The 115,343-nt window shown below is 43.7% G+C and carries 88 protein-coding genes, 3 tRNA genes and 1 pseudogene (2 of these 92 cut by a window edge); 58 read left to right on the top strand and 34 right to left on the bottom strand.

Annotated elements, in window-relative coordinates:
• Both CLV59_RS09245 and guaA read right to left on the bottom strand, forming a co-directional pair.
• Window positions 1-250, bottom strand: partial view of an ABC transporter substrate-binding protein gene (locus CLV59_RS09245; RefSeq protein WP_111591753.1) — the 5' end (the start) only. The gene continues 1,064 nt to the left of window position 1, outside the view; 250 of the gene's 1,314 nt are visible here — the first part of the coding sequence; it begins with the start codon at window positions 248-250; its stop codon lies beyond the left edge, outside the window.
• A gap of 98 nt (window positions 251-348) precedes the next feature.
• The gene (gene guaA / locus CLV59_RS09250) at window positions 349-1,887 is read right to left on the bottom strand and encodes a glutamine-hydrolyzing GMP synthase (protein ID WP_111591754.1); all 1,539 of its coding nucleotides are present in this window, start codon (window positions 1,885-1,887) and stop codon (window positions 349-351) included.
• A 94-nt stretch (window positions 1,888-1,981) separates the two neighbouring features.
• Between guaA and CLV59_RS09255 the strand changes: the two genes are divergently transcribed.
• The 11 genes from CLV59_RS09255 to CLV59_RS09305 all read left to right on the top strand — a co-directional run bounded on the left by CLV59_RS09255 (window position 1,982) and on the right by CLV59_RS09305 (window position 12,195).
• Window positions 1,982-2,713 carry a head GIN domain-containing protein gene (locus CLV59_RS09255; RefSeq protein ID WP_111591755.1) on the top strand — a complete coding sequence of 244 codons (732 nt, stop codon included), beginning with the start codon at window positions 1,982-1,984 and terminating at the stop codon, window positions 2,711-2,713.
• Window positions 2,714-2,995: 282 nt separating this feature from the next.
• Entirely contained in the window at window positions 2,996-3,916 is a 921-nt protein-coding gene (locus CLV59_RS09260; protein WP_111591756.1) for a hypothetical protein, read from the top strand.
• A gap of 189 nt (window positions 3,917-4,105) precedes the next feature.
• On the top strand, window positions 4,106-5,242 hold the full coding sequence (locus CLV59_RS09265; RefSeq protein WP_111591757.1) for a beta-ketoacyl-ACP synthase III: 1,137 nt from the start codon (window positions 4,106-4,108) through the stop codon (window positions 5,240-5,242).
• Between the two features lie 24 nt (window positions 5,243-5,266).
• Window positions 5,267-5,665, top strand: a complete 399-nt coding sequence (locus CLV59_RS09270) for a hypothetical protein (protein WP_111591758.1) — start codon at window positions 5,267-5,269, stop codon at window positions 5,663-5,665.
• Between the two features lie 72 nt (window positions 5,666-5,737).
• On the top strand, window positions 5,738-6,739 hold the full coding sequence (locus tag CLV59_RS09275) for a BtrH N-terminal domain-containing protein (protein ID WP_111591759.1): 1,002 nt from the start codon (window positions 5,738-5,740) through the stop codon (window positions 6,737-6,739).
• Between the two features lie 9 nt (window positions 6,740-6,748).
• Window positions 6,749-7,495 carry an ABC transporter ATP-binding protein gene (locus CLV59_RS09280; RefSeq protein WP_170137689.1) on the top strand — a complete coding sequence of 249 codons (747 nt, stop codon included), beginning with the start codon at window positions 6,749-6,751 and terminating at the stop codon, window positions 7,493-7,495.
• Window positions 7,496-7,510: 15 nt separating this feature from the next.
• The gene (locus CLV59_RS09285; RefSeq protein WP_111591760.1) at window positions 7,511-8,806 is read left to right on the top strand and encodes an ABC transporter permease; all 1,296 of its coding nucleotides are present in this window, start codon (window positions 7,511-7,513) and stop codon (window positions 8,804-8,806) included.
• Between the two features lie 92 nt (window positions 8,807-8,898).
• Window positions 8,899-9,159, top strand: a complete 261-nt coding sequence (locus CLV59_RS09290) for a phosphopantetheine-binding protein (protein ID WP_111591761.1) — start codon at window positions 8,899-8,901, stop codon at window positions 9,157-9,159.
• Window positions 9,160-9,172: 13 nt separating this feature from the next.
• Window positions 9,173-10,387, top strand: coding sequence for a beta-ketoacyl-[acyl-carrier-protein] synthase family protein (locus CLV59_RS09295; protein WP_111591762.1), 1,215 nt, complete (start codon window positions 9,173-9,175; stop codon window positions 10,385-10,387).
• Complete coding sequence (locus CLV59_RS09300) at window positions 10,377-11,417, top strand: beta-ketoacyl synthase chain length factor (RefSeq protein ID WP_170137690.1); 1,041 nt, start codon at window positions 10,377-10,379, stop codon at window positions 11,415-11,417. The genes CLV59_RS09295 and CLV59_RS09300 overlap by 11 nt, the downstream gene beginning before the upstream one ends.
• A gap of 220 nt (window positions 11,418-11,637) precedes the next feature.
• On the top strand, window positions 11,638-12,195 hold the full coding sequence (locus CLV59_RS09305; RefSeq protein ID WP_111591764.1) for an OmpH family outer membrane protein: 558 nt from the start codon (window positions 11,638-11,640) through the stop codon (window positions 12,193-12,195).
• A 128-nt stretch (window positions 12,196-12,323) separates the two neighbouring features.
• Here the strand turns inward: CLV59_RS09305 and CLV59_RS09310 are convergent, their stop codons facing one another.
• Both CLV59_RS09310 and rpsT read right to left on the bottom strand, forming a co-directional pair.
• A complete protein-coding gene (locus CLV59_RS09310) occupies window positions 12,324-14,072 on the bottom strand; it encodes a M14 family metallopeptidase (RefSeq protein WP_111591765.1) in 1,749 nt (582 codons plus the stop codon).
• A gap of 91 nt (window positions 14,073-14,163) precedes the next feature.
• Window positions 14,164-14,418: a 30S ribosomal protein S20 gene (gene rpsT, locus CLV59_RS09315; protein WP_111591766.1), complete on the bottom strand. Its 255-nt coding sequence runs from the start codon at window positions 14,416-14,418 to the stop codon at window positions 14,164-14,166.
• A 275-nt stretch (window positions 14,419-14,693) separates the two neighbouring features.
• Here rpsT and CLV59_RS09320 point away from each other — a divergent pair, with 275 nt between their 5' ends.
• The 3 genes from CLV59_RS09320 (at window position 14,694) to CLV59_RS09335 (ending at window position 20,795) form a co-directional block, all read left to right on the top strand.
• Window positions 14,694-17,453 carry a 2-oxoglutarate dehydrogenase E1 component gene (locus CLV59_RS09320; RefSeq protein WP_111591767.1) on the top strand — a complete coding sequence of 920 codons (2,760 nt, stop codon included), beginning with the start codon at window positions 14,694-14,696 and terminating at the stop codon, window positions 17,451-17,453.
• A gap of 103 nt (window positions 17,454-17,556) precedes the next feature.
• Entirely contained in the window at window positions 17,557-19,116 is a 1,560-nt protein-coding gene (gene odhB, locus CLV59_RS09325; protein ID WP_111591768.1) for a 2-oxoglutarate dehydrogenase complex dihydrolipoyllysine-residue succinyltransferase, read from the top strand.
• Between the two features lie 509 nt (window positions 19,117-19,625).
• On the top strand, window positions 19,626-20,795 hold the full coding sequence (locus CLV59_RS09335; RefSeq protein ID WP_111591770.1) for an RsmB/NOP family class I SAM-dependent RNA methyltransferase: 1,170 nt from the start codon (window positions 19,626-19,628) through the stop codon (window positions 20,793-20,795).
• 115 nt (window positions 20,796-20,910) lie between these two features.
• Here CLV59_RS09335 and mnmA read toward each other — a convergent pair whose 3' ends face one another.
• A complete protein-coding gene (gene mnmA / locus CLV59_RS09340) occupies window positions 20,911-22,023 on the bottom strand; it encodes a tRNA 2-thiouridine(34) synthase MnmA (protein WP_111591771.1) in 1,113 nt (370 codons plus the stop codon).
• A gap of 194 nt (window positions 22,024-22,217) precedes the next feature.
• Between mnmA and CLV59_RS09345 the strand changes: the two genes are divergently transcribed.
• The 5 genes from CLV59_RS09345 to CLV59_RS09365 are packed head-to-tail and all read left to right on the top strand — an operon-like array spanning window position 22,218 to window position 28,165.
• On the top strand, window positions 22,218-23,717 hold the full coding sequence (locus CLV59_RS09345) for a tagaturonate reductase (protein WP_111591772.1): 1,500 nt from the start codon (window positions 22,218-22,220) through the stop codon (window positions 23,715-23,717).
• Between the two features lie 13 nt (window positions 23,718-23,730).
• Complete coding sequence (gene uxaC / locus CLV59_RS09350) at window positions 23,731-25,125, top strand: glucuronate isomerase (protein ID WP_111591773.1); 1,395 nt, start codon at window positions 23,731-23,733, stop codon at window positions 25,123-25,125.
• Window positions 25,125-26,123: a sugar kinase gene (locus CLV59_RS09355; protein WP_111591774.1), complete on the top strand. Its 999-nt coding sequence runs from the start codon at window positions 25,125-25,127 to the stop codon at window positions 26,121-26,123. Before uxaC ends, CLV59_RS09355 begins: the two co-directional genes overlap by 1 nt.
• Before the next feature lie 4 nt (window positions 26,124-26,127).
• Window positions 26,128-26,790 carry a beta/alpha barrel domain-containing protein gene (locus tag CLV59_RS09360; protein ID WP_111591775.1) on the top strand — a complete coding sequence of 221 codons (663 nt, stop codon included), beginning with the start codon at window positions 26,128-26,130 and terminating at the stop codon, window positions 26,788-26,790.
• A 34-nt stretch (window positions 26,791-26,824) separates the two neighbouring features.
• A complete protein-coding gene (locus CLV59_RS09365; RefSeq protein WP_111591776.1) occupies window positions 26,825-28,165 on the top strand; it encodes an MFS transporter in 1,341 nt (446 codons plus the stop codon).
• Window positions 28,166-28,255: 90 nt separating this feature from the next.
• On the opposite strand, the gene CLV59_RS09370 is transcribed toward CLV59_RS09365, so the two are convergent.
• The 4 genes from CLV59_RS09370 to CLV59_RS09385 form a co-directional block, all read right to left on the bottom strand.
• Complete coding sequence (locus CLV59_RS09370; protein WP_111591777.1) at window positions 28,256-29,920, bottom strand: hypothetical protein; 1,665 nt, start codon at window positions 29,918-29,920, stop codon at window positions 28,256-28,258.
• An 11-nt stretch (window positions 29,921-29,931) separates the two neighbouring features.
• The gene (locus CLV59_RS09375; protein WP_111591778.1) at window positions 29,932-30,762 is read right to left on the bottom strand and encodes a DUF4397 domain-containing protein; all 831 of its coding nucleotides are present in this window, start codon (window positions 30,760-30,762) and stop codon (window positions 29,932-29,934) included.
• A gap of 11 nt (window positions 30,763-30,773) precedes the next feature.
• The gene (locus CLV59_RS09380) at window positions 30,774-34,160 is read right to left on the bottom strand and encodes a TonB-dependent receptor (RefSeq protein WP_111591779.1); all 3,387 of its coding nucleotides are present in this window, start codon (window positions 34,158-34,160) and stop codon (window positions 30,774-30,776) included.
• 62 nt (window positions 34,161-34,222) lie between these two features.
• Complete coding sequence (locus tag CLV59_RS09385; RefSeq protein ID WP_111591780.1) at window positions 34,223-35,185, bottom strand: FecR family protein; 963 nt, start codon at window positions 35,183-35,185, stop codon at window positions 34,223-34,225.
• A 123-nt stretch (window positions 35,186-35,308) separates the two neighbouring features.
• Between CLV59_RS09385 and CLV59_RS09390 the strand changes: the two genes are divergently transcribed.
• Both CLV59_RS09390 and CLV59_RS09395 read left to right on the top strand, forming a co-directional pair.
• Complete coding sequence (locus CLV59_RS09390) at window positions 35,309-35,866, top strand: RNA polymerase sigma factor (protein ID WP_111591781.1); 558 nt, start codon at window positions 35,309-35,311, stop codon at window positions 35,864-35,866.
• Between the two features lie 132 nt (window positions 35,867-35,998).
• The gene (locus tag CLV59_RS09395; protein WP_111591782.1) at window positions 35,999-36,598 is read left to right on the top strand and encodes a GNAT family N-acetyltransferase; all 600 of its coding nucleotides are present in this window, start codon (window positions 35,999-36,001) and stop codon (window positions 36,596-36,598) included.
• A 33-nt stretch (window positions 36,599-36,631) separates the two neighbouring features.
• Here the strand turns inward: CLV59_RS09395 and CLV59_RS09400 are convergent, their stop codons facing one another.
• A complete protein-coding gene (locus CLV59_RS09400) occupies window positions 36,632-38,278 on the bottom strand; it encodes a UxaA family hydrolase (protein ID WP_111591783.1) in 1,647 nt (548 codons plus the stop codon).
• Window positions 38,279-38,577: 299 nt separating this feature from the next.
• On the opposite strand from CLV59_RS09400, the gene CLV59_RS09405 reads away from it, so the two are divergent.
• From CLV59_RS09405 to CLV59_RS09450, 10 genes are all read left to right on the top strand, one after another.
• Window positions 38,578-40,536, top strand: coding sequence for a heparinase II/III domain-containing protein (locus CLV59_RS09405; RefSeq protein WP_170137691.1), 1,959 nt, complete (start codon window positions 38,578-38,580; stop codon window positions 40,534-40,536).
• Between the two features lie 177 nt (window positions 40,537-40,713).
• Window positions 40,714-41,985 (top strand): DUF2264 domain-containing protein, encoded by a 1,272-nt coding sequence (locus tag CLV59_RS09410; RefSeq protein ID WP_245950843.1) that lies wholly within the window; start codon window positions 40,714-40,716, stop codon window positions 41,983-41,985.
• Between the two features lie 28 nt (window positions 41,986-42,013).
• Window positions 42,014-42,856 (top strand): 5-dehydro-4-deoxy-D-glucuronate isomerase, encoded by an 843-nt coding sequence (gene kduI, locus CLV59_RS09415; protein ID WP_111591786.1) that lies wholly within the window; start codon window positions 42,014-42,016, stop codon window positions 42,854-42,856.
• Window positions 42,857-42,877: 21 nt separating this feature from the next.
• Window positions 42,878-45,085 carry a glycoside hydrolase family 88 protein gene (locus CLV59_RS09420; protein ID WP_111591787.1) on the top strand — a complete coding sequence of 736 codons (2,208 nt, stop codon included), beginning with the start codon at window positions 42,878-42,880 and terminating at the stop codon, window positions 45,083-45,085.
• Entirely contained in the window at window positions 45,085-45,840 is a 756-nt protein-coding gene (gene kduD, locus CLV59_RS09425; protein ID WP_111591788.1) for a 2-dehydro-3-deoxy-D-gluconate 5-dehydrogenase KduD, read from the top strand. The genes CLV59_RS09420 and kduD overlap by 1 nt, the downstream gene beginning before the upstream one ends.
• 40 nt (window positions 45,841-45,880) lie before the next feature.
• Window positions 45,881-46,942 carry a LacI family DNA-binding transcriptional regulator gene (locus tag CLV59_RS09430; protein ID WP_111591789.1) on the top strand — a complete coding sequence of 354 codons (1,062 nt, stop codon included), beginning with the start codon at window positions 45,881-45,883 and terminating at the stop codon, window positions 46,940-46,942.
• Window positions 46,943-46,963: 21 nt separating this feature from the next.
• Complete coding sequence (locus CLV59_RS09435) at window positions 46,964-48,157, top strand: glycoside hydrolase family 88 protein (RefSeq protein WP_111591790.1); 1,194 nt, start codon at window positions 46,964-46,966, stop codon at window positions 48,155-48,157.
• A 64-nt stretch (window positions 48,158-48,221) separates the two neighbouring features.
• Window positions 48,222-49,481 (top strand): DUF2264 domain-containing protein, encoded by a 1,260-nt coding sequence (locus tag CLV59_RS09440; protein WP_111591791.1) that lies wholly within the window; start codon window positions 48,222-48,224, stop codon window positions 49,479-49,481.
• Between the two features lie 549 nt (window positions 49,482-50,030).
• A complete protein-coding gene (locus CLV59_RS09445) occupies window positions 50,031-53,147 on the top strand; it encodes a SusC/RagA family TonB-linked outer membrane protein (protein ID WP_111591792.1) in 3,117 nt (1,038 codons plus the stop codon).
• Window positions 53,148-53,158: 11 nt separating this feature from the next.
• Window positions 53,159-54,619 (top strand): RagB/SusD family nutrient uptake outer membrane protein, encoded by a 1,461-nt coding sequence (locus CLV59_RS09450; protein WP_170137692.1) that lies wholly within the window; start codon window positions 53,159-53,161, stop codon window positions 54,617-54,619.
• Window positions 54,620-54,791: 172 nt separating this feature from the next.
• Here CLV59_RS09450 and CLV59_RS09455 read toward each other — a convergent pair whose 3' ends face one another.
• Window positions 54,792-55,625: a methylated-DNA--[protein]-cysteine S-methyltransferase gene (locus tag CLV59_RS09455; RefSeq protein WP_111591794.1), complete on the bottom strand. Its 834-nt coding sequence runs from the start codon at window positions 55,623-55,625 to the stop codon at window positions 54,792-54,794.
• A 148-nt stretch (window positions 55,626-55,773) separates the two neighbouring features.
• Here CLV59_RS09455 and CLV59_RS09460 point away from each other — a divergent pair, with 148 nt between their 5' ends.
• Both CLV59_RS09460 and CLV59_RS09465 read left to right on the top strand, forming a co-directional pair.
• Entirely contained in the window at window positions 55,774-56,217 is a 444-nt protein-coding gene (locus CLV59_RS09460; RefSeq protein ID WP_111592326.1) for a c-type cytochrome, read from the top strand.
• Window positions 56,218-56,509: 292 nt separating this feature from the next.
• A complete protein-coding gene (locus tag CLV59_RS09465; RefSeq protein WP_111591795.1) occupies window positions 56,510-57,766 on the top strand; it encodes a DEAD/DEAH box helicase in 1,257 nt (418 codons plus the stop codon).
• A gap of 144 nt (window positions 57,767-57,910) precedes the next feature.
• On the opposite strand, the gene CLV59_RS09470 is transcribed toward CLV59_RS09465, so the two are convergent.
• Window positions 57,911-58,924 carry a LacI family DNA-binding transcriptional regulator gene (locus CLV59_RS09470; protein WP_111591796.1) on the bottom strand — a complete coding sequence of 338 codons (1,014 nt, stop codon included), beginning with the start codon at window positions 58,922-58,924 and terminating at the stop codon, window positions 57,911-57,913.
• 178 nt (window positions 58,925-59,102) lie between these two features.
• Between CLV59_RS09470 and CLV59_RS09475 the strand changes: the two genes are divergently transcribed.
• The 4 genes from CLV59_RS09475 to CLV59_RS09490 all read left to right on the top strand — a co-directional run bounded on the left by CLV59_RS09475 (window position 59,103) and on the right by CLV59_RS09490 (window position 66,223).
• On the top strand, window positions 59,103-62,153 hold the full coding sequence (locus CLV59_RS09475) for a SusC/RagA family TonB-linked outer membrane protein (RefSeq protein ID WP_111591797.1): 3,051 nt from the start codon (window positions 59,103-59,105) through the stop codon (window positions 62,151-62,153).
• Window positions 62,154-62,181: 28 nt separating this feature from the next.
• On the top strand, window positions 62,182-63,633 hold the full coding sequence (locus CLV59_RS09480; protein WP_170137693.1) for a RagB/SusD family nutrient uptake outer membrane protein: 1,452 nt from the start codon (window positions 62,182-62,184) through the stop codon (window positions 63,631-63,633).
• A 202-nt stretch (window positions 63,634-63,835) separates the two neighbouring features.
• Window positions 63,836-64,855, top strand: a complete 1,020-nt coding sequence (locus CLV59_RS09485) for a DNA topoisomerase subunit B (protein WP_170137694.1) — start codon at window positions 63,836-63,838, stop codon at window positions 64,853-64,855.
• Between the two features lie 84 nt (window positions 64,856-64,939).
• Complete coding sequence (locus CLV59_RS09490) at window positions 64,940-66,223, top strand: HAD-IB family phosphatase (protein ID WP_111591800.1); 1,284 nt, start codon at window positions 64,940-64,942, stop codon at window positions 66,221-66,223.
• Window positions 66,224-66,277: 54 nt separating this feature from the next.
• Here CLV59_RS09490 and CLV59_RS09495 read toward each other — a convergent pair whose 3' ends face one another.
• From CLV59_RS09495 to CLV59_RS09510, 4 genes are all read right to left on the bottom strand, one after another.
• A complete protein-coding gene (locus CLV59_RS09495) occupies window positions 66,278-67,081 on the bottom strand; it encodes a methyltransferase, TIGR04325 family (RefSeq protein ID WP_111591801.1) in 804 nt (267 codons plus the stop codon).
• Window positions 67,082-67,093: 12 nt separating this feature from the next.
• The gene (locus CLV59_RS09500; RefSeq protein ID WP_170137695.1) at window positions 67,094-67,888 is read right to left on the bottom strand and encodes a methyltransferase, TIGR04325 family; all 795 of its coding nucleotides are present in this window, start codon (window positions 67,886-67,888) and stop codon (window positions 67,094-67,096) included.
• Window positions 67,889-68,128: 240 nt separating this feature from the next.
• Window positions 68,129-68,210, bottom strand: a tRNA-Tyr gene (locus tag CLV59_RS09505).
• 56 nt (window positions 68,211-68,266) lie between these two features.
• A tRNA-Asp gene (locus CLV59_RS09510) sits at window positions 68,267-68,340 on the bottom strand.
• A gap of 148 nt (window positions 68,341-68,488) precedes the next feature.
• Here CLV59_RS09510 and CLV59_RS09515 point away from each other — a divergent pair.
• The 3 genes from CLV59_RS09515 to CLV59_RS09525 all read left to right on the top strand — a co-directional run bounded on the left by CLV59_RS09515 (window position 68,489) and on the right by CLV59_RS09525 (window position 72,469).
• Window positions 68,489-69,319, top strand: coding sequence for a rhomboid family intramembrane serine protease (locus CLV59_RS09515; protein ID WP_111591803.1), 831 nt, complete (start codon window positions 68,489-68,491; stop codon window positions 69,317-69,319).
• Between the two features lie 48 nt (window positions 69,320-69,367).
• Window positions 69,368-70,984 (top strand): rhomboid family intramembrane serine protease, encoded by a 1,617-nt coding sequence (locus CLV59_RS09520; protein WP_111591804.1) that lies wholly within the window; start codon window positions 69,368-69,370, stop codon window positions 70,982-70,984.
• Window positions 70,985-71,047: 63 nt separating this feature from the next.
• Complete coding sequence (locus tag CLV59_RS09525; protein WP_111591805.1) at window positions 71,048-72,469, top strand: S41 family peptidase; 1,422 nt, start codon at window positions 71,048-71,050, stop codon at window positions 72,467-72,469.
• A gap of 59 nt (window positions 72,470-72,528) precedes the next feature.
• Here the strand turns inward: CLV59_RS09525 and nfi are convergent, their stop codons facing one another.
• On the bottom strand, window positions 72,529-73,203 hold the full coding sequence (gene nfi, locus CLV59_RS09530; protein WP_111591806.1) for a deoxyribonuclease V: 675 nt from the start codon (window positions 73,201-73,203) through the stop codon (window positions 72,529-72,531).
• Between the two features lie 60 nt (window positions 73,204-73,263).
• Here nfi and CLV59_RS09535 point away from each other — a divergent pair, with 60 nt between their 5' ends.
• Window positions 73,264-73,806: a P-loop NTPase family protein gene (locus tag CLV59_RS09535; RefSeq protein ID WP_111591807.1), complete on the top strand. Its 543-nt coding sequence runs from the start codon at window positions 73,264-73,266 to the stop codon at window positions 73,804-73,806.
• Window positions 73,807-73,822: 16 nt separating this feature from the next.
• Here CLV59_RS09535 and CLV59_RS09540 read toward each other — a convergent pair whose 3' ends face one another.
• Window positions 73,823-75,001 (bottom strand): aminotransferase class V-fold PLP-dependent enzyme, encoded by a 1,179-nt coding sequence (locus CLV59_RS09540; RefSeq protein ID WP_111591808.1) that lies wholly within the window; start codon window positions 74,999-75,001, stop codon window positions 73,823-73,825.
• A gap of 176 nt (window positions 75,002-75,177) precedes the next feature.
• Here CLV59_RS09540 and CLV59_RS09545 point away from each other — a divergent pair, with 176 nt between their 5' ends.
• Entirely contained in the window at window positions 75,178-75,579 is a 402-nt protein-coding gene (locus CLV59_RS09545) for a 5-fold beta-flower protein (protein ID WP_111591809.1), read from the top strand.
• On the opposite strand, the gene mgtA is transcribed toward CLV59_RS09545, so the two are convergent.
• The 3 genes from mgtA to CLV59_RS09560 form a co-directional block, all read right to left on the bottom strand.
• A complete protein-coding gene (mgtA, locus tag CLV59_RS09550) occupies window positions 75,576-78,092 on the bottom strand; it encodes a magnesium-translocating P-type ATPase (protein ID WP_111591810.1) in 2,517 nt (838 codons plus the stop codon). The two genes, CLV59_RS09545 and mgtA, sit on opposite strands and share 4 nt — an antisense overlap.
• Before the next feature lie 303 nt (window positions 78,093-78,395).
• The gene (gene gap, locus CLV59_RS09555; protein WP_245950844.1) at window positions 78,396-79,400 is read right to left on the bottom strand and encodes a type I glyceraldehyde-3-phosphate dehydrogenase; all 1,005 of its coding nucleotides are present in this window, start codon (window positions 79,398-79,400) and stop codon (window positions 78,396-78,398) included.
• 103 nt (window positions 79,401-79,503) lie between these two features.
• Complete coding sequence (locus tag CLV59_RS09560) at window positions 79,504-80,517, bottom strand: hypothetical protein (protein ID WP_111591812.1); 1,014 nt, start codon at window positions 80,515-80,517, stop codon at window positions 79,504-79,506.
• A 761-nt stretch (window positions 80,518-81,278) separates the two neighbouring features.
• On the opposite strand from CLV59_RS09560, the gene CLV59_RS09565 reads away from it, so the two are divergent.
• From CLV59_RS09565 to CLV59_RS28865, 6 genes are all read left to right on the top strand, one after another.
• Window positions 81,279-82,931 carry a tetratricopeptide repeat-containing sensor histidine kinase gene (locus tag CLV59_RS09565; protein ID WP_245950845.1) on the top strand — a complete coding sequence of 551 codons (1,653 nt, stop codon included), beginning with the start codon at window positions 81,279-81,281 and terminating at the stop codon, window positions 82,929-82,931.
• Entirely contained in the window at window positions 82,928-83,593 is a 666-nt protein-coding gene (locus CLV59_RS09570) for a DNA-binding response regulator (RefSeq protein ID WP_111591814.1), read from the top strand. The genes CLV59_RS09565 and CLV59_RS09570 overlap by 4 nt, the downstream gene beginning before the upstream one ends.
• Window positions 83,594-83,821: 228 nt before the next feature.
• Entirely contained in the window at window positions 83,822-84,031 is a 210-nt protein-coding gene (locus CLV59_RS09575) for a hypothetical protein (protein ID WP_111591815.1), read from the top strand.
• A gap of 359 nt (window positions 84,032-84,390) precedes the next feature.
• On the top strand, window positions 84,391-86,400 hold the full coding sequence (locus tag CLV59_RS09585) for a phospholipase D-like domain-containing protein (RefSeq protein ID WP_111591817.1): 2,010 nt from the start codon (window positions 84,391-84,393) through the stop codon (window positions 86,398-86,400).
• A 127-nt stretch (window positions 86,401-86,527) separates the two neighbouring features.
• Window positions 86,528-87,382, top strand: coding sequence for a hypothetical protein (locus CLV59_RS09590; protein ID WP_146616152.1), 855 nt, complete (start codon window positions 86,528-86,530; stop codon window positions 87,380-87,382).
• Window positions 87,383-87,416: 34 nt separating this feature from the next.
• Complete coding sequence (locus CLV59_RS28865) at window positions 87,417-88,796, top strand: DUF4236 domain-containing protein (protein WP_170137696.1); 1,380 nt, start codon at window positions 87,417-87,419, stop codon at window positions 88,794-88,796.
• A 105-nt stretch (window positions 88,797-88,901) separates the two neighbouring features.
• Here CLV59_RS28865 and CLV59_RS09600 read toward each other — a convergent pair whose 3' ends face one another.
• Window positions 88,902-90,197 (bottom strand): EndoS/ChiA family endoglycosidase, encoded by a 1,296-nt coding sequence (locus CLV59_RS09600; RefSeq protein ID WP_211323784.1) that lies wholly within the window; start codon window positions 90,195-90,197, stop codon window positions 88,902-88,904.
• Window positions 90,198-90,770: 573 nt separating this feature from the next.
• Here CLV59_RS09600 and CLV59_RS09605 point away from each other — a divergent pair.
• The gene (locus tag CLV59_RS09605) at window positions 90,771-91,220 is read left to right on the top strand and encodes a hypothetical protein (RefSeq protein ID WP_146616153.1); all 450 of its coding nucleotides are present in this window, start codon (window positions 90,771-90,773) and stop codon (window positions 91,218-91,220) included.
• A 120-nt stretch (window positions 91,221-91,340) separates the two neighbouring features.
• Here the strand turns inward: CLV59_RS09605 and CLV59_RS09610 are convergent, their stop codons facing one another.
• Window positions 91,341-93,026 carry a S41 family peptidase gene (locus CLV59_RS09610; protein WP_111591820.1) on the bottom strand — a complete coding sequence of 562 codons (1,686 nt, stop codon included), beginning with the start codon at window positions 93,024-93,026 and terminating at the stop codon, window positions 91,341-91,343.
• 156 nt (window positions 93,027-93,182) lie between these two features.
• On the opposite strand from CLV59_RS09610, the gene CLV59_RS09615 reads away from it, so the two are divergent.
• From CLV59_RS09615 to CLV59_RS09625, 3 genes are all read left to right on the top strand, one after another.
• A complete protein-coding gene (locus CLV59_RS09615; protein WP_111591821.1) occupies window positions 93,183-94,256 on the top strand; it encodes a sensor histidine kinase in 1,074 nt (357 codons plus the stop codon).
• Window positions 94,253-94,942 carry a LytR/AlgR family response regulator transcription factor gene (locus CLV59_RS09620; RefSeq protein ID WP_111591822.1) on the top strand — a complete coding sequence of 230 codons (690 nt, stop codon included), beginning with the start codon at window positions 94,253-94,255 and terminating at the stop codon, window positions 94,940-94,942. The genes CLV59_RS09615 and CLV59_RS09620 overlap by 4 nt, the downstream gene beginning before the upstream one ends.
• Window positions 94,943-95,225: 283 nt before the next feature.
• Complete coding sequence (locus tag CLV59_RS09625) at window positions 95,226-96,257, top strand: alpha/beta hydrolase (RefSeq protein ID WP_111591823.1); 1,032 nt, start codon at window positions 95,226-95,228, stop codon at window positions 96,255-96,257.
• A 339-nt stretch (window positions 96,258-96,596) separates the two neighbouring features.
• On the opposite strand, the gene CLV59_RS09630 is transcribed toward CLV59_RS09625, so the two are convergent.
• From CLV59_RS09630 to CLV59_RS09650, 5 genes are all read right to left on the bottom strand, one after another.
• Window positions 96,597-97,709 carry a tetratricopeptide repeat protein gene (locus CLV59_RS09630; RefSeq protein WP_111591824.1) on the bottom strand — a complete coding sequence of 371 codons (1,113 nt, stop codon included), beginning with the start codon at window positions 97,707-97,709 and terminating at the stop codon, window positions 96,597-96,599.
• Entirely contained in the window at window positions 97,699-102,015 is a 4,317-nt protein-coding gene (locus CLV59_RS09635) for a hypothetical protein (protein WP_146616154.1), read from the bottom strand. Before CLV59_RS09635 ends, CLV59_RS09630 begins: the two co-directional genes overlap by 11 nt.
• Window positions 102,016-102,033: 18 nt before the next feature.
• On the bottom strand, window positions 102,034-102,702 hold the full coding sequence (locus CLV59_RS09640; protein WP_111591826.1) for a YiiX/YebB-like N1pC/P60 family cysteine hydrolase: 669 nt from the start codon (window positions 102,700-102,702) through the stop codon (window positions 102,034-102,036).
• Between the two features lie 124 nt (window positions 102,703-102,826).
• A complete protein-coding gene (locus tag CLV59_RS09645; RefSeq protein WP_111591827.1) occupies window positions 102,827-103,597 on the bottom strand; it encodes a response regulator transcription factor in 771 nt (256 codons plus the stop codon).
• A 280-nt stretch (window positions 103,598-103,877) separates the two neighbouring features.
• Window positions 103,878-104,495, bottom strand: coding sequence for a M48 family metallopeptidase (locus CLV59_RS09650; protein ID WP_211323785.1), 618 nt, complete (start codon window positions 104,493-104,495; stop codon window positions 103,878-103,880).
• A gap of 256 nt (window positions 104,496-104,751) precedes the next feature.
• On the opposite strand from CLV59_RS09650, the gene CLV59_RS09660 reads away from it, so the two are divergent.
• Window positions 104,752-105,381 (top strand): HEPN domain-containing protein, encoded by a 630-nt coding sequence (locus CLV59_RS09660; protein ID WP_111591830.1) that lies wholly within the window; start codon window positions 104,752-104,754, stop codon window positions 105,379-105,381.
• Between the two features lie 782 nt (window positions 105,382-106,163).
• Window positions 106,164-106,988, top strand: a pseudogene (locus tag CLV59_RS29430) (recombinase family protein); the annotation flags it as partial.
• A 748-nt stretch (window positions 106,989-107,736) separates the two neighbouring features.
• Here CLV59_RS29430 and CLV59_RS09675 read toward each other — a convergent pair.
• The 5 genes from CLV59_RS09675 to CLV59_RS09695 all read right to left on the bottom strand — a co-directional run bounded on the left by CLV59_RS09675 (window position 107,737) and on the right by CLV59_RS09695 (window position 111,731).
• Window positions 107,737-107,810, bottom strand: a tRNA-Asp gene (locus CLV59_RS09675).
• 340 nt (window positions 107,811-108,150) lie between these two features.
• Entirely contained in the window at window positions 108,151-109,068 is a 918-nt protein-coding gene (locus tag CLV59_RS09680; RefSeq protein WP_111591832.1) for a bestrophin family protein, read from the bottom strand.
• Window positions 109,069-109,085: 17 nt separating this feature from the next.
• The gene (locus CLV59_RS09685) at window positions 109,086-109,571 is read right to left on the bottom strand and encodes a hypothetical protein (protein WP_111591833.1); all 486 of its coding nucleotides are present in this window, start codon (window positions 109,569-109,571) and stop codon (window positions 109,086-109,088) included.
• Window positions 109,572-109,678: 107 nt separating this feature from the next.
• Window positions 109,679-111,037, bottom strand: a complete 1,359-nt coding sequence (locus CLV59_RS09690) for a sensor histidine kinase (protein WP_111591834.1) — start codon at window positions 111,035-111,037, stop codon at window positions 109,679-109,681.
• The gene (locus CLV59_RS09695; protein WP_111591835.1) at window positions 111,021-111,731 is read right to left on the bottom strand and encodes a response regulator transcription factor; all 711 of its coding nucleotides are present in this window, start codon (window positions 111,729-111,731) and stop codon (window positions 111,021-111,023) included. The genes CLV59_RS09690 and CLV59_RS09695 overlap by 17 nt, the downstream gene beginning before the upstream one ends.
• A gap of 120 nt (window positions 111,732-111,851) precedes the next feature.
• On the opposite strand from CLV59_RS09695, the gene CLV59_RS09700 reads away from it, so the two are divergent.
• Window positions 111,852-113,006 (top strand): multiheme c-type cytochrome, encoded by a 1,155-nt coding sequence (locus tag CLV59_RS09700; protein WP_170137697.1) that lies wholly within the window; start codon window positions 111,852-111,854, stop codon window positions 113,004-113,006.
• On the opposite strand, the gene CLV59_RS09705 is transcribed toward CLV59_RS09700, so the two are convergent.
• Window positions 112,990-113,196: a KTSC domain-containing protein gene (locus CLV59_RS09705; protein ID WP_111591837.1), complete on the bottom strand. Its 207-nt coding sequence runs from the start codon at window positions 113,194-113,196 to the stop codon at window positions 112,990-112,992. The genes CLV59_RS09700 and CLV59_RS09705 overlap by 17 nt on opposite strands.
• A gap of 128 nt (window positions 113,197-113,324) precedes the next feature.
• Here CLV59_RS09705 and CLV59_RS29190 point away from each other — a divergent pair, with 128 nt between their 5' ends.
• From CLV59_RS29190 to CLV59_RS09720, 3 genes are all read left to right on the top strand, one after another.
• Complete coding sequence (locus CLV59_RS29190) at window positions 113,325-113,894, top strand: DUF1801 domain-containing protein (protein ID WP_111591838.1); 570 nt, start codon at window positions 113,325-113,327, stop codon at window positions 113,892-113,894.
• A gap of 165 nt (window positions 113,895-114,059) precedes the next feature.
• Window positions 114,060-114,890, top strand: a complete 831-nt coding sequence (locus CLV59_RS09715; protein ID WP_111591839.1) for a hypothetical protein — start codon at window positions 114,060-114,062, stop codon at window positions 114,888-114,890.
• Window positions 114,891-115,144: 254 nt separating this feature from the next.
• Window positions 115,145-115,343: the start of a nuclear transport factor 2 family protein gene (locus CLV59_RS09720; RefSeq protein ID WP_111591840.1), read on the top strand. It continues 311 nt past the right edge of the window; 199 of the gene's 510 nt are visible here — the first part of the coding sequence; its start codon is at window positions 115,145-115,147; its stop codon lies off the right edge, out of view.

Raw genomic sequence — 115,343 nt, forward strand, 5'->3', positions numbered from 1 at the left:
GGTATAATGGAGCGAAGATGGCCACATTATAGGACGCTCTTTTCACGTCTTTGGCGAAAGCGGGAACATTAAAGGGGATTTTTTTGTCGGCTTTGGGTTCCGGCTTTTTCTCGGGGGCTGGTTTGTTGGTGGTGGCTGTAGGAGGGGGAGCCGGTCTGGAAACGGTTTTGCGGGAAGAGGAGCAGGCACTGAAAGCTAATGCTACAGCGGCTCCGGCCAGCAGGTGTTTTATAGAAAAAGATAGGTTCATAACAATTGGCAGTTTGTGTGCTTGATATAAATTTAACAACCGATCGGCAGCTACTGCATAAGTTGTGCCGATCGGTTATTTGAAAGTCCAAAATCCTCTTATTCCCACTCGATGGTAGCAGGAGGTTTGGAGCTGATATCGTAAACAACACGGTTAATACCTTTTACCCTGTTGATGATGTCGTTAGACATTTTTGCCAGGAATTCGTATGGCAGATGGGCCCAATCGGCGGTCATACCGTCTACGGAGGTCACAGCACGGAGTGCTACAGTGAATTCGTAGGTACGTTCGTCGCCCATAACGCCAACGCTTTGAACAGGGAGGAGGATAGTGCCTGCCTGCCAAACTTTGTCGTACAGTCCTGCTTCGCGGAGACCTTCCACATAGATAGCGTCTGCTTCCTGGAGCATTTGTACTTTTTCAGGAGTGATGGCGCCGAGGATACGGATAGCGAGACCTGGGCCTGGGAACGGATGGCGTCCGAGGAAGATATCGCTGATGCCGATTTCGCGACCTACACGGCGTACTTCGTCTTTAAAGAGGAAGCGCAGTGGTTCTACCAGTTGCATGTTCATTTTTTCTGGCAGGCCGCCCACGTTGTGGTGGGATTTGATGGTAACGGAAGGACCATTTACAGAAACGGATTCGATTACATCTGGGTAGATGGTACCTTGTCCGAGGAAGGATATATCTTTCAGTTCAGCAGCTTCATGTTGGAATACTTCGATGAAGAGGCGACCGATGATTTTACGTTTCTTTTCTGGATCGGAAACGCCGTCCAGTTGGGCGTAGAAGAGATCTTTAGCGTTGATACCTTTTACGTTGAGGCCCATGTGTTTGTAAGATTCGAGGACGGTTTCGAATTCATCCTTACGGAGGAGGCCGTTATCCACGAATATGCAGAAAAGGTTTTTGCCGATGGCTTTGTGGATCAGTTCTGCAGCTACAGTACTGTCTACTCCACCGCTGAGAGCCATTACCACTCGTTTATCGCCCACTTGTTCCTTGATTTTGGCGATCGTTTCCTGAACGAATTGCGCCGGAGTCCAGTCCTGTGTGCAACCACAGATATGGAGGAGGAAGTTGCGGATGATTTGTTTGCCTTCCAGGGAGTGGGTTACTTCCGGATGGAATTGCAGACCGAAGATAGGGTTTGCGGCAACGGAAGTGCTTTTGAAGGCGGCTACCGGGATGTTTTCGGTGGTAGCGATGATGTCGAAGGATTCAGGAATGCGTTTGATGGTATCGGAGTGGCTCATCCAAACCTGGCTTTTTCCTGAGATATCGTACAATAACTTTTCCTCTTTGTCATTGTGTTCCATAAAGGCGCGGCCGTATTCGCGGATATTACTTTTAGCCACTTCTCCGCCGAAGTTTTTAGCCATCAGCTGTGCGCCGTAGCAGACACCCAGTACAGGTACTTTGGCAGCCATAGCTGCGATATCTACAGAAGGAGCATTTGGATCATTCACGGAAAACGGACTTCCGGATAAAATAATTCCTTTGATGGATTCGTCCCAGGCAATTGGCTGGAGACAAGGCTTAATTTCGCAATAAACATTCAGTTCGCGGATGCTGCGAGCGATGAGCTGCGTATACTGAGAACCGAAATCGAGGATAAGTATCTTTTCTGTCATGGTGGTGCAAAGATAAAGTCATTCCCCGAAATTCGGCTTTTGAAATTCCAAATTCCGAATTCTGGTTGTATATTTCGGAATAATCTACCTATTTATGAGAATGAACTTATGCCGTTTTACCTGGCTGCTATTACCCCTGACTGCCATTGCTCTTTTCCCATCCTGCAACATTGTAACCGTTAATGGTAACGGAAATGTAATTAAGGAAGAACGTCCGATTACTCCTTTTACCAGTTTGGCCGTAAAAGCTGGGATGAAGGTGCATTTGCAGCAGGGCGAAGCTAAAACAGCTGTGATAGAAGCAGAAAGCAATATTGTTCCACTGATTTTACTGGAGCGGGAAGGCGATAAATTGACGATTAGGCTCAAAGACGATGTTAATGCGAGAACACATAAGGCGTATGACGTGTATCTCTCTACAACCGAATTAAATAAAGTAGTAGTTGCTGGCGCCGGAGATATTGAATTGGAGGGTACATTCAGCAGCAAAGATGAGATGACGGTTAAAATTGCTGGTGCAGGCAGTATTACCGGTAAAGTGGATGCTCCTAAAGTTTCTTCCAGCATTGCTGGCGCAGGAGATATCAAACTCACTGGTCAAACCAGGGATCTGCATGTATCTATTGCCGGTGCAGGTAATTTCATCTCCCCGGACCTATTGTCTGAAAATGCCAGCGTTTCTATTGCAGGTAGTGGCGATGCACGCGTACATGCCAGCGTAAGTCTGAAAGCAAAAATTGCTGGAGCGGGTAGTATTATTTACAAGGGATCTCCGCAGGTTAGCTCATCCATCGCGGGTTCTGGCACTATTCAGAAAGCTGAGTAAAATATTTTTTACAAAATTTTAACATATTTTGTATCATAAAACGACTGATTGTTAGTTATTTAGATGATTCAAAGTCCTTAAGTCCAGGTACTGCACCAAATTAATAGTAAGCCGATTGTGGCAGTACCTGGCCTGGGGCACAAGATAAAAAGCTCCAACTAAGTCCCCATTTCCTCCCCATATGTTCAGCAATGCTTATATCAAATTATCTTTAAATCATATAAATGATAATATCTTTTTTGTAAGTTTACAGCTTGAAATTGTTGAACCTCCTGTTCTTTTATGAATGTAAAACCGAAGGTCCTGGTAGTATATTATACGCAAACCGGACAACTGAAAAGGATTGTAGATCATGTGTTGGCGCCGCTGGACGGCAAAGTGGATGTAACCTATGAGCAACTGGTTCCTGTGGAGCCTTTTGTTTTTCCATGGAAGAAGCAGACATTTTATGACACGATGCCGGAAACAGTATTGGGCAGGCCGCGTGGTATTCAGCCGCTGAAAGTGGATGTGAATGCGCATTTCGACCTGGTGATACTGGCTTACCAGCCTTGGTTTTTATCGCCTTCCCAGCCAACGGCGGCCTTCCTGCAAAGTGAGCAGGGCGCACAGTTGCTGAAAGGGAAGAATGTGATCACCCTGTTGGGAAGCCGCAATATGTGGCTGAACGCACAGGAGAAAGTAAAAGGATATCTTGATAAGGCTGGTGCAAAGTTGGTTGGAAATATTGTACTTGTTGATAAATCCCCTAATCTGGTTTCATTAATCACTGTTTTACGCTGGGCATTTAAAGGTAAAAAAGAGGCTACCCGCTATTTACCACAAGCTGGCGTACAGGAGAATGAAATCGTTACCAGCAATAGGTTTGCGGCTCCGATAGAGAAGGCGCTTTCCAATAATAGCTGGAATACCCTTCATCCGGAATTGTTGGCATTGGATTCTGTAGAACTGCTGCCTAACCTGATCCTGCTGGAAGACAGAGGCATCAAGGCGTTCCGTTACTGGGCCAAATTTATCAGCGCCAAAGGCGGACCAGGCGCAGAGGCGCGCCAGCCGCGTGTTACGATGTACAGGTCATTGTTGTTGGTAGGTATTTTTGTACTGACACCCATTACACTTATATCTTCTCTCATCAAATTAAATCTCAAGAAAAACGAGCTCCAACGCGAGGTTGAGTACTATAAAGGTATTTCCCTGCGCTAGGTGAAAGAGGAATTTTCTATGCCAGCCCGAAATTCCCAGGGCCGTTTTTGTCTGGTGGCGTAATAATTGTAATTCAGATTAGAATTCTATATTTACGTCCGTATAGTATTTTATACAAATCAAAACATGTTTTTCACCGTGGCGCTGCTAAGGTTTAGCATGTAACCTTAATAGTCGAATTATTTTCAAATGAAGGAAGTATATATAACCAGGCTCTCTAAATTTTTACCGAACAAGCCTGTCGAAAATGATGAAATGGAAAGCATTCTTGGGATGGTGGATGGAAAAGCCTCCCGTATGCGTCTGAAGATTTTGGGAAATAACAAAATCAAAACCCGTTATTATTCGCTGGACAACGAAGGTAAATCCACTCATACCAATGCGGAAATGACTGCTGAAGCGGTAAAAGCGCTGTTTGATGAGAAAAATCCCATCAACAACCTCCAATTATTGGCCTGTGGTACAACTTCTCCTGACCAGATGCTGCCTAACCACGCAGCGATGGTGCACGGTTTGCTGAAATGCCAGCCTGTTGAACTTATTGCTGCTACCGGCGCTTGCGCTGCTGGTATGCAAGCCTTCAAATATGCCTGGATGTCTATCCGTTGCGGAAATACTTCCAATGCGGTAAGCACCGGTTCTGAGAAATTCTCTGCATGGATGCTGGCGGAAAAATTCCAGCCGGAAGCAGATGCACAGAAAGCCCTCGAACAAAATGGTTTTATCGCCTTTGAAAAAGACTTCCTCCGCTGGATGCTCTCCGATGGCGCCAGTGCGGCCCTCTTCTCTGATAAACCAAATGAAGAAGGACTGTCTCTCCGCGTAGACTGGGTGGAAATTGCTTCCTATGCCCATGAACTGGAAACATGTATGTATTCCGGCGCAATCAAAACGGATGATGGCGAAACCAAAGGCTGGATTGAAATGACTCCCGACGAATGGGCGTTCCATAGCGTATTCTCCTTCAAACAGGATACCCGCCTGCTCGGAAAAAATATTGTTCCTTCCGGAGCACAAATGTGGAAACAACTCGTAGAGCGTTATAATATTAACCTCGATGAGATCGACTGGTTCCTGCCTCACCTCTCTTCTGAATTCTTCCGCCTTAAAATCGAGGAGGAAATTAGCCGTATCGGCGTTCCTATTCCGCTGGATAAATGGTTTACCAACCTGGCGAATGTAGGTAACGTAGGTACTGCATCTCCTTACCTGATGCTGGAAGAACTGATGAATACCGGTCAACTGAAAAAAGGTCAGAAGATTGTGATGATGGTTCCGGAAAGTGCACGTTTCTCTTATGCTTACGCTCAGATCACTGTTGTGTAAGTATTCACCTTTAAAACTGCTGCCATGAAAAAAGAGGAAGTACCACAGGATAGCGACAACCTCCATGAGGGTACATTCAAACAGATTATGTATGCGGTGGATAACTCAGGAAGTTATGTGCAGGTGCAAAGTGCAGGCTGGGAGCCTGAAAACATCGCACTGGGACAGGCCTGGGAAGAAGTGAATCAACGAATAGAAGCTGCCAGGCAACGGGTGCTGACCGGAGAAATCAGTCCGGTAGCCTATTACATGGAAAAGAATATCATGGATTTGCCCCTGCTGGCAAACTATGTAGGCAAATTCCAGTGGCAGGTAAAGCGACATATGAAACCCGCTGTATTCCGGCGACTCAGCCAGAAAATGTTGCAGCGCTATGCCGATGCTTTCAAGATTAGTATCTCAGATCTGCAGCAGATCAAATAAATAAATCGCCAGTTTCAGACGGAGTTTCGATTACCGGAACTCCGTCTGATTCTTTGGGATATATAAAATGTTATGAACGATATTCAATTCCATCACTCACAAACAGCACACTGTGAAAGCGGTGTCATCTCCAATCTGCTGGGGCATCATGGCCTGAAAATCAGTGAACCAATGGCTTTCGGTATTGGAGCAGGCCTTTTCTTCGGCCACCTGCCGTTTGTGAAGGTGAATGGCGTGCCTGGAACAACCTACAGAATATGGCCTGGCGCTATATTCCAGCGTGTATGCGACCGGCTCGGTGTGAAAATGAAAGCGCAGAAGTTTAGCAGCCCCGAGAAAGGAATGGCCACTCTGGATGAAACTATTGCTGCCGGAACCCCGGTAGGATTGCAATCCAGCGTTTATTATCTGCCTTATTTTCCTCCTTCTTACCGCTTCCATTTCAATGCGCATAACCTGGTTGTGTATGGAAAGAAAGACAATAATTATCTGGTCAGTGATCCGGTAATGGATACGGTGACGGAGATTGATCCGGAAAGCCTCATTCAGGCCCGCTTTGCGAAAGGGTTCCCTGCGCCTAAAGGAAAAATGTATTATCCTGTTAGCGTACCTACCCAGGTATCTTTCGAAAAACCGGTGATCGAAGGTATCAAGCAAACCTGCCACTATATGTTGAAGGTACCAATACCCATGTTTGGCGTAGATGGTATCCGATTCCTGGCAAAGAGAGTAAAGAAATATCCGGAAAAACTGGACGACCGCCGTGCTGCCCTTTACCTGGGCAATATCATCCGTATGCAGGAAGAAATTGGTACTGGTGGCGCCGGATTCCGTTTTGTATATGCAGCCTTCCTGCAGGAAGCTGCCCCCATTCTCAAAAAACCGGAACTGGAAAAACTGGCGGGAGAACTCACGCAGATCGGTGATCTGTGGCGCAACTTCGCCTTTTCAGCAGGCCGCGTCTGCAAAAGTCGCAGTGCAGATAATACTTCCTATAGCGACCTGAGCGAAATGCTCTTCAGAACTGCTGCCGCCGAGGAAGCCTTTTTCCGTAAACTCAGTAAGGCAATTTAAATTTCAGATATGGCCGGCATTGTCGTAAAAGATTTGTATAAAACGTACAAAGGTGCAGAGGAACCAACGCTCAAAGGCCTTTCCTTCTCATTTAGAGAGGGAAGCATTGCGGGCTTACTGGGACCTAACGGAGCTGGAAAAACCACCACCATTTCAATTATTTGCGGCCTGGTGCGTGCAAACGATGGCCAGGTATTGATCAATGATATGCCCCAGGATGCAGCGCATCGGGAACGTATCAAAAAGTTGATTGGCGTAGTGCCGCAAAGAATTGCACTTTATCCGCAACTGAGCGCAGTAGAAAACCTGACCTATTTCGGGAACCTCTATGGTTTCAAAGGAAAGGCACTGCTACAGCGGATTATGGAGTTACTGGAAGTATTCGGACTGGAGAAAAGCGCTCATAAAGAAATTTACAAATACTCCGGTGGTATGAAGCGCAGAGCTAATATCATCGCAGCTATATTACATAATCCATCCCTCCTTGTATTGGATGAACCCACCGCAGGTGTGGACGTACAATCAAGAGGAATGATTCTGCAATTCCTGCGTGACTACAACCGTCAGGGCAACAGTATCCTGTATACGTCGCACCTGCTGGAAGAAGCACAATCATTATGCGAGGAGGTGGTAATTATGGATGAAGGACAGATGATTGTGCAAGGCAATCCGAAAGAGCTGATACAATCGCAGCCAACCTGTGATAACCTCGAAGATGTATTCCTGCACTATACCGGTCATGCCTTACGCGATTAACACTATTTTAGATTCATGCTACGGTTACTGGCTACTATAAGAAAAGAATGGCAATTACTGGTTCGCGATAAAACAGGACTCACCCTGCTTTTCGTGATGCCTGTAGTGTTGATTACTGTGATGGCCTTGATCCAGGATGCGCCGTTTAAAGATTATCAGGAAGTAAAATTTGATATCCTGACGGTAGACAACGATCATGGCCGCCTCGGACGTTCCATCAGGGAAGGACTTGAGGTAGGAGGACAATTCCGCATCATTGATTCCCTTGACGGCCAACCGCTGACCACAGAGAAGGCCCGACAGTTGGTCAATGACGGTACTTACAAAATCAGTATCATCATTCCGTCCGGCGCTACTGGCTCTATTGTCAGCAATGCCAACAGAATTGTGAATGATATTTCCCATCGGATGGGCATGACCCTTGCCCTGCCGGTGAAAAAAGGAAGCGATTCCCTGAATGTTGTTGTATATTTTGATCCTGCTGCGAAGAAAGCCTTCAAAGGTGCAATCCATCAGGCAATTGATAATTTCCTGACACAGGTGGAAACAGATATGTTATTGGGTCGGATTCGTCAGGAATTAAGAAGTAAAGACACTACTGTCACAGCAGCGTCGGATACGCTCCCGATAAAGCTACAGGCAGTAGGATTAAAAGAAGAATCTACCGGTACCGGCCAGCAGATAGACGTGATTTCCAACTCTGTACAGCATAACGTACCTGCATGGAGCATTTTCGCGATGTTTTTCATTGTGATACCTATTGCAGGAAATATGATCAGAGAAAGGGAAGATGGTAGTCTGCTGAGAATGAAGCTGATACCTGGTTCTTACCTGGAAATCCTGGCGGGGAAAATGTTGTTTTTTGTAGGCATTTGTGTCGTACAATTCTACTGCATGATGCTCGTAGGCATTTACATTATGCCATTGCTGGATTTACCAAGGCTGGTAATGGGCCGGGATGCAGGAGCCACCTTGCTGGTAGCTTCGGCCATAGGCCTGGCAGCCACTTCTTATGGCATTCTTATTGGCACATTGTTTAAGACGCCTAACCAGGCCTTGAATTTTGGCGCTATTTCCATTGTGATACTCTCTGCCATTGGCGGAATCTGGATTCCCCTGGAAATCATGCCCATGAAAATGCAGGTAGTGGGGCGTTTGTCGCCGCTTAGCTGGGGCCTGGATGCCATCAACGACATATATCTCCGGAACGGCAATATTGCCTATGTGTGGAAGAATGTCTTGCGCTTAATGCTGACAGGATTGACTATGCTGGCAATTGCGGGATATGTGGAAAAAAGAAGAATGAACTAGTAAATATTTTCAAAACAGTCCTAAAACTGTATTTTTACCACTTAACATGGGCTTCTGCTGTTAGCAACGACAGTTGATAAACCTACAACATTATGGAAGAATTAAAAAAGAAACTGAAAGAACAGATTATCGAAGCATTAAACCTGCAAGACACTAAACCAGAAGATATTGACGACAATGCGCCGTTATTTGGGGAAGGTCTGGGTCTGGACAGCATTGACTCTCTGGAGCTGATGGTATTGCTGGAAAGACAATATGGCATCAAAGTGGAAGATCCACGTGAAGGTCGTAAAATCCTTCAGTCTGTTCAGTCAATGGCCGAATTCATTCAGTCCAAACAACAACCCGCTTAAGTAATTCAGCTACATGGCGGAAAGAGTGTTTATAACTGGGATGGGAATGGTCACCGCCATAGGTGATAACGTAGCCGAAAATCTGCAGCATCTGCGTCAACAGAAGAGTGGACTGGGATTTACCGACTATATTGATACTATTTACAAACAGGTATTGCCGGTAGGTGAAATAAAGTTATCCAACAAGGCTTTATTTGACAAGACCGGCATTCCTGTACAGCATGGTTTCACCCGCACCACATTACTGGGACTGGCAGCAATGCAGGAAGCCCTGCAACAGGCAGGAATCAGTGATGTATCCGCTACCCCTACCGGGTTCATTAACGCCAGTACCGTGGGTGGGATGTGCGATACGGAGAAAGTCTATTTCGACCTGATCAATCCAGATAAAGAAGGCGATTTTATACAGAGTATCAATACCCTGGACTGTGCCGACTGTACCCAGCGTATTGCTGATACAATTGGATTCCACGATCATATTGCCACTATCAGTACGGCCTGTTCTTCCTCTGCGAACGCCTTGATGTTTGGCGCGCGTATGATTAAGCATGGTATGTATCAGCGGATGGTCTGCGGAGGAACAGAAGCGCTGACACGATTTACCCTCAATGGCTTCAATTCGTTGAAGAATGTGGATAAGCAGTTTTGCCGGCCTTTCGACAATCAGCGTACCGGATTGAATCTGGGAGAAGGAGCCGCTTACCTCGTATTGGAAAGTGAATCTTTTGCCCGTGCCAACAACAGTACTATCCTGGCAGAACTGAGTGGATACTGCAATGCTAACGAAGCATTTCATCCTACCTCTCCTTCACCGGAAGGGGATGGCGCTTATGCCGCTATGAAAAATGCGCTGGCAATGAGTGGTCGCTCGCTGGAAGAGGTACAGTATGTAAATGTGCATGGCACAGCCACCCTTAATAATGATGTTTCAGAAGGGCGCGCATTGGAGCGATTGTTTGGTACAAAAGTGCCTCCGTTTAGTTCCACCAAACCTTTCACGGGGCATACACTGGCTGCGGCAGGCGCAATAGAAGCCATCTATTCTGTGCTGGCTATACAAAACGGGATCATCTTTCCTAATCTCAATTTCTCAGAGAAAATGGAAGAACTCAGCATTATTCCTGTGATGGAATTGAAGGAAGGAGTCCTGATTAAAAATGTTATTTCAAATTCTTTTGGCTTCGGAGGTAACAATGCCTCCCTGGTACTCAGCAAGTATGAAGGTTAAGTGTTATATTCAGGGAATGGCGGCTATCTCTCCCCAATCTACTTTTGAGGGAGATATTATCAATATGCCATTGGTGCGTACAGAAAGCAACCGTCTGGCTTGCATAGAGCCTGATTACAAGCCGTATATACCTGCAAACAGTCTCCGTAGAATGTCCCGCATTCTGAAAATGGGGCTGACCGCAGCGCTGAAATGCCTGGCTGTTAGCGGCGTTTCCACACCGGGGCCTATTGTCACTGGTACTGGAAAAGGTAGCTTACAGGATACAGAAAAATTCATTAAGGAAATAGAGCAGTATAAAGAAACTGCTTTGAATCCTACTCCATTTATTCAGTCGACTTACAATTCCGTTAACGGACTGATTGCGCTGCAACAGCAGGGCACCGACTATAACAACACTTTTGTTCACAGAGGATTTTCTTTTGAAAATGCATTGATCGACAGCCTGATGCTGTTGCAGGAAGGCTATTCTCATACGCTTACGGGCGCATTTGAAGAAATTACTCCAGAGCATTTTTATATTAAGAGCCGCATTGGACATTGGAGAGCAGATCCTGTTGCCAACATCGATTTGTTAAACACGAATCTTCCAGGAACTATTGCAGGAGAAGGCAGTACTTTTTTTGTTTTAGGGGCCAAGGCGGATGCTAATTCCATTGCTGCTTTGAGCGCATGTAAGCTGTTGTATAAACCATCTGCAGCGCAATTAACTGCTACGCTGCAGGAACTGGGATCAGACGCTGATCTGATTATCAGTGGCGCTAATGGCGACAGCAATCATGCTCATTATTATCAGTTGCTCCAAGATGTGCTCCCACAGCCATCTATTCCTTTCAAACATCTCTCCGGAGAATACGATACAGCAGGCGCCTTTGCACTCTGGCTGGCGGCCTCATTGCTGAAGGCAGGTAGTATTCCTGCGGAATTATTTCCAATGGTACCGCAGTTCCCTACAGATTTTAAGAAGATTGTGATTTATAATCATTTTTATGGGGAGCAGCATACAGTGATGGTGGTGGAGAAGGTGTAAATCAACCTCTTTTTTGAGCATCCGCTACATTCACCGCTGAAATATCAATCAGGTTAACTCAACGAATAAACTATTAGGGGCTTTGCCCCTTTTTTCATGTCATATCAATTTATCTCACCGCACATTAGTAATTTTTTAACTATACGTTGATTAAACAATTGATGTCGATGGAAGTCTATCATAACTATAATTTATTTATCATATTAAATTACTCTTTATTATGAAGAATCTCTCCATCCTCCTGTCAACTTTGGCTTTAGGCCTGCTATCTTTTGAGGCTAATGCACAAAATCATCGCGCTAATCATGACCGTGCTGATATTCGCCACGATCGTGCAGATATCCACCATGATAACAACGCAATAAATAACACCAAAAAAGATATCAGCAATGATCGCAAAGATGTAAAACACGATAATAATGATATCAATCATGACAGAAAAGATATTAGCCACGATAAGAAAGATCTGCACAAAGATTACAGCGATGCATATAAAGATAAACAAGACATCGCCCGTGATAAGAAGTCAGGCGATAAAGCTGATCTGGCAAAAGATAGAGCTGATTTGAAAAAAGATTACAAGGATATCGGTCACGATAAAAATGATACCCGCCACGACAGGAAAGATCTTTCCAGTGATATACAAGACAGAAACAAGGATGCAAAAGACGTTCAGCAGGATAAACGCAAGTTGAACCGTGAAAGAAAAGACAGAAATAAAGATGAAAAAGATCTGCAGCACGATAAAAAAGATCTTCAACATGATGCTGGCAATTAATAATTCTATCGAGTAAAATTACTTAACATTAAAAAGTAGGCGCAGTTTCTGCGCCTACTTTTTAATGTCTCATGCATGTGGTAACAGCTCTGGGGTACGGTGGTGAGAGGAAAATAGAGCGGGGATTCTTACTTCACTCTATACACTGGATACCTCATATATTCCGGTTCTGCGTAGGGCGATTGCTGATATACCCAACGTAACTGTGCCGGGCCATTATTAGCAAATGCAGTATCGGTAGCTTTTTTCTTCGAGAGTTCCGCTTGTACTTCCGGGTGCTGTTTCAACCATTCATACCCCGTGTCTTCAAAAACATACGGACTATATCCTTCTTTTTGTCCGAGTACGGCGTCAAAGAAATTCCATGCGAAATAGGAATCGCCGGCAGTAGGTTCCAGTACTTCCATGAGGAATCTGTTGGCCACCTGATTGAGCGGAATATAATAATCTCCTTTGCGGAAATGGATAGAATCCATGCTGGTGGTTACTTTCACATCCGTGTGGAGGTAGTGTTTTTCGAATGGTTTGTTGTAAGATTTATAGTCAGCGATATGATAGGCCTCTACGAGGATGGTCGTATCTTTTTGCAGTCGTTGCATGATCACCTTATTATTTTTTAGTAGGTCGATGACCGCCCACCAGCCCTGAGGGATCAGGTAGGCCGTAGGTTTATTCACAAAATTCACGGCATTCGCGTGATTGTAAAATTTCACCTGACGTTCAAATGGTTTGGATCGATCATAGTAGAGGCGTGGCAAACCGGAGATATCGCTGGGTTTATGACCGGAGGCGAAGCCTTTGAAGGTAATAGTGCTGTATTGGGTCATATCAAACTGCCAGTCGAGCGGAAACTGTTGCTGAGTGAGCACTGCTTTTTTGGTGGCAGCGCGCAGATCGCGGATGGAGGAGCTGTTGTCTGCAGTAAATTTAATAAAGCATTCCATCAGGGCGTAGGTAGCTGCTACTCTTTGTGGATAAGGTTTCAGCATATGTGTTTCGGGAACGAAGCCGAACGTATGGAAGAGGGTAGAGAAGCCGGAGGAGTAGCGGGGAGAATCGTTGAACTCTACCCAGCCGCTGTCGGGTGTTTCGCCGAAGTGATTGACATATGGAACGAGGTCGTAACCTTTTTCCTTCATGAGGCGGTAGAGGCCGGGGGTGAAGGAGTTATTAAGGAATTCTCCCATAGGACCGCCGAGTTTATCGTGTTGGGTAGGGAGAAGTGTCATGATATGTTGGTAATCGGCGCCGTTGCTCACGTGGTTATCCACAAAAACATCCGGATCGGTGAGATGGTAGATTTGTTGGAAGCTGCGGGCGTTTTTGGAGTCAGATTTAATAAAATCGCGGTTTAAGTCGAGATTTTGGGCATTTCCGCGGCTACCGAACGCATCCGGACCGTTTTGATCTACTCTGTAAAAAGCGGAACGGTTGAGTGCGCCACCAATATTATAGACAGGGATTACGGCGAGGACGACATTTTTTGGAAGGGATTTTTTGCCTTGGGCGATATCTCGGAGGAGCATCATGGAGGCGTCTATGCCATCGGGTTCGCCGGGGTGGATACCGTTGTTGATGAGGATGATTCTTTTATCTTTTTTCCGGAGAGACGCGAAGTCGAAGTCACGGTCGGGGCTCAGTATGATGAGGTGGAGGGGGAATCCGGCGTCTGTGGGTCCCATTTCCATCATTTTCACCTGAGGGTATTGTTTAGAGAGTTGTTGATAGAAGGAAATTACTTCCTGGTAGGTGGCTGTTTGTTGGCCATTTGTTTTTTCGTAACGGGTGAGCAGTTGTTGGGCGGAAGAGGATAGAAAAATCAGGGTGAAAATGCCTGAAATACTGAGTTTCTTGCCCAAAAGTTGGAAAAGGGACATGAGTATATATTTTTCTTTAATATAATTGTAATAAAAAAACAAAAAGCCCTTCCCTTGAGAGGAAGAGCTATAAATATTGTTACTGAAGCAATTAAGCCAAAGAAGATACCTTCTTAGCCAGCTTGCTTTTCAGATTTGCAGCTTTGTTTTTGTGGATAACGTTACGTTTAGCCAGCTTGTCGATCATAGAAGCTACATCTGATAATTCTTTCTCCGCAGCCGCTTTCTCAGTAATCGCTTTCAAGTCACGGATGGCATTACGGGTAGTTTTACCGTAGTAACGGTTACGTTCATTACGCTTTTTGCTTTGACGTACGTCTTTTTTCGTTGCTTTATGGTTTGCCATTTTTCAAATTTCAAGTTTCGGACGGCAAAGGTAATACTTTTTTAAAAACAATACAAATAAAAATTAGCCATCCTTAAAGTGTGCAAATATAAATCATTGACACGTATAAAGTACATACTAAATCATCTTATTATTTTATAATTTTTTACGTACTCGGTAATGAAAAACGAGCGATATTTGCAATCCCATACATTATATAATGTGGGATTTCTACCTATATAATGTTGGATCAACAGAAAAGTATTTGAACTGAAGATCAGCAAAACTCGTTGTAAATGAAGGACTTCTCATTCGTCACCAACTCACATCCTGCTTACATTGAATCTTTATATCAGGATTTCCGCAAAGACCCTAATTCCGTAGACCCAGAATGGGTAAAATTTTTTGAAGGGTTTGATTTTGCAGTATCCAACGCCAATGGTAAAGCGGGTACCGCAGCGCCAGCGGCAGTAACAGGAGGCGGAACGCCGGTGACCAACGACCAGCTGGCTAAAGAATTTGGCGTATATCGTCTGATTCAGGCATATCGCAAAAAAGCCCACCTGATCGCTAAGACCAATCCAATCCGTGAGAGAAAAGACAGAAAAGCAGGGCTCGAAATCACCAATTTCGACCTCAGTGACGCGGATTTGAAATCAGAATTTTATGCAGGCACCTTCCTCGGCCTGGGAAAAACCACATTAGAAAACATTCTCGCCTTCCTGAATAAAATATATGCAGGATCGGTAGGTATTCAGTATACCTATATCAATGACCGCGAGAAAGCAAAATGGCTGGAGAAAGAGTATGAAACGGCCATGAACAATCCATTGCCATTGGAGCAACGTCGTCGCATTCTGCAGAAGTTGAACCAGGGTGTAATTTTCGAAAAATTCCTGCATACCAAATACATTGGTCAGAAACGTTTCGGTTTGGAAGGTGGCGAATCCACTATTCCTGCACTGGATGCGATGATCACTACGGCTGTAGAATATGGCGTTCAGGAATCCGTTATCGGTATGGCTCACCGTGGCCGTCTGAACGTACTGGCGAATATTCTCGGCAAAACTTATGAGCAGATCTTCAACGAATTTGAAGGTCTGGCTATTCCTGATATGACCATGGGTAGCGGTGATGTGAAATATCACCTCGGCTTCCGTTCCCAGGTAGCTACTGCCAATGGCAAACAGGTAAATCTCCAGCTCATGCCTAACCCTTCCCACCTGGAAGTGGTAGACCCAATCGTTATCGGGTTTTCGCGCAGCAAGGCAGATGTTATCTACAACAGCGATTACGATAAAATCCTGCCTATCCTCATCCATGGCGATGCCGCGGTTGCTGGTCAGGGTATCGTATATGAAGTAGCTCAGATGAGCAAACTGAAAGGCTACTACACAGGTGGTACCATTCACTTTGTAATCAACAACCAGATCGGCTTTACCACTGATTTCGATGATGCCCGTTCTTCTGATTACTGTACCAGCGTTGCCTCTATTGTACAGGCGCCTGTGTTCCACGTAAACGGAGACGATGCTGAAGCAGTAGTAAAAGTATCTCAGCTGGCTGCCCGCTACCGTCAGGAATTTAATGAAGATGTATACATCGACATGGTGTGCTACCGTAAACACGGTCACAACGAAGGTGATGAGCCTAAGTTCACACAACCTAGTCTGTATGCGTTGATCGACAAACATCAGAACCCTCGTGAAGTATATACCCAGTTCCTGCTGAACAATGGAGAAGCCGATGCGCAGACCCTTGCAAAGGAAATGGAAAAAGTATTCTGGGATGAATTACAGGCTCGCCTGGATGAAGTAAAACAACATCCACTGCCTTATGTAAATCAAAAACCAGAAGAATGGTGGCTGGCTTTACGTAAAGCTACACTGCAGGATTTTGAACAATCTCCTGTTACTGCTATCAACGAAGATGATTTCAAACGTCTGTTCGACGGACTGATGAAATGGCCTGCCGACTTTGTGCCACTGCGTAAAGTGAGCAAACTGTTGCAGGATAAAATCAAACTGTATCAGGAAGAAGGTAAAGTAGACTGGGCAACCGGCGAACTGCTGGCTTATGGTAGCCTGTTAATTGAAGGAAGAGATGTAAGAATGAGTGGAGAAGACGTGAAACGCGGTACCTTCTCACACCGTCATGCGGTATTGTTCGATGAGAACACCAACGCCACTTACAATCGTCTGGGTGAACTGGCGCCTGATCAGGGTAAATTCAGAATTTATAACTCTCTCTTAAGTGAATATGGTGTACTGGGCTTTGAATACGGATATGCAATGGCTACTCCGAATAGCCTGGTAATCTGGGAAGCACAGTATGGCGACTTCGTAAACGGTGCGCAGACGGTGATTGACCAGTACATCAGCAGTGCAGAACAGAAATGGACTACACAGAATGGTTTGGTAATGTTGCTGCCTCACGGTTATGAAGGTGGTGGACCAGATCACTCCAATGCCCGTCCTGAGCGTTTCCTGCAACAATGTGCAGAAGAGAACATGGTGGTGACCAACATTACTACTGCGGCTAACTTCTTCCATGCGCTGCGTCGTCAGTTGACCTGGCAGTTCCGCAAACCGCTGATCAACTTCTCTCCAAAAGCAAATCTTCGTCATACCGGCGCTTATTCTACTATGGAAGAATTCACCAATGGTTCCTTCAAAGAAGTGCTGGACGATCCATTCATCCAGGATACTTCACTGGTGAAGAAAGTGTTGCTGTGTACCGGTAAAATGTATTTTGATCTGAGCGACAAACAAGCGAAAGATGATCGCAAAGATGTGGCTATCGTTCGTTTGGAACAGCTATATCCGCTGCCGGTTAAACAACTGGAAGCTATTGCTGCCAAATATAAAGGAGCTACTTTCTTCTGGGTACAGGAAGAGCCGCTGAACATGGGCGCTGCTTCTTACCTCCAGATGAATCTGAAACAGATCAATTACGGTGTTATCAGCCGTAACCCAAGTGCATCCACTGCTACCGGTTATGCCAAAGTGCATGCTCGCGAACAGCAGCAGATCATTGACACAGCTTTTAACATCTAATAAAAAAATTAAAGTAATAAACAGATACCTGGTATTAACTGTTAGCCTGTTTGACAACTACTGCAAGACAGTAAATATCAGGTTCACCATCAACTGATAAAATATGGTTATCGAAATCAAAGTCCCTACGGTAGGCGAATCTATTAGCGAGGTAACAATTGCGAAATGGTTGAAAAAAGATGGAGATTATGTGCAACAGGACGAAGTACTGTGTGAAATGGAGTCTGAAAAGGCGACCTTCGAACTGAATGCTGAAAAAGCTGGTATTCTCAAAATAGCTCCTAATGCAACTGAAGGAGCTACCCTGAAAATCGGTGATGTAGCCTGCACTATCGACACTGCAGCTGCAGCGCCAGCGGCATCCGCAGCTCCTGCGGCGGCTCCGGCAGCACCAGCAGCAACTCCTGCACCAGTACCAGCAGCTCCGGCCGTAAACAAAGGGGTAATTGAAATGAAGGTTCCTACAGTAGGTGAATCTATCAGCGAAGTAACCCTGGTTAAATGGACTAAAAAAGATGGTGATTATGTAGAGCGTGATGAAGTGGTTTGTGAACTTGAATCCGAGAAAGCTACATTTGAACTGAACGCTGAAGAAGCAGGTTCCCTGATTCTCGTTGCTAAAGAAGGCGATACCCTGAAAATCGGGGACGTTGCCTGCAAAATAGACACCAGCGCTGCAAGACCTGCAGGAAAAGCTGCACCAGCTGCTGCTCCGGCCGCTCCTGCTGCTGCCCCTCAGGCACAAGTACAACAAGCGCCTGTTACCAGCATTCCTAACGATATCAAAGCTACTCCAGTAGCAGCAGCCGTTATTGCTGACAAACATGTAGATCCCGCCACTATCAAAGGCACCGGCGCTCACGGTAAAATCGTGAAAGACGATGTATATGCTGCCCTGCAAAATCCAGGCGTAGCGATCGGTCAGGAAATGTTTACGCGCGGCGAACGTCGTGAGAAAATGAGTAACCTGCGTAAAACTGTTTCCCGTCGCCTGGTGGAAGCTAAGAACACTACCGCTATGCTCACTACCTTCAACGAGGTAGACATGACTGCTATCATGGAGCTGCGCGCTAAATACAAAGATGTATTCAAGAAACAACACGAAGTAAACCTGGGCTTCATGTCCTTCTTTACTAAAGCAAGTTGCTTCGCATTACAGGAATTCCCTTCTGTAAATGCTTACATTGATGGCGAAGAACTGGTTTACCACGATTACTGCGATATCTCTATTGCAGTATCTGCACCTAAAGGTCTGGTGGTTCCGGTTATCCGTAATGCAGAAAGTCTGGATATGGCAGGTATCGAGAAAGAAGTACTGAACCTGGCTACCAAAGCGCGTGAGAACAAACTGACTTTACCTGAAATGACAGGTGGTACCTTCACTATCACCAATGGTGGTGTGTTCGGTTCTCTGATGAGTACACCGATCATCAACATTCCTCAGTCTGCGATTCTGGGTATGCACAAAATCCAGGAGCGTCCGATGGCGGTGAATGGTCAGGTTGTCATCCGTCCAATGATGTACATTGCGCTGAGCTATGATCACCGTATCATCGATGGTCGTGAGTCTGTAAGCTTCCTCGTAAGAGTAAAAGAAATGCTGGAAAATCCTGAGCAACTGTTGTTCGGTAAAGATCCATTGAAAGCATTGCTGAAATTATAATTTCTTTAGTGAGATATGGAGCCCTGGCGAAAGCCGGGGCTTTTTTGTTTTGGGCGCCTTTGGCGCTGTTTTTTTGCTCGCAGAGCAGCAAGGCAGCAAAGCAGCAAAGGCTAGTGTTATGATGTTATTTCTCGCGAAGTGCGCAAAGGGGTAGGGGAAAGATAGCTCGCAGAGCAGCAAAGCAGCAAAAGCTAGTGTTATGATGTTATTTCTCGCGAAGTGCGCAAAGGGGTAGGGGAAAGATAGCTCGCAGAGCAGCAAAGCAGCAAAGACTAGTGTTATAATGTTATTTCTCGCGAAGTACGCAAAAGGGGGCGGTGGAAAGATAGCTCGCAGAGCAGCAGACTTAACCAACAACAAAAAATAATCCTTTTCCCCTTTGCGAGAAACAACAAACTACTATCTCCGCAATAATCTATTGCTGCTTTGCTGCCTTGCTGCTCTGCGAGCAAAAATATCCACGCCGAAGGCGCACTCCATTCCTTCCCTGAAAAGCGCTACCTTCGCGCATGACCCGTTGGGAAAGTTATCTCGTATCGGCAGCCAAGGTAATTAACAGCTATAAAGGCGATCTTCCGCTGCATCATTTTCTGAAACAATTTTTTAAGCAGCATCCTCAGATGGGAAGCCGCGACAGGCGCTGGATTTCACAGCTCGTATACCATTATTTCCGCTTGGGATGGTGGCATACGGATATGGATATTTCGGAGCGGCTACTGCTGGGTACCTTCCTTTGTGAACAGCAATCCAATGATTTGTTGGAGCAATTGCGGCCGGAATGGAATCAGCAAATTGCTGCTGCTCCTGAAGAAAAGCTGGCCATCAGTGGGGCTGGCAGTCTCGCCGCTGAACAGCTATTTCCTTTTACAGATGAGCTTTCACAAGGAATTAATGCAGATGCTTTTGCATGGAGCTATCTTCGGCAACCTCATTTCTTTTTGCGTGTGCGCAATAACAAGCAGGAACAGATCGTGTCTGCCTTACAAAAAAATGGTATACCGTATGAACTCCTGGAAAACCGCACTACGCTTGCCTTACCGAATGGTACTAAGATAGAAGATATTCTTAAGGATAAAAGTTGGTATGAAATACAGGATGCCAGCAGTCAACAAACCGGTCACTTGTTTAAGCCTGCAAAAGGACAGAGCTGGTGGGATTGCTGTGCCGCGAGCGGCGGAAAGTCTATTCTGCTGCGGGATCAGCAGCCTGGTGTGCAATTGCTGGTAAGTGATGTAAGAAGATCTATCCTGGAAAATTTACAGCAGCGCTTTGCTGCCGCTGGGGTTAAAAATTATGATGCAAGGGTGGCAGACCTTACCAATCCTGCATTTCCAGGGACTATGGGACGCGTGAAATTCGATGGTATCATCCTGGATGCGCCTTGCAGCGGATCTGGTACCTGGGGACGTACGCCGGAAAATCTTCGCTTCTTTAAGAAAGAAGAAATCAACAAATTCCAGGATTTGCAAAAACGTATAGCCACTAACGTTATACCATTTGTGAAGCCAGGCGGCGTATTGATTTATATTACTTGTTCGGTGTTTAGGAAAGAAAATGAGGAAGTGGCAGACTTCATATCTTCCAATAGTCATTTAGTACAAGAGGAAGGCGGCGTTATTCCTGGTTATGGGAATGGTGCGGATACTATGTATGCTGTGAGATTCCGGAATAAAGAATAATGATAGCTGAATTACAGCAATTAAAAAGGGATTGACGTCTGTGACATCAATCCCTTTTTTTATTTTTCGTTTTCTTGCCCGTTGGGCCGGAAAACAGGAGTGTTTTAAATTAGGCTTACAGATTATCTAATGTAGCAGCGCGGTGAATGATACCGCCGGCTATTACATCATCGCCATCGTAGAATACGGCTGACTGGCCGGGAGCGATACCTTTTACGTTTTCGTAGAAGTTCACTTTGATGAGGCCATTGTCGTTCTGGAGGCTACTGAGCGCGCCTTTATCCTTATAACGGATTTTGGTGATCGCTTCCATACCATCTGTAATGGTTTCGTATTTACCCATATTCAGGCCACCTACGATCATGGTATTCTTTTGCAGTTCATCCTCATTGCCAAGTACGACCGTATTGGTTTCCGGAATGATTTCCGTTACAAACACCGGACGTCCGAGGGCAATATCCAGCCCTTTACGTTGTCCGATAGTATAGAAAGGATAACCTTTATGTTTCCCAACGATGGTGCCGTCAGCAAGTACAAAATTACCGCCGTTCACTCTTTCTTCGAGGCCTTCCACTTTACGTTTCAGGAATCCGCGATAGTCGTTGTCCGGAACGAAGCAGATTTCATAGCTTTCTGCCTTCTTCGCCAGTTCAGGATAGCCAAAATCGAAGGCCATCTGTCTGATTTCCGTTTTACGATATTTACCTAAAGGCAGTATAGTACGTGCCAATACGTCTTGCTGGATACCCCACAGCACGTAGCTTTGATCCTTCAGTTCGTCTATACCTTTGCTGACCACCTGTCTGCCATTATCATGCTGACGAATTTGGGCATAGTGACCGGTAGCAATAAATTCGCAGTCCATTGCGTCTGCGCGTTTCATCAGTGCGCGCCATTTGATATGGGTATTGCAGAGTACGCAAGGATTAGGAGTGCGTCCTGCAATATATTCATCTACGAAATTATTGATTACGAAGTCGCCGAATTCGTCCCGGATATCCAGAATAAAATGTGGAAATCCGTGATGCACCGCGGCTGCGCGGGCATCATTGAAGGAATCGAGGTTACAGCAGCCGGTTTCCTTCTTGCTGGCCCCAGCTGAAGCGTAGTCCCAGGTTTTCATGGTGATACCCACCACTTCATACCCCTGTTCATGTAGCATCAGTGCTGTAACTGTACTGTCAATACCGCCACTCATGGCAACCAGCACTTTTCCAAGCTTGCTCATTTACAAATAATTTAAGGCTGCAAAATTACTTAAAATCCCGCCAACCCGCATACATATATTATCGATTATAGCAATACCACAATTGATTTTGACTATTTGATGATATCATTTTCCCAATTTGAGGTTTTATTTAGGTTGTTGCTACAAATTATTAATTTAGCACGCTATATTTAATGTCCAAAGCTAAGATGTAAATGTTACCAACACTTAATAAGGAGCTCGTTTTAAAAAGAGCAGATTCCGGCGTTCATGAAGCACAGTTCAATTTTCCCGAAAGGATATTGCAATTCGGCACAGGCGTGCTTTTGCGCGGCCTGGTAGACTATCTGGTGGATAAAGCCAATAAGAAAGACATTTTCCAGGGTCGTATTGTGGTGGTGAAATCCACCGACGGAGATACCTCCGATTTTGACCAACAAGATAGCCTCTATACCACGCATATCAAAGGAATTTCTCAAGGGGAATTAGTGGATAGTGTACTCATCAACTCTTCTATTTCCCGTGTTTTGCAATCGAATGCAGAGTGGAGTAAGATATTAGAGGTAACGCATCAGCCTGAATTACAAGTAATTATATCAAATACTACAGAAGTAGGGATTCAATATGTAGCCGAGAAAGTATTGGAAGGGGCCCCATCCAGTTTCCCTGGAAAACTGCTGGCGATATTGTGGGAGAGATATCAATACTTTAAAGGTAGCAGCAACACTGGATTCGTGATTGTGCCTACAGAGCTGGTAGTGGATAATGGTAAATTGCTGCAGGAAATAGTGCTGCAACTGGCTGCCTTCAACGAAATGCCGGCCGCCTTCATCAACTGGATCAGCAGCGATAACCGCTTCTGTAGTTCGTTGGTGGACAGAATCGTGCCCGGAAAGCCCCGTAATCTGGCTGAGCAGGAAGGGAAAGCAGGTTATGCGGACAAGCTGTGGATTGAAGTAGAACCTTTCCTGTTATGGGCTATTGAAGGGGATGAGCATATCAAATCCGTATTGTCTTTTTATACTGCCGATGAACGAATGCTGATTGCCCCGAGCATCACGCCGTTCAGAGAGCAGAAACTGCGCATACTCAATGGCAGCCATACAGCTGCTGTGCCATTGGCTTATCTGAGCGGACTAAATACGGTGTATGAGTGTATGGAAGATGGGTATATGAAGCATTTCTTCCAGCAGGTGATCTTGCAGGAGATACTGCCTACCATCCAGGATATTTGTCCACAAGCCACCACCTTTGCCCAGGATGTACTGGACAGGTTTGCCAATCCATTTATTGCGCATAAACTGATCAGTATTACTTTCCAGGAAAGTTCCAAAATGAATGCGCGCAATGTACGTACCCTGCTGCGTTATTATGAGCAGCAGCAGGCATTACCGGCGCATATGTGTCTTGGTTTTGCGGCCATGTTATTGTTCCTGAAACCGGTGAAAGAGGAGAATGGAAAATACTACGGTGCGAGAGATGGGGAAGAATACCTGATAACAGATGATAATGCTGCTATTTTTGCCGCTTATTGGCAGCAGCAGAGCAATACCCAGGATATGGTAGCACAGATTGCCCGTGATCAGCGTTTGTGGGAAGTGAACCTGGATGAGATTCCTGGATTTACTGCTACTATCAGTGAACATTTAGATCAATTACAAGAACAGGGAGTGAAGCAATTTATCCGCCGGGAGCTGGCTTCTTCCGGACTATAAACCCATTAGGCATATGAAAGAATTTTTGTCGGAGGACTTTTTACTACAAACAGCAACAGCGAAGCGTTTATATTTTGATTATGCGCAATCCATGCCGGTGATAGATTATCATAATCACCTGCCGCCGGATGAAATTGCACAGAATAAAGTATTTGAGAATCTGACGGCTATCTGGCTGCGTGGCGATCACTACAAGTGGCGCGCCATGCGGGCGAATGGCGTAGCGGAGAAGTATATCACCGGAGACGCTGACGACTATACGAAGTTCCGTCATTGGGCAGCTACCGCGCCGTATACGATGCGCAATCCGCTGTATCACTGGTCGCATATGGAGTTGAAGAATCCGTTTGGAATTACGGAGTTGCTGAGTGAGTCCACCGCCGAAAGTATCTATCAACGTTGTAATGAGCAGTTGCCTCAGTTCAGCACGCAGTCGCTGCTGACGCATTACCAGGTTAAAACCCTTTGTACTACGGATGATCCGGTGGATTCGCTGGAGCATCATGCTGCTATTGCAGCCAATCCGTTTGGGACGGTAGTATTGCCTACTTTCCGGCCGGACAGGGCGATGGCAGTGGATAATCCGGCGATGTTCAATGCATTTGTGGATAAGCTCTCTGAAGTACTGAATACGGATATTAACAGCTATGATAAGCTGATGGTGGGTTTGCAACAGCGTCATGATTATTTCCATGAGAAAGGCGGACGGTTGAGCGATCATGGGCAGAGTGCATTTTATTTTAAAACAGCCACTGCTGCCGAGTTGGAAGGTATTTTCGAGAAAGCGCGGAAGGGACAGACCGCCAGCGAGTTGGAGAATGAGCAGTTCCGCACGGCGGTGTTGTTACAGATATGTGAGTGGAATCATGAGAAAGGTTGGGCCCAGCAGTTCCATGTTGGCGCAATACGGAATAATAATAGTCGCCTACTGGCTTCTTATGGCGCGGATGCGGGTGTAGACTCTATTGGCGACTGGAAGAATGCTATTGCGATGAGTGCATTCCTGAATGAACTTGATAAGAAAAATAAACTGGCAAAGACTGTTCTGTACAACCTGAACGGCGCCGATAATGATGTATTTGCAACGATGGCGGGCAATTTCCAGGATGGAAGCGTACCGGGGAAAATCCAGTATGGTTCCGGTTGGTGGTTCCTGGATCAGAAAGACGGAATGGAGAAACAAATGAACTGTTTAAGCAATATGGGCTTGCTTTCCCGCTTTGTGGGGATGCTGACAGATTCCCGTAGTTTCTTATCTTATTCGCGTCATGAATATTTCCGTCGTATTTTGTGTAATCTCCTGGGTAAGGATGTGGAGAATGGTGAGTTGCCTAACGATATTGCTTGGTTAGGTAAAATGGTGCAGGATATTAGTTACAATAATGCAAAAGCATATTTCGGATTCTAATGAAAGCAGTAAAAGTAATTACGTTCGGGGAAATCCTGCTGAGGCTTTCTCCGCAGCTGTCGCAGCACACGGCAGCCATCTACGTAGGCGGCGCCGAGGCCAATGTAGCCGCCGCTCTGGCACAATGGGGTACGCCCGTTTCCTATCTCAGTAAGGTACCGGATAACGGCCTTTCCCGGGATGTGTTGGCACAGTTGACAGCCCTGGGTATCGAAACGGACCGGATGCTGTGGGGAGGGGATCGTATCGGCCTATATTATCTGGCGCAAGGGAGTGACCTGAAACATGCAGAGGTAGTGTATGACCGCAAATATTCTTCTTTCTCCGCCATTGAGCCCGGATCGGTAGACTGGGACAGTTTGCTGGGAGATGCAGAATGGTTCCACTGGAGCGCTATTACGCCAGCTTTAAATCCTGAAGCGGCAGCCATCTGCCTGGAAGTATTGAAGGCAGCTACGCGTAAGGGCCTGACCATCTCCACAGATCTTAATTTCCGCAGCAAGCTATGGCAATATGGTAAAAAGCCATATGAAGTAATGCCGGAACTGGTGGAATACTGCGATGTGATTATGGGAAATATCTGGGCGGCACATACCATGTTGGATACATCCCTGAATTCCGCGGAATTGGAGCTGGATAAAAGAGAGATCTACCTGGAGCAGGCTACACATGTTGCACAGCAGATTACAGATCGTTATAAGCGCTGTAAACGCGTAGCATTTACATTCCGTTTTTCCAATGGTCCTACTCATGCCCATTACTATGCGTTTTATTACAACCAGGGAAAAGTGAGTGTGAGTAAAACATATGACACTGATCAGGTAGTGGACAGAGTGGGTAGTGGCGATTGTTTTATGGCGGGGCTGATTCATGCACAACTGGCAGGAAGGGATGATCAGGGTATTATCTCCTATGCAGCAGCTGCAGCGTATTCCAAATTCTTTGTAAAGGGCGATTTTAATACTACTTCGGTAGATGACATTTATAAATTGATGTAGAACTATGGCACCGAAATCAGAAATTATTTTTGCTGCATTCCAGCAAAGCGGCATTATCCCGGTATTTTATCATGAGGATGTAAACGTTTGCCTGGAAGTGTTACAGGCTTGTTATGACGGAGGACTTCGCGTGTTCGAGTTTACGAGTCGGGGAGCCGCTGCCAGAGCGAATTTTACCGCTATGCTGGAGCGCAAGAAAGCAACTATGCCGGAAATGTATCTGGGTATTGGTACCATTAAGAATGCAGACGACGCTGCTTTCTTTGCAGATGCGGGCGCCGATTTTATTGTATGTCCGATAGTAGATCCAGCAACTGCTGAAATATGCCATCAGCGCCAGATTACCTGGATTCCGGGCTGCATGACGCCAACAGAAATTGCGTTGGCGGAGAAAAATGGTGCGGGACTGGTGAAGTTATTCCCTGGGAATGTACTGGGACCGGGTTTTGCCGCTGCAATCAAGCCGCTGTTTCCGGGACTGAAATTTATGCCAACAGGGGGCGTGGAACCTACTGCAGCCAGCATGAAGAGCTGGTTTGATACAGGCGTAATATGTGTGGGTATGGGCTCCAATTTGGTATCAAAGTCGGTGGTAGAAAACCGCGATTGGGCCGCGTTGAAAGAAAAAGTTATGCAAACGTTTGCAATTCTGAAAGGCTTGCAGTAAATTCAGCCACTTTATAAATTCCAAATTCAGCCAAATGAATTCCACAACTTTAGGTAAGTATCGCTGGCGTATATGTGCGCTGTTGTTTTTTGCGACCACGATCAATTATGTAGACAGGCAGGTTATTGGATTACTGAAAGATACGCTGGCCGTAGAGTTTAACTGGTCCGAGCAGGATTATGGTTATGTAGTAACGGCGTTTGCGGCAGCATATTCCCTTGGTTTGCTGGCATTTGGCCGATTGATAGACCGTATTGGTAGTAAGCTGGGATATGCCGTTTCTGTGGCTGTCTGGAGTATTTCTGCAATGGCACATGCTGCCGCTCGTTCCACCTTTGGTTTTGGCGCTGCCCGTTCTGTACTGGGCGTAAGTGAAGCGGGTAACTTCCCTGCCGCTATTAAATCTGTAGCGGAGTGGTTCCCTAAAAAAGAAAGAGCCTTTGCGACCGGTATTTTCAACTCCGGTGCAAATATTGCCGCTATTGTCGGTCCTCCTACTGTGTACTGGATCTTATCTAATTATCACTGGCAGACAGCCTTCCTGTGGACAGGAGCTATTGGTTTCATCTGGTTGTTCTTCTGGTGGATATGGTATGAAATTCCTTCCCGTCAAAAGCGTTTAAGTAAAGCGGAATATGATTATATCCATTCTGATAATGAGGAAGTAATTCCTGCGGATGATAAGAAATCCTCTGTGAAATGGGGTCAACTTTTTACTATCCGTCAAACCTGGGCATTTATATTTGGTAAGCTGCTGACAGACCCGGTTTGGTGGTTTTTCCTGTTCTGGTTGCCTACTTATTTATCAACCACTTACGGTATTGATATGAAAGCCTCTAAAGGCTGGCCATTGATTGTGATTTACTCTATTTCCAGTATCGGAAGTATTGGCGGTGGCTGGTTATCCTCTTACCTGATCAAAAAAGGCTGGCCTGTGTTCAAAGCACGTAAGGTATCAATGCTGTTTTTTGCATTTTGCGTATTGCCGGTGGTAATCGTTCCCCATGTGAGTAACCTCGCGATGGGACTTGGTTTGATTGGATTGGCAACTGCTGCTCACCAGGCATGGTCTGCAAATATTTTTACTACAGTTTCTGATATGTTCCCTAAGAAGGCAGTAAGTTCTGTGGTAGGTATTGGCGGTATGGCCGGTTCTGTGGGCGGTACATTGGCGCCGCTGCTGGTGGGCGCTGTCCTGGATCATTACAAATTATTAGGTAAAATATCTACTGGATATGGTATCATCCTTACCTTCTGTGGCATCGCTTATCTGCTGGCCTGGTTGCTGATGCACTTCTTCGCGCCTAAAATGGAGCCGGTAGTGCTGGATGAGCCGACGCCTGTAGGGAATTTACCTCAGGAACAATTGAATTAAATCCACAAATAAAGTTTCAATCGTTTAAGAAGAGTACCAATGTAAAGAGTCAGGGGATGCGGCCCTGACTCTTTTTTTATGTGTATAAGGTTATTGCTTTTTAGGATATAACTTGTAGAACTTAACTCCGTTCGTATATGCATCACCGTTATAATTGAAATAATATACCGCCCCGCTTTTATCCTGGCCAATGAACCTGGTATCTGTGAAATCCACCCATTTAGCACGGCCTGTAGTCTGATTCTGTTCCGGATGGGTTGTGTTTATTCCGTTTTCAGTTCCCGCATAGCAGTAGTAGTTTTTATTGAACAGATCATAGCTATACAGCGAATGTTGTCCGGCTGTTAACAAAGTTCCATCTGTTAATATCATACAACGATTGAGGTCCGTATCAAATCCATCTACCCAGAATCCGCCACTGTACGTCATTTTATACTTTGGATTGTTTTCATAAGATCGTATTGTAAACTGTGAAGTCAGGTAAGGTGGATAAGAAAAACCTTTGCTGTCATCGGCTAAATTATATTGTACAATGTTGTACTGTATCCAGTTGGTAGTCCAAAATGAGAAGAGATTATTCCCCATTGGATCGTGGATATACTGTCCGGTGGTAACAGTGAATCCGCTACCTTTTACCTGACTGTACAAGGTGGAGTACATCAATCCGCGACAATTGCCATCTGGCGTCATAGCTGAAATTTCATTGACACATTCGAACGGATAGTCGCCCACTGCGCCAGAGGCAATACCATTGTGCCAGAAGCTATGATTGTCCGTTAGATTATCTTCTGCATAAGCATTGGTGTAATACAGACTGCCATTCACATCTGTATTGAGCACCATAGCTACTATTTTTAAGGAAGACACGTTGCCCTGGAAGCTGAATGATTTTTCCGCAACAGTAGCTTTGACTTTTTTTACCAGCGTACGATTGAGGGTAGTCAACTGCTTGCTGGCGAGATTCATTTTAACCAGGCGAAAGATGTAATTATCTGATGTATCGGTGCTGTTCTCTTTTGTTTCTGCGGAGAGGTACAGATAATCGCCCTCAAAGGTAACGGCGGAGCCAATGAACTGCTGGAAAGTAAAGCTGTTGCCTTTATCATCTTTGGCATTCGCTCCAACCTGATATAATGAGGTGAATTGTCCATTGCTCAGTGATTGTATGCCAAGGCTATTCTGAAAGTAGATATTCCCATTCTTATCATTTGAAACGGAGTACAGCAGGGAATAGCCTTTCGCGGAATATGCAGACATATCGGTGGGCTTCCAGGCAGCGATTTCATCTACCCAAAGCGTAGTGTCCGTGCGCATGTTTCCGGAATTAATCAATTTGATATTGATAGGAGGACCATATGCAGTCACGCCATTGGCAGTTACACATACCTTCCTGTTAGGGCCAACTCCCATCTCTTTGGTGACTACAAAGCGGATGGCATCGATGGGGTCCTGAGGACTGTAGAAGGTGGCATTCATGGTTAGCCGGGCAGTATCCTGGATGGTTACTGGGATACCACCAACTGTGATGGATGTTCCACTAACTGTTGGAAAGAGCTTTCCGATTAACATAACCGTGTCTCCCACTACTACATCTTTTGGATAAGTCCAGTCTATCGGCGCAATACGTGATCCTGTAAACTGTGAGTAATGATCTGCAAACCATGGTTGCATTTTCACCATCACGGCATGTTCGTCTACCTTTTTGCAGCTACTCCAAAGGAGGATGGCTGCGATGAAAAGAAAAATATTTTTCATGATGATTGTTGTTAGAAGTTGTTTGTAGTAAGAATGGAAAGATTGGGTGCGATGCTGACGGTCCGCCCTGTTATTGGATCTACATAGGAGCCAGGATTGTTGTTGGAGTATCCATAAATTACCAACGTATAGGCATGACCGGGAGTAACTGTTATAGAACCGGTAGCGATATAGTTGGAGGTATTGCCTGCATTATACAACTTGATGTTATAAGTGGCAGGCCCTGTTACGGGCAGCGACAGGAAACCCGTGTTATCCTTGTATTTAGTGGATGCGGGGAAAGACACGGGTACTTGTTTGTTCAGCGTCATATATACGGGGCCGGTGAAAGGGCTCAGATTAATGATTCGAACTCCTACTTTCGTTGTGTCTATCAAATATTTATCGGTGGCTACAATATGCGAAAAATATCCGCAGCTGTCGCCATAATAAACGATGGCGGGCGCATCGGGTTTGATGTCTACCTGTAAACTGTCCAATATCCTGCGTTTTCCATAACCGGAGGTATCTGTCAGCAGCAGCTGATGTTTTCCTTGATTCAGGTCTGTAAACTTCGTCCAGATGGAATTCAATCTTGGGTATACAGGCAGTGAGGAATTATCTACCCGGTAGAGATATGGAAATTGGGAATATTCGATGGTTGGGGCAGCAGTGTAAGTGGTGTCCCGGCTATCCACCAATACAATAGCGCCGGAAGGAGAGCCAGACACAGCATTGATCAGGGCACTGGAAGTAAAAACATAACTTATCTTTCCTATTACGGGTAAATCCGGAGGAGTGACATCCTTATTACAGGCTGCTGCGAGGCAAATCATCGACAATAAGGCTATATATTTTTTCATAAATGAGTTTGTTAGAATGAATAGGTGAATTGAAGCAGGAAATACCTTCCAGGCTTGTATTTCGTGTAAATATTATCGCCTTTATAAAAGACTTTATTATCTGCTCTTGTAACTGGTTCTTCTTTGTTATAACGATGATCGAAATTCTGATCTTCCACTAAGCGATAGCTCTGATCCAGCAGGTTTTGAATACTGAATTTCACCTGTAATGATTTGATGATACGTTGGGTGAGGGAGAAGTCGAGCAGATGCGTCCCTAACTGCAGCAGGTCTGGTCTGGTATGCCGGTCTGTCAATGTGGAATCATTGATTGTTCTGACACTTTTGGCATATATAGACGGACCGTTGAAGTTATATACAAAGCTTGCTTTGGTACCGGTTGCCACGTTTTCGTAGAAGAGGCCTGCATTCACGATGTAAGGCGCCTGTCCTTGCAAGGGGCCGCCATCTGTGTGTGCTGTATCGCTGGAGTAGTCGTTGTGTACTTTACGTCGTTCTGTGGTACTATGAATATAAGTACCATTGAGGACTACAGATAGTTGTCTGAATACGTTACCTGGGATGAATGACAGGCTCTTTTTAATTTCCGCTTCAGCCCCCATTACCTGTGCACTTACAGCGTTGTCGTAGAAAATGGAGGAATAATTCCAGCCATCTTTATATTCAGTATTGGTCACATCTTCGCGCATTTTTTCGATGGGATGTTGCAGATGTTTATAGAACACGCCAATATTCAATACTTCGTTTTTATTATGCGGATATAGCTCTGCGCGCAGATCTATGTTGTCAATAACGGCAGTGACTATACGCGGATTACCTTTGATTTCTTCGTTGCGCTGGAAGTCGAAATCTCCGTATGGAGTGAGTTCTCGGAAGTCGGGGCGATTCACTGTACGACCGTATCCGGCGCGGACTACGAACTGTTGGTTCGGGCGATAATTAAGATTGACGGAAGGGAGGAGGATTGTTTTTTTATGATCTACATCTACGGATTCGATGGCGCCTTCTCCGTATCCCATATTTCTGGCGCCGGCCAGTTTTTGGCGGTCGTATTCCAGGCGCAGACCGGCATTGACAGTGAACTTTTCTTTGGCTGTTTTCCAGTCGCCCATTGCATAGAATGCATTGTATTGTTCACTGGCAACATAGGCATCTGTTGGAGAGGTAAGATCATATACTGCCAGGCCTGTTCCATCATCGGGAAAATACTTGTTACTCCATACATGAGAAAGGTCTTTGGGTTGGTATTGCAGTAAGTTGGGATCATTGTAGTTATAACCGCTGTTCCATTTCAGATAGTCGTTCGTGGATTGCATAACGTACAGTTCTTCGGGTTGTAATCCAGCCCTGTTTACGCGGAAGAATCGTCTGCCCACTTGTCTTACTTTGAAGAGCATATATGCCCCTGTTTTGAGAGACAGGTTTTTGTTTACCGTAACGGAATAGTCGGCTGATCCATTATACACCTGCTCCAGGTTGCGGATATATAGTCTCGCCATCATACCCTGTTTGGTTGTAGCGAAATCAAAGTTGGAGCCGCCGGGCATCCAGGTGCCGCTATCTGCTCTGGCAGGCAGACTACTCACGAAATGTATGATGCGTTGATCGGGTACATTTTGGAGGTCGTGGGTAAAGCCCAGGTTCCAGTTGATGGTATGTTGTTTGTCTTTTCCCAGTTGGTGTGCGCCGTTCAGATTTCCTGAATAGAGCATACGTTGTTGGAAAGACAGCACCATATCTTCTTTATAGGTGTTATACTGGGATCTGTATTCAGATGGAGCTGCATTACCTGCTGAAGTGTAGACGCTGGTGAAACGTTTGCCATCATTTACGAAGAAGTTCATAAATGCGATCTGGTGGCGATCATTGAAACGCAATGTCAGGTTTTCCAGGAGGTTTATTTTACCTGTTTCTGTTGATTGCGGACCGTGACCGATTTTATTACCGTATCCGTCTGATTGTCCTATATCATCTGAGAGTGCGAGTGCGTAGGTATTACCTGTTTGGCGGTATACGTCGTATGCTACGGTTTCTTTGGTATAGGTAAGAGAGGTCAGGTCGAAGAGGCGCCATGAGCCGAGCTTCCAGCTATTGTAGTAATTGCCGAATACCTGCATATCCGGGAGGGCATAACGTTTACCGGTGGAGAGGACCGGGGACATATTATTTACCCAGTCGTGTGGCGCCATGTTATTATTTCTGCGGTTGCTTTCGAATATTCCGGGAGAGAAAGCGGGTAATTTGCGGGTACCGTCGTCGAAGCCGAGGAAGTCTGTTTTTCCGCCGTTATAACTTTCTATATTGCTGAAAGCTGCGCCATCGCGGGCTGCAAATTGGATGCCTGCGTCAAAGTGACGTACAGGCATTGCATTTTTGGTAGACACTTTTATGGCTGCGCCTGCGTAGTCACCCACTAAATCGGCTACTGGCGATTTATACACCAGGATTTTATCGATTACGCTACTGGGTAGCAGGTCGTAGGCGAAGGCTTTGGAGTAGAGCTCCGTAGAGGGGGCTACGTTACTATTCAGATAGGTGAGGTTGTAACGTTCATTCATTCCTCGAACAACGATGAAACGGTCGTCTACTACTGTGATACCGGAGATGCGTTTTACTACTTCGGCGGCGTTGCGGTCGGCGGTTTTGGAGATCAGTTCATTGGAGATACCAGAAACCACGCCGGTTGCGTTTTTGATTTCTTCCAGCAGTTGTTGTTCTGTGCTGTGGGTAACGGCTCTCACTTTGCGTGGGCCGCTGGCTATCTGCACTTCTTTCAGGTTGCTGCCTGTCTGCATTTTTACATCGCGGGCGCTGTTTTGTCCGTTGCTCACCTGTACATTAGCAATTACCGCTTGTTGATAGCCGATGAAAGTTACGACCAGCGAGTAGTTTCCGGTAGGAATATTATTCAGCTGATAGAATCCTTTGTTATCCGTTACAGCGCCGAAGGTGGTTCCTTCCAGTCGTATAGTGGCTCCTGGCAGAGGAGTGGATGTTTCAAAATCCACTATCCTTCCGCGAATGCCGCCATAGGTGATGCTTTTAGCGGGATTTGCCAGTTTTACAGCAATCGTTTGTCCGGTGACCTGGTATTTAATACCATAGCTGGTATTGAGTTCTTCCAGGATGGTTTTCAGGGGAACGGCATTCCACTGTATATTTTTGAGGGGAACGGCGGCAAGGGAAGCGCGATCATAAGAGAAGCTGCATTCGCTTTGTTTGTCTAATTCAGCGATGACGGCCGCCAAATTGGTGTTGGTGGCATGGATGGTAATTGGTTTGTTGAGTGCTGGCGATTGTGCCATTATCTGGCTGGAAATCAACAGCAATAGGAACCATCCCAGCTGCCGCCATTTTATTGGCAGCAGGAATGCAAAGGTTTGTCTAACTTTGTCCATAAGTAAACTTTAAAAACAATTGTTTTTGATGTCCCGCTGGCCGGCGGGACATTTTTTATTGATTAATGAATAAACACGGTATCGTTGGCGATCTGCCATTTAAAGCCATATACAAAGGCCATATTGGTCAGCATATCTTCTAAGTTGGTATTGCTGAAGGCGCCCGTGAAACGGGCTTTCCCGGAGAAATTAGCGTTTATAATTACTTTCTTATGATAACGGTATTCCAGTCGGCTGAATACGGCGTCCAGTGGCACATCATCCAATACAAAAGCACCTTTTTTCCAGTCTGATTCCCTTTCTTTCAGGAAGTTGCGGACGGTTACCTGGTGGAAGGCGGGGCGGGAAATGAGTTTAAAGCCAGGTTTGAGGACCACTGCGCTATCCGGGCGAATACGAATAGCGATACTGCCGGCGGTGAGTGCGATGGTAGTGGTTCTTTCTGCGGGATAGGCTTCAACGTTGAAGTGGGTGCCCAGTACCTGGGCTTCCAGTCCTCCTGCAAATACTCTGAATGGCGTTGTATGCGGCGCTACTTCGAAATAGCCTTCTCCGGAAATGGAGATATTGCGGCTCTGGGTGTTGTAGTTGGCTGGGATAGTGAGGGCTGCGCCTGGAGAGAGCCATACGAGGCTGCTGTCGGGCAGCGTTACTTTTCGTGCATGCATGGACGTATTTGCCAGCTGCGTAGGTGGCGTAGTTGGCGGAGCAGCTGGTTTATGTTTTTGCAGGAAGTATAAGCTGGCCAGCAACAGGATTGATGCGGCAGCCACTAATCTGCGAACGAGTCGCAGTACCCGGAAAGGTTTGGTGGCGGTTAAAGGGATGCCTGCATTTTTCAGTTGCATATCCAGTATGGTAGCAGTTGCTGCGGGCATGGGGATTGGCGTCTCCTCCCAACCGGCAGCCAACAAATTTTCCAACTCATGATCGGACAGCGATTGCAGCCACTGGTGTGTGGATGAGCGTTCTTCTTCCTTGATATCTTGATCAATATAATTTCTCAGTTTATCCGTTCCTTCCATACTGACAGGTTATGTACTATTGTCTTCACGCAGGAACGAATTTTTACCTCAATGGTAAAAAGTGCAATTAACAATTTGGTAATATGGTAGGTGCCGAAAGGGCGGCCTATCTTTGCAATACTTATGCAGGATTCCGCCTCCTATAAAAGAGAACAGTTGTTCAACAGTTTGTACTATGCCTCCCGGGACAAGCTGTATCAATACCTGCGTCGTTATACCCACGATAACCATTTGTTGCAGGATCTTCTCCAGCAGAGTTATATGAAAGTCTGGGATCGTATAGATAACGTCTATGATGTAGAAGCCGCATTGCCTTTGTTGAAAGTAATAGCCCGTAATTTACTGGTGGATCTTATCCGCAAACGATTGAAGGAAGATGAAGCGTGGATGGAAAAAATGCAGACAGAAGCCGGACAGTTATTAATGCAGCCGGAAACGGGTAGCAGGGAGCTGATGCAGGCATTGGACATTGCTATTGACCAGTTACCTGATAATTGCAGAAAGGTGTATTTATTGCATCGGGATGAAGGGTTGTCTTACCGGGACATATCTCTACGTTTATCCATTTCCGTTAGTATGGTGGAGAAGCATATGAGTAAGGCGATACGTTTGCTGAAACAGGAGTTGCTGGTGAATGGAGATCTGGTATTATTGCTGGTGGCGGTTAACAGGTTGTTGTGATTTCGCACGGAGTCGCCTTCGGCGCTGTTTTTTCTCGCAAAGCAGCATAAGCAGGAAAGCAGCAAAGGCTTGTGTTTTGTTGTGTATTAGGGTGTAACTAAGATGTAACTTTTCCGTATTTTTAAAATAAAAATGGAACAGGGCTGGATTGAGCATCCAACAATATTACGGGGCAGGGAGATTGACCTGCTGCCTTTGGAAGCGACACATTTTGAAGAACTGTACCAGGCGGCATCTGATAAGCGGCTATGGGAGCTTATTCCTACCAATTGTGCAGATTCTGAAATATTCAGGAAGACCTATGCTGCAGCATTGGCGCACCGGGAGAATGGTACGCAATATCCTTTTATAATTTACCATAAGGCTACGGGGAGGATCATTGGATCTACCAGATACTTTGAGATTTTTCCGGCGGATAAAAAGCTGGAAATCGGCTGGAGCTGGGTCATTACGGAATACTGGGGAACAGGGGTGAATCTTGAATGTAAGTTGTTATTACTCACTCATTGTTTCGAAGTGCTGAAAGCGAGGCGGGTGCAACTAAAGACAGATCAGCATAACTGGAGGTCCAGGAAAGCAATTGAAAAGATAGGAGGCTATTTTGAAGGGATATTAAGAAAAGACAAGATCAAGGCAGATGGTACCTCCCGGAGTGCAGCTTACTACAGCATTCTGGATGAGGAATGGGAAGCTGCCAGAGAAAAGATATTGATGCAGATTAATAAAAAATAAAAAGCCTGGTCATATGACCAGGCTTTCCTTATTCTATAAACTTACGCCGCGTTTCCAAGGGATGAAATCATCCTGGTGCAGCTGTTCTGCTTTCGTATATACTTCACCGCTAGCGGATTGGATCACGTATTCCAGGATCTGTTCGCCCATTTCTGCGATAGAGTGTTGACCGCTGATGATAGAACCGGTATCGATATCGATGATATCCGGCATGCGGGTAGCCAGTTTGGTATTGGTTGCGAGTTTCACTACAGGGGCGATAGGGTTGCCGGTAGGGGTACCCAGACCTGTTGTAAAGAGTACGATATTAGCCCCGGAGCCTACTTCTGCAGAAGTGGATTCCACGTCGTTGCCTGGAGTACAGAGCAGGTTGAGACCTGGTTTGGTGACATACTCTGTATAATCCAGTACATCTGTTACCGGAGAGGTACCGCCTTTTTTAGCAGCGCCGGCAGATTTAATCGCATCTGTGATGAGGCCATCCTTGATATTTCCGGGGGATGGATTCATGTAGAAGCCAGAGCCTACAGACTGTGCCTGGTTTTCATACGCGCGCATGATGCGGATGAATTTCTCTGAAGTATTTTCAGTAGTACAACGGTTGATCAGTTCTTGTTCCACGCCGCAGAGTTCAGGGAACTCGGAGAGAATGGAAGTGCCGCCGAGGGCTACCAGGAGGTCGGAGGTATGTCCTACCGCAGGATTGGCAGAGATACCGGAGAAACCGTCGGAGCCGCCGCATTCCAGGCCAATCACCAGTTTGGAGAGGGGTGCAGGCTGACGGGTTACTTTATTTGCTTCTACGAGTGCCAGGAAAGTATCTTTGATGGCAGCAGAGAGCATGGCAAATTCGGATGCGCTTTTTTGCTGTTCGTATACCAGTACTGGTTTGTTGAAGTTTGGATTTAATTTTTTCAGTGATTCCTGGAGAATGCTTACCTGTGCATGTTGACAGCCCAGGCTCAGGATAGTGGCGCCTGCCACGTTTGGATGGTGGATGTAACCGGCCAGAAGAGCGCAAAGCGCATCGGAGTCCTGACGGGTGCCGCCACAACCGCCTTCGTGAGTAAGGAATTTAATCCCATTGATATTAGGGAAAACTGTGTTGTGTTTATCGGTTTCTCCTGCTTTGTCGGCCTCATAATTTTTAATGGCTTCGATATCGCCTTTTTTATAGAGAGACACGAGGTCTGTTACCTGCTCGTTGTACACTTCGGCAGGAGCGAAGCCCAGCCCTTTTTCGAAGGCAGTTTTGATCACGCTTACGTTTCTGTTTTCACAGAATACCAGTGGTATTACCAGCCAGTAGTTGCGGGTACCCACTTGTCCGTCTGCACGATGATAACCCATAAAGGTGCGGTCTTTCCATTTGGAAATATCCGGCGCCTGCCATTGCTCGCTGCCATCTTTCTCATGGAAAGCGTTTGCATCATGAATAACGTTTTCAGTGGTCATCAGTCCGCCCTGTTTGATGGTAGTAACCGCTTTGGCTACGAGTACGCCATACATGGTTATCGGATCTCCGCTCTGCACATCGTTGATGAGAAATTTATGTTTAGCAGGTGTAGACTGCAAAAGTTCTATGTTGTGGCCGTTGAATGTGATCTTCGTTCCAGCTTGGAGGTCTTGTAATGCAACCAGCACGTTATCTGCTGGATGTATCTGTAAGTAACTGTTCATAAAGGCTAAAGTAATAAATAGTGCTACCGGCTTGTAATACTATAATGTTAATCCCTGATAAAATTTTGACTTCTTATGAAATCGGCCGAAAGCATTTACAGCAGCAAGTTACAAATGAATCAGGAAATGATAAATTCCAATTATGAGGGTTTAAATACCATTTGAAAAAATTTTATGCAAACGTTTGAATTAATTATTACATTTAGATACTTTTTTTAGCGCCACGTTTTGAGAGGTGAACAATGAACCAGGCATACGCCATTGCGTAGATGCCAGCTACAACCGTAAATAACAGCCCTATGAGGTTTAAGAACAGTATATTCCACGTAATGCTGGTGGCAGGAGTATGCGTTGCCGCATCGGTAAACGCACAACAGTCGACGCCCCACAATTACCTTGAAAATGCCTGGAAACAGGCGGGAGGCACGGCCGCCTTCAGTCAGACAGAGCGTTGGAGGACAGCGCTGAAACAGCAGATCGCTGCTCAGATGGAAGCTTTGTCGCCAGCAGTGAAGCAGGGCTTGATTGCCGATGCAGAGAAAGCCATGAAATTTACCTGGCCGGCATTGACGGCCGACTTATACCTTCAATATCGTGATAACGGTAACAGGAGCAACTTTGAGGCCGTACAGGGAGAGCGGAGAAGAGTGCTGGCAGCCCTTATTGCAGGGGAAATGGCGGAAAAGAAAGGTCGCTTTATTCCACAGATTGGCAATGGTCTGTGGCTCATACTTGAAGAGAGCACCTGGGTATTGCCAGCCCATGTAGGCGTACAGAAAATGGGTACTAATCTGCCCGATCCGGCAGAGGAAATAATAGATTTAGTAGCTGGGGAGACCGCCATCACACTGGGTTGGACACAGTTTCTCCTGAGAGAGGAACTGGACAAATTCTCTGTCATGATTAACAGAAGAATTGATGCCGAACTCGATCGCCGGATTTATACCCCTTATTTACAGCGGAACGACTACTGGTGGATGGGCTTTAAAGGCGGACAGGTGAACAACTGGAATATATGGGTAAATACCAATATCATGAAGACGGCATTACTCAACCTGGACGATGCCGCCAAACGCGGCGCTATCCTTGAAAAGAGTATCCGTAGCTCCGATAACTTCGTCAATGCTTATGGCAACGATGGCGGTTGTGATGAAGGCCCTTCCTATTGGGGACATGCCGGCGGTAAACTGATAGAACTGCTGGATAATCTCAACAGCGCATCCAATCAGCAACTTAATTTCAGCAAGAATGAATTAATGCATGCCATTGGCGCATACATTTATAAGATGCATGTAGACAGCAATCGTTTTGTGAATTTCGCCGATGCTTCTGCCCGCAGCGTGCCGCCCCCACATGATGTATACCTCTATGGTAAAATGTTCCAGGATACCCTCCTGACCCGCTTCGGCGCTTATTTATACCGACTGGAACATCCGGATATGCAGATCCAGAGAAGTACTAGCATCGCTAATTTCGTATTTGAGTTGTTGTTAAACGGCGAGATGCGTAATACTGTAGCTGCCGCGCCTTATACGGATGTTAACTGGTTGCCCGACTTACAGGTACTATCGCTGCGTGCCCGTAAAGGAACGCCTAAAGGCATGTTCTTCGCTGCGCAGGGCGGACATAATGCTGAAAGCCATAATCATAATGACGTAGGCAATTTTGTGCTGTACTTGGATGGAGAGCCCGCCATTATTGATGTGGGAGTAGGTACTTATACCAAACAAACATTTAGTAAAGACAGATATAAGCTGTGGTATATGCAATCACAGTGGCATAACTGTCCTACTATTAATGGCGTGATGCAACAAGATGGAAGAACTTTCCGAGCCAGCAATGTACAGTTTACGCGCGGCAAAGATGGTAGCTCGCTGGCCATGGATATTGCCACCGCTTATCCCGCCACCGCTGGTGTGAGTAGCTGGAAACGTTATTTCAGTTTTTCCCCTCAGCAACAGCAGTTAAAGATTTCAGAGGATTATGAGCTGAAAGAGTGGAAAGAACCTTTCCGTATACATTTCATGACAGCAACAAATGTAGATGCCGCTGTACCTGGGAAGGTAGTATTGAAAGGGAAAACGGGCAATCTGGTCCTGACTTACGATCCCGCTTTATTCACGGTGCAAACAGAGGCGCAGGCAATAGATGATGTTCGTTTATCATCTGTATGGGGAAACAGTGTAACCCGTATCAGCCTTGTTCCGAAGCAGCAAAAACTAAAAGGAAGTCATTCTTTTACCTTCAGAAAGGAATAACGATTTAGCAGCTAGGGCAGCGATGCCGCGATATATTTTTTAATCATTTTAAATTCAATGCAGGCAAGCATTTACAGTGAACAGTAAAAAATAGGGCTTGGATTATTGCAAACGTTTGCATTAAATTAGAGTCTTGGTAGGCCGGCATTTGGTAGTAACCACTTAAAACAAACAGTTTTGGAAAGAAGAGATTTTATCAGAATGGCCCCGCTTGCCGGCATTGCAGGAATGGTAGCGCCGGGAGCAGCAGTAGCCGCTGCCGCGCAAACAGGAGATCATACGAATGTACAAGCGGCTGTTGCGCAAACAGATCGTGAATACCATGTGCAATTATTGCAGCGTATTGCTAATCCGGTGGTGGAGAATATGGCGAAGGGCACGCTGAAAAAGAACATGCCGAAAGAGAAAGGTCCTGGTTACGGACTGGCATTGGAGAAAGTGACCTACCTGGAAGCCTTTGGCAGATGCATATCTGGCCTGGCACCATGGCTGGCATTACCAGATGATGCAACGGCAGAAGGAAAACAACGTAAGAAAGTAAGAGAACAGGTATTACAGGGCATCGTGAATGCAGTGAATCCCGCGTCTCCCGACTATCTAAACTTCCGAACGGAAGGTCAGCCACTGGTAGATGCTGCCTACTTATGTCAAACGTTTATGCGTGCGCCGGAAGCGCTCTGGAAGCCGCTAGACAACACTACAAAGAAAAACATCGTGACGGAGCTGAAAGAGCTGCGTCGTATAAGACCTGCATATAATAACTGGCTCTTGTTTGCCGGTATGGTGGAAGCTTTTCTGCTCTCTATTCATGAAGAATATGAGCCGCTGAGAACCATGGTGGCCACTCAGAAAATGAAAGAGTGGTATGCCGGCGATGGCTTCTACAGCGATGGCCCGCAGTTCTCATTGGACTACTATAACGGCTATGTTATACATCCTATGCTCACAGATATGCTGCGCGTATTGGCGGATAACAACCAAGGGTCTAAAGCGGATTATGAGCAAGCCATGAAACGCATGCAACGTTTTTCTGAATTGCAGGAACGTATGATTGCGCCTGATGGCACTTATCCTGCAGTGGGCAGGTCTATGACCTATCGCACCGCCGCTTTCCAGCCACTGGTACAATTGGCGTTGATGCATCAGCTGCCGGAAGGCATCGTGCCTGCACAGGTACGTTGTGCCATGACAGCGGTAATGAAACGCATTTTTGAAATGGAGGGCACCTTCGATAAACAGGGATGGTTGCAGTTAGGTATCTGCGGACATCAGCCTGAAGTGGCAGATGTATATACTTCTACCGGCAGTCTCTACATCTGTACCAACGGATTTCTGGCACTCGGTCTGCCTGCGGAAGATCCTTTCTGGAGCGAAGCTCCGGCGGAATGGACAGCGCAGAAAGTATGGTCAGGAAAACCAATTAAAAAAGATTACCACGTTACGTATTAATCCAATAACTATTATTCGATAAAGCATTATGAGCAGTAAATATGAATCCCGTTATGCAAGCAGTCCTGCTGAAGTAAAGCAGATGAACACCGCACAACTGAGAGAGGCATTCCTGATTGAAAGCGTTTTTGCAGCAGACCAGATCAACTGGGTACATACGCATTATGATCGTTACCTGACTGGCGGCGCTATGCCTGTGAAAGCGGCGATCACACTGGATACCATTGACCTTCTGAAAGCGACTTATTTCCTGGAACGCAGAGAACTGGGTATGATCAATGTGGGTGGCGATGGATTTGTGGAAGCTGACGGCGTGAAATATGACATCGCATTCAAAGAAGCATTATATATTGGTAAAGGCACGCAGCAAGTATCTTTCCGCAGTAAAGATGCTGCTAATCCTGCGAAATTTTATCTCAACTCAACACCTGCTCACCATACCTATCCTACAAAGAAAGTCTCTAAAAACGAGGCAGAAGTTGTAACGCTGGGCGCACTGGAAACTTCCAATCACCGTACTATCAATAAACTGTTAGTAAACAGTGTACTGGAAACCTGCCAACTGCAAATGGGTATGACAGAACTGAAACCAGGCAGCGTTTGGAATACGATGCCTGCACATACACACGACAGAAGAATGGAAGTCTATTTCTATTTCGAAGTGCCTGAAGCGCAGAGTGTATGCCACTTTATGGGACAGCCGCAGGAAACCAGACATATCTGGATGCAGAACGAACAAGCGGTTATTTCTCCACCATGGTCTGTTCACTCAGGCGCAGGTACCAGCAACTATACCTTCATCTGGGGTATGGCCGGCGAAAACCTGGACTATGGCGATATGGATCACTGCAAGATCAATGAGCTACGTTAGTAACTGATAATATCTGTAATCATGATGAAAAATATACTGAAGGCAAGTCTCGCAGGACTTGCCCTGTTCCACGCATCCGGCGTTATGGCTTTACCGGTGGGCGACTCTTCCCTGTCGGCCCCGGCAGTTATTTCCCAGATGGAAAAAGTAGGTACCTGGCAATGGAAAAATCTTGATTCCAAAGGCTGGGCTAATAGTCAGACAGACTGGACAAACGGCGCCATGTATGCCGGTATGTTCAAACTGTCGCAGGTATCTGAAAATCCTTACTATATCCAGCGTTTGCTGAATGTAGGCGCTGATAATAACTGGAATACTGGTCCACGTAGATTTTTTGCAGATGATTATTGTATCGGCCAGACTTATTCCCAACTGTTTAATGTTTACAAGAATCCCGTGATGATTGAGCGCTGGCGCAAGCTGGCCGACAGTATTGTGGCTGCGCCTCATACTGAATCGCTCGCCTGGGAAAAAGGTATTCATTTCCGTGAATGGGCATGGTGTGATGCCCTGTTTATGGGCCCTCCAGCCCTGGCTTATCTTTCCACTGTTACCGGCGATGCCCGTTACCTGGAAACTGCCGATAAACTCTGGTGGAAAACCACTGACTTCCTTTACAGCAAACAAGACAGCCTTTATTATCGTGATGCCCGCTACTTCAGCCAGAAAGAACAAAATGGCACAAGAGTATTCTGGAGTCGTGGTAATGGTTGGGTAATGGGAGGACTGGTACGTATGCTCGACAACATGCCAGCCAACTATGCCAACAGAGCTAAGTTTGTGGCACTGTATAAAGAAATGGCTTACAGAGTAGCCGCATTGCAAACCAATGATGGCACCTGGCATGCGAGCCTGCTCGATCCGGAGAACTATCCTTCCAAAGAAACCAGCGGTACCGGTTTTTACGTGTATGCGTTGATGTGGGGTGTCAACAATGGCATTCTGCCTGCAAAACAATTCATGCCGGTGATTCGTAAAGGTTGGGAAGCGTTGGTGAGCTGTGTACATCCTGATGGTAAATTAGGTTTTGTACAGGTGATTGCTGCTGCCCCGGGAAAAACCACTGCCGATGATACGGATGTATATGGCGTGGGCGCATTCCTGCTGGCAGGTTCTGAGTTGATCAAATATGATGTTCGCTTGCAGAACCCTAAGACGATTGAACTGACCAATACCATTGGCGTAGATCGTCAGGGCGAAATAGTGGAGATGGATATGGCCACCTTTGCAAAAGCAGGGGCTACAAAGAAAGAGTTCAGAATTGTGAATGCGGTGAATGGTAGGGAGATACCATACCAGCTGATTTATAACGGTGAAAAAACGCCACAGTCGATACTCCTGCAAATCAACGCGGCGCCTGGCGCTACTGTGACCGCAGTAGTGAAAGACGGTGCGCCGGCTCCTGTGAAAGCAAGAGCTTATGGTCGTTATGTACCTGAGCGTAAAGATGATTATGCATGGGAAAATGATCGCATGGCATATCGTATGTATGGTGCAGCATTGGAGCAAACGCCTAAAGAGATGGCTTTTGGCATCGATGTATGGGCAAAGAGAACAGAAGAGCTGGTTATCAATGAATGGTATAAAACAGATAATTATCATCATGATAATGGCCAGGGACTGGATTTCTACAGTGTAGGTCTGACCCTCGGCGCCGGCGATAATGCGCCTTATGCAAAAGACAGCATCTACTATCCTAAAAATTATCGTAAGTATAAAACGCTGGATAATGGTCCGTTGCGTACTTCCTTCGCGCTTTCCTATGAAACATGGAATGCAGGCGGCGTACCGGTTACTGTGACTAAGACTATTAGTCTGGATGCGGGTTCTCAGCTGAACCGCATGTCTTACCAATATAATTTCAAAGGCGGTACACTGCCAGTAGTGACTGGGATTGTGAAACGTAAAGAACCGGGTACTATTTTACTGAATGAGAAAACGGGTGTAATGGGCTATTGGGAGCCGCAGCACGGAGAAGATGGCACAATAGGACTGGGTTGCGTATTTCCGGGCGCGAAGGCTGGTATGAAAACAGATGCAGTACATCTGTTGACGCCAGGAGAGGCCACTGCTACTGCCCCGTATGTGTATTATGCAGGAGCATCCTGGAGTAAGGGCGGAAGAATTGCCTCTTCAGAGGAGTGGTTCAGGTACCTTGAAAACTTTGCGGCGCGGGTACAAAATAAAATTGCAGTAACTATTCAGTCTTACCCTTCAAATCAGAAATAATGTTTGAACTAAACGGAAAAGTGGCCCTGGTAACGGGTTGTAAAAGAGGTATAGGAAAAGCGATGGCAGTGGCTTTGGCGCAGGCCGGCGCTGATATCATCGGGGTGTCGGCTTCTTTGGAGCTGAGCGGCAGCGAAGTAGAGCAGGAAGTAACCGCATTGGGAAGGAAATTCAGTGCCTATCAGTGTGATTTTGCAGACAGAGAAGCCCTGTATACCTTTATCCGTCAGGTACAGAAGGATCATCCGGTTATTGATATCCTGGTGAATAATGCCGGTACCATTATGCGTAAGCCGGCGGCAGAGCATCCGGACGAATACTGGGATAATGTGATCAATACAAATCTGAACGCGCAATTCATTATTACCCGTGAAATAGGTAAGGGTATGATTGCCAGAGGCAGCGGAAAAGTTATCTTTACAGCCTCCTTACTGACATTCCAGGGCGGTATCAACGTACCTGGTTATGCAGCTAGCAAAGGAGCCGTAGGTTCGCTGGTGAAAGCATTCGCCAATGAATGGGCTTCCAAGGGAGTAAATGTTAATGCCATTGCCCCAGGGTATATTGCCACAGACAATACCGCCGCCCTTCGTGCAGATCAGCAGCGCAGCACTTCTATCCTGGAACGTATCCCGGCAGGCCGCTGGGGAGAACCCGAGGATTTCGCAGGCCCTGTTGTATTCCTTGCATCCAAAGCAGCAGATTATGTACACGGTACTATCCTGACTGTAGACGGAGGCTGGATGGGAAGATAAATAGCGAATAAATCATTGCAGGAAAAAGCATATAAATTCCATGAGTAAACGTACAGAAAAGACGATTGTCGATATCGCGGAAGAACTGCAGCTGTCAGTATCCACAGTATCCAGGGCCCTGAACGATCACCCTAATATCAGCGCACGAACGAAAGAACGTGTGAAGAAGACGGCACGAAAGTTAGGCTACAGACCTAATGCACTTGCGGCAGGTTTGCGTAATAATAAGAGCAAAACGATAGGCCTGATTGTCCCGAGAATCTCTATGTTTTTTCCTGCAACGATCAGCACTATCATTCAGAATAAATTACAGGAGTTCGGCTATAACCTGATCATTTGTCAATCCAATGATTCTTATGAACAGGAAGTAGCTTTGGTAAATACTTTATACTCCGCCAGGGTAGATGGTTTGGTGGTTTCCACCACTTTGTATACTACCGATTTTTCGCACTTTGATGTATTCCGGGACAACAATATTCCATTGGTGTTTTTTGACCGTGTGCCGAAGGATTATAACGTAAAGGTGATTAAGGGAGATGACTACCGTGGCGGATATATCGGTACCACTCATTTAATAGAGAAAGGTTGCAAAGATATTGTCCATATTTCCGGACCGCTCACTTGCTGTCTTTACAGTGATCGCGTGGCGGGTTATAAAAGCGCTTTGCAGGAATTCAAATTACCGTTTAAGAAATCGCGCGTATTCTACCAGGAGCTGACCAAAGAAAATGCCTGGCAGACCTGTGAGAAGATATTCAGCCAGAAGCCATACCCAGATGGGATTTTTGCCTCTAATGATACTACCGCTATCACTATTTCGGAATACTGCCGCAGTATTCATCTGCGTGTTCCCGAAGATGTGAAGATTGTCGGTTATTCTAATGATCCACGTACAGAGATCGTATCGCCGGCAGTGTCTTCCGTAGACCAGTATCCTGGTATGATGGGAGAACGGGTGGTGGCGGTACTGATGGAAATGATTAATGGCCGTCAGACAGCTGTTCCGCGTTATTCACAGGAAATCATTCCCATCCAGCTGATAGAAAGACAATCCAGTGCCGGTAAAGTGAAAGCAGGCAAAAAGAAATTATCGTTGTCATAACTCAGACGCATATACGAAATCATGAAAAGAAAACTGATTATTCCATTACTGCTGTCTGCCCTTTCTTTGCAAACGTTTGCACAAGTGGGCAAGGCCAACAAAGCGTTGCTGAAGCAAGCTGATGAAACATTACAGTTCGCAGCCCGTCAGTATAAACTGATGGCAGCACATGTACCTGATTCTGTACTACCTAGAACTACCAACACCAAGAACGGTTCCTTGCAAACTTCCAGCAGCACCTGGTGGACCTCCGGATTTTATCCTGGCACCAACTGGTACCTGTTTGAGTACACCAAAGATCCGGCCTTCAAAGCGGAAGCCCTGAAGCGCATGGCATTGGTAGAAAAAGAGAAAAATAATAAAGGCACGCACGACCTGGGCTTTATGATGTATTGCCCATTCGGAAATGCTTACCGTATTACCAAAGATCCTGCTTATAAAGCGGTATTGCTCACCAGTGCCGCATCTTTATCTACCCGTTTCAACCCGACTGTAGGTTGCATCAAATCATGGGACCATGGTACCTGGAAATTCCCGGTGATCATCGACAACATGATGAACCTGGAATTACTGACCTGGGCTACCAAAGCAAGTGGCGATAAAAAGTTTGCCCAGATCGCCAAAACGCATGCTAATACCACTATTAAGCATCATTTCCGCCCGGATTACAGCTCTTACCATGTAATTGATTATGATCCGGCTACAGGCGCTGTATTGCAGAAAAAGACCCATCAGGGTTATGCAGACAGCTCTGCATGGTCCCGCGGACAGGCATGGGGACTGTATGGCTATACAATGATGTATCGCGAAACCAAGGACAAAAACTACCTGGAACAAGCGCGTCACATTGCAGAGTATATCCTGCATAATCCGAACATGCCGGAAGACCTGGTTCCTTACTGGGACTACAATGCTCCGAATATTCCAAATGCATTGCGTGATGTTTCGGCTGCTGCCGTAGCTGCTTCCGCATTGCTGGAACTGAGCAAGTACACCGACAAAGCCACCGGCAACCGTTACTGGGCTGCAGCAGAAAAAATGCTGACCAGTCTCTGTAGCCCTGCTTACCTGGCGAAAGAAGGTGAAAACAATGACTTCATCCTGATGCATAGCGTAGGGTCGCTCCCACACAACTCCGAGGTGGATGTACCACTGACCTATGCGGATTACTATTTTGTTGAGGCGCTGTTGCGCTACAAACAATGGGCTAAATAATATCTTAAAGGTAACGGGGTGATGGTTTTCCATCACCCCCTTTTTTTTGCTTAAAATTTAGAACATGAACAGAAGAATATTCCTTAAATCCGTTCCCTTGGCAGGTTTGGCAGGAGCGGCAGGTACAGATAAAGGCATCCTTAAAGAGATCGCCGGCAGTACCGCCAAACCCGTGTCTGACAGAGATTATCATACCGCTTTACTTTATCGTATATCCCATCCCGTTATACAGCATTTGAGCGAGGGCAAACTGAAAGCCGCTATGCCGAGAGAAGTAGCGCCTAAATATGGAAAGCCAGTGGATAAGGTAACCTATCTGGAAGCCTTCGGACGTACATTGTCTGGCACAGCGCCATGGCTGGAATTGGGTGAAGACAGCAGTACAGAGGGGCGTTTACGGGGGAAACTGGGAGATGCGGCCCGTCAGGCGTTGCAGATGGCATGTGATCCGGGCTCTCCGGATTATATGAACTTCACAGGTAAGTTTGATCCGCAGCCTTTAGTAGATGGCGCTTTTCTGGCATTGGGGTTAATGCGTGCACCACAGCAATTATGGGGAAAACTGAAACCTGCTGTTCAGCAACAGTTGGTCACCGCTTTGAAGCAATTAAGAAGTATCAAGGCTTTTAATAATAACTGGGTCTTGTTTTCTGCTACCATTGAAGCCGCCTTGTTACAATTTGATGCAGGCTGGGAGCGTAAGCCGGTGGATGTAGCCGTGGAGAAGATCATGGAATGGTATAAGGGAGACAGTATGTATGGAGATGGCCAGTCCTTTCACTACGATTATTACAATGCGTTTGTGATTCATCCAATGTTGGTACAGGTCCTCAAAGTGCTGGCGGATAAAGGGGAGGGCAGTAAAGAGCAATATGAGCTGGCATTGAAGCGTATGCAACGTTATGGAATTATCCAGGAGCGTCAGATATCTCCGGAAGGAGCATTCCCTGTAGTAGGTCGTTCTATGGCTTACCGCAGCGGCGCGTTTCAGCCATTATCTATGTTGGCCTTAGAAAATCATTTACCTGCGGAGCTAACGCCGGCGCAAGTACGTTGCGCTCTAACGGCGATGCATAAACGTATATTCAGTCGCCCCGAAAATTTTGATAAAGACAACTGGCTGCGTATTGGATTCTGTGGGCATCAGCCGGGCATTGCAGATGGGTATATATCCACTGGTAGCTTATACTTGTGTACCAATAGCTTCCTGCATCTGGGGCTTGCGCCGGATCATACCCTCTGGACTTCGCCGGCGGCCGACTGGACGGCAAAACTGGCATACGGCGGCAACGATGTAGCCAGGGATCATGCCATCGATTTCTAATTCCGGTTACCGCTACTGCTGTAAAAACTCCGTTCAGCATGGAATATTTCCGCCTACCCAATTAATTTTTAGCTAGGTGTTAATGTGTAATGTGTTGGAAATGCTACCGTTAGAATAATGTGGGACGGAGTTTTGAAAATATCACGGAAACGGCTGTTTGAAAATGAAATATTTTATTATTTTTATCTAAGTCTACAATTTGTAGAATAATTTTTAAAATTGCTTATTGAGATATTGGGAAAGACGCCACAAATTAGAGTTTTCCAATAGTTACGTAAAAACCAAAATCTGATTTTAAACCGTTATTTATTGAAACCGGACTAATAGTATTTGCTTGAGAAAATTGATGGAGGTATCCCTTCCTAACCTGTATTATGCACGGGCTTTGATAGTAAATGATGTCTACAACCAAATATTGTTCACCAATAAATTATGTAACCGTCAGTTAAACGCGTAACCACAACGACATTTGTAAGAGCTATCAGGAGGAAAAATACCAGGCTAGGTATTCATTAACGCCGTTATTTATTCAACCAAAATCAGAACTTCATGAGGAAATTATTACTCGTGGTTGCTGGTATATTATTACTAGCATCTTCCCTCTTGGCTCAAAACCCACGTACTGTAGCAGGGCGTGTCACTGATGAAACAGGAGCCTTACTTCAAGGCGTAACAGTGAGTTATCCCGGAGGTAAAACAGGCACCGTTACCAATGCCAAAGGGGAGTTTACCCTAACACTGCCAACTGGCATCAAACAATTACGTATCTCTATGGTGGGATATGAAACCAAATTGGTACCTATTACAGGTGAAAATCTTCAGGTTACGTTGGGACTGGATAGCAAGTCTATCTCTGAAGTGGTAGTGGTGGGTTATGGTACGCAGCGTAAAACGGAGGTGACAGGAAGCATCAGTTCTGTCAAAGGTAGCGCCATCGCAGAGATGCCTATTCAAAGCTTTGAAGCCGGTCTGGGTGGCCGGGCCACCGGAGTACAGATTTCTGTACCCAATGGAGTGGTGAATAACCCGCCTGTATTTCGTATCAGAGGAGTAAACTCTCTTTCTCTGAGTGCTTACCCGTTGATTATCATTGATGGTATTCCCACTTTTACCGGCGATCAGGGTGCTACCAATGCACCGTTAAACCCGCTCGCAAGCGTTAATCCGGCGGATATCGCCTCCATTGAAATTGCCAAAGATGCCGCTGCAACTGCTATCTACGGTAGCCGGGCTGCCAGTGGCGTGGTATTCATTACCACCAAAAAAGGTAAACTGGGAAAAGCCAAATTCAATTACGATGGCTGGGTAGGCTGGACAAGTCCCACCCGTTTGCCTAAACTGCTGAATGCGAAGCAATACATTGAAATTAAGAATGAAGGCCTCCTGAACAAAGACCCCGCAGCCACTAATCTGTATGTGCCAAATACAGATGCAAACGGTAACATGATTGACCAGAACTGGTACGATATTGTTTATCGCAGTAGCGGTTTTTCACAGAGCCATAGTTTTAATGCTTCCGGCGCTACAGAAAACACCAATTATTATTTATCTGGCGGTTATACCAAGCAGGAAGGTATTCTGCGGCGCAATGATTTTGGCCGTAAGAATATGCTCTTTAATGTGGACCAGAAAATTGGAAAAATATTATCGGTGGGAACCAAACTATCTTATAGTAATGAAGAGAGTCTGATCTCCGGTTCTTCCGGTTCACTGGAAGGAGAAGCCTTTAACTCCGGCGGTCTGGCGCGTTTGGCTTTTCTGACTTCGCCGATTACTCCTGCATATAAAAATGACGGTACTTACAATGTACAGGCCAACGGTAATATTGGCGGTATTAAAAATACCAACTCAGTAGGTATCTACAATCCAAAAGTATTGTTGGATCTGGATCATTCCAATACGGAATCCAATCATATACAGGGATCTGTATATGCACAACTGAAACCTTTTGAGTGGATGACTTTGAAAACTGTTTACGGTATAGATTATATGTTGATGGACAACAATATCTATCGTAATAATATCAGTGGAGATGGCGTGTCGCCAAAAGGAGATGCATTCAGTATTTACACACAGTTGAAAAGATGGGTATGGACCAACACTGCTCAATTTGACAGATCTTTCGGCAGTAACAGCTTCAACCTGTTACTGGGGCTGGAGCAGCAACGTGATACCCGTCAGCGTTATGGGCTGGAAAGACAATTTCAGTCAGATAACTATTTCAATACTACCCAGGGTGGTTGGTTGATAGATTTATCTTCTGGTTTGTTGCGCAGAGAAAACTATTTAATGTCAGCATTTAGCCGGCTAAATTATAACTATAAAGAAAAATATTTCCTGAGTGGAAACCTGCGTCAGGACCAATATTCCGCGCTGGCGCCGGGACATAAGAAAGGTGTCTTCTACGGATTCTCCGCCGGATGGGAAGTCTCTAAAGAGCATTTCTTTACCGAAGGAGCGCTGGGTAATATATTCAGCAATTTCAAACTGAGAGGCAGTTATGGTAAAGTTGGTAATATGTCCGGATTGGGAGACTACGACTTTATGTTCCTCTATCACCCATTGTTGTATGGAGGTAACAATGCCATGTATTTCAACCAGAGTGGTAACAGAGATCTGGGTTGGGAACAAAGTAAGAAAACAGATGTTGGTGTCAGCTTTGGCATCCTGAAGAACAGGATCAACTTCGAATTCGCTTATTATTACAATAACATTGACGGACTGATTCTTTATCTGACGCATGCCCCTTCTGCCGGGATACCTTCCACCATTCCTGCAAACGTAGGTTCTATGTTCAACAAAGGGCTGGAAGCATCCGTGAACGCCACTGTACTGGACAAGGGCGCATTTAGCTGGAATTCCAGTTTTAATTTCACGTATAACAAAAACCAGATTACTTCCCTGGTAGATGGCATCACTGAAATCCCGATGATTACCAGTTCTCTGGAACAAACCTCCATTAATAAAGTAGGTTATCCTGTTGGTATGATTTACTGTGTACCGGCAGGTGGCGTAGATCCGGCAACCGGCAGACGAATACTATATAATCCTGCCGGAGAAGCGGAAATTTATAATCCTCTTAATGGCGCCTATACTTACCTCGATGGTAAACCTGCACAGTCGCTCGGCGCTAAAACTGCCCAGCCTTATGCGAATACTAATCCGCGGTTTTTGGGTGGTTTCGAAAATACCTTCCGTTACAAAGGATTTGAACTGAATATTATGCTGACTTACCAGGCAGGCTTCTCTGTATACTATGGTTCCAATGCTGGTTTGAGAGATCAGCGCTACTGGAATAACAGTACGGACGTATTGAGAAGATGGCAAAAGCCTGGCGATATAACGGATATACCAAGACTGGTTAATGGAGACAACGTGTCTAACGGTTCCGCCTATGCGATTTCCACCAATGTATTCAAAGGTGATTTTGTGAAGTTGCGTACTATCGGACTGAGTTATAACCTGCCTGCTGAAGTTACCCGTTTGGCGCATATCAGCGGAGCAAGAGTATATGCACAGGGACAGAATCTGGCTATCTGGACTAAATATCCAGGGCCGGACCCGGAAGTATCTTCCAATGGTAATAATCCATCTGCTCAGGGTGTTGATCGTAATACGCTGGCTAATGGTCGTACTGTAACTGTGGGTGTAAATATTAACTTCTAAACCGAATGAAGATGAAAAAAGACATCGTATATATATTACTGTTAGCGATGGGGATTACTGCCGGTTGTCAGAAGAGCCTGTTGAATCCGCTGCCAGCTTCAGATATGCCAGACTATATCGTTTTTGATAATGCTGACCGTATTGCCAGTCAGTTGAATGGTATGTATACCGTTATGAAGAACGGGAAATTTTTAGGCGGAAAATACCAGATTGCCAATGAAGTGAGAGGGGAGGATTATAACAATGAATTATCCAATAACGTAACTTTACAAGCTACATGGAAACGCATTGTAGGTAATGAGGTACAGGAAGTAAAAGAAATCTGGAGCCAGGGGTATTTGACGATCAATAACGCTAACTTGTTCATTGATGGAATGAATGCCAAAGGAACCAAAGTAGTGGGAGATTCTCTGTCCAAAATCTATATAGGAGAAGCGAAGTTTATCAGAGCCTTGTCTTACTTCTGTTTGCAGCAACTATATGCGCGTCCTTACTGGGATGGCAATGGCAGCAAACCTGGTATGATTCTCTATACCCAGGGGCATACCGAGAAAGGGAATTATTCCAAGGCAAGAAGTACTTCTACAGAAACATATGCGCAAATAATCCAGGATTTGAATGATGCAGAAGGAGTATTGCCTAAACTAGCGCCAGGATCACAAGCCGCCACAACGCATGCCAACTGGTATTCTGTCATTGCTTTGAAAGTAAGAGTGTACCTGTTTATGGGGCAATATGCCAATGTACTGACAGAGGCCGCGAAAATTGTGAGTGCTGCAGAACCGTTTGTATCTCCTGGCGGTCATGGATTGGTGGCAGATATCAATAAGCTGTATGCATCACCCTATACTACTGTGGAATCTATATTTTCACTACCGTTTACTGGCACTTCCGGCGATTATCCGGGAACGCAAACGCAGCTTGGATTCTATTTCTCGCCAAAGGCTTTACCATTACAGGGTAACGGAGAATACTCTCTCTTATCTACTGGTATTATTGCTGATTCGAGTTGGAAATCGGCCACTGATGCGAGGAGAAAATTGCTGACCAAGGTAGGAGCCAAATACTATATGACCAAGTTTGCAGCGCCACCGCCATTCACTGATTGGGCGCCCATATTACGGTATGCAGAAGTGTTGCTGAACCTGGCAGAGGCAAAAGTAAGAGTATCTAATAGCGTAGATGCAGGGGCGCTGGCGTTACTGAATGCAGTACGTCATCGTAGTGATCCCAGTGTAACCTTTGCTGCGGGGGACTTTGCTTCTCCTCAGGCATTAATAGATCAGATTCTTAAAGAAAAACATATTGAATTACTCGGAGAAGGATTCAGGAGTATGGAAGTAACGAGGACTGGCGCAACATTCGCTGCCAGGGCCACTTATATTGCAGTGCCGCCAACTGCTTCCAACTACATCTGGCCTATATCATCCGATGAGCTGGTGTATAATAAGCTTTGTGCTGATAACCAGTAGCAACTTTGTTTCCTCTTTGTAGCGGCGTGGCATTTTCCAATGCTGGTCTTATCATAAGCAATAATGGAGTCCCTCTCTTCCCAAGGGAGGGACATTCATTTCAGCCATCGCTTAGAGGTATGGTGGCTAACAGCAGGCTTCGTGTCTTCCAAAACAATTCATTATCCTCGTTTTACTCCTTTGGATGTGTGTTTGCAGCTTCCCATCCCAGCATAGCGGATTTGCGGACATCGCCCCAATGATACTGACCTGTTTCGCCAGTGGCTTTGATCACGCGATGACAGGGGATCAGGAACGCCACAGGATTACTGCCTACTGCAGAACCCACTGCCCTGGCTGCTTTAGGATGATGTATGTTTTCTGCCAGCTGAGAATAAGTAGTAATATTTCCCATAGGTACTTTCAGTAATGCTTCCCAAACTTTGATCTGAAAAGGAGTGGCTTTCAGATGTAATTTTATTTCGGATAGTCGTGACCAATCGTGCGTAAAAATGAACAGCGCATTCTGTTGCATCCTGTCTGTCATCTGGCGGAAAGTGGCGGCCGGAAAGAGATGATGTAATTCCAGTAGCGCCGAAGCTTCATCATCCGCAAATGCCATGTAGCAGATACCTTTTGGGGTACTGGCTACTATGATGTTGCCGAAAGGAGATTCAGCGAAGCTATAGTTGATATGTAATGCTTTGCCGCCATTTTTGAATTCGCCTGGCGTCATACTTTCGATATTCACAAAGAGGTCATGCAGGCGGCTGGGACCGGAAAGTCCCGCTTCTATGGCTGCATCCTCAATGGTAGTATGCGGTTGGCGCAGCATGGATTTCGCGTAGTCCAGTGTCAGATATTGGAGAAATTTTTTGGGAGACACGCCTGCCCATTCTGCAAATACCCTTTGAAAGTGGAAGGGGCTTAAGTGTGCTGCCGCCGCTATTTTTTCCAGGTCGGGTTGTTCTTTGAAATGGTCTTTTATGTATTGTATGGCCGTGGCCACTTTTTCGTAATTATCCATTGTTGTTGTTTTATACAAAATTACCGCCAGTAAAGGGGTGGGAAAACCCGGAACTTGCGCATTTCATCCATATAAAATTTACGGATATGAGTTTTTTTTGTAGATTTCCGAAGATAAAGGAAGCAAATCACTTACTAAATCCATGGGAATGAAAATCAAAAAGAGCGTAGCCGTTATTGCTGCCGCACTAATTACCGCAGGTTCGCTGTGCTCTCTCTCGCTGCCACAGGAGCCAGAGAAGCCCCAGAATCTGAAAGTACTCCCAAAAAATATTGGGCACGAAGAGCTGATTGTTGTTATGCGTAACTTCAATACTGCACTGGGAGTAAAATGTAATTTCTGTCATGCTCCTTCCAAGGATGACGCCAAACATCTCGACTTCGCCAGCGACGCCAACCCGCACAAGGACGTAGCCAGAGATATGATGCGCATGGCCAACCGTATTAACAAGAAATTCTTCAAAGGTACAGAACCAATGACTGTTACCTGCTACACCTGTCACCATGGTAACGCGGAACCGGCAAGCAAACCTGCTGATTCAGCAGCAAAACAGGTGTCTGCACCACCTGCACCGCCCGCGAACAACAATTAAAGGTATTCCTGCAGGCCTGGCAATGAAGGCCTGCAGTTTTTAACATTCCAGATATGGGAAAAGATGTATCTTTGCTGCCGTCTTCTGAGAATAAAGCATTATATCCGAAAAACTTGCTCTCCTCATTGGTCATATTTACAGGTAAATCCCCTGTAACTCATTCATAACAGACCAGATAAACTTTCAATTATTTTATAATAAGCGCATCCGGTCACCCCGAAGCATATACGACACCAGCCAAAATAAACCCGCATGGCAGAGGTGTAACGATACCGGGCTTAAAATATTAAACATGCAATTTGAGCAATTAGGGCTTATCGCACCTATTTTAAAAGCAGTGAAAGCCGAAGGCTACACAACCCCTACGCCGATTCAAGAGCAGTCAATTCCCATCGTTTTAAAGGGTAAAGATTTACTCGGTTGTGCCCAGACAGGCACCGGAAAAACCGCCGCTTTTGCTATCCCGATTCTTCAGCAATTATACAAAGAAGAGACCGCTGCACAAGGATACAAACATATCCGTGCGCTCATCCTGACGCCAACCCGCGAGCTGGCTTCTCAAATTGGCGATAGCTTCAAAGCATATGGCCGTCATACAGGACTGAAACATGATGTGATCTTTGGCGGTGTGCCGCAACATAAACAAGTCATCTCCCTGCGCAATGGAACAGATGTTCTCATTGCTACGCCAGGTCGGTTACTGGACCTGATGAACCAGGGATATGTTTATCTCAGTCACCTCGAAGTATTTGTACTGGATGAAGCTGATCGTATGTTGGATATGGGCTTCATCAACGACATTAAAAAAATCATTCAGGAATTGCCTTCCGAGCGTCAGACGCTTTTCTTCTCTGCTACTATGCCTCCGAAGATCGCGCAGCTGGCCAATTCCCTGTTATATAAACCAGAAAAGGTAACTGTTACGCCTGTTTCTTCTACCGCAGAAAGAGTGGAGCAAGGCGTATATTATATCCGTAAGAAAGATAAACAGGCCTTGCTGGAAATGATCCTGAAAAATAAACAGATTGATCGTACCATCGTGTTTACTCAAACCAAACATGGGGCAGACAGAATCGCCAAGAACCTGAAGAAGCGCGGTATCAGTGCTGATGCATTGCATGGTGATAAGTCGCAGTCATCTCGTGAGATTGCGTTGACCAGTTTCAAAAACGGTCGTCTGCGCGTGCTGGTGGCTACAGATATTGCTGCCAGAGGTATTGATGTGGATGCGTTGGAACATGTGATCAACTATGATCTGCCGAATGTGCCTGAAACCTATGTACACCGTATTGGTCGAACCGGTAGGGCAGGAGCTTCTGGTATAGCGCTCTCTTTCTGTGATAATGAAGAAAGAGCTTATCTGAAAAGTATTAGTCGCCTCACCAAACAGGAGATCACTGTTTTAAAACATCCGTTTGAAGAAGCGGCGTTGATAGAAGCCAGGAATGCGAATCCCGACAGTCCCCGTCCGGAGCCGCGTCGTCCTAAGCCAAGAAATATGCATAAAAAGCGCAATCAGAAAGATAAGCGCGATAAGATAGATTTTTAAGTTGACGCTCGCAAAGCGCACAATAAAGTAAAGGGCGCAAAGCAGTAAAGGATGAAGTTTTATGTAGCGGCTATTAAGTGTATAGCTCACACCTTCCCACCTTTGCTTCTTTGCGCTTTTTGCTGCTCAGCGTTGCGAGAATATTTATACCGCTATCTGTGTAGAATTGCGGATAATCATATTTGATTTTATCACTGTATTTTGTTCCCACTGTCTTCCCTTCCTTTTTTCCAGCATATGGAAAAGTACAGTAGCGGCGCTTTTCCCCATATCGAATGCCGGCTGTATAATAGTGGTCAGTGAAGGATTCAGCAGGCTGGCTGTTTCCAGGTTGGAAAAGCTGAGAATCTTCACATCTTTTGGAATGGATAATCCTACTGCAGCACAGGCATGATAACTGGTAATGGCTAGTTTTTCCACGGAGGCGAAGATGCCGTCTGGCTGTTCTTCCCGTAATACCTGACAGATTCGTTCGAAGTTCTGATTGGTGTCTGTACTACATGGAATCATCATAGAATGCGCCATACCTGGTTTATCCTGGAGGGCCTGGTTAAACCCGTGCATACGTTTGCAGTCGATTGACAGATTTGGAGAGATGGAGAGATACGCAATTTTCCTGCATCCCACGTCCATGAGGTGGCGGGTAGCATGGCGGGCGCTTTCGAAATCGTCTGTGGTGACGGTGGGCGCGTTGAGGGTATCAGAGATCCTGTCGAAGAATACAATGGGTAATCCCTGTTCCATGATGGGTTGCAGGTGCATTGTACTGCTGGTGGTTCCAGCCAGCGACATGAGGATACCATCCACTCTTCCTCCCAGCAGATGCTGAATCACTTCAGCCTCTTTCTGCTGGTTCTCATGTGTGAAATAGATCAGTACATGATAGTTCTTTTCCTGTGCAATGGCTTCAATACCATTGATGACATGTGAAAAAAAGTTATTTGATATCTCCGGAATAATTACGGCGATAGTTTTACTGCGCTGTTTACGCAGACTGCTGGCATAATGATTTGGTTGATAGTTTAATTGCTTTGCTAATGCCGTGACTTTTTGTTTTGTTTCCGGGCTGATTTCGTAACTGTCCATCAATGCCCTGGAAACGGTGGAAATAGCCAGGTTCAACTCTCTTGCCAGCATTTTAATGGTGACTGTACTCATATTTCTTGACCAGTTTTTCGCTTCGTGGAGTGATACTAAATTACCAAATTTTGGCATTTTATGCAAACGTTTCCGTAGAATTTTCTAAAACCAACCCTAATCTCTTCTACATTTACGAGAACTGGTACAAGAAAGGAAACAATCCAAATCAAAATCGCACAACTAATTCTATTCAGATATGGCCGCCCGTAAATTCCTACTGATCGTTATGATGCTGTTTGGCGTGCTCTCCACGCAGGCCCAGACACGAAAGCTGACAGGTAAAGTGACAGGATCAGATCATTCTCCCTTACCTGGTGTTACCATTCAGGTAATTGGAAGTAAAATCGCCACCGTAACCTCTGCCGACGGTATTTTCACCTTAAACATCCCTACAGGAACAAAACCTGTACTCCGGGTTTCGTACATCGGTTATGAACCATTGGACTATTCGCCGGAAGGAGATAACGTAACAATTACGCTTAAAGAAGCCGTGAAATCCCTCAGCGATGTGGTAGTGGTAGGTTATGGTACTACTAAACGTAAAGACCTCACCGGTTCCGTTAGTTCCATACCTATTGCCAATACAGAAAAATCGCCTGTATTCGGAACCAGTCAGCTCTTGCAAGGACAGGTATCCGGCGTTCAGGTAACGCAAACCAACGCGCAACCCGGTTCCAGCTTCACAGTGCGTATCCGCGGTACAAACTCCATCACTGCCAGCAGCGATCCCCTCTATGTAATAGATGGTTATGCCGGCGCTGATATCACTACTATCAATCCAAGTGATATCCTATCCATGGACGTACTCAAAGATGCCTCTGCTACCGCTATTTATGGTAGCCGCGGTGCTAACGGCGTTGTAATCATCACTACCAAACAAGGCTCCGCCGGACGTAACACCGTTTCCGTTGAAGCTTACCATGGCTGGCAACAGATCTCCAGGAAACTGAAAATGATGGATGCCAAACAGTTTGGACAATACCTCAATACCGTTCTGGCCTATCAAGGTAAACCAGCTGCCTATACCCAGCAAGGTATAGATACATTGGGGAAAGGAACCGACTGGCAAGATGAAATCTTCCGTGTAGCGCCTATCACCAATGCAAACGTTTCCTTCTCCGGCGGAAATGATGGAACCAAATATTTCCTCGGCGCCAGCTATTTCGACCAGGATGGTATCATTATCAATTCAGGTTATAAAAGAGGAACAGTAAGATTTAATCTCACCCGCGATATCAGCAAGAAATTAAGGATTGGATTCAACTCTTCTACTTCCTATACCCAACAGCGTCTGGCCAACGTCAACACCAGTGGCGGCGCAGGCGGTGGTACCCTCCTCGATGCATTGCGTATCAGTCCTATCGGACCAGTAAAAGATGCGAATGGTAATTACACCTTTATTGGCGCTAACTCAGAATATCTCTCCCAGATCGGTAACCCGGTGGCAGCCGCTATGCTGAACACGGATAAACAACGCGACCTGAGAGTATTTGCCAACATCTACGGAGAATATGAAATTGTTCCTGGCCTGAAACTCAGATCCAGCTTGGGCGCCGACTATAAAGATACCAGAGAGAAAATCTTCCGTCCTACTACTACCTATCTGGGCTCTCAGACAAACGGCTTTGCTTCCATCGAAGCACGCAGCAATTACAACTGGCTGACAGAACACACGCTGACTTACGATAAAGCCATCAATAAAAACAATGCCATTACCGCAGTAGGTGGTTACACTTACCAGACATGGCTGGAGGATGGATCTATCAATACCATCAATAACCTTACTTCCAATAAGTATGGAACAGACAACATGAACGTGGGTACGCCAGTGCCTACACAGGTGCTCCCTGTACCGCGTGTAATGGAGTCTTTCCTCGCAAGGGTGAACTATCGCTTTATGGATAAATACCTCTTCACTTTCAGTTGGAGAGCAGATGGTTCCTCTGTATTCGGACCTAACAAAAAATGGGGCTATTTCCCATCCGGCGCTTTTGCATGGAGAGTATCTGATGAAAAATGGATGAAGAATATTTCCCAGATCAGCGACCTGAAAGCCCGTTTGAGCTATGGCGCTGTAGGTAATCAAAACATTCCTCCATATTTATCCCTTACCCAGTACACCACTAATACCTATGTGCTGAACGGAGGACGCGTAGTGGGAGTAGCTGCAAACAACATCGCGAATGCGGACCTGGGCTGGGAAACTACCAAAGCATTTGATTTTGGGATTGACCTGGGCCTCTGGAAGAACCGTGTCTCCATAACAGCTGATTACTACAATAAACAAACTACTGATCTCCTCTTTGGTACTACTATTCCATCCACCTCCGGATTTACCACTGTAATGGCTAATATCGGAGCAGTGCAGAACACCGGTTTTGAATTTGCTATCAATACTGTCAATGTGCAGACTGCAAAAGTACAATGGAATACCAGTTTCAATATTTCTGCCAACAGAAATAAGATTAAGAGTCTGGGTAGCATCAATTACCAACCTAGTGGAAACGTTAGTTCCAGCGTATTTCCTGGTGGACAAAACTCTGGTATCCTGAAAGTGGGCGAGCCTATCGGTTCATTCTATGGTTATCAGTTTGGCGGCATCTGGCAATCTGTTGAACAGATCAAAGCCAGCGGCACCAAGCAAAACGTAAAACCAGGTGATCCTATCTACATTGATCAGAATGGCGATAGCGCACTGACAGCGGATAAAGACAGAGTAATCATTGGTCATGCGTTACCGAAATTCACTTATGGTTTCATCAGTAACCTGTCTTACGGTCGTTGGGGATTGAATGTATTCCTGCAAGGCGTACAAGGACAAGATATCCTGAATGTGAGTAAAATTGAAATGGAGAACGGTGCTGTGTTCAGCAACAAGTTTGCTTATGTAGCCACAGACAGCTGGCATGGAGCTGGTACCAGCAATACTTTGCCGGCTATCGGTAGCGGTTTGAGAAGAGCGTCCAACATTACCAGCGATATTGTGGAAAACGGAAGTTTCCTTCGCATTAAAACAGTGACGTTGTCGTACAACCTGCCGCTGGACAAGATCACCCGCAATGTGTTCAAAACAGCGAACGTTTATGCGACCGTTCAGAACCTGTATACTTTCACCCATTATTCCGGTTACGATCCAGAGGTAAATACTTACTCTAATTCAAATGGTAACTATACCTCTCTCAATATCGACTATAACCCTTATCCGAATATCAGGACATACCTGGTAGGTGTTAAGTTTGGATTTTAATTTTCGTAATCAGTGAAAAACGATCATGATGAAAAAAAATATCTCTATTATATTTTTAGCTGCCGCAATGGGTTTAGGGGCATGTAAGAAATCACTGGATGAAACGCCAAGAGGGTTCCTTACACCAGACAATGCTTTCCAGGATGCATCCGATGCACAAACAGCTGTAAACGGTATGCTCAGTCAGTTGCAGCCACAGGCCTATTATCAGCGTACTATTTATATTATAACTGAATGTTCCACAGATGGACTGATGCCCATCACCGGACAAACGCCGGAACGTACCGAAATGTATAATCTGACTTATACTGCCGGTAATGCGGAAATCAAAAACTGGTGGCAAAACAGTTATAAGCTGATTAGTCGTGCAAACGATATCATCGCCAACGTTCCTAAAATTTCCATGGACGATACGCAGAAGAAAAATCTGCTCGGTAATGCTTATTTCCTGAGAGGGATGGCTTACTTCGACCTCGTGAGAAGTTTTGGAGATGTGCCGTTATTGTTAACAACCGTAACGGGTATTAATGATCCTAATATCAGACCTACCCGTACTGCCGCTGCTACTGTATATAAGCAAGTGATTGCTGACCTCCAGTATGCGGAATCCAACTGTTTCCCTGAGAACAAAATTACGTTGAAGGGAATGGTGTCTTCCGGCGCTGCATCTGCTATGTTGGCAAGAGTTTATCTCCAGCGTAACAGCACTGCCTGGAAAGAATCAACTGATAATCAGAATGCGCTCGATGAATGTAATAAAGTGATCGGTTCCGGTCTCTATAAATTACTGCCGAACTACCAGGATATATTCGATTGCGACAAGAAAAATGGTCCTGAGCACATTTTCTCCGTGCAGTTTGGTTCCAATGGTACCGGTACTACACAGAATATTATTGTGCGTATGTTCTCTCCGGCAGGATTGGGCGGCTCCGGTTCCTTCCTGGCAAGTCCGCTGTTCTATACACAGGGGTACTATGGCACAGAGGATGTGCGTAGAACCTGGAATCTGTCTAATTCCGATGGGACAGCTACGCCAGTTGCGCCATATGTTGCTAAATACCGTGATCCGCAATGGGTGAAAGGTAGTAACAACGCCCGTAACAACTGGATCGTACTGCGATATGCCGATGTGTTGCTGATGCAGTCCGAAGCGATGAACAACCTGGACCCGAGCAATGTGGCTAAATTCAACGGCTTGAATCAGGTACGTCAGCGTGCTGGTTTAACAGCGGCGTCTTACCAACTGAATCTAAGCAATACGCCTACGCCGGATGCCTTTGTGGATACTCTGGTGAAAGACAGAGCCCGTGAATTGTTTGTAGAAGGTCATCGCCGCTGGGATCTGATCCGTTTGGGCAGATACAAGCAAGTTGAACAACAACTGGGTAATACCTTACAAGATTACCAGCAGTTATTCCCGCTTCCACAGTCAGAACTGGATGCGAACCCTAATCTGAAACAGAATCCGCTTTACCCATAATTTTAAGTTTTAACTTAAATCGAAGGCCGCACACTTGTGCGGCCTTTTTTTTGCTTAATTTGAGCAACAATTCGGAGGGGAATCATGATAAGATTGTGCATTTGCCTTGCTACTCGTAAATGATATGTAGTTTATTATTACTATTTTTTGATATTGACCCTTTTTTTATAAGATGGATACCCGAGCCAACAAATTGAGTGAATTGATACGTACACGCCCTGCGATGTTCATAGGAAATCTGAAATTCACTGGTTTTGCGAACATGCTGGAGTTTTTGCTGGAAGAGATGTTAACGGAGATAAACTTAGAGACGACCATAGAGATTGAATTCCTGAAATCGAACACCATTCGCCTGAATGCTCGTCAGGTGGATACTTCCGGACTCGTGAACTGTATCTTTCACTTGGATCATCCAGATATGCAACAGACACATTCGCTGCCTGTCGCGATTCTTATTTCCTTATCTGTAGCCACTGAGATGGAAGTCCATCATCAGGACGAAGTATATACGCTTGATAGTAAACAGGGGGATTACATTCTGAACGTGACTCCAGGTAAAGGACATGCAGGTACGCTTCTGGTGGAGTTTTCGCCAGATCCGGTTATTTTCCGTGATTTTGAGGCGGATTATGAGCAGACGAATACATTATTACAGAAGATTGCCTGTTTATATCCGGGGGTGAAAATCATATCATCTGACTTCCGGGGAGACCACTGCCGGAATGTATTTCATTATCCCCAGGGGATCACCCGATTGCTGGATCATGCGATTGCCACGCATCCGCATGCCAGTCCGTTTTTCAGATTAGATCTGAAAGCGGTTATCCGCGACTACGCTTACCAGGTAAGCTTCTGTTATCAGCCGCTATGGCTGACTACCTCCTATGTTCGTTCCTTTGCCAATCACTATGAGCTGTTTTTGGGCGGCTCGCTGATAGAAGGCGTGCAGGAAGGTATTATCATGGGCATCCGTGATGCGGCAGCCAAAGCAAAGACCAAGATTAAAATCAGTAAAAGAAAGCTCCTGGAAAGCATGGTGGTAATAGCGGCAGTGCGTGGAAAGGAATTTGAGCTCACAGGTCCGGGTAAATGGAAGCTGGATGCTCCAGCCCTGAAAATGGATATTAAACGCTATGTGTTTGCGGAAGTAGCCCGCTATCTTTCTCTCCATACAGAGGACAGAAACCGGGTGATCCTGAATTTCGCCTATGAATTTGAGTAGCCGTTTCTCCTTGAAAATAAACATTCTCTGAAAAAGAAAATATCGATTATTACTTTTGTGCGTTGATGTTAAAATCCGCATTCAGTGAATAAAAAGTATTACATAATCGATTTCGACAGTACTTTCACACAAGTGGAGGCCCTGGACGAACTCGCCCGTATCTCCTTACAGCATCACCCGGAAAGGGAACAGATATATAAGAAAATTGAAGATCTGACCAACTTGGCTATGGAAGGCAAACTCTCTTTCAGAGAAAGTTTGGCCGGCAGAGTAAAATTGCTGGAAGCGAACCGTGACCACTTGAAGCAGTTGGTAAAGCATTTGAAGAAGCTCGTGTCTCCCTCCTTTGCCCGCAACAAAAAATTTTTCCAGCAACATGCGGAAGAGATATTGATTGTTTCTGGCGGATTTAAGGAGTTTATAACTCCCGTGGTAACGCCGTTTCATATCAGCAAGGAAAATATATACGCCAATACTTTTGTGTTTGATAAAGCAGGGAAAATCGTCGGCTACGATGAGGCGAACCCGTTATCTTACGAAGGCGGGAAAGTGAAGCTGCTGAAGGAATTACAGTTACAAGGTGAAATTCACGGCATCGGCGACGGCTATTCGGATTTCCAGTTGAAGGAATTCGGCATGATCAAAAAGTTCTATGCCTTCACGGAAAATATTTCCAGGAAGTCGGTAGTAGAAAAAGCGGACCACGTTACGCCAAGTCTGGATGAATTTCTTTACCTCAATAATCTTCCGGCTGCTATTTCCTATCCTAAGAACCGTATTCAGTGCGTTGTTACAGAGTCGGTACCAGAAACGATTGTGAAGCAGCTGAAGAAAGAAGGGTATGCATTAAAGCAGGTGAACAAACTGGATACCGGCAATATTGCTAAAGCAAGTATTCTAGTAACAGGAGGGAAGGAGAAGATAACAGAAACGCTATTGGCCGCTGCTAAAAAACTCAAGCTGATCGCTTATCTGGGTAATGCGTCCAAACATGTGCCAGTAGAACTTTGCACTGCGCACGGTGTCATTATATTCGATGATATACAAAAGCCGTCGGCGGTACTTAAACGAATTACAGGATTTATCAATAACGGCGATAGTTTCAAGAGTCTGAACTTCCCTAATATACAACTGCCGGAGGTGAGCGATGTACATCGTTGCATTCATATTCACCGCAATGTTCCGGGCGTACTGGCGAATATCAACCAGGTATTTGCGGATCACAAGATAAACATTGTTTCACAGTACCTGATGACAAATACACAAATCGGATATGTGATGGCAGATATTCATGCAGACTACGACAAGCAGCTGCTGAAGGCGCTGAAAGGCATTGATGAAACCATTAGTTTCAGGGTATTGTACTAAAATAATACACTAAAAAGAAGAAGGTTGTCTCCCAAAAGACAACCTTCTTCTTTTTTATGCATTTATCTGGCAGACATAACTGATACCGGCCACATTTAATTTGTTGACCTTTTTGATACCTGTATGTTCCGGAAAAGTATAGATGGTTTGGTAGTTATGGGAGGAGAGTGTTTGCTCAAATAATTCTCTTCTGAGGCTGGTATGGGGATAACGCACGATCTTCTCAATGAAGGTGTCTGGTAGTTTTCCGCCGCTGCCATGCCAACTGAGAGGAGAAGACTGAATGCTGATGATGTTAAAATCTTCTTCGGAGAGGCTCTGGCGATTAAACACCATGAATGCTGCTTTTATTTTACAGAGATCCGCGATGGTTTGTTGTGGATCAGGGGTGTATTGAACAGCGCCTGAAGTGAACACAATATCTACATGACCTGCAATCTCCATGGCTTTGTCCAGGGAAGAAACAAAGAATAGCTCCTTCGTTTGGTTGGCCTGCATTGCTTCTGCCATGGCGGGTGTTTCGACTACGATCCATTTCATGTTAATAAATGGGGAAACTAATAGTCGGGTAGTATGATAGTAATCGCCATCGCCGCCGCCAAAATCAATGACAGTAACGGGAGTTGCTTGTTGTTGCAGGTATATTTTATTCACTAGTTCCAGTGCCGCAATAACGCCTGGATTGATAGGTTTATGTGTTGATACGGGGCTGTTGGCCTTACTGGCAACGAGATGAACGATTTCTTTATTTTCATAAAGTTTGTCGCTGCAATTGGCAGAGGCTTCCGCGTAGGATGGATATATTTTTTCTTTCAGGAATTTCTTCCTGAATTTATAGGATAATACGGCGAAGTTCATGAAATCGGGTGGTTATGATCTTTTGTATATATAGCTGGTTCCCTGTACGTTATAGCTGTTTACTCTTTTTACGCCGGTCGCTTCGTCGAAGGTGTATAATAACTGATAGTTGGTATTTTTCAGTTGGTCTTCAAACTTGGTGCGTTGAATACTGGTGTAAGGGTACTTGATAATTTTCTCTTTGAAATTATCTGGCAACTTGGTGCTACCATGCCAGCTGAGTAGAGATGTTTGAATGCTGATGATATCAAAATCTTCCAGGGAAAGGCTTTGGCGGTGAAATACCATATAATTGCTATTGGTATTGCAGAGCATTTCGATGGTCTTATATGGTTCTGGCATTACTTGTAATGTACCGGAAGTAAAGAGGATATCCAGGTTGTTCTGGAAGAGTGCCATTGCTTTATCAATGGTATCTGTAAAGAACAGTTCCTGTGTTTGATAAGGTTGCAGCATTTTTGCCATAGCAGGCGTTTCAACTACAACCCACTTCAATAATATTTTCTTATCGATAATTCTCCGGGTATTATAATAGTAGTCGCCATTGCCTCCGCCGAAATCTAGTACTGTAATGGGTTTGGCAGGGTGTTGGATGAGTTGTCGGGAGATGACATCTGCTAGTGCCAGGCAGCCGGGATTCAGTGGTTTGGCAGAGGGTTTTGTAAAGGAATTATCCTTTGCTTTATCTGCCAGTAATTGTACGATGGCGTTATCTTCATACAGCGATCGTTTACATTTTTCTGCCGCTTCTGCGTAGGTGTTGTATGTTTTTTCTTTCAGTATGCGATTATTAAATCTCTTTCGCAAGTGAAAGGAAATAGTGGTAATATTCATAAAAGGGCCAGGCTGTTAGGATTTAGAATAAGCATGATTGTTGGGCTGTCAAATCTATTTTACATTCTCAGGTGAACAATACACAATAAGTTGGACGGAAAGTTATTCCATTTTTTAGTTACGGATAAAAAATAGTTGGAGAAAGTTTTCTTGATTGCAGGCAAGGGTTAAAAATAAAAAAGCTTCTTATCATTGGATAAGAAGCTTACGATGTGGGCAGGATAGGATTCGAACCTATGAAGTCGTAGACAGCGGATTTACAGTCCGCCCCATTTGGCCGCTCTGGAACCTGCCCAAGAAATTAAGAATAAAAAAGGAAAAGACTTGATGTCCTTTCCTTTTTGAAGTTTGCGGACTGGACGGGACTCGAACCCGCGACCTCCGCCGTGACAGGGCGGCATTCTAACCAACTGAACTACCAATCCTCAATACTGATGGCCGTTTCCGGCCTTTTGACTTCCCCGTTTGGGGTTGCAAATATAGCAACATTATTTTCAATTCACCAAAAATATTTTGAGAAAATAAAAATATTCGCATTTTTACGTCATCATCCGAGTTAAAATTTCGATACCTATGATTACTGGAATCGCTGTGATAATACTGATTCTCATCACTGTCATCCTTACCTGGATGGGCTTTCGCAATAATGCATTTTTGAATAAACAAATTTTTGAAATAGAGCAGGTACGGAAGAACAAAAGATATAGCAACATTATTTCTTCCGGATTTGTACATGTTAATTGGTGGCAATTACTGTTAAACATGTATTCTCTGTATTTTTTCGGGACGCATCTATCGGAGCGTATAGGCGAACCGTTGGTGTTACTCGTGTATTTTGTTAGTCTTGCCGGTGGAAACCTGATTACACTTTACCTCCATCGTAAACATGATGATTATAGTAGTCTTGGCGCCAATGGTGCAGTGGCAGGCGTGATGTTTACGGCGCTTGCATTGAGTCCAGAAATGGAGGTGGATATGTTGGGCGTATTGCAAATTCCTGGCTGGATATATGCGGTGGTTTACATATTGTTGTCGTTATATGCCATACGTTCCAAAAAATATAATATTGGTCATGAAACGCATCTTGCAGGCGCGTTGTGTGGACTAGCCCTGGCATTGGCACTCTTTCATAACGACATTAATTACCTGATGTTGGCTGCCATGCTATTGCCATGTATCTGTTTTATCTACATTGTGGTTACAAGGCCTTATCTGCTGTATATCTCCAATAATTTCTTTCAAAAGCATTACAGGTATGTGGATATCGATGATCAATATCGGATGGACCGTGCTACCAGAGCGAAGAAGGTGGATGCTATACTGGAGAAAATACAAGCCAGAGGAATAGAAAGCTTATCGGCCGAAGAGCGGCGTATATTGGAGGATCATTCCTCCAGGCTCTAGCCTCAGGAGAAAAGCTTACTTTGCAAGAACCAGAAAATTAATACTGTTATGAACCAGATGAAGGAAAAGTTTCGAATTTTCGTATGGCCTTACCTGATAGTAGCCCTGGGATATTTGTTGTTGTATACGGCAATGCATTGGCTCCTGTTTATAAAGCTGGACTTATTCGAATTGGACGAGGAGCTGTTGAAATTCTGGTTGCCTATTGCGCTGGCATGGTTGCCGGTGTTATTCTGGTTGCGGCCTTCCTTGCGTAAGCTGGCGTCTAATAATCCGGAGCGATCAGAATTTATTTTGCAGATCGTGCTCTGGCTGGGATTGGCTTTGCCAGTGATCTTTGCCCAACATTACATTATCGGCGCTACCGGACGCTTGTCTGCCTTAAATACGCCTACGGAGATTTCTAATCAGTCTGGCAGCAGATATTATACGCTTCAGCGTTACTACATTGATAAAAATTATGCGGGCGTCGTGAATGATGCCGCAATAACCGGGCGTTATAATGAGCAATATAACATGTCGTTATACGTGGTATTGCCCATGCTGGATAAACCCGGGGATACGGCTGCTAGTGCCTGTAATACCTGGTACGCCTTGTATTTTTCAAAAACGGTGAGTAATGATTTGAGTGCCACCGCCAAAGAAGCGGCTTATCGTCAGTTCCTGGATGAAAGTCAACGTAAATTTGATACGTTGTCGCTGAATAATTTTACTTACCTGGAAAAGGTGCCATATGGAGACAGCCGTTCGGCTTACCTGCAGGCGGTTCAGGATAACAAACATTTTTCTTCTTCCAGGCCGGTGATATTACAACCCAGGTTTATCACATTTGCGGCGCATGTTACTTCCCCTTTGTGGACCATCCTCGTCTTTATTGCCTGCTTCCTTATTTGGGTGGCGATTGTAGTATATGCACGATTAAAAAGTCCGGCAGCAACTTCTTTTCATTTTCCTGCTGGCGGGCCACATTATTCAGATACAGCCGAAGATCCTCAGCATCCGGTACCGCCTCCGGTACAAAGAAATTCCCTGTTAAAGCCGCATACAGGCTATAAGGTGACACCAGTACTGATGTATATCAATGTGGGTATTTACCTACTCATGGTCATGAAAGGAATGGGCGTAATGCAATTCCGTGCAGCGGATCTGCTGGAATGGGGCGCTAATTACAGGCCCTACACTGTTCATGGCGAGTGGTGGCGGTTACTCACCAGTACTTTCCTCCATGGAGGCTTGATACATCTGGCTTCCAATATGTTTGGACTGGTGATTGCAGGGGCCTTCCTGGAACCGATGATTGGTAGTCGGCGATTGCTGATCTCCTACCTGGTAGCGGGTATTGTGGCCAGTGGGGCAAGTACGCTATGGCATCCCGATACGGTGAGTGTTGGAGCTTCCGGTGCCATCTTTGGCCTGTTTGGCATCTGTATTCCTTTCTTAGCGAAGGCGTATCATAATGAGTATGCGAGGCGACAATTATTCAATATTCTTTTCCTGGTGGGGTATAACCTGGTATGGGGATTAAGCGGCGGGGTGGACAATGCGGCCCATATTGGAGGGCTGGTAGCCGGACTGATAACAGGCCTGGTCATTCACCCTGCTGTCAAGAAAGAATACCTTGCCGCCCATAAAGAAGAAATTCCTGAAGAAGAAACGCTGGATTAATTACAAAAAATCGCCATATTTGAGGTGTGAAAAACCTTATTATCCTATAAAAAGCATACCTCTATGAAAATAAAATCGTCCCTTATTTTGCTGTTGTTGGCAGCTTCAGGGGCTTTTGCCCAGGCGCCGAACTGTGATTGTGCAGCGGAGTTCAGGTTTATGAAGCAGAAGGTGGAAGCCAATTATGCCGGTTTCAATGATAAAATCAGGATAAAGACCAGGAAATCCTATGACAGCCTGTCTAATCACCTGTTAAAACTGGCTCCATCCGCGACAAAGCCTACCTATTGCCTGTTTTTATTAAAGCAGTATACCGACTTTTTCAATGATGGCCATTTGCGTATAGAAAGGCTTCCTAATGAGAATGATCGTCCGTTTGAGGCATTGGTGAGAGAAGCCCGTAAAGAGCCGGAATTAGTGCCATTGAGTCAAAAGAAAATGACCTTTCTGAAAATCTCTGAGTCGCCGGAAGGGATCTATTGGAGTCCGGATAATAAAATGCGTATAGCCGTTACCGAGAATGTGAATGCATTCCGGAATTATGTAGGACAGGTATTGGTATCTAATTCCACAAGCTGGCGCAAAGGGGATATCCTGATGGAATTAAAATATGATTCTGCTCATCAGACATTAAGTGGTTTTCAATACACTGAAATCGGATTGATAGAACCGGTACAGTTGAGTTTCACAGGGCATTACCTGGGGAACTGGCGTCGGGAGTATGCTCAACCGGAAGTGGGAAAAGGAGGCACTGAAAAAATGATGCTCCCTGGTACTTCCGGCAAGAAGTTATCTGATAAAACTTATTATCTCCGCATTGCCTCTTTTGAGCCAGGAGAGACCGGTGTTATTGATTCCGTGATGCAGGCTGGTAAAGCGGCCATGGCTGCTTGTCCGTATCTCATCCTGGATGTACGCGGTAATGGTGGTGGGTCCGATCAGACTTATGCGCCTGTAAGTCCATTACTGTATACAGATTCACTGCGTGTAACCGGAGCAGACGTATGGGCCACAACGGATAATATTAAAAGCTGGTCAGACCTTTTGAACACGCGTCTTCCGGAAGAAACAAAAAAACAAATCAAGGCCCTCGTGGACACCATGAATAATAACAAGGGTAAAATGACGACCCTGGTAAAGGATCATTGGAAGAAAGTAACTGTGGCCGGACAGGCGCCAAAGAAAGTGGTAGTACTGATGGACGGTGGTTGTGCCAGCACTACAGAGGAGTTCCTGCTGGAAGCGCTTCAGAGTAAGAAAACCACGTTGATGGGGACTCCTAGCGCGGGTGTTCTGGATTATGCGAACGTTCGTTCCATAAAATTTAAATCCATTCCATTTGTAATGGCTTATCCTACTAGCAGAAGCAAAAGAATAGATAAAGGCCAAGGCATCGATAATAAAGGAATTATGCCTGCGGTGGTTCTCACGGAATCGCAGGACTGGATTACAGCAGCGCAACAAAAGCTGGAAAGCGGCTTATAGCATAAGAGTAAAAATGCATTAAAAAAATGGTTGTCTCTGTTTGAGAGGCAACCATTTTTTTATATAGAATTATTCCGTTTGAATTCCTCTAATGCGAGGCGTCCATAATGATCTGCGATACGGGTGGTTTCTGGTAACCGATATTGTTTGGCAAGATTTAAAACTATATTGGTAGCCGTTTCCAGGGAAATCATATGTCCTACTGAAACAAATACCGGATTGATTCCTTCCTGGGTGCGTAATACATTTCCGATGATGGCCACATCATCTTCCGCCAGTAAAGGGGCTATACTTCCTTTTCGTATATCCAGGTCCGTATAATGGCCGTATAGTTTGGTTTTACCACAGCCAATCGTAGGTTTACCGATGCTGATACCCAGGTGAGAGGCCATTCCAAATCGTCTCGGATGGGCTATTCCCTGGCCGTCACAAATAAGCAGATCTGGCTTTTGTGTAAGTTTCTCCCATGCAGCTAGCAGCGGAGGCATTTCCCGGAAGGAAAACAAGCCAGGGATATATGGGAAGGTAACCTGCATGCAATGGGTGGCTATCTCCACAATATCCAGCGTTTCAGCATCCAATACCACAATACTACCTGCAATCAGATCGGATGCTTTGTCATATTCCACATCTGTTCCTGCAATGTATCGAATGGGATCGGGCAACTGATCGGTGGTGATAATCTGTTCTCTTAATTTTTCTTGTTCAGCAATGGCCGCAGCTTCACTAATCATAGTTCATAGGCATTTACGGCAAGATCGGGATTAATCAGTTGAAAACTGCATTTTTGTAATATGAAACTGTACATTTTCGGCGCATCAGGTTCAGGGGTAACCACTTTAGGCCAGGCGCTTGGCCTATACCTGGATATTCCATATTTCGACAGTGATAATTATTTCTGGGTACCTACAGTGCCTCCTTTCACGATAAAACGGGAGCCTACAGAAAGAAACAGTATGATTAGCCGGGAGCTGAAAATTGCGCCTGATTGGATTTTTGGCGGTTCGGCATTGAATTGGGGCGCAGATGTTTTTCCCCCATTCGATGGCGTAGTTTTCCTTTGGATTCCTGCCGACATCCGTATGCAAAGACTTAAAGAACGGGAAAGGTTCCGGTATGGTAATGCATTAGATGCCGAGATGAAAGAACAGCATGAAGATTTCCTGGAATGGGCGGCGGATTATGATAATAATACAGGCATTGCCAATCGTACATTGCAGGTACATGAAGAATGGCTCAGTAAGATGACGATGCCTGTATTAACATTACGGGGAGATATGAGTCTGGAAGAACGGATGGAGAAAATTATGGAATGGTCCAGGAATAACCACCTGTAACCTTCCCCTGATACGTCTAGGATACCCATTCTTTCATCACTTCTATGAATCGCTCTAATTCAATTTCAGCATTGTAATAATGGGGAGATACGCGCATGGCCCAATCAATTCCTTTTTCCTGATAATCGATAATGGCGGAATTTTTTGAGATAGTGTAGATATTGATTCCTTTATTGCGGAAATATTCTTTTGTACCGGCTTCTTCTTTCCCATCTACGGAGAAAGTGATGATACTGCATGGATGTGCTCCTTTGTCCATCAGATGTACGCCTGGAATAGTGGCCAGTTCTGTTCGAAGGTATTCGCAAAGTAATGCATTGCGGGCTTCAATTTCCCGGATACCCAGTTGTAAAACATATTTCAAAGATTCCAGACAGCCTATCATAAGCGCAGAGGACTTCTCCCATAACTCAAATCGTTTAGCATCCACCCGTGGTTGGTAGTTAAAACGAGAGGTCCAATCAGCGCCGCGAAGATCTGGCATGAGTGGTTCCATTCCTGCCTGGAGGGCTCTGTCGGATACATACAGCAGTCCCGTACCTCTGGGGCCTCGCAGGAATTTGCGGAAAGTGCCGCTGATAAAATCCGCCTGAATGGTGGTGGCATCAACAGGCATTTGTCCGATGGATTGGCAGGCATCCAGCAGGAAAAAAGTGTCGTATTTTCTGGTAATTTCTCCTACAGCGGCGGCGGGTTGCACCAGTCCGCTACTGGTAGGTACATGCGTCAGTGATACCAGTCGCGGATTGAATTTTTTGATACAGCTTTCCAGATCCTCCAGGTCTATTTCTCCACTGGGAGTATTCCTAACCAGTTCCAGTCTGATCCCCAGTCGTTTCTGGAGAGACAGCATGGTAATGAAGTTAGACGGATAATCATTTTCTGAGAGTAATATCACATCATCCCGTTTCAAAGGAACCGATGATAACGCTAAATTATAGCCGTCTGTTGCGCTGGTAGTATAGGCAATATTGGTGCTTCTGGTATTTAATAGTTGGGCAGCGGTATCGTAGAAGGTTGCTAATTCGGCTGCCCATTTATCGGCGGTTTCGTATCCGCCATGATTTGCCTCTTCCTGAAGATATAGCTGGATAACTTCAAGGACAGGTTGTGGCATAAGTGCAGCTCCTGCATTATTAAGGTGAATAACGTTACTGCATCCGGGTGTTTCTTTTCTGAGTTCGTTGAGGTCCATATTACATGATTACTTTAGGAATTATAAATTTACAAACAATCCCGGTTTGTATTAAGTTGGAATATCGAAAATATCATGCCTGTGACAAAGATATTTTACCTGAGCGCAACCTTTTGCAGAAGGAAGAGATCGTGTTGATATTTTCCCTTATTAAATTATCAGTAAAAACATTACCTATGAATAAATGTCTTCTTTTGTTGATGATGGTTATTTCGACCATAGCAGTTCAGGCACAAACCATCAGAGGTGGCGATTACAGTACGAGGTACTCTGTAGAAAGTGATGGTACTATCAGAGCAAGCGGTAGTACAGTCGGCCGTATTACCAGCAGTGGAACGGTGCAGGACGCACATTATAATACAATTGGTTATGTGAAGGATGGGCGTATTCAGGATGCCGGGTATTCCACCATAGGCTATGTGAAGGAAGATGGAACGGTGCAGAACAGCAGTTATTCCACCATTGGGTATATAAAGAAAGATGGAAAAGTACAGAATAGCGGATATAGTACTATTGGTTATGCATCTGGCGTAAAGAAGGAATGGACCGCTTTGATATTTTTCTTTTTCAAATTTTAAGCGCGTGCCCGATATCGGAATAACCAGCGTTTTAGTAGCTCTGCGCAAAGCAGGTATACAAATACGAGAATAATGATGGGCTGCAATATTTGCCATGGCAGTTTACTGAAACCAATCATATTGCCGATGGGTAGGTAGGGCAGCGCCCATCCGATAGCCAAACATAAACAGACCATGAAGATGAGCTGTGGCGCTGGCGAGCTTTGAATAAATGGGATTTGTTCTGTACGGATAATGAATACTACGAGTATCTGTGTAGCCAGCGATTCCATAAACCATCCGGTACGAAACTGTGCCGGATTAACATGGAAATGTCCTTGCAACAGATAAAAGGTAAGCATATCAAATACGGAGCTGAGTAATCCGAATACCACCATGAACCGACGTATTTCCTTCATATCCCAACGTTGAGGAGAAACCACATATTTTTTGTCGACATGGTCTGTTGGAATCGCGATTTGAGAAGTGTCGTACAGGAAGTTATTAATGAGGATCTGTACGGGCAACATGGGTAGGAATGGTAGGAAAATAGTGGCGGCGGCCATTGAGAACATATTCCCAAAATTAGAACTGATACCCATCCGGATATATTTCATGGTATTGGCAAATGTTTTTCTGCCTTCCAGAATACCTTCTTTTAGTACCAGCAGGTCTTTTTTGGTAAGTATGATATCTGCTGCATCTTTGGCTACTTCTACTGCATTATTAATGGAGATGCCGATGTCGGCGGTTTTTAGAGAAGGCGCATCGTTAATACCGTCTCCCATATAGCCTACCGCATGGTGTCTTTTTTTCAGTATACGAATGATTCTGTTTTTCTGTTCCGGCGAAAAGCGCGCGAAAACAGTGGTTTTAGCAATGTGTTGCAGCAAGGCTTCATCATGAAGGTGATCCAGTTCTGTGCCTACCATGATTCCTTTGATGGGTAAACCTATTTCTTTGCAGATATGTTGGGTAACGAGTTGGTTATCTCCCGTAATAATTTTTATTTCTACTCCCATGTCCTGCAATGCCTGAATAACCTGGTTTACATTTGGTTTGGGAGGGTCCCGGAAAATGGCAAATCCAACTAATTGTAATTGTTGTTCATCTTCTTTTTGATAGCTCGCTGCATTATCTACTTCTCTAATGGCGATGGCCAGTGCGCGAAAACCTTCCTCACTGAGTGATTCATACTGTTGTTGTGCCTTTTTCATGGCATCGTTGTCCATAGTACACAGCTTTAGCACTTCTTCCGGCGCTCCTTTGCAAATTAACAAGCGTTTATTCTCATGTTCTACAACTATGCTGAGACGTTTACGAATGAAATCAAAGGGTATTTCGTCTACCTTGCTATATGTTGTAATATCTGGGTGGTCATAAGATAATATCGCATCATCCAGCGGACTATGAATACCGCTTTGGAAATGACTGTTGAGATACGCATACAGCAGTGCTTCTGTGGATGCTTGTTGCTGTAAATCTGTACACTGTACCAATGCTATTTTATCTTCTGTAAGCGTACCTGTTTTATCAGTGCAGAGCACTTCCATACTGCCGAAATTGGGTATGGCGGTAATTTTCTTCACAATCACTCCTTTCTTCGCCATATGTACCGCGCCTTTAGACATAGTAACGCTCATAATCATTGGTAATAGTTCAGGAGTAAGTCCCACTGCGATTGCCACTGCAAACATGAATGACTCCAGCAGATTTTGTTTCGCCAGTGTATTGACGAGGAAGATAAACAGTACGAGGAGAATGGTTACTTTCATAATCAGGTAACCGAATTCCCGAATTCCTCTGCTAAAATCGGTTTCCACCGGGCGTTCAATAAGTTTCTCCGCAATTTTGCCAAACTCTGTTTGTTTTCCGGTAGCGAGAACCACCACAGTAGCCATTCCAGACACTACGCTGGACCCCATAAAGACGATATTATCCAGCGCGGTTAATCCTTCGGAAATATCTGTAACGGGTGTGCTGACCTTTTCAATAGGGAAGGATTCGCCTGTCAGTGAGGATTGGTTCACAAAGAAATCTTTTTCTTCCAGTACCCTGGCATCTGCAGGAATAATTTTACCTGCTTTAAACCGAAGAATATCGCCGGGACAGATAACTTCAGGAAAAAGTTCCTGCCAGTTCCCATCTCTTAAGATCTCTACTTTATTTCTGATGGTATTTTTTAGCGCTGCTGCGGCATTCCTGGCGTCATATTCCTGCCAGTAATCCATTCCCACACTTAATAGTACGATGAGGATAATAATGGAAGCGTTGATCGTTTCTCCGAGAGACATGGATATCAAACCGGCGATCAGTAAAATCATTACCAATGGACTCTTAAAATGGGATAGCAGTAGTAAGAGTTCGCTGGTTTTCTTTTGAGCCTCTATTGTATTAGGGCCATATTGGCTGAGGCGTTGTGATGCTTCTGTGGAGGTTAGGCCAGTGGAACTGTTGGTACCCATGGCTTTCAGCACATCAGGAATAGCTGTGATTGACTGGTCCTGTATGATATTCGTTTTGTTTTGCGGCATAAATCTGGATTCTGAGCATCCTACATTATAACTGCTGCGTCATATGTCTGATTACAAACTAGCGATAGCTTTGGTTTAAAATTAGATATATGTAAAGGGGGGCGCTGCTTTTGATAGTCGTTGATGTATACTTCATTACACAATAATGATAGCAAAAATCAGAAGGCTTAGCTTATTGGAGTTGTGCCAGATGGCAATGAGGGGGAATGTGATAACATGAAAAAAAGGCTGATACGTAATACGGACTAATGTGAGTGATCACAATGATGTATTACGTATCAGCCTTCGTATGATAAAAGCGGATTACAATTTTTTTAATTGGGCAATGCGTACTACTAAATCGGCCAAACGATTAGAGTATCCGAATTCATTGTCGTACCAACCTACTACTTTCACCAGATCCCCTACGATAGAAGTTAATAAGGAGTCGAAGGTGCAGGAATAAGGATTATCTACGATATCGATGGAAACGATGGGATGGTCAGTATATTTCAAGACGCCTTTCATGGTTGTTTCAGCGGCCTCTTTAAACTTCGCATTGATTTCCGCTACGCTAGCTGGTTGTTTTTTCAGGATACAGGTAAAGTCTGTAAGAGAGCCATTCAACACAGGGACACGAATACCAGCTCCGCCCATTCTGCCTTCCAGGTGTGGGAAAATGGAGGTAATTGCTTTTGCAGCGCCTGTAGAGGTAGGTATGATAGAAGCCGAAGCGGCGCGGGCTCTGCGAAGATCTCTGTGAGGAGCATCGTGGAGGTTTTGGTCGCCGGTCATGGAGTGAACGGTGGTGATGTATCCATCTACGATTCCCCAGTTATCATCCAGTACTTTCACCATAGGAGCCACGTTGTTGGTGGTGCAGGAAGCGTTGGAGAGAACCGGAGCGGTGAGGTCGATCAGATGATCGTTTACGCCTAAAACGACGGTAGGAATATCTTTATCTGGGGAAGGAGCCGAAACGATGACTTGTTTGGCGCCTGCCTGCAAATGCATTTCTGCGGCGGTTCTGGTGGTAAATTTCCCGGTAGCTTCAATTACCAGGTCTATATTCAGCGCTGCCCAGGGCAGTTGGAGGGGATCGCGTTCTCCTAAAATCCGGATTGGTTTCCCATCAATCACCAGGGAGTCAATGGTTGTTTCCACTGTTCCTTTGTAGGGGCCATGTACGGAATCGTAGCTGTAAAGGTGTGCTAGTGTAGGGGTGTCTGCCAGATCGTTGATGGCCACCACTTCAATGCCTGTTTTCTCCAGCAGCATACGTAAACATATTCTGCCAATGCGCCCGAATCCATTTATAGCTATTCTCATGATTATGCTGTTATAGCCTGTAAAATTATCTGATAATCATCAAAGTAACAAAAGGATGGAGGGCAGGTGTCTTGGCGATATTATATATGAAATTATTGTGTCATTAGTTCCGGATCCATTTAATGATAATGTAATCGGTTATTGGTTTTAGCCGTTTCCATTGTTCAATAGGATGATAACCATCAGCGGTGTAAAACTCCATACCGTTATCAACTTTCACGTACCATACGTTTCCTTTGGAGTATCCTGTAATGGTATCGGGTCTTGTTATTTTTTTAAAATGGTTTAGCTTGAACGTGTCCAGCGCAATTACCAAAGTGTCCCCTAATTTTTGATTACAGGAAATTGGTTCGTAGTGATCGCCTGCCCAAAACATACAACCTTCTTTACCAGTTAACGCCATTATAGGCGTTTTCCTGGGTAATACCCAGACCCCAAGTGATATTAACAAAATGATCAATGCAATTGACATGATAATTTTGGAATACGATATCCGCTGGGGTTTGCCCGGAGGAAGTAGCAATATTGGTCTTTCTACAGTAGGTGGTTCTTTGGATTCCAGCATCTTTTTTTCAGGGATGGCAGGAATTTCTTCTGTTATGAGCACTTTGGTATGCTCTTTTTCTGCTATTACTTCCGATTCGTCCTCTTTTTCAGTAAGATGTGGATTAGTAGGGCTGGAATTATCGGAATTTTCGGAATCCTGTTGGGGAATAAGGGATCCAGGTAGGGCTTTACTTATAATAGTATGTTGAGTGTTTGTCTCATACCGTTTTCCAAACTGAAAGGGTCTGGGCTCAAAGTCAATTAGCCAGGCTAATAGTTCAATGTTTTTTTCATCTGTATTTGTTATTTGCCTCTTCAGGAAATTCACCAACGGCTTAAACTTATCGGTTTCTTTTTTAAATGCCCGAATATAGTCGGTTGGGCTCTCTTGTTTTCCCAAAAAGTTTCTAAGCAAATTTTCATCTTTTACACGAAACCGTTCTGTACAGACAGCGATGCATTCCTCTCTGATTTTGGCTGCTGTTGGGTGTACGAGGTGGTGTGAAAGCGCATTTTTCGCCTTCTTTTGCTCATAGTCTTCCAGGACTAATTTCTGATAATCAATAAACATTATTTAAAGTATAAGGTAAAACCAACTGAATTTTCGGAATCTCAACAGCATTTCAGGAATTTGCCCGGAATTCCCGGAATTATCGGAATTGTTTGCTAATCAGGGATTTATGCCAACCTACCTTTGCTTTGAAATCAATTAACCCAGCATTAGCTAGTGGGTTTACTGTACAGAAGTGATTTCATCTCGAGTAATGAAAAGCGGGTGTCTGGAGTCAGTGTGGGAAGTGATTACAGCCATCTGCTATCAACGCTCATCCTTCCTTCCCAAAAACTGTAAGAAGCGCTTCTTACTTCTTCTGCGGTGCAGCCATGGAAGCTGACCGACCCATAACCATCACTTCTAAAACAAAGCAAAATGTTATCAATTTTCATAGTTATTTTCTGGGCATTGGTATGTCCGGACCACAATACAACATCTAATGGTACTCACGGTTCACAAGTGACCACAATGGATACAGGTGGTGAAACTGGGCATGTTCCTCCACATCCTCCCATTCCTCCAACATCGTCAAAATAGACAAATTTAGAGATAAGGCAAGGTGCTCCTTGCCTTATCTTTTCCATCAATAACCAATTATTCCATCCTTTGTTTTTAAATAAGCCTTCCCGAATAGTAAAAAGTGGTCCATATAGCCCCATCAGTAGGATAGTATGTTTATGACGAAAAAAATTATATTTGTTTATGATTGAGTTTTGTAATGTAGTAGAGATGTATTTCATGATTGTCTAGAGATTTTTCTTACCCTGAAAATTATTGATTTGAGAACTCCGTTTTTTTTACTCATCGTATCTGTCTGTCTTCTGGGATGTAAAAAGAAACATGCTGTTATTCCTTTTGCCAGAGAGCCCGATTTTGCCAAGGGAGAATCATTTATCCATGTTCAAAATGACTCCGCTTTTTATTATTTCAATTTAGTGGTATCGAATTCTGGTGATAGTCTACAAATTGCCATGGCTTATAATAGTATGGCAGCCATTCAGTCTGACGAAGGAGATTATTTTGGGAGTCAGGAGAATTTGTTAATGTCCTTACGTTATCTGGATGAAAAAAAGGAAAGGGACTCCTCTTGTCTTTCATCGGATTATAACGAGTTAGGAACGAGTAGCTTGAACCTGAAGAATTATGAGGCAGCCATTCATTATTATGATTTAGCATTGAAATTTGCGTTAAATGATGGTTATAAATTGATCTTTTTGAATAATAAGGCGGTCGTTTATCAGAAGTTAAGGGCCTATACGAAGGCTATTGCAATCTATAACGATATTATTGATAAGAATAAAGCTGATAAACGTGCATATGCCAGGGTATTATCCAACAGGGCAAGAGCCAAATGGTTGCAGGATTCCAGTTACAGCGCCGCTCCAGAGTTCTGGGAGGCATTGCAAATAAGGGTAGCGGAAAAGGATCTTTGGGGGCAAAATGCCAGTTATTCTCATTTGTCTGACTATTATACCCATACCCACCCTGATTCTGCATTAATATATGCCGATAAGATGTACGCCATTTCCCGACAGCTCAGTAGCCCTGATGATGAGCTGGAGGCCTTACAGAAACTCTTGTTGCTCGGTTTCCCTAACCACATACAACGATATTTTGCACGATATCAATTTTTGAATGATAGCTTACAGACTGCTCGTAATAATGCTAAGAATCAATTTGCACTGATCCGATATGATGCGGAAAAAAATAAGGTGGAGAATCTGCGATTACAACAAGAGAATACAGAAAGATGGCTACAAATCATCCAACAGCGGATTATGATTTATGGAGGCATTGTTGTTGTGGCTTTTGGCGTTATTACTACTGTAATTTGGTATCGTAAACGGAAAAAAAGTATTATCCGTGAACAAGCGCTAAAAGCATCTAAAAAAGTCCATGATGTAGTTGCAAATGGTATATATCGCACCATGACTGAAATCGAGCATAATGATGTTATAGAGAAAGATAAGCTGTTGGATAACCTGGAAGACTTATATGAAAAGTCCCGCAATATATCTTATGACAAACTGGAGTACAACAGTGTGCCCTATCATGATGAAATTGCACGGCTATTGGGTGTTTTTAAAACAGAAAGAATTTCTGTACTGACTGTTGGAAATGATAAATTATTATGGGAAAGTGTAAGCAAAACAGCCAAAATAGAAGTGAAATATGTACTGCAGGAATTGATGGTAAATATGAAAAAACATAGTGCTGCCAATAAGGTTTTTATAAAATTCGAAAAAATAGCTGATGAAATTAAAATACAATACACGGATAATGGTATTGGATTTTCTGACGAAGTTAAAAAAGGGAATGGGTTGAAGAATACGGTTTCCCGTATAACCAGTATTGGAGGCAATGTTATATTTGGTTCTGGCGAATTAAAAGGCGCTAAAGTATTAATTTCATTTCCAATATTGGTAGCATGATAAATAAAGTATTAGTAGTGGAGGACCATGAAAGTGTAAACGTTTCTTTACAACGCACTCTAACTGAATTGGGCATCGTAGAGGTAGATCACGCTTATTATTGCGATGAGGCGCATAGAAAAGTGAATGTGGCTTTACAGCGCGGCCAGTCCTATGATCTACTTATTACAGATCTAAGTTTTGATGATGACGGATCGGAGCAAAAAATAACTGACGGTGAATCCCTTATACCTGCTGTTAGAAATGTTCAGCCAGACCTAAAGATAATTGTGTTTTCAGCAAAGAACAATCCGGCTGTTATTAAGAAATTGATTGAAAAGCACGCTATAGATGGATACGTCCTCAAAGGTCGTAATGATGCAAAGGAATTATTGACGGCTATAACAGAGGTCTCTAGAAATCAGCTATATTTTCCGCGCTCGTTTCAGCAAATGATGAAGCAGAACAATGCCTTTGATTTTACAGATTTTGACCTTGCGATAATACGATTGTTAGCAGAAGGGGTACCTCAAAAAGATATTCCGGCACATTTACAGAAAAATAATTTTCGTCCTTCGAGTTTAAGTAGTGTAGAGAAGCGTTTGAATAAGATGAGAGAGGAATTGAATTGTACTAAAAATGAACAACTGATTGCCTCCTGTAAAGATATTGGTATTTTATAACCATTAACACCAATTTGAATTCAAGAATGTTTGAATACTGTATATGCCATCGCCATCGCGATGGCATTTTATTTTCTATTAGATCAAGATGTTAATTACCGGATACTCCATGCCATAGCTCATTACAGCATCTTTCTATAAATAATTACTGATTATGGTTTCCCGTAAAAAACGGCAGTTTTCAATCGGTAATTTTGATCTGTATTGTTTAACTATTAAATAGTAATTATGAAAAAGAGATACTGGGTATCCAAGATCCGACAATTAAATGGAGATCACGAAGTGCATGACGAAAGTTGTCGGGCGCTTCCGAAATTCGAGAACAGACAACTACTCGGAGAATTTGCCACCTGTCAGGAAGCCGTCAGAGAAGCTAAAAAAATCTATTTAACAGCTGATGGTTGTAAGATATGTTCCCCCACCTGTCATACCAGGTGATTCAACCGCATATGTCAGCCTTCCTTTCGCCATTATCCCTTAATAAGTTTCATTTTGTAAACCTGCTATCCGTTCTGTAAATATGAGATTTTTGTTACTTGCTTGCTGCTTAAATATCGTCGGTTGTATAGATGATACTACCGTATATGTTTGTAGTAGTCATCATATCAGGAAGTATCATTATCGAGCTGATTGCAGAGGATTAAGTAACTGTCAATATCGGATTGTCAAAACAACATTGAAGCGTGCCGTGAGTGATAATAAGACTCTTTGTGAATGGGAACGGCACTCTTCAAAATTGGATTATTCATGGCATAACTTTTAAAAGCCTTATTCCCCATAAAATATCATCTCCTACTATGGAACTAATCGATCAGCATGTCATTAATGACAACAAGGAAATTTTTGCAAAAATTCAGCATGAACTGCATCATGCATCATCTGAAATACTTCTGGCAACAGGGTGGTTTACAGATGAGGATTTGTTTAATATTTTGTCCGAAAAGCTGGATCAAGGCATATCTATCGAAATCATCATTGCAGATAACCAAGACAATGAAAAACTAGATTTTAACCAGTTAGCTGTAAAGGGCGCAAACGTTTACAAGATAAGGATGAATGGCTATGGTGTTATGAACCAGAAGTTCTGTGTAATTGATAAACGAATTGCATTGCATGGATCTTATAACTGGACTGTTAATGCCAAGAAAAATAACCATGAAAGTATTATCAGTACAAATCATCGGGAGACTATTGATACACTGATTAAGAACTTTAATGAGATCAAGGAAAAAATTAATGAACAGAAAGAGGATCATGCCCCTGATAATGTTGCTACTACAGTAGTTCCTCAACAACCGATCAAAGTGTTAGAACGCCCACCTCTTAAAGTGGAAACTGAATTTGAAAATGTGTTGGATTCGATGATTGCCGCTGAGGTGAAAAGCTTTGATCGCAAATTGCTTAGAGAGCACGGTTTTGAAAGATGTAGCGCCAATAATGGAGATCATCAGGTCCTTTATAAGGCTTTTGATACACTATATTCTGTTTTTATCAATGAAATAGATGCTATTGATGACAAGAAGAGGAGATTGATTGCAAAAATTGAAGAGTTTAAGGCCATAAGCCAAAGTAAACTGGAGAAAGAGCATGAACTGACTGTAAATTTCCTTGAACAGGAGAGCTCTGATAGCAAAGCCAATTTGGAAGTAAAGGGAATAAGATTGTCTGCAGAAATTTCATCTGCGACCCAAAGCATTAAAGAAATTAAAGAAAGTAAAATACCCTATAGTGAGAAAGAAAATGCGGTATTGGATAAACAAATTAAGGTGGCGGAACAAGAGTCGGTAAGACCAAAGTTTAAATGGTTCGAGTTTATCCCGGTAGTTTTTTTTAATATAGCCTTGTTCAGCTATTCATTGATTTTCTATTCGTCCGCAGCCTATATATTACTTTTTGGGGTAGAGGATGCAAAGTTACAGCAGGCACAGAATATTCCCACGGCGCCCGCTCAGGTGTTTAATCCTGAAGCCTTAAGTCTGGCGATGAACAAAACAGGGACTGCTGCTATTTTCATATTTCTTTTTGTATGTATTCCATTGGCATTTGCTTCAGTTGATCATTTTGTTAAACCGCAACATAAGAAATTGGTGGCGATTTTGGGTTTCGTATTTGGAATCCTGGTTTTGGATGGCGCGATAGCCTACAAAGTTGCACAGGCAGTTCATGAAATGAATTATGCACAGGGAAATGTGAATGTACCTTGGTCGGCTAACATGGTTTTATCTGATACTAACTTTTACCTGGTATTTGTGTTTGGCGCTTTTGGACTAGTCTTATTTAAGTTAGCATTTAAAAAATTGATTAACATCTTCGAAGAGCGTAATCCGGATATAATAGCTCAACGCAACCAGCTTAGGATTAAACATCTCAGCGAAGAGATGATCCTGAATTCAGGTAAAATTATGCAGCTTGAAGCAAGCATGATGTTGATAGAAAAGGATATCCTACAATTAAAGGCCGGTGTACAACAGACAGATATTGAATTAAGGGAGCTACCTGTCAGACTAAATCAGGAACTACAGAAGAAACGAGTTCAGTTGCTAAGAGATGTAGAAAGTATAGACAGAATTGCCGCTATTTATACAATGCATATCCAGTCAGATAACCTCCCGATTTCTATTGATGCCTTAAAGGACCGGATAAATGTATTTCTGGAGGGTTGGAATGATTTCCTACATAAAGAATATGCAATCGCAAAGGCAACGAATAAAACAACTCAGGCAGCTGAAGTGGCTGCCAGGTGGCAACAGGAGAATATACATGTTCGAAAAATTGACAAACGCGTAAAAATTCCACAGGATGTATAAGTTTTGTATAATCATATTTGTTGCGCTTATTTCCTTCAAATGCAGGCCCTCGCAGAAAAATATTAAGGAGGGATTAACAGGAAATGTACTATCAGTAACACATTTTAATATTTTGTTTGCACAGGATATGTCGAATCGTGTAAACCCACAGCGGTACCAACGACCGCTGAATGATGTGGATATTTTATCCATCTTCACTAGTAATCTATATCCTACCATTCTCCGATTTAAAAGAACTGAGTATCAACAGGATAAGCTAACCATTGATTTTATTAATAAAGGATTAATCAATCAGTACGGAGTCAATACTGATAAACTATTTATTGATTTCGGCCGATTCAGCAACCAGAATGAAAGAATTAGCTATATCATGGGACGAGACAGTGTTAGGGGGACTTTGAAAAATGATATCGATGAGATGAGGATGGAATTTTCCCGCGTTAATAATTTGGCTGTTGGGCAGAATACGGGCTCTGATATCTGGAGTTATTTTAATCAGGGAATTGATGAAAGAAGAGTGCTACTTCCTGAGAAAACGGTGAAGTACCAGCGCAATTCCTATGTGAATAACTATCGTAATATTTTAATCCTGGTAACAGATGGATATATCGAGGCTGGTATATACAATAAGGGAGTGGATTTGAGCCAGAAAAGTATTAATCAGTTCAGAAATGCTTTTTTGGCTTCGCGTGAGCAGGATATGCAACTTTTTCTGGAGAAACATAAGCAGTTTCAAATAAAACCGGTTAATAATGAATATTTAAGTAATCTGGAAATACTGGTAATGGAACTTTATGATCGGTCGTTATCGTCAGGAGGAGCAGCAACAAAGCATCCAACAGATATGGAGATTATCAAACTACTCTGGACAAACTGGTTGCAACAATCTAAGGTAAAGCGGTTTGAACTCCATCCTTATGCCTCCTCGAAAGACGAAGCAGAGAAGATTGTACTCCACTTCCTGGGTATTCCCAAAGTATAAAATTAATCTTTTGCCTAAAATTAAACTGTAAGCTATGGGTTGGTCTTATCGTAAATCTATTAGTGCCGGACCATTCAGAATGAACTTCTCGAAAAAAGGTATAAGTTATTCGGTAGGGGTAAAAGGTGCCCGTATTAATATGGGGCCAAGAGGGACATTCGTAAACCTAAGTGCAAATGGTATCAGTTATCGAAAGAGAATATCCCCACCTGTTTCCCATCCACCTTCTCCTTCTCCTTCACCTTCCTATGAAACCCTCCCTGAAGGTATACCGAATAACATCACTTCCTCGCCGATAGAGGCTCTGACAGATACGGATTCTCATAATTTTATTACGGAGCTGAATCAAAAATCTGCACAAGTACCATATGCAGGGAGAGTAAAATTGCTATTGTTTATTATACTAGGTATCTTATTATTTGTTTCTTATGGGAAACAAGAAATCTTAGTACGCCCAGCACTAGATACAGCCTTTGCAAAGATCATTGTAATTAAAGGCGCCAACATTCGGAAGGAGCCAAATGTTAAGTCCGATATTTTACAAACTGTAGGATATGATGAAACCTTTGCTTTACTAGATACATCGAATATACAGTGGCTTAAAGTAAAGCTATCTGACTCTTCCGGATATATTAAGCGAGACCTGGCGATGGTGGTGCATCAATCATATGAAGCAGTGATGGAAGAGGAGTGGCACCAGGTGAATGATTATTTGTGGTATGAGCTTATTTTCAGTGTGCTTTGCTTTATCCCCCTCACTTCTTGGTTGAAAAGGTTAGATAAGCAAAGGTTTGCGATGGAATTGCAATATGATATGGATGATAGATATCAACAAGTGTATCAGCAGTTCAAAGCGCATTTTATCACTTTTTCTCAGACTTCAAGAATTTGGCAGTACTTGAATGTTCAGGGTACAACAGATTTCAAACGAAATGGCGGAGCGGGAAGTTTGATAAAGAGGACAAGGATAAGCAGTTTTTCGGACAATAAAATGCCGATCCCATACTTCATTACTAATGTGGATATCCCATGGATTTCACTTAGTAATATGGAACTGTATTTTTTACCTGAGCGACTACTGATAAAGCGAGGAAAGGATTTTGCTGCAGTATTTTATAAGAATTTGCAGATAAGATGCCATGTTTCCAACTTTATTGAATCAGAATCGTTGCCTCCAGATGCAAAGGTTGTTGATTACACATGGCAATTTGTGAATAAAGCCGGGGGCCCGGATAAACGGTTCAATAATAACCGCAGACTCCCTGTATGTGCATATTCACAATATACATTTACATCTGATACAGGAATCTTTGAGGTCATTTCTACATCAAAGCAATTCGCAATGGACGACTTAGCTACTTTTTTAATGAAGATTGGCGCCTTTCAAACCAAGATGGGAGAGTGTTACCAATAAGTAATAGGAATAAAAAAAATATAGATAAATACACACAAACCACGGGCCTTCAAGTCCTTTAACTTAAAGACCCGTGGTGCTGATGATTCCTCTATTACCCACTCGCTACTGAATCTTCGCCGAGCTCATTTTATCATTTGCATTTGGGGATAATCCTCCAAACCAGCTGTTATCGCTGGTGAGTGTCCAGGATTGGCCTGAGAAATTATCATCTGCATACATAATAACAGTCCAGCCGGAAGGGATCTTTACGGAAGAAGCCCAATCATTTACCACACCTTTTGCCTGGAGTTGAGCCAGCGTATAATTGCCTTTGGCAATTGGTTGAGATGCTGTTCCGCCGAAGTTGGCATCCTGATAGAATACGACGCCAGTGGAGCCGCTACCACTGCCGCCTACGGGATTCATGATCTGAATCAGTTGTTGGCTAACGATATAGGTAGGTGCATAGAGGTTATTATCCGTAGAAGAAGTCAACGGGGCATCTCTGTCTATTGCGTAGCTAAATACGCCTCCTTTCTTGCCGGAAGTGGGCTCCCAGCGGGCATAGTCATATGCGCGACCAGTACCGTTTACTGGGTAGGTCACATCGTACCATACATTGGAAGGATAGCCGTTTTCTTCATAGAAAGAGAAGCCTGGAACGAACTGTTTGGACTGAATGTAAGGAGAAAAGGTATTCCAGGTGGACTGTAAGGTGCTGGCGCCACGGCCATAGGCTTGCAGCCATACATAGTCGACCATAGTATATACCAGTTGGAAGAGGCTGTTGCTGCCACTTTGATTGGTATCAAATGTTAGCAGCTTGCCAGTGCCGGATTTTGGACCAAGGTATTTGGAGAGCGCTTTGTATACCCCGGCCATATCTGTCAACGTTTGGCCGGAAGGGTTACTCTCTACATCAATGTCGTATCCATCAAATCCATATTTATTGACGATACTATCCATGATATATTTGGCAGTGAGGTTGTAGCCCACGGTATCATGTGTGGCCCCTGCCACCAGGTTTAAATTGCCCGTGAGGATTACTTTAGTCCCTTTGGTATGTAAGGTATTGATCCACCCCGGTACCTGACTGGCAATAGGAGAAGTGGAAGAGAAGCAAAACAGGATCAGTATATCCAGACTATCAGGCACCTGCGAGAAATTGGTGCCAGACGGAGCTGCGCCATAACAAGGCCCCTGGATGCGATAGAAGCCCGCGTAAATTTCGTGAGGGCGACTTTTATACGCCAGCAGCGTATCTAAAGGAACGGAAAGAGAGGTTGTGGCGCCAGTTGCCTGAACAGATTGGCTGTTGGTTAATAATTCATCGGAGCGTAACTGTTTGGTACAGCTAGTACCAAGGATCAACATAATCAATACGGTTAATAATCTGGATGATAAACACGTTTGTTTCATTTGGTTGAATTTTTATGGTGAATAATGATGCCAATAGAAAAAACCGAATGGGAAATGGTCGCCTCAACATCACTTTCATTGGTTGTAAAACAACGGTTGTTAGAAGTGATTCTTCATTGTCACTGTATGTGCTTAATCGATTTACTTGACTGTTTCAGCTCTCTTTATTCAATTAAATTGCTGGTTTACATAACATTTGGAATTATACTGGTAACGTCACTTCCATTTCAGGAGAATAACTTCAGGCAAGTGACTATTTTCCGGATGGTGCATTGTTCGCTTTAATAATGGGCTTTTAAATTATAGCAAATAATGCGCTGGGTCTGATTATGCGTCGTGAATCATGGAATCGGGTTTATGAAATCAGCTCTTAAAGACAAATAAGATACGATCGACAGATACTGTTAATTTACATTAAAATTGGATGTGTACCGAATATTTTTTCCGGAAGCGATGTTTTTATCTGCCAAATGACCAGTATAAAAGATGGCAGCCTAATTATCTTATAAAATGGATTAAAATTTTTAAGTCCATTTACAGATGATATATTGAGGAACTAATGCTTATCTATCTATGAAATATTTATTTAGTTTTCTCCTCCTGATCTGCGTAACAACTACGTACGGGCAAATTTCTTTTCCTAAAGGGTTTAAATTAATAAAAGGTGATAATCTAATGGGAGAAGATGACAGGTACTCCAATGGAAAAGACGTCTTCCAAACACATCTCTTCTGGAGATCCTATGATAACTACACCTGGAATGATGATAATGTAAAACTGGATATCTCCAAAGGCTATGGGTTTCCTATGTATCGGACCACAGATAGCCTCTTGTGGGGAACTGGGAAAACCGATGAACTATACTTTTATGTAGTAGTTGACTGGAATGGAGAGATATTTGAACTGTTTTCCAGGGAGAATGATGCCGACTTCGCGGGGTATTCGAAATGGCTGATCACTTCAATGCGGGAATATCGTAAAAAAGGGAAAACGTTTTTATTTCCAAGGAGAATAATGAAATAGAAACTTTTATATCACCTGGCAATGGTTCAGTAAAAAATAAAGCCTTCAAATCGAAAAATTTGAAGGCTTTGATAATATTCGAACTCTTGCTCCGGATTTAGAGGGGAGCGCCGGTTCCAGCTATTTATTTACAAATTCGATTGCTTTGGCTAATAGCGGATCACGATTCTCAATGAGATCAGCAACAGTATACTGGACTTCAATATCAATTGGAATACCTTTTCGTTGCGTCTCTGTTCCATCAGGGAAATAGATCCCTAAACCCGAAAAAGCTATTTTGTATCCGCCTGGGAGTATAGTTCGGGTTACATTTCCGTCTGCTCCTGCCGTCTGATTGCCTATTATCGTTACATTTTTGGAGGTCAGTAAAGTCATGCAAGCCCATTCGGCTGCGCTTTGTGTGCGACTGTCAACCAGTAAAATGATTTTACCCTTGTAAGGATTGGGGTTATGCCTTCCGACCTGCGAATAAGCCGTACCCTCATTCGATATCATATAATTGAATCTGCCTGGCAAACTGAAATCAGGATAAGTATTCCTGGCGTATAACTCAGGCTGGGAGAGGAGATATCCTGGAACTTGGTAGGTACCTGTTCCCTCCATGGGATAGTTTCGCATATCGAAGATTATCGCTTTGGTATTCCATAACGATTTCATTACGCTATCCAGATTTTTATAATGTAGATTACTAAAGAAGACATAACCGATATTGCCTTCCAGGATCTTCGCGGTTATCTTGCTATTCATCTGAAAAAAATCAAGGTAGTCTTTCAAGAAATCCCGTTCTATTTGTGGCAAAACCATGTTGAACTTCTTTCCATCTTTACTGATACTTCCATATTGCGCCTGCGCTGAATGGGTGTTAAGTATAAAAGCATGCATGGATTTAAGCTTGCCACCGGCATTTGAAGCGGGTACATCCTCCCAAAATGTTTTGATTAAACGGGAAATGGGAACACCGTTGATAGATGTCAGGGTTGCGCCAACTTGCAATCTGGCATCATGTGCCAGCGTACTGTCGATGATTTTTGTTACCACTGCCTTTCCTTCTATCAAACGGAAGTTGAAAGGAGGCATATATTTACCAGCTATATGTTTGAATACCTCTGGCCATAAACCGCCGTGTGAGTCGTTTATTGAGGCTGCCATTCGTACAATGGCCCGATAATAGGACAGCGTATCATTAGAGTTTATCATAACGGGAATCATCTCTTGCTGCACTTTATCCCATGGCTTGCCTATCGCATATTTGTATGGGTAGTAGTAATTGATGACGTTCCAGAATCTGAAGAGTCCCAGCAAGCGATATTTGACATCGGGAAGCAACATGTCTTTATATGGTTTTTCATTAACGGTGGCGACGGTACTATCCATGGCATCACCGGGAAGTGCATAGAAGTTTTTTCCTCTGTGAGGATGAGTCGCTATATAGTATAGCTTTTCCTTCTGCGCATTACTCAAGTATCTTGCACGTTTGATCCACGATATATCATAGTTGCTATATCTTATGGAATGGTCTGTTTCAGGCGAATAATAGCTAGCAGTATCAATACCAGCCACCGTTAATAAGTTATCTATTGCGCTATGGAAACCGTTAGTGTATTTGGAGGATAATAGGTTACTTATATTAGCAATTACCACACTGTCCCAATCATATTTGCCACTCGCAATCTCAGGATGGTAATACTTTAAAAGTCCCCATGTTCTGGACAGCTCACTAAGTTGATGACATTGTACTGTAGATTGTGCAAAAGCGGTTGTTGTTGCCAAAATTATAATCAGGATGGTGGTATAAATGTTTTTCATACCGCAATATTAGCCAGGCAATATGCCAAAGAGATATTTATTCGATGAAATCAGTTTCTTGCTTGCCGGACAGTTATCTTCTTCACTTCGACCTGTAAAACCACCGGTTCATCTAAAATCTTTCCTGAACTTGCAAAGGATGTTTAATTTTAGCGAATGCGTTTTCGACCCTTTGCACTCAGCTACCAAAAGAAGGGCCTGCTGGCTGAGTCGTTGTATTTATTTGTGATAGGCGTATTAAGCCCTTTTGCGGTAGGGCTGCAGATATTCAGTCAGTTTTCATTCACATGGAGCCTTGTGCTACTCAATATTTTTCAGTTACCTGTAATCATATTATTCTATCGTATCTATTTACCTTACACGATAGGGAAAGGCAGATTCTTATTAGCTGTGGCTTTGTTTCCAGTATACATATTGGTGTATGAATTGGGTTCCAGGTGGAGTAGTCTTGTAATGATTCATCTGCCATTTATACCGAAAGTATACCGGGACAATCTTTTAAGCGCGCATCCGGAAGACCTGTCAAAAGGTTACTTTAACCAATCCCTGGGTTACACCTGTTTAGTGTTGCTGGCTGCCTCTTCGTTGTACGTCGTGAAGCTACTATTTAAGAAACAGCATTACCTGGCTGTGGCGGAGACGGAAAAACTGAAACTGGAGCTGAATCAATTAAAAATCCAGATACAGCCTCACTTTTTTTTCAATACGTTAAACAACATCTATTCATTGAGTGTGCAACAATCGCCAGGCACACCCAAGATGATTGAAGGGTTGTCTTCGATTATGAGGTATGTGATTTATGAGTGCCGCCATGAAACGGTTAGATTGGAACAGGAAGTAGAATTTATCAGAAACTACATCTATTTAGAAAATATACGACATGCTTCCATGAATCTGATTGATTTCAGTATCCAGGGAGAGATAAATGATATCCATATTGAACCGTTGCTCTTTATGCCATTAATTGAGAATACCTTTAAACATGCCCTCCATCAGCATATGCCAGAGAAATGGGTTAAAATGGTGTTATCAATTGATGAAAATGAGCTTATCTTCCAAATCTCTAATGCAAAGAACTTATCGGCAAAGACCACAGAGAATAACTATGGAGGGATAGGTTTGGTAAATGTACGAAAACGTTTAGCATTGCTTTATCCAGACAGACATGAATTGGTTATTCATGATGAGCCAGATACCTTTACCGTAACCTTAGTAATTAGCATTTCATGATTAATTGTATTGTAGTTGATGACGAACCGCTGGCGAGACAGCTACTTGTTTCTTATATCGATCAGATAGCAGATCTGCATTGCCTGGGCTGTTATAATACCGCGATGGATGCTTTTGTTGTACTTCAAAGCCAGCCGGTAGATTTGATGTTTTTGGATATCGATATGCCTGGCATCAATGGGTTGAATTTTGTCAAATCCATCCGGAATCCGCCCAAAGTGATATTTATTACTGCACACGCTGAATACGCCGTAGATGCCTTTGAACTGGAGGCGGTTGACTATCTTGTTAAACCTGTTTCCATTGATCGGTTCCTGAAATCGGTTCAGAAAATCGTACAGCCAGTCAAGGCGAAACAGGAGGAAAGGGATACCTTACAAACATCCAGTATCTTCCTTAAAGTAGACAAACGTTTAATAAAAGTGGACTTTTCTGACATCCGATACATAGAGGCATTGGGTGATTACTTAAAGGTCCATATCACGGGTGGTACTTTGGTGAGCTATATCCCTATCGGGAAAATTGAGTCTTTACTTCCTGCTTCAAAATTCATAAGAATACATCGGTCAACTATTATCAATGCCAGTTTTATCCAATACCTGGAAGGAAATTTCATCGTAGTGGATGGCATACAACTCTCCGTAGGACTTACTTATAGAGATGCCTTGGTAAGAAGATTGTCCTGACGTTAAAAAATGAAATCATGAAATGCCGTAAACGCAAAAAAGTCACACCATAAGATGTGACTTTTTTTATGCGGATTGAACCTATTTGTAAAAAGTGATAGCGATGGATTTGCCTGGAAATGAAGCGATTGATAGGTGAGATAGGAATAAAAAATTTAAAAACGACTAAATCCTTGATTGATGATTAATCATTAAAGAGATAGCCTATTTGTATTACTTCCTCAATAAATGTATCTTTTATGTGTACCAATGCCTCTTTAGAACTATTAAAGAAAATAGAATTATGAAACGAAAAATTCTCAGAATTCTCAAATGGACCTTTTTATTACTGCTATGCATATTTTTCTTCAGGGCTTGTATTCCTTCAAAACAAGATACCCCATCCATTAAGCCAAGGCTCTCTACTAAATATTGGGATCTAAAAACAGGGTCTAGGATTGCATATACTTTTATTGAAGGGAAGGGTAATAAAAAGCCTTACCCTATTATTTATTTACATGGAGGACCGGGTGGATATGTGCATTCAAAAGTGATAGAAGTTCTTGGGCGACTATCCGAAGAGGGGTTTGATGTTTATTTGTATGATCAAATTGGAGGGGGCTTATCTGCCAGGCTCGATAACGTAAATGAATATACGGCAACTCGTCATCAAAAAGACCTGGAGGCTATTGTAGCGCTTTTAAAAGCAGAAAAGGTAATTTTAGTAGGACAATCCTGGGGAGGAGCTTTAGCAACTCTATTTACCGCGGACAATCCCGGTAAAGTTGACAAAATAATACTTACCTGTCCAGGTGCTGTAAAACCAGTAATTGATTCTGTGGAAAAGTTGAAGGCTCCGGCTAGTTTAAATCTCAAAGATCCCTTAGATGTCAACGGTAGTGTGATTTCATTTTTATTGAAACCAAGATACATTGCAATTCGTGTTTGGGCATTATTGGGAAAGAAAATAGCAAGTGATGAAGAAGCGGATAGCTATCTCAACAAAATGGCTGAAAAATTTACTAAAGGACTTGTTTACGATTCCTCAAAGATATTGCCTGAAGAAGGTGGCGGCGGCGGTTATTGCAACATTAAAACACCTACAAGTTATAGCAAACTTGAAGACCCACGACCAAAACTTATTAATAACAATATTCCTGTTTTAATATTAAAAGGTCAGTACGATAATATTCCCTGGGGCAATACAAATGAGTATAAAGACATTTTTAAAAACAGTCAATTAAAAATAATTGAGAAGGCAGGACACGATATTTATATTGAAAAGCCTGACGAATATTTACAAGCAATGCAATTATTTTTAACTCAGCCTTCGTGATCATAAACAGCAGCCAGGCGAATGGCCTATAATGCGCCGTGAATTAGCTGATCAGAGCGTAGAAGTGTGGATTTGCTCCCCAGACCTGTTACGGATCAATATTTTTAATGATGAAGGATAAAGCTTATTGAATTATGTTTCATGCGAAAAAGGCTTCAAATCGAATGATTTGAAGCCTTTTAAATTTTGCGGGGCAGAGGGGACAATTTTCGAAGCTTTTTGTTGATAATTTATCTAAAATTCAGACATTTATTAGCAGTATAAATTGAAATTATGAACAAATACGAAAATTGCCTCAGTTTGTTTTGCGAGGATTTCAATATTGATACACCCTCTCTTTTATTCTGTTTTTGCCAAATATCCCTCCAGCAAATGCACGGCTTCCTCAAACGCCGCCCTACTTCCGATCCGCTGCAATGCCTTTGATTGTTTGAGTATCAGATCCCGGCACTTCGGATGCTTTTCCATACCACTCTGTTTATATTGATCTCCAGCTAATTTATAAAACGATACAGCTACCTGGAAAGCATTCGCCTGTGTACCTTGTTGTTCCAATTCTGCTGTGCCAGCCATTACAATATAAGCATCTGCCAGTAATACTCGATTGTCAGTTGTCATTTTGGTCGGGTCAATTGCCTTCAGGCGGGCGATTTCAATTTTAGCCTGTTGCTTAGCGCCTTCAAAATTACCGTCCTGTAAATAGGAGTCAGCCAGCTTTACTCTTATTGCAGAATTATCAGGTGATTTTAACAACAGGTATTGCAATAATTCTGTTTTTACAATTTTGAGGGTTTCTTGCTGTTCGTTTTTGTAAAAATTGAATAGCTCATCACACAATTCATTTGGATATTGCTTCATGACATTTCCCACTTCCAGTAATTCCCTGATGGCGGTAAATTCATTGGGTTGGTAGTCTCTCAGATATTTAATAATTTGTGCTATTCTTGGTCTGCTATCAATTTCCATTCTAATGATCAGGTTCGCTGTACCCTGTACGAGATTCTTGCCTGGTTCTTCAATAAATGCCAGTAAGGAGAGATTCTTTTTCATACCATCGAAGAAGGAACCATTTTCCATAGTGGCAGTTAATACCTGCGTTTCGCGATCCACCTGCTTGGCCGAAATTCGCCAGTTTGTTTCATCAATTCCTGTGAAGATGTTGACCTGGTCCGCATTTTTGTAATCATGTACGATTTCTCTGTATCGTTTAGCTCCAATACCCAGAAAGCCGCCTCTTTTCTTTTCCACTTCATAAGGGCGTAAGTCAACCGTACCTCTGATGGTTATTTTTACGCTATCGCCAAGACTAATCAAGGGGCGATAAGGGCCATTGAATAACACCTTCTGTGGGGATTGCCAGGCGTAGGTGATATTGCCTTCCAGGTTTTGGCCGTGGATAATTCCTGCATATAGCAAATAGATACAAAGGATGAAAAATATCTTAGTGCCCATAAATTTCAGTTGAATTACCGTTATCAAATCTGGTTATAGATCCCGCATATAGGGTTTTGTTCAATAATGCGTTTTTGATGGCACTTTCATACCGCTCGTATTCTTCCGTTGAACAAATCAACTGATAGTTCTCAGGTGGGGATCCCTTTATTGTTTGCAGTTTTACCAGGTATAGGTATTTATTTTTGTCGTCCTCTTTCTTAATTCCTTTCAGCGAAGACTGTACAGCAAACACGAAATAGCATTTGTCCATTTGGGCTGTTGCTGAACTCGCCCGAAGTTCTAATTCCCATTTGCTCCTGAAGTTATAGCCTTCAAAGTAGGCCGGGATGTAATCCACTCCTGGCGCTTTTACCCAACGGGTCCGGAGATTTTGAATGACATTGGGATCTGACAGCTCTGGTCCATCTGCACCTGTTCTTAACCGTTCTTCCGTGCTTTTCTTTGGTGCTTTTCGTTTCAGTAATTGTAAATCACCACTTTCATTTAATGATACTCCAGGATGGCTGATTGAAATGGGGACATCCAGAGACCTACCGTCTTTGTCCACTGCGAGAAAAGCTACCATTATGGTTTTGATGGAGGAATTGGATGCGTCAAGATTCCAACGATTCTGATTGGACAATGGTTCTGATAGATCGAGTGGAAATTTGTAAGAAGGATTGCTGGAATAGCTTGCCCCTTTCTTCCAGGTAGTGAGGTCTTTCCATTCTTTAGCGAAGTCTTTGCTCAATTCTACCCTGATTAGCCTGATTTCTGTTTCATCTGCATCTGCAGAACCGAATTTCAGGGACTTGTCATAGTTTTCAACCAAGGCTGCATGGCGCTGCCAGTAATTATGAAGGGAATCGATATCCTGACGGGAACTTGAGATATCCGGGGTTTCTATCCACTCGAATAAGCGGATGGATTCATCTAGTGCTAGGCGTAAGTTGGAGTTGTCGGTGTATAATAGCTTGTCAAGCGTATTATCTGCACCATACCAGAAACTACTGGCTTTATTCAGGCGATGATAGTAGTAACGGAGACGTTCTGCATAATAGTAAAATATTGGCAGCTCTATTGAGATCTTTCTGCGTAAGCCAAAAAGTTTATCATCCAGTACATTTGCAACGAGCTTATCGTACTCTTCAAATCTTTTACCACTCAGTTCGAGGTTGATTTGAGCGATTTCTTTTTCGTACACAGCGATCTGGCTGTTACGTCTGGAAGATTGTAGTTGTTCAAGTCTGTTCAATGTTTCTGTACGTAAGGCGATTTTTTTATTGTAGGCGTCTTTTAGTTGATCGATGAGATCACTGTTATCAAGCACTGCACCTAATACATCCATGACTGAGGATATCGCTGTTCCTACGCCGGGAAAGGCCATGTCTACGGCTCTGGCGGTCATATCTCTCATGGCTTTGTTTTGTGCTTCGCCACCAGTTTGCGTTTCGTTGACATAGAAGTTTTCTATGTCCATAGATGGGAGCTCTTTGTAGAGGTTATCCCCTTTATCTTTCCGGTAGTTCTCCATGATGACGGTACCGATCGCTAGTTTGTAAGCTTCATTTTGTATCAAAGTGTCTTTTGCCTTATTGCCAGAGGTTTTGAGCCTTTCCTGGAATACCTCATAGATATCCTGTTTGCGTTTTGGATTGTTTCCGGGGTCTTGTAATTTAGCGTCCTGCCATAGTATTGCGAAATCCGCGGAGAAGAACTTAGATGTCCACTCTGATTTTATTTTAGGAAACGACATCAGACGTTTTGCGAATTCGATTACGTTACCTGCGAGTTTAATCTTTGTAGGATCAAAATAGAGTTTGTAACTGTAGGTGCCTAAGATAAGGCTATCTTCTTTTATCCGAATCTCTACATCATCATGAACGGGAAGGTATAAATAGCCATCCTTTGCGATTGTCCATTTATTGGATAATGTTTTGAGTTTTACAAACAAGTCATTGTCGTTGGTGACATTTAACAGAATTCTCAGGTCGCTTTTGGCGGTTGCCGACAACAAGGCTGTGAAGGCATTTGGAGCTTTTGCAAAGAATTCTTTGAATATTATTTCCTGCACCTCCAGGTTATTGTTGTTTGTCAGCAATGTCTGCATTTTCTCCCAAAGGAAGTCGTTGATGTATTTTGGATCTTTGTCCTTAAAGTAGTTAATGATCTTTGGGTCGAAGATTGTTTCAATTAAAACAGCTTTGATGACGGAGTCTCTGCCACTCATCTGAATAGCGGTAAACAGGGGTTTTAACTTGCTATAATTGTCTGATAGGCTTTTTAGCTCATCTTTCATTTTTGCAAATTTCTTTATGTCCGGATTGTTCAGGATGGTATCGAGTATACTTGAGCCTAGCTTTAACAGGGCATCGTATTTTTTTTCCTGGAATGCTTCATAGGCGGCCCGTGGAAATCCGGTATATTTATTAAATGCGTCTTCGTATTCGGGGAAGTAGCCGGAATTGGCTACATAGTCTGTTAATTTCACCCAAGAGTCAAAGCCGCCATTCTTTAATTCAGCTGCTTTAGCAATGATTTCTGTGGCTTTGCTTTTTAGTTCTTCTACTGATCGATAGTTTCTCTTTAAGTTATTCCATTCCTTTTGTGTTTCTGTATTTAGCAGGCCCATTTCAGATAAGGCATCTCCAAATCCCATGATTTGATCGGGATAGAACATGTTTTTACCATTGATGGTGGCTTTGATGGCTTCTAAACCTTGTTTGGCTTTGTTGTAATAATCATAAGATGCCTGCGCTGTATTAAAGATGTCATTGGCGCTACCCAGCAGGGAATTTTTAATATCAGGATTTGCATCCAGGAAATCGAAGGCGGTTTGTTTGATGTTTTTGGAGAGGTCAGGTATACCGTTGATACGGACGCCGATTGCGCATTCTGAGACAGCTTTTGTTATGCTGGCGACAATCTTTTGTTCATTTTTTTTCAATTCATCTTCGTATCCTTTTACTCTTTTTGACAATTCTTTTTGCTCTTCTTCAATGGCTTTTAGACGGTTTTTCAGACTGAGGATCTGATCTCCGTAGAAGTCAATGTTGGTGTTTGCAATTTCGTTCTTTTGCAGGTTTATTTCATGGGTATATTGGTCTTTTGATTGTTGGATCATGTTTTTGACAGATTCCTGGGTAATTCTGTCCTTATCGTTAATCAGATTCTCAATATTGGTATACAGATCATCAAATTTAGCATAGGCCCTTTGGAAGGTTGCTATTTCATTGGTGGGTATCAGAGGTTGCTGAGAGAATTCAATTCCCCAAAAGGTATAACCGCTTTCTAATAATAGTGTGCGGTAGGCGATGTCTTTTTGCAATAATTTATAATAGAGTGAGTAAAGCGGACCACTATTATTCAATTTATTTACATTGATGCTGTTTGGCCCCGTTCCGGTAAGCTCTGCCGCCAAATGGTAGTATTTTATAGCATTGTCCCGGTCTTCTGCCATGTATAGCTCATCGGCGAGTTTCTTATAGATGATAGCGAGTTCCATTTGCATATCTTCTCGTCGGTCATTGACGGAGTATTGTGCAATGAAGTCTATGTCATCTTTTGAGAGGTCCCGCCCATAGATCCTCAGATCATTGAGCTGCATGAGCTGGCGGTCGTTTTGATAAAATCCCAGGGTGATGATCTTACTGCTATTGGCAGCCATTGCCTGTTGTATATATGCCTTGAATGCCTGCTGATATGACTGGTTCTTAATGACAATTTCCTGCAGGGTTGGTTTCCCATTGGAAGTAGCTGTTTCAAATAGTGAGAAGCGGATATCAGGATCTGTGGAAAACGTAATCTGTGTGGAACAGTAGTACCATTTATCCTGGGAGAGGGTTTGTAAGGTGTCTGATGTTCCGCCGTTGGTGAAAATTAATTTCGGCTTTTTGTCCAGGGCGGTAATTTTTATTGAAAGTGTGTCCCGTTCAAAGAGGCGTATGGCCAGTAAAGTCCCCAGGGAATCTCGGGTGGCATCTACCTTTTGTGGATCTGTGTCTATCTTGAACCAGTACCCGTAGGTCCTGATGGTGTCGCTGGAGGCGGACAGTTCTTCGCGAATACCAATATGGGTTAATCCTCCGCGGCCGAGCTGGATGAATTTGTCATCTGCATATCTCAAATTGCCTTTGAAGAACTGGCCTTCCGGACTGCCTTCGTTGGTGAGCACCTGGGAAGGTGTGCCAACCTGATCACGAATGTCGCCATCAAAAAGATAATGGTATTTCAACCTGTCGCCTAGTTTTATATCCTGAGTTCGTTGTGCGTTGACTAGCTCATGACTTAGCAGCATGATGGCTAATCCTATTAGCTTTTTCATTGTAGTCAGGGTTTGTGGTTAGTACTTCATGTGGCCAACATAATTCAGCTGGTCGAACCAGGTCATCTCGACAAAGCGCCCAGGGGCAGAATTGCGATTTGGGGGGGCACCATTGTATTTTAGTAAATCTATGCTCATTGCTTTGTAGGCTTCTGCTACCAATTCAGAGCAATAGAATTTTTTGGGGCTACCAAGGGATACTGAGCGTATTTTGTCTAAGAACTTTACTTTAAGTGCCAGCCACTCTTCAAACACTCCACCCAGGTCATAGTCGGCGCCCAATTTGCTTAACAGAAAGGTTTGTATTGTGCTGATGTTCGCGGGTGAAAGCTTTGTTTTTCGAAGTGCGACACTCAATGTATCTGAGGCCATCATGTCTTTGTAGGTGATGATGCGCACGCCGGAACCGACGGCTTCTACAAATTCCGGGTTGTTGGGATTTTTAATGCTGTACACTACCCGGGCATGGCTGATGGGATAGTCTGTCTGGTTCCGAATGATGCGCGAAATGAGTTCGTTTGTTGTTGACAGAATGATATCGCCGACCTGTAAGGCAGTCGGCATGATGGATTGGCCGCCAAATGTTGGACTGAGGGGGGGGAATTCCTGTTGGAAAGCGTTAAACGACAGATTGGGCAATAGAAGCCCGGAAATCGCTACGGATTTCAAGAATACTCTTCTTTTCATATAAGTGGTATTTGGATGCTTATGGAGTTAAATAAATGTTATTAAATAAAGGACTATTTATTATTAGCAAAGCTCTATTGTTACGTGGAAATAAAAAATACTCAACCTGAGTATTTAGGTGAACTCAAATAAACATATTTTGCCTACAGTAAACGATGATGTCTGAAGTTGATGATAAATTAAGTTTATGTAGTATTTTTCTTCTGTGCGTATCGACGGTATGGGGGCTGATGAATAGGCTTTCTCCTATTTCTTTGCTGGTTTTTCTCAGTGCCAGTAATCTGAGAATATCCTGCTCCCTGTTTGATAGGCCACCCAGTAAATGCTGGACTCCGTAGTTTTTATAATAGATAGTTTCATATTCTTCATTGTCGTTCAAAATTCTGGCGTAAGCCTTTATAGGTTGGAATAAACCATCTTCATATACAGTGAAATGTCCCAGGCCAATAATAGGTTTTCCTGAATCGTCGAGTACAAGCGGGATTTGGTTTTCTACGACATTGACGACTTTGTCAGGTCTTATCTGCAAACGATAATTATACTGGAAGCTCATTTTTTTTCGTTCGGATTCCCTAATCTGGGTCATGCAGAAAGTCATTAAGTCTGCTAGTGCTATTAGCCATACCTGTATGTCTTCCTGATGGACCTTGCTGAGGAAGTATTTTATACCTCCAGCATATAGTTCTTCTTTGTCTAAGCCTGTGGCATATTGAATGTTTCGACTGATGAATTCGTAAGAGTACGTGGAGGTATTGGTAAGCATGAGGAAGGTGGAACTTGGAGGAAGTATATTGTCTATTTCCGAGAGGCGTTTCACATGCGCATCTACTATTTCATCATAGTAGCTTGTATTCGTTTTGAATACTTCGGCATATATCGATAAATCAAATGTCATAGTTGGGGTTATGAGATTTATCTAAAGATACTAATTTTGGAAGAATGGTAGACGCTTAGAATGCATATTAATTGCTGCATTCATTTGGACAATGTTAATATTCCCATGTTTTAGGCTTAGCAAGGCTGTAATTATTACCAATACCCTCTCCAAATCAGCAATCAATCAGAATAATAGTATTATAAATTTAAAAACGTTAAAATTTAAATGTATATATAGTAGTATAGCCTTGGATGTGTAGGCTTCCCCTAATTTTGGCCGCAAGAATTAGAGTTATAAATTATAAACTATTTCCATATTTGTCTAGCCATATGATTGCATCCTTGTAATCAGGATAGTATGACTTTAGCATTGTCCAAAATTTATGGGTATGATTCATTATTACTGTATGAAGCAGCTCATGTACTATCAGGTAATCAATAACAAACATAGGTGCTTTTATCAAACGCCAATTTAATGAGATGTTTTTTTCTTTGGAGCAGTTGCCCCATTTTGTCCGTTGATTGCGAAGGTATAATCTGTTATAGTTGAAGTTTAATTTGCCGGCCAATTCTTCGGTTCGGTTTGCAAGGTATTTCTTTGCTACATCGGTTAGCCATTGCTGCTGAATGGTTTTATCTAGTAGATTTCTCTTTGCCCGGATGGTATTATGTTCATGGTCAACTATTACTTTATGCTCATAAGTCAAATCATAAAAATAGCTGTACCTGTTTCCATACAACAGTATTTGGTTTCGTTGAAGATTGATTTTTGACATGCCTTTAAAAAATTTCAAGTGCTTGTCAATCCATCGTTGCTTTTTCTTTAGCAATGCTATAATTTCATCCTGTGAGAATGTCTCGGGGATAATTATACGAACACGACCGTCTTCACTCACCCTTAAACGGGCATGTTTCACTTCTTTTCGTATTAATATGTAGTTATCCGGTAATACCATTAGTTTAGGCTGTAGTTTTGTAAAATAGCTTTCATTATCCTCTCCCAAAGTTCTTTCTGCCCATCTATCTGCAATTCCTCAAATTTTGGGTTAACGGACAAGAGCTCCATGTCTGACTGAAGTCTTTCATATTCTCTTGGTACATCTTGCCAGCCGATGTAAATTTTCTTCTTAATCACATTCTCAAAGGCGGTTACCGTATGAAGAGATTAAAACCATGATTGAATCAGCTTGTGCTAAATTAGGATCAGTTATTGTTTCATTCATAAAAGAAGCTGAGTTAATCAAGCTATTGGATGAAGGCCACATTTTCTACTCAATGATTTGCAGATCTACTAATCTTACTTATGAAAAGGAGACATCCGTATCGACCATACCTGTTATAAAAAATCCCTTCGGTATTATTGAAAAGGCACGCTCACATTTCCATGATGAATTTAGGAAAGCTGAATCTTACCTGGGAGGTGCTAAATATTATATGCGTAATAGCGAAAATAATTTGGCAGCCCATTCTTTGCACCAGGCAACAGAGCACACCTTGCGTGCTTTACTAATCTCTCTAACTTCCCATTATCCTTATGGACATAATTTATCCAGAATGTTACGATATAGCCTGCGACTTACAACTGCGCTTAATGAAATTTTTCCACAGGGCACGGATAAGGAGCACGAATTATTGGTACTGCTGAATAAGACGTATACCCACACTCGTTATAGAAATGATTATGTGATAAATGATAAGGATTTGAATATTTTATTGGATCGTGTTACTTTATTTCAATCGACTGCGCTTAAAGTACTCGAAGAAAGACTGAATAGCTTTTGTCTGTTGGCAGAAAATTCTTGAGCCACCTCTGATTTAATCCACGTGTTCAATATATCGTTTCCTGAATGATACAATATTAACCCGAAATCAAATAAGCGGCAATCATTTTTAAATATCGGCAATTGGTAGTCAATGATTTTTAAATGGAAATCAAATCGGAGCTTGTGCAGATTGTCTCGTCCTTGCCGTGATTACGCTATTGTATATCAGGCCCAAAATCTATCTAATTCGAGCAATATTGGGAAAAATCTGTCCAAATCGATCAAGTTTGAACAAAAGTGGAAAAGTAGCTCTACGCGTACTAGTATTTTTGTAGTGACAAACATTCAGCAAAAGAATTAAAAAATGAATGCTGTGGCTAAAATGGTAAATCGCATTACTGAAGAATTAGTTTTTAAAGCTATCGTTTCTGTAGGTAGGTATTCGCTGTTAGGCATTGTTGAGCATAACTCCACATAAAGCAACACTGATGTGAAAGTATGTTATTGAGACTCAATAGTCTTGTTTAACGTAATACTCCAAGTAGTACTATGAATATAATTGGCCTAAATTAAGTTCATCGTTATGGATAAAGGGAATATCTCCGAAGTGTCACCAAACGTCGCAACATCTCATACATCGTCAGAGTCTTCATCTACTATGGATACTCATAACATGATGTCAGTAGACTTGGGGTATGAACAAAATTCTCAAATTATGGAATCACTTCGCGTATTTGCGAGGATTCTGTTATTAGTGCAAATGCCAGAAGCTAATAATACGAAAATTGTCAACTTACCCCTAATGCCTAAAAAACGAGCTGCATGAGTAGTTTAAATGTTTTTGCCCAATTTGGTAACTATTCAAAGAAAAAGGCGGCCCAAATAACCGACCAAGCTGCAATTGTTTATACACGTGTATCAAGCAAGGAACAGGCAGATCATAATCTAAGCCTCGATGTTCAGCGGAAAGCTATCGAAGATTATGCACAACGGAGTAATCTTGCTGTTATTGGTTATTTTGGTGGCACCTACGAAAGTGCTAAAACTGATGGCCGTAAGGAGTTTATGAGAATGTTGGAATTTATTAAGAAGCATAAAGGAAAAGTAAGTCATGTGCTGGTTTATACCCTCGATCGCCTTTCCAGGACTGGTGGCGATGCTATAAAACTGGCGGAAGAGTTAAGGGATAAGTATGGCATCACTGTATTTGCGGTTACTCAGCCGGCAGACACATCTAATCCGAGTGGTGTATTACAGCAGAGTATTCATTTTATATTCAGCCAATATGACAATCAGCTTCGTAAGCAACGGGCAATGGCTGGCATGAAAGAGAAATTTGATAAAGGTATCTGGGTCAGTAAACCTCCGCAAGGGTATGATATTGTGAGAACGAATGGGCAACGAAAGATTGTTGTAAATGAAGTGGGGGAAAAGTTACGAAAGGCTTTTATCTGGAAATCGGAGGGAATGAAAAATGAGGAAATCATTTTGAAACTAAGGGCTATGGGTGTTAAGATGTATAAACAACAACTTACCAAAATCTTTAAGAGACCCTTTTATTGTGGTATTATCAATCATGGATTGTTAGAAGGGAAAATAATGGAAGGTGAGCATGAAAGGATGGTTAGCCCGGAAATCTTTTTAAAGGTGAATAATATTCATACGGGTTCCGTTGGTTATGGTGTACCACACAAAAAAGAAGATAGTGCGTTGCCACTAAAGGTATTTATCAAATGTAATATGTGCCACCAGCCATTTACAGGGTATGTTGTAAAGGCCAAAGGACTATGGTACTATAAATGCCGTACTGATGGTTGTAAGTGCAATAAAAGCGCTAAACGAATGCATGAACTATTTGAGGGGCTATTAAACAGGTATTGTGTACAAGAAGAGCTAATAAAGTCATTCAAATCAGTACTTATCACTGAATATAACGAAATGAACAAGGGTAACCTGGAACAACAAGACATTCTAACCAGCCAGTTAAGGGAAATAGATAAAAAGATAGATAGCCTGGAAGAAAGCCGTTATGTACTAAAGGAGATGCCCCAGAAAACTTTTGATAAGTTTTACACACGTTATATTAAGGAACGCGAAAATATAGCCACCCAATTGGATAAATGTAGGCTGAGCATTTCGAACCCGGAAGAAGCTATTCAATATGCACTATCACTTTCTTCTAAACTGCCTATGGTATGGCATTCCAGTGATGTTGGTATGAAAGAGAAACTGCAAAAACTCATATTCCCAGAAGGAATCGTCTATGATCGCAAAAATGAGGTACTTCGAACCGGAAAAGTAAATGAAATATTCGCGCTCATCGCCCACCTGTCGGGTAATACCCCCGAAAATGCAAAAGGGACAAACCATCCTTCTGATGATTTGTCCCTTTTTGCGGACTGGACGGGACTCGAACCCGCGACCTCCGCCGTGACAGGGCGGCATTCTAACCAACTGAACTACCAATCCTTCCCGTTGGGGTTGCAAATATAGAACAATTAAAATGATTTTACCAAAAGGAATTTGAAAATTTCTTCAAATTATTTTTTTCTAACCGCTTAATTGTAAATCTATTACGCTTGATTGTTTTTGTGAAATCCGCTACTGTATTGGGTTGTAGGCTGTGTTTGCTATGTAGCGTCCTGTTCAGGAAGACCCGAAAAAAACTTTGAAAAGTGCTGGAGAGAGGGCTATTGGAGGAACAAAATGCTGCAATAATGCAGGGATAAGTTACTAAAATAAAAAACCCCGGTGAAAACCGGGGTTGCTATTTAACGCTATAATTTGTTGCCTTGCACAAATTGTCTGGCTATAATACATAGTATTTTGGACCATCTAGTATATCTTCTTTCGGCGCTTCATACTGCTCATGCAGCATCTGACGCAAGTCTCTTTCAATAGTACGCGCAATGGTAGTCACTGGCGTATCTGTTGGCTTATTCTCGAAAGGATCCTGTAAACTGATACCCATACGCTCAATCAACAGGAAAGAGGCGGATATCGCGATCACCAGCGGAATCTCCATAAACCCTAAGGAATCTATAAGAGCAAACGGTAACAGCAGAATGAAGAACAGCACGGTAAAATGCGTGTACAAGCTGTAGGTTGCAGGAAATACGGTGTTCTTAATACGCTCACATTTACCCATCGCATCACAAAGTCGGCTCAGCGTAGCGTCAATAGATACCTGTTGATAACTATTGATCCACTCATTTTCCAATGCCAGCTTGATATCCTTTCCATGTAAAAGCAACAGGGCAGCCGGTACATTGTCATACTTCATCACATAGTTCAATTCTCTCCGTGTCAGCAATCGCTCCAGCCCCTTTACCGGATCCGTTTTGCGTAATGACTGACCAAGGCTGAAACACCATGCTGCCTGCCGCTTTATAAAGCGTTCTCTGAATTGTTCTAATTCTTCTGATGGATAAGCCGTTGCTGTTAAACTTAATATCTGTCTGGACAGAGAACGTGAGTCATTTACTATCGCACCCCATATGCTGCGCGCTTCCCACCAACGATCATAAGCCTGATTACTTCTGAACGCCAGCAATAACGACAACACCGTTCCCAACACCATAGGTACAGCTATGGGAATGCTGATATTTTTCATATTATACTGATAGTACAGCATATTAATTAACATACTGTAGATGGATACTATCAGGATCTCATATTTAATCTTGCCAAATACATATCCAAATGGAATGTTCTTTTTGAGCAGCATATAATACTGTTTATGGGTTATTCAGATGCCAGTAACAACGATGAGATGGTCGCTTTTACAACAATTTTCCTGCTTCCCGGTAAAACTGCATTCAGCTTAGGGAATTTAGACTTGGCAATCAGTTTGGCAGGATTGTAACTGCGTTTCCCTGGGGCATTATATTCCAGGTCGGCAGGTTGTAAAATCACATCTATATTGTTGGCAATACAAAAATTCTTAAATGCAACACCGGTATCGCCGTGGAAAAATTCCACTTTCAGTTGACGTACACTGGAGGCATATTTATTCCTGATAATCTCACAACCATCCTTGAAATCGGCCGTAATCAGGTCTATATGCCTGCTGTTACGCGTGAAGGTGACAAGGTCGAAAATTGAATCAGGCATACGTAAGGCATGCATGAAAATGATATTGATCATTTCTTCCGGATACTGCGATACTACGCTGTGTACATAACCGAGAGATCGAATCGAAAAGTCTGTTGGAATCAGTACATTTTTCATAGCTGTTGCATTTGAATACAAAACTATGCGTACCTGGTTAGAAGCCGGTAAGAAGCGGGTTAAAAGATGGTAAGAATGTGGTAAGAAAACGGTAAGAAACGCCCCGTTTACAGCGGTAACTCAATCCTGATCTCAGTTCCGACGTTTACTTGGCTATTAACTATTATATCTCCCTTATGCATGCGTATGATATTCATAGCCAGTGGTAAACCGATGCCGTAACCCTTGAACAGGCCCGTATTGGACGCGCGGAAGAATGGAGAAAATATATAAGGAATATCCTGCTGAGGGATACCGATCCCCTGGTCTTTAACAATTATTATTACTTTCTTATCTGTAGCCGCCAGCGCAATAGATACTGGCTGATTATTGGAGTATTTACAAGCATTCATTACAATATTACTCAGCGCCAGCTCCAATAACTGTGTATTGCCTTTCACTGTGAGCTTTTCCTCTTCTTCCGGAAACAGGCTGTAGTCAATGTTTACATGGCTACCGGGAATCATCTTATCAATGGTGTCTTTCACAGTGAACAGCAGCTCATCCGTTCTAACCTGATCCCAGTCTTGCTTTTTGCCATCGAAGCCAGTTTGTGCCAGGTGGAGCAAACTCTTAGTAATATGCTCTAATCTGCCTGCTTCTTTCAGGATGTTCTCCATGGCATATTTATAGCTTTCCTGGCTGCGGTCCTTATTGAGCGCCAGTTCTGCCTCTCCGATGATGGCTGTCAGCGGAGTACTCAGCTCATGAGATGCATTACTGACGAAGTTATTCTGGGTTTCAAATGCCGTTTCCAGCCTGTCCAGCATATTGTTAAATGTACCAGCCAGCTCATTGATCTCGTCGCCACTTTTGTGTACTTCCAGCCGCAGATGCAGATTCCGCGAACTAATACTTCGTACCTGCGTCATGATACGCCGTATGGGCTGCAGGATATACCTGGAAAATATCGCGCCCACTACCACCAATATTACTGCAGATACTGTAAAACAGATAAGTAATATCTTCCGTAACCAGGCCATATATTCTGCACTGTACTGGTTAATGGCGGATACAATCACGATATATAAACCTTGTTTCGATTTATAGAGTACGCCTTCATAGAAACGATTTCCTTCCCGAAAAGTACCTCTGTGCTGCGTGAGCACATTCTGGTAAAAGGAAACTGGCAGGGCGAGACTACTGTCTTCCTGAATCTTTCCACTACTATCCACCTTTAAAAAATATTCTCTTTCGGCAGGTAGTTTTTCCAGATGTTCCTCCCGGATTTCATTATAGATGACAGAATCGGATTCATAATAGGGAAGAGTGGCTTTGGCAGCCAGATAGGCACGTATTTCCAGGCGCTTGTAGAAGTCCTCAAAGGAATGCTGATTGGCGAAATAATACACCAATGCCCCCATCACCATAATGGTAGATAAGGTAAGTCCTGCAAATACTGTCAATATTTTATGCCGTATCTTCATCTGGTGTAGTCTCCTTCATCATGTAACCCAGTCCTGTTACGGTTTGTATCAGTTCTGGCTGATTGTTTTTATTTATTTTTTTGCGGAGGTAATTAATGTAAACATCTACCACCTTCGTATTCATATTAAAGTCGATGCCCCATACCTGCTCCAGGATTTCCATCCTGGAAAGCACCCTGCGTGGGTTCTTCAACAAGAATTCCAACAGTCGGTATTCCGTTGCTGTCAGTTGAATGTTGTTGCCTGCGCGGGTGGCCGCTTTGGTATCTGTATCCAAAGAAAGATTCCCCATCTGCAATAAGGAACTATTAATAACTGGTACGGCTGCATTACTCTTCCTGCGTAGCAAACTCCGGATTCTTGCCTCCAGTTCCGCCAGTTTAAAGGGTTTTACGAGGTAGTCGTCTGCGCCGCTATCCAGGCCCATCACAATGTTTTCTGTAGTGCCCAAAGCGGTCAGCATCAAAATGGGGGTAGCGATGGCTGCCCCTCGAATGGCTTTACATACTTCAATACCATTGAGCCCTGGTAACATCACATCCAGGATGATGAGTGTGAAAGAATGGTTGTCCAGGGCCAGTTTCAAGCCTGTGGCGCCATCCGGCGCTACGGAGACTTCATATCCGGCTTCTGTCAGTCCGCGGGTAATCACGGATACTACAGCTGGTTCATCTTCTATGAGTAATAATTTCATCTTGAACAAATATAGGGGATTGCAATTAGCTATCCGAATTGTCAGAATTCCCGGATGCATTTCAGGAAAAAAATTATCTTTCGATGAGAATTCCCCGTTATGTATAAACGTTCGTTTTATTTGACCGCATGTATTGTTGCAGGTGTGTTGATATTATCCCAATGTATAGGCAAAAAAGCAGACCCCAGAGGAGATGCTTTTTCGGGAGATGCGTCCTGCTCCAGTTGCCACCCTTCCGCATTTGCTGCACATCAGCATTCTGCTCACGCTTTCGCCAGCGCTCCCGCTGACGCACATACGATTTTAGGTAAATTCATCGCTCCACATGATTCCTTCCTTTTTCCAGGAAACGTAGTGGTCAAAATGGAACAAAATAATAATCGTTATTACCAGTCGGCCTACTTGAATGGTCAACTCCGCGAGCAGGCTACCTTTGATATTACTATCGGCCAGGGACGCAAGGCACAGACCTATCTCTCCTGGCACGACAATAAATACTTTCAATTGCCTTTATCCTGGTTCAGGCCTGTGATGAATTGGGCAAACAGCCCGGGATTCCCTGCAACCTATCCCTATTATAAACGGGAGATCGCCAGCTCTTGTTTCGGCTGCCATAGCTCTTATGTAAAGTTCGAAACCAGTTTTGAAGGCGTCCGGAAAATGGAATCTTTCCCGGAAAATAAAGTGGTGTTTGGTATCACTTGCGAACGCTGTCACGGACCTGCGCAGGAACATGTGGCCTTTCATATGCAATACCCCGATGAAAAGACGGCACATGCCATTACCCGCATAGGCCAGCTTTCCCGGCAACAACAAGTGGATATGTGTGCCGTATGCCATGCCGGATTGAAAACGCCTCAGCGCGACTTGTTCGAGTTCAGGCCCGGCGACCGGCTGTCTGACTATATTATGGCGGATTATTTTGCTACTCCCGCCGAGCAATCGGCCAATGATGTACATGGCAGACAATACCAGTTACTCACTGCCAGCAAATGTTTCCGTATGAGTAATCAGCTGACCTGCACCACCTGCCATGATCCACATGAGGATAAACGCAATGACCTGACCGCCTATACGAAAAAGTGTATGAGCTGCCACCAGCCCGGAAGTACGAACTTCTGTACACAAAAAGCAGATATGCAGGTTTTACAGGAAAAATGTATCAACTGCCATATGCCAGAACAGCCGTCCGGAGTGATTACCCTGCTGGCCAGCGGACAACAGCAGCCTGTTGCAGACTCGCTTCGCTCACATCTCATCAAAGTATATCGTTGACCTGCCGGTAAGGAAAATGACCTTTGATATGTTGATTTAGGTAGGTCCCTTTGCTCGTGGCAGCCTTCAGCGCCTGGAATATCTTCTGAGGAACATGCAGGTAATCATACACGCTGCCTGACTGAAAAACAATTCTCAGGACATGCTCCTTATTGGAGTAGCTATAACTGGCAATGACAGTAGAAGGCATATCTTCCTGGCCACAAGCATCATACCTGATTAAAGGCTGGGACTGGCTGAAAATACCCTGATTCTGTCGGATCTGCCCCCACTGATATTGCCAGGGAAGCTGTAATTTTCAGGTATAAATGATCTGTTATGGAAAGACCAAATGTCACTACTATCGATGCCTATATTGCGACTTTCCCGCCCAAAGTGCAGAAAATTTTGAAAGAGGTAAGGAGTACCATTAAAAAAGTGGCTCCAAAGGCGGAAGAGAAAATCAGCTATGGCATTCCTACTTTCGCGCTTCATGGTAATCTTGTCCATTTTGCCGGTTATGCGCATCATATTGGCTTCTATCCTGCCTCTTCAGGGATTAGCCATTTCGAAAAGGAGTTGTCTTCCTATAAAACTTCCAAAGGCGCTGTTCAATTCCCCATTGATGCGCCTATGCCCTTGGAATTAATCACCACCATCACAGCGTTCAGGGTAAAAGAAAATGAAGAAAAAGCGGCTGCAAAAGTGAAAAAAACGAAAAGTGACTCCCTGGTTCCCGGATTGTCGGCCCCCGCATGCAGAGCATTGGCAGGAGCAGGCATTACTACTTTAAAACGATTATCCGGCTATACAGAAAAGGATATACTGCAGTTACATGGCATGGGCAAATCCTCCCTGCCTATAATGCGGGAGGCATTAGAAGAAAAGGGGCTGTCTTTCAAAAGCTGATATTCTTAAAACAGTGTTAAATTTCTTCTAATCCGCCAGGTGAAACAGAAAGCGGTATAATAACTGAAGGGACTATACGTTTTTGAGCTACATTTGAGAAAGAAAAATTATTTGCCAACAAAAAATAGTGACGCTAGCATCTCAAAAAAATATAGGCCATCAATCATGAAGAAGAACATTATCCTGTCCGCCATAGCTTTAGTAATGACCTCCAGTGTATTTGCACAAACCAAACCGCTGATTGGTATCACTTTTAAAGGGAAAGACAGCACTACTTACCAGGCATCTATTCAAAATACCGTGGAAGACGCATTCCTCCGCAGTAAGCGTTTCGACCTGGTGGAAAGAGGGGAAATGGAGAAAGTGAAAGCAGTAGGTTCCGAAAGCGGCGCCATTACCGAAATGAAAGAAAACAATGCACAATACCTTCTGCTGGGAAATATCGTGAGCGTCATTGAGGATCAGAAACAATCTAAAGTACCAGTACTAGGTACTACCGTTACGCCGCAGGCTGAAATTATTTTCAATGTGAAAATAATGGATGTAAACACCGGCGAACTGGTAGCTTCCAGCAATTTCGATAATATCGGAAAAGGCAAGAACGCTTTTAACGATGCACTGATGGGTATCCGCACTCGCCTGGACAAATTCATCCGCGACAACTTCAAACTGACTGCCACCATTGCTTCCATCGAAGAGAAAAATACCTACGGCGATGCCTCCAAAGTATTGCTGACCGCTGGTAAAGCCGTGGAAGTAAAGGAAGGAGATGAATTTAAAGTGTATGAAAATGTAGAGGTAAATGTGGATGGTCGTAAAATCAATCGTAAAAGAACCATTGGAAAAATTGTGATCTCCCGTGTGGAAGATGAACATTTCTCGGTTTGTACAGTAGTAGAAGGAGCCGGAGAAATTACGAAACTCACAAACAATGGAGCTACCCTGCGCTGCGAGCTGACAGGTGAGGCGCCTAAGAAACTATTCTTTCAAAAGTAAGCCATAATTATAAATAAGGGAGAAGCTGTCTTAAAGTCATTTAAGGCAGCTTCTCCCTTTTTATGCGCCCTCATATCTGACTTAACCCCATATTCGGTTTGTCCGCTTCCAGTAGAATTTGTCCGGAACTGAACAGAAAATCACCCGCCTCTGCCATGCTTGTATCTGCTTAAATCCTTTATGGTAGCTGTTTTAGGTAATATGACAAAAGATGGTACTGTTTCTGTAAAATCTGGCATATAATCCTCATAACTATGTATAAGCAAATTTTCGGCGGACTCTTTTTATTGCTGGTGGCTATGACAGTATCAGTAAACGTTTCTGCCGGTCAGCCTAAAGCAGTATATGTTTCCGCTTTTATATTGCGTTGCGACAGCCTCTTCTGGAACGCGTACAACAACTGTGATATCAACAGGTTTCAGTCCTATCTGTCTTCAGATGTGGAGTTCTTCC

Source organism: Chitinophaga dinghuensis (assembly GCF_003259435.1).
GTDB classification, from domain to species: Bacteria; Bacteroidota; Bacteroidia; order Chitinophagales; family Chitinophagaceae; genus Chitinophaga; species Chitinophaga dinghuensis.

Bases quoted from the DNA above. Each gene is read 5' to 3' on its own strand.
- guaA (WP_111591754.1), bottom strand. From the start codon at position 1,887: ATGACAGAAAAGATACTTATCCTCGATTTCGGTTCTCAGTATACGCAG.
- CLV59_RS09255 (WP_111591755.1), top strand. From the start codon at position 1,982: ATGAGAATGAACTTATGCCGTTTTACCTGGCTGCTATTACCCCTGACT.
- CLV59_RS09260 (WP_111591756.1), top strand. From the start codon at position 2,996: ATGAATGTAAAACCGAAGGTCCTGGTAGTATATTATACGCAAACCGGA.
- CLV59_RS09265 (WP_111591757.1), top strand. From the start codon at position 4,106: ATGAAGGAAGTATATATAACCAGGCTCTCTAAATTTTTACCGAACAAG.
- CLV59_RS09270 (WP_111591758.1), top strand. From the start codon at position 5,267: ATGAAAAAAGAGGAAGTACCACAGGATAGCGACAACCTCCATGAGGGT.
- CLV59_RS09275 (WP_111591759.1), top strand. From the start codon at position 5,738: ATGAACGATATTCAATTCCATCACTCACAAACAGCACACTGTGAAAGC.
- CLV59_RS09280 (WP_170137689.1), top strand. From the start codon at position 6,749: ATGGCCGGCATTGTCGTAAAAGATTTGTATAAAACGTACAAAGGTGCA.
- CLV59_RS09285 (WP_111591760.1), top strand. From the start codon at position 7,511: ATGCTACGGTTACTGGCTACTATAAGAAAAGAATGGCAATTACTGGTT.
- CLV59_RS09290 (WP_111591761.1), top strand. From the start codon at position 8,899: ATGGAAGAATTAAAAAAGAAACTGAAAGAACAGATTATCGAAGCATTA.
- CLV59_RS09295 (WP_111591762.1), top strand. From the start codon at position 9,173: ATGGCGGAAAGAGTGTTTATAACTGGGATGGGAATGGTCACCGCCATA.
- CLV59_RS09300 (WP_170137690.1), top strand. From the start codon at position 10,377: ATGAAGGTTAAGTGTTATATTCAGGGAATGGCGGCTATCTCTCCCCAA.
- CLV59_RS09305 (WP_111591764.1), top strand. From the start codon at position 11,638: ATGAAGAATCTCTCCATCCTCCTGTCAACTTTGGCTTTAGGCCTGCTA.
- CLV59_RS09310 (WP_111591765.1), bottom strand. From the start codon at position 14,072: ATGTCCCTTTTCCAACTTTTGGGCAAGAAACTCAGTATTTCAGGCATT.
- rpsT (WP_111591766.1), bottom strand. From the start codon at position 14,418: ATGGCAAACCATAAAGCAACGAAAAAAGACGTACGTCAAAGCAAAAAG.
- CLV59_RS09320 (WP_111591767.1), top strand. From the start codon at position 14,694: ATGAAGGACTTCTCATTCGTCACCAACTCACATCCTGCTTACATTGAA.
- odhB (WP_111591768.1), top strand. From the start codon at position 17,557: ATGGTTATCGAAATCAAAGTCCCTACGGTAGGCGAATCTATTAGCGAG.
- CLV59_RS09335 (WP_111591770.1), top strand. From the start codon at position 19,626: ATGACCCGTTGGGAAAGTTATCTCGTATCGGCAGCCAAGGTAATTAAC.
- mnmA (WP_111591771.1), bottom strand. From the start codon at position 22,023: ATGAGCAAGCTTGGAAAAGTGCTGGTTGCCATGAGTGGCGGTATTGAC.
- CLV59_RS09345 (WP_111591772.1), top strand. From the start codon at position 22,218: ATGTTACCAACACTTAATAAGGAGCTCGTTTTAAAAAGAGCAGATTCC.
- uxaC (WP_111591773.1), top strand. From the start codon at position 23,731: ATGAAAGAATTTTTGTCGGAGGACTTTTTACTACAAACAGCAACAGCG.
- CLV59_RS09355 (WP_111591774.1), top strand. From the start codon at position 25,125: ATGAAAGCAGTAAAAGTAATTACGTTCGGGGAAATCCTGCTGAGGCTT.
- CLV59_RS09360 (WP_111591775.1), top strand. From the start codon at position 26,128: ATGGCACCGAAATCAGAAATTATTTTTGCTGCATTCCAGCAAAGCGGC.
- CLV59_RS09365 (WP_111591776.1), top strand. From the start codon at position 26,825: ATGAATTCCACAACTTTAGGTAAGTATCGCTGGCGTATATGTGCGCTG.
- CLV59_RS09370 (WP_111591777.1), bottom strand. From the start codon at position 29,920: ATGAAAAATATTTTTCTTTTCATCGCAGCCATCCTCCTTTGGAGTAGC.
- CLV59_RS09375 (WP_111591778.1), bottom strand. From the start codon at position 30,762: ATGAAAAAATATATAGCCTTATTGTCGATGATTTGCCTCGCAGCAGCC.
- CLV59_RS09380 (WP_111591779.1), bottom strand. From the start codon at position 34,160: ATGGACAAAGTTAGACAAACCTTTGCATTCCTGCTGCCAATAAAATGG.
- CLV59_RS09385 (WP_111591780.1), bottom strand. From the start codon at position 35,185: ATGGAAGGAACGGATAAACTGAGAAATTATATTGATCAAGATATCAAG.
- CLV59_RS09390 (WP_111591781.1), top strand. From the start codon at position 35,309: ATGCAGGATTCCGCCTCCTATAAAAGAGAACAGTTGTTCAACAGTTTG.
- CLV59_RS09395 (WP_111591782.1), top strand. From the start codon at position 35,999: ATGGAACAGGGCTGGATTGAGCATCCAACAATATTACGGGGCAGGGAG.
- CLV59_RS09400 (WP_111591783.1), bottom strand. From the start codon at position 38,278: ATGAACAGTTACTTACAGATACATCCAGCAGATAACGTGCTGGTTGCA.
- CLV59_RS09405 (WP_170137691.1), top strand. From the start codon at position 38,578: ATGAGGTTTAAGAACAGTATATTCCACGTAATGCTGGTGGCAGGAGTA.
- kduI (WP_111591786.1), top strand. From the start codon at position 42,014: ATGAGCAGTAAATATGAATCCCGTTATGCAAGCAGTCCTGCTGAAGTA.
- CLV59_RS09420 (WP_111591787.1), top strand. From the start codon at position 42,878: ATGATGAAAAATATACTGAAGGCAAGTCTCGCAGGACTTGCCCTGTTC.
- kduD (WP_111591788.1), top strand. From the start codon at position 45,085: ATGTTTGAACTAAACGGAAAAGTGGCCCTGGTAACGGGTTGTAAAAGA.
- CLV59_RS09430 (WP_111591789.1), top strand. From the start codon at position 45,881: ATGAGTAAACGTACAGAAAAGACGATTGTCGATATCGCGGAAGAACTG.
- CLV59_RS09435 (WP_111591790.1), top strand. From the start codon at position 46,964: ATGAAAAGAAAACTGATTATTCCATTACTGCTGTCTGCCCTTTCTTTG.
- CLV59_RS09440 (WP_111591791.1), top strand. From the start codon at position 48,222: ATGAACAGAAGAATATTCCTTAAATCCGTTCCCTTGGCAGGTTTGGCA.
- CLV59_RS09445 (WP_111591792.1), top strand. From the start codon at position 50,031: ATGAGGAAATTATTACTCGTGGTTGCTGGTATATTATTACTAGCATCT.
- CLV59_RS09450 (WP_170137692.1), top strand. From the start codon at position 53,159: ATGAAAAAAGACATCGTATATATATTACTGTTAGCGATGGGGATTACT.
- CLV59_RS09455 (WP_111591794.1), bottom strand. From the start codon at position 55,625: ATGGATAATTACGAAAAAGTGGCCACGGCCATACAATACATAAAAGAC.
- CLV59_RS09460 (WP_111592326.1), top strand. From the start codon at position 55,774: ATGAAAATCAAAAAGAGCGTAGCCGTTATTGCTGCCGCACTAATTACC.
- CLV59_RS09465 (WP_111591795.1), top strand. From the start codon at position 56,510: ATGCAATTTGAGCAATTAGGGCTTATCGCACCTATTTTAAAAGCAGTG.
- CLV59_RS09470 (WP_111591796.1), bottom strand. From the start codon at position 58,924: ATGAGTACAGTCACCATTAAAATGCTGGCAAGAGAGTTGAACCTGGCT.
- CLV59_RS09475 (WP_111591797.1), top strand. From the start codon at position 59,103: ATGGCCGCCCGTAAATTCCTACTGATCGTTATGATGCTGTTTGGCGTG.
- CLV59_RS09480 (WP_170137693.1), top strand. From the start codon at position 62,182: ATGAAAAAAAATATCTCTATTATATTTTTAGCTGCCGCAATGGGTTTA.
- CLV59_RS09495 (WP_111591801.1), bottom strand. From the start codon at position 67,081: ATGAACTTCGCCGTATTATCCTATAAATTCAGGAAGAAATTCCTGAAA.
- CLV59_RS09515 (WP_111591803.1), top strand. From the start codon at position 68,489: ATGATTACTGGAATCGCTGTGATAATACTGATTCTCATCACTGTCATC.
- CLV59_RS09520 (WP_111591804.1), top strand. From the start codon at position 69,368: ATGAACCAGATGAAGGAAAAGTTTCGAATTTTCGTATGGCCTTACCTG.
- CLV59_RS09525 (WP_111591805.1), top strand. From the start codon at position 71,048: ATGAAAATAAAATCGTCCCTTATTTTGCTGTTGTTGGCAGCTTCAGGG.
- nfi (WP_111591806.1), bottom strand. From the start codon at position 73,203: ATGATTAGTGAAGCTGCGGCCATTGCTGAACAAGAAAAATTAAGAGAA.
- CLV59_RS09535 (WP_111591807.1), top strand. From the start codon at position 73,264: ATGAAACTGTACATTTTCGGCGCATCAGGTTCAGGGGTAACCACTTTA.
- CLV59_RS09540 (WP_111591808.1), bottom strand. From the start codon at position 75,001: ATGGACCTCAACGAACTCAGAAAAGAAACACCCGGATGCAGTAACGTT.
- CLV59_RS09545 (WP_111591809.1), top strand. From the start codon at position 75,178: ATGAATAAATGTCTTCTTTTGTTGATGATGGTTATTTCGACCATAGCA.
- mgtA (WP_111591810.1), bottom strand. From the start codon at position 78,092: ATGCCGCAAAACAAAACGAATATCATACAGGACCAGTCAATCACAGCT.
- gap (WP_245950844.1), bottom strand. From the start codon at position 79,400: ATGAGAATAGCTATAAATGGATTCGGGCGCATTGGCAGAATATGTTTA.
- CLV59_RS09560 (WP_111591812.1), bottom strand. From the start codon at position 80,517: ATGTTTATTGATTATCAGAAATTAGTCCTGGAAGACTATGAGCAAAAG.
- CLV59_RS09570 (WP_111591814.1), top strand. From the start codon at position 82,928: ATGATAAATAAAGTATTAGTAGTGGAGGACCATGAAAGTGTAAACGTT.
- CLV59_RS09575 (WP_111591815.1), top strand. From the start codon at position 83,822: ATGAAAAAGAGATACTGGGTATCCAAGATCCGACAATTAAATGGAGAT.
- CLV59_RS09585 (WP_111591817.1), top strand. From the start codon at position 84,391: ATGGAACTAATCGATCAGCATGTCATTAATGACAACAAGGAAATTTTT.
- CLV59_RS09590 (WP_146616152.1), top strand. From the start codon at position 86,528: ATGTCGAATCGTGTAAACCCACAGCGGTACCAACGACCGCTGAATGAT.
- CLV59_RS28865 (WP_170137696.1), top strand. From the start codon at position 87,417: ATGGGTTGGTCTTATCGTAAATCTATTAGTGCCGGACCATTCAGAATG.
- CLV59_RS09600 (WP_211323784.1), bottom strand. From the start codon at position 90,197: ATGAAACAAACGTGTTTATCATCCAGATTATTAACCGTATTGATTATG.
- CLV59_RS09605 (WP_146616153.1), top strand. From the start codon at position 90,771: ATGAAATATTTATTTAGTTTTCTCCTCCTGATCTGCGTAACAACTACG.
- CLV59_RS09610 (WP_111591820.1), bottom strand. From the start codon at position 93,026: ATGAAAAACATTTATACCACCATCCTGATTATAATTTTGGCAACAACA.
- CLV59_RS09615 (WP_111591821.1), top strand. From the start codon at position 93,183: ATGCGTTTTCGACCCTTTGCACTCAGCTACCAAAAGAAGGGCCTGCTG.
- CLV59_RS09620 (WP_111591822.1), top strand. From the start codon at position 94,253: ATGATTAATTGTATTGTAGTTGATGACGAACCGCTGGCGAGACAGCTA.
- CLV59_RS09625 (WP_111591823.1), top strand. From the start codon at position 95,226: ATGAAACGAAAAATTCTCAGAATTCTCAAATGGACCTTTTTATTACTG.
- CLV59_RS09630 (WP_111591824.1), bottom strand. From the start codon at position 97,709: ATGGGCACTAAGATATTTTTCATCCTTTGTATCTATTTGCTATATGCA.
- CLV59_RS09635 (WP_146616154.1), bottom strand. From the start codon at position 102,015: ATGAAAAAGCTAATAGGATTAGCCATCATGCTGCTAAGTCATGAGCTA.
- CLV59_RS09640 (WP_111591826.1), bottom strand. From the start codon at position 102,702: ATGAAAAGAAGAGTATTCTTGAAATCCGTAGCGATTTCCGGGCTTCTA.
- CLV59_RS09645 (WP_111591827.1), bottom strand. From the start codon at position 103,597: ATGACATTTGATTTATCGATATATGCCGAAGTATTCAAAACGAATACA.
- CLV59_RS09660 (WP_111591830.1), top strand. From the start codon at position 104,752: ATGATTGAATCAGCTTGTGCTAAATTAGGATCAGTTATTGTTTCATTC.
- CLV59_RS09680 (WP_111591832.1), bottom strand. From the start codon at position 109,068: ATGCTGCTCAAAAAGAACATTCCATTTGGATATGTATTTGGCAAGATT.
- CLV59_RS09685 (WP_111591833.1), bottom strand. From the start codon at position 109,571: ATGAAAAATGTACTGATTCCAACAGACTTTTCGATTCGATCTCTCGGT.
- CLV59_RS09690 (WP_111591834.1), bottom strand. From the start codon at position 111,037: ATGAAGATACGGCATAAAATATTGACAGTATTTGCAGGACTTACCTTA.
- CLV59_RS09695 (WP_111591835.1), bottom strand. From the start codon at position 111,731: ATGAAATTATTACTCATAGAAGATGAACCAGCTGTAGTATCCGTGATT.
- CLV59_RS09705 (WP_111591837.1), bottom strand. From the start codon at position 113,196: ATGCCTTCTACTGTCATTGCCAGTTATAGCTACTCCAATAAGGAGCAT.
- CLV59_RS29190 (WP_111591838.1), top strand. From the start codon at position 113,325: ATGGAAAGACCAAATGTCACTACTATCGATGCCTATATTGCGACTTTC.
- CLV59_RS09715 (WP_111591839.1), top strand. From the start codon at position 114,060: ATGAAGAAGAACATTATCCTGTCCGCCATAGCTTTAGTAATGACCTCC.